The 115,343-nt window shown below is 37.7% G+C and carries 116 protein-coding genes and 1 pseudogene (1 of these 117 running past the window's edge); 114 read left to right on the forward strand and 3 right to left on the reverse strand.

The features are described from left to right. Window positions 1-21: 21 nt before the first annotated feature. Window positions 22-1,246, reverse strand: a pseudogene (locus P9E47_RS15915) (Rqc2 family fibronectin-binding protein); the annotation flags it as partial. Between the two features lie 88 nt (window positions 1,247-1,334). Between P9E47_RS15915 and P9E47_RS15920 the strand changes: the two are divergent. Together P9E47_RS15920 and P9E47_RS15925 are read left to right on the forward strand one after the other, a co-directional pair. Continuing rightward, window positions 1,335-1,763, forward strand: coding sequence for a response regulator transcription factor (locus P9E47_RS15920; protein WP_003332606.1), 429 nt, complete (start codon window positions 1,335-1,337; stop codon window positions 1,761-1,763). Between the two features lie 335 nt (window positions 1,764-2,098). Beyond that, window positions 2,099-2,506: a hypothetical protein gene (locus tag P9E47_RS15925; RefSeq protein WP_003332607.1), complete on the forward strand. Its 408-nt coding sequence runs from the start codon at window positions 2,099-2,101 to the stop codon at window positions 2,504-2,506. A gap of 187 nt (window positions 2,507-2,693) precedes the next feature. Here P9E47_RS15925 and P9E47_RS15930 read toward each other — a convergent pair whose 3' ends face one another. Further along, the gene (locus tag P9E47_RS15930) at window positions 2,694-4,406 is read right to left on the reverse strand and encodes an Rqc2 family fibronectin-binding protein (RefSeq protein WP_326164006.1); all 1,713 of its coding nucleotides are present in this window, start codon (window positions 4,404-4,406) and stop codon (window positions 2,694-2,696) included. Window positions 4,407-4,561: 155 nt separating this feature from the next. Here P9E47_RS15930 and P9E47_RS15935 point away from each other — a divergent pair, with 155 nt between their 5' ends. From P9E47_RS15935 to spoVM, 14 genes are all read left to right on the forward strand, one after another. Next, entirely contained in the window at window positions 4,562-5,443 is an 882-nt protein-coding gene (locus tag P9E47_RS15935) for a YicC/YloC family endoribonuclease (RefSeq protein ID WP_326164008.1), read from the forward strand. Between the two features lie 56 nt (window positions 5,444-5,499). Then, window positions 5,500-5,763, forward strand: a complete 264-nt coding sequence (gene remA, locus P9E47_RS15940) for an extracellular matrix/biofilm regulator RemA (protein ID WP_003332610.1) — start codon at window positions 5,500-5,502, stop codon at window positions 5,761-5,763. An 8-nt stretch (window positions 5,764-5,771) separates the two neighbouring features. Further along, window positions 5,772-6,386, forward strand: a complete 615-nt coding sequence (gmk, locus tag P9E47_RS15945) for a guanylate kinase (protein ID WP_003332612.1) — start codon at window positions 5,772-5,774, stop codon at window positions 6,384-6,386. Between the two features lie 4 nt (window positions 6,387-6,390). After that, on the forward strand, window positions 6,391-6,603 hold the full coding sequence (gene rpoZ, locus P9E47_RS15950; protein WP_003332613.1) for a DNA-directed RNA polymerase subunit omega: 213 nt from the start codon (window positions 6,391-6,393) through the stop codon (window positions 6,601-6,603). A gap of 38 nt (window positions 6,604-6,641) precedes the next feature. Beyond that, the gene (gene coaBC / locus P9E47_RS15955; protein ID WP_326164010.1) at window positions 6,642-7,835 is read left to right on the forward strand and encodes a bifunctional phosphopantothenoylcysteine decarboxylase/phosphopantothenate--cysteine ligase CoaBC; all 1,194 of its coding nucleotides are present in this window, start codon (window positions 6,642-6,644) and stop codon (window positions 7,833-7,835) included. Between the two features lie 12 nt (window positions 7,836-7,847). Further along, on the forward strand, window positions 7,848-10,223 hold the full coding sequence (gene priA / locus P9E47_RS15960; protein ID WP_326164011.1) for a primosomal protein N': 2,376 nt from the start codon (window positions 7,848-7,850) through the stop codon (window positions 10,221-10,223). Between the two features lie 58 nt (window positions 10,224-10,281). Continuing rightward, entirely contained in the window at window positions 10,282-11,232 is a 951-nt protein-coding gene (fmt, locus tag P9E47_RS15965; protein ID WP_003332616.1) for a methionyl-tRNA formyltransferase, read from the forward strand. Then, window positions 11,225-12,565, forward strand: coding sequence for a 16S rRNA (cytosine(967)-C(5))-methyltransferase RsmB (gene rsmB, locus P9E47_RS15970; RefSeq protein ID WP_003332617.1), 1,341 nt, complete (start codon window positions 11,225-11,227; stop codon window positions 12,563-12,565). The genes fmt and rsmB overlap by 8 nt, the downstream gene beginning before the upstream one ends. Before the next feature lie 6 nt (window positions 12,566-12,571). Continuing rightward, the gene (gene rlmN / locus P9E47_RS15975) at window positions 12,572-13,663 is read left to right on the forward strand and encodes a 23S rRNA (adenine(2503)-C(2))-methyltransferase RlmN (protein WP_003332618.1); all 1,092 of its coding nucleotides are present in this window, start codon (window positions 12,572-12,574) and stop codon (window positions 13,661-13,663) included. Window positions 13,664-13,667: 4 nt separating this feature from the next. Continuing rightward, window positions 13,668-14,426 (forward strand): Stp1/IreP family PP2C-type Ser/Thr phosphatase, encoded by a 759-nt coding sequence (locus tag P9E47_RS15980; RefSeq protein ID WP_326164012.1) that lies wholly within the window; start codon window positions 13,668-13,670, stop codon window positions 14,424-14,426. Between the two features lie 9 nt (window positions 14,427-14,435). Next, entirely contained in the window at window positions 14,436-16,367 is a 1,932-nt protein-coding gene (gene pknB / locus P9E47_RS15985; RefSeq protein WP_003332621.1) for a Stk1 family PASTA domain-containing Ser/Thr kinase, read from the forward strand. A 34-nt stretch (window positions 16,368-16,401) separates the two neighbouring features. After that, the gene (gene rsgA / locus P9E47_RS15990; RefSeq protein WP_003332622.1) at window positions 16,402-17,283 is read left to right on the forward strand and encodes a ribosome small subunit-dependent GTPase A; all 882 of its coding nucleotides are present in this window, start codon (window positions 16,402-16,404) and stop codon (window positions 17,281-17,283) included. Window positions 17,284-17,285: 2 nt separating this feature from the next. Further along, window positions 17,286-17,930 (forward strand): ribulose-phosphate 3-epimerase, encoded by a 645-nt coding sequence (rpe, locus tag P9E47_RS15995; RefSeq protein WP_003332623.1) that lies wholly within the window; start codon window positions 17,286-17,288, stop codon window positions 17,928-17,930. Window positions 17,931-18,132: 202 nt separating this feature from the next. Beyond that, window positions 18,133-18,213, forward strand: coding sequence for a stage V sporulation protein SpoVM (gene spoVM / locus P9E47_RS16000; RefSeq protein WP_003332624.1), 81 nt, complete (start codon window positions 18,133-18,135; stop codon window positions 18,211-18,213). Between the two features lie 70 nt (window positions 18,214-18,283). On the opposite strand, the gene rpmB is transcribed toward spoVM, so the two are convergent. Continuing rightward, the gene (gene rpmB, locus P9E47_RS16005; RefSeq protein ID WP_003332625.1) at window positions 18,284-18,469 is read right to left on the reverse strand and encodes a 50S ribosomal protein L28; all 186 of its coding nucleotides are present in this window, start codon (window positions 18,467-18,469) and stop codon (window positions 18,284-18,286) included. Between the two features lie 310 nt (window positions 18,470-18,779). Here rpmB and P9E47_RS16010 point away from each other — a divergent pair, with 310 nt between their 5' ends. The 98 genes from P9E47_RS16010 to P9E47_RS16495 all read left to right on the forward strand — a co-directional run. Beyond that, window positions 18,780-19,142 carry an Asp23/Gls24 family envelope stress response protein gene (locus P9E47_RS16010; RefSeq protein ID WP_003332626.1) on the forward strand — a complete coding sequence of 121 codons (363 nt, stop codon included), beginning with the start codon at window positions 18,780-18,782 and terminating at the stop codon, window positions 19,140-19,142. Between the two features lie 28 nt (window positions 19,143-19,170). Continuing rightward, entirely contained in the window at window positions 19,171-20,850 is a 1,680-nt protein-coding gene (locus tag P9E47_RS16015; protein ID WP_326164013.1) for a DAK2 domain-containing protein, read from the forward strand. Window positions 20,851-20,929: 79 nt separating this feature from the next. Further along, window positions 20,930-22,975, forward strand: a complete 2,046-nt coding sequence (recG, locus tag P9E47_RS16020; RefSeq protein WP_326164014.1) for an ATP-dependent DNA helicase RecG — start codon at window positions 20,930-20,932, stop codon at window positions 22,973-22,975. Window positions 22,976-23,057: 82 nt separating this feature from the next. Beyond that, window positions 23,058-23,645, forward strand: coding sequence for a transcription factor FapR (gene fapR / locus P9E47_RS16025; protein ID WP_003332629.1), 588 nt, complete (start codon window positions 23,058-23,060; stop codon window positions 23,643-23,645). Next, window positions 23,642-24,625 (forward strand): phosphate acyltransferase PlsX, encoded by a 984-nt coding sequence (gene plsX / locus P9E47_RS16030; RefSeq protein WP_003332630.1) that lies wholly within the window; start codon window positions 23,642-23,644, stop codon window positions 24,623-24,625. The genes fapR and plsX overlap by 4 nt, the downstream gene beginning before the upstream one ends. A gap of 13 nt (window positions 24,626-24,638) precedes the next feature. Continuing rightward, on the forward strand, window positions 24,639-25,583 hold the full coding sequence (gene fabD / locus P9E47_RS16035; protein WP_326164015.1) for an ACP S-malonyltransferase: 945 nt from the start codon (window positions 24,639-24,641) through the stop codon (window positions 25,581-25,583). Beyond that, window positions 25,583-26,323 (forward strand): 3-oxoacyl-[acyl-carrier-protein] reductase, encoded by a 741-nt coding sequence (fabG, locus tag P9E47_RS16040; protein WP_326164017.1) that lies wholly within the window; start codon window positions 25,583-25,585, stop codon window positions 26,321-26,323. Before fabD ends, fabG begins: the two co-directional genes overlap by 1 nt. 137 nt (window positions 26,324-26,460) lie before the next feature. Continuing rightward, window positions 26,461-26,697 carry an acyl carrier protein gene (gene acpP, locus P9E47_RS16045; RefSeq protein ID WP_003332633.1) on the forward strand — a complete coding sequence of 79 codons (237 nt, stop codon included), beginning with the start codon at window positions 26,461-26,463 and terminating at the stop codon, window positions 26,695-26,697. 189 nt (window positions 26,698-26,886) lie between these two features. Next, the gene (gene rnc, locus P9E47_RS16050; RefSeq protein ID WP_003332499.1) at window positions 26,887-27,630 is read left to right on the forward strand and encodes a ribonuclease III; all 744 of its coding nucleotides are present in this window, start codon (window positions 26,887-26,889) and stop codon (window positions 27,628-27,630) included. A gap of 166 nt (window positions 27,631-27,796) precedes the next feature. Then, complete coding sequence (gene smc / locus P9E47_RS16055) at window positions 27,797-31,354, forward strand: chromosome segregation protein SMC (RefSeq protein WP_326164018.1); 3,558 nt, start codon at window positions 27,797-27,799, stop codon at window positions 31,352-31,354. An 18-nt stretch (window positions 31,355-31,372) separates the two neighbouring features. After that, window positions 31,373-32,380 carry a signal recognition particle-docking protein FtsY gene (ftsY, locus tag P9E47_RS16060; RefSeq protein ID WP_326164020.1) on the forward strand — a complete coding sequence of 336 codons (1,008 nt, stop codon included), beginning with the start codon at window positions 31,373-31,375 and terminating at the stop codon, window positions 32,378-32,380. A gap of 83 nt (window positions 32,381-32,463) precedes the next feature. After that, a complete protein-coding gene (locus P9E47_RS16065; protein ID WP_326164021.1) occupies window positions 32,464-32,796 on the forward strand; it encodes a putative DNA-binding protein in 333 nt (110 codons plus the stop codon). A 12-nt stretch (window positions 32,797-32,808) separates the two neighbouring features. Beyond that, window positions 32,809-34,152 carry a signal recognition particle protein gene (ffh, locus tag P9E47_RS16070; protein WP_326164023.1) on the forward strand — a complete coding sequence of 448 codons (1,344 nt, stop codon included), beginning with the start codon at window positions 32,809-32,811 and terminating at the stop codon, window positions 34,150-34,152. A gap of 94 nt (window positions 34,153-34,246) precedes the next feature. Next, the gene (rpsP, locus tag P9E47_RS16075) at window positions 34,247-34,519 is read left to right on the forward strand and encodes a 30S ribosomal protein S16 (RefSeq protein WP_003332508.1); all 273 of its coding nucleotides are present in this window, start codon (window positions 34,247-34,249) and stop codon (window positions 34,517-34,519) included. Between the two features lie 14 nt (window positions 34,520-34,533). Beyond that, window positions 34,534-34,761, forward strand: a complete 228-nt coding sequence (locus tag P9E47_RS16080) for a KH domain-containing protein (RefSeq protein WP_003332510.1) — start codon at window positions 34,534-34,536, stop codon at window positions 34,759-34,761. 56 nt (window positions 34,762-34,817) lie between these two features. Continuing rightward, the gene (locus tag P9E47_RS16085; protein ID WP_003332512.1) at window positions 34,818-35,207 is read left to right on the forward strand and encodes a YlqD family protein; all 390 of its coding nucleotides are present in this window, start codon (window positions 34,818-34,820) and stop codon (window positions 35,205-35,207) included. 15 nt (window positions 35,208-35,222) lie between these two features. Further along, window positions 35,223-35,735 (forward strand): ribosome maturation factor RimM, encoded by a 513-nt coding sequence (gene rimM / locus P9E47_RS16090; protein WP_326164024.1) that lies wholly within the window; start codon window positions 35,223-35,225, stop codon window positions 35,733-35,735. Continuing rightward, a complete protein-coding gene (gene trmD, locus P9E47_RS16095) occupies window positions 35,736-36,464 on the forward strand; it encodes a tRNA (guanosine(37)-N1)-methyltransferase TrmD (protein ID WP_035193584.1) in 729 nt (242 codons plus the stop codon). It abuts the gene before it with no gap. Between the two features lie 138 nt (window positions 36,465-36,602). Further along, on the forward strand, window positions 36,603-36,947 hold the full coding sequence (gene rplS / locus P9E47_RS16100; RefSeq protein WP_003332515.1) for a 50S ribosomal protein L19: 345 nt from the start codon (window positions 36,603-36,605) through the stop codon (window positions 36,945-36,947). Window positions 36,948-37,043: 96 nt separating this feature from the next. Continuing rightward, complete coding sequence (gene lepB, locus P9E47_RS16105) at window positions 37,044-37,592, forward strand: signal peptidase I (protein ID WP_003332516.1); 549 nt, start codon at window positions 37,044-37,046, stop codon at window positions 37,590-37,592. 13 nt (window positions 37,593-37,605) lie between these two features. After that, on the forward strand, window positions 37,606-38,463 hold the full coding sequence (gene ylqF / locus P9E47_RS16110; protein WP_326164025.1) for a ribosome biogenesis GTPase YlqF: 858 nt from the start codon (window positions 37,606-37,608) through the stop codon (window positions 38,461-38,463). A 133-nt stretch (window positions 38,464-38,596) separates the two neighbouring features. After that, complete coding sequence (locus P9E47_RS16115) at window positions 38,597-39,373, forward strand: ribonuclease HII (protein ID WP_326164026.1); 777 nt, start codon at window positions 38,597-38,599, stop codon at window positions 39,371-39,373. Window positions 39,374-39,404: 31 nt separating this feature from the next. After that, on the forward strand, window positions 39,405-40,553 hold the full coding sequence (locus P9E47_RS16120) for a hypothetical protein (protein ID WP_326164027.1): 1,149 nt from the start codon (window positions 39,405-39,407) through the stop codon (window positions 40,551-40,553). Further along, on the forward strand, window positions 40,550-40,837 hold the full coding sequence (locus tag P9E47_RS16125) for an EscU/YscU/HrcU family type III secretion system export apparatus switch protein (RefSeq protein ID WP_326164028.1): 288 nt from the start codon (window positions 40,550-40,552) through the stop codon (window positions 40,835-40,837). The genes P9E47_RS16120 and P9E47_RS16125 overlap by 4 nt, the downstream gene beginning before the upstream one ends. A 188-nt stretch (window positions 40,838-41,025) precedes the next feature. Then, window positions 41,026-42,186, forward strand: a complete 1,161-nt coding sequence (sucC, locus tag P9E47_RS16130; RefSeq protein ID WP_003332522.1) for an ADP-forming succinate--CoA ligase subunit beta — start codon at window positions 41,026-41,028, stop codon at window positions 42,184-42,186. Window positions 42,187-42,217: 31 nt separating this feature from the next. Then, a complete protein-coding gene (sucD, locus tag P9E47_RS16135; protein ID WP_003332523.1) occupies window positions 42,218-43,120 on the forward strand; it encodes a succinate--CoA ligase subunit alpha in 903 nt (300 codons plus the stop codon). An 89-nt stretch (window positions 43,121-43,209) separates the two neighbouring features. After that, window positions 43,210-44,076 (forward strand): DNA-processing protein DprA, encoded by an 867-nt coding sequence (dprA, locus tag P9E47_RS16140; protein WP_003332524.1) that lies wholly within the window; start codon window positions 43,210-43,212, stop codon window positions 44,074-44,076. Between the two features lie 133 nt (window positions 44,077-44,209). Further along, the gene (gene topA, locus P9E47_RS16145) at window positions 44,210-46,291 is read left to right on the forward strand and encodes a type I DNA topoisomerase (protein WP_003332525.1); all 2,082 of its coding nucleotides are present in this window, start codon (window positions 44,210-44,212) and stop codon (window positions 46,289-46,291) included. 138 nt (window positions 46,292-46,429) lie between these two features. Beyond that, window positions 46,430-47,737 carry an FADH(2)-oxidizing methylenetetrahydrofolate--tRNA-(uracil(54)-C(5))-methyltransferase TrmFO gene (trmFO, locus tag P9E47_RS16150; RefSeq protein WP_326164030.1) on the forward strand — a complete coding sequence of 436 codons (1,308 nt, stop codon included), beginning with the start codon at window positions 46,430-46,432 and terminating at the stop codon, window positions 47,735-47,737. 208 nt (window positions 47,738-47,945) lie between these two features. Further along, window positions 47,946-48,491: an ATP-dependent protease subunit HslV gene (hslV, locus tag P9E47_RS16155; RefSeq protein ID WP_326164032.1), complete on the forward strand. Its 546-nt coding sequence runs from the start codon at window positions 47,946-47,948 to the stop codon at window positions 48,489-48,491. A 16-nt stretch (window positions 48,492-48,507) separates the two neighbouring features. After that, a complete protein-coding gene (gene hslU / locus P9E47_RS16160) occupies window positions 48,508-49,902 on the forward strand; it encodes an HslU--HslV peptidase ATPase subunit (protein WP_003332529.1) in 1,395 nt (464 codons plus the stop codon). Window positions 49,903-49,990: 88 nt separating this feature from the next. Then, complete coding sequence (gene codY, locus P9E47_RS16165; protein WP_003332530.1) at window positions 49,991-50,770, forward strand: GTP-sensing pleiotropic transcriptional regulator CodY; 780 nt, start codon at window positions 49,991-49,993, stop codon at window positions 50,768-50,770. A gap of 267 nt (window positions 50,771-51,037) precedes the next feature. Then, the gene (gene flgB, locus P9E47_RS16170; RefSeq protein WP_003332531.1) at window positions 51,038-51,421 is read left to right on the forward strand and encodes a flagellar basal body rod protein FlgB; all 384 of its coding nucleotides are present in this window, start codon (window positions 51,038-51,040) and stop codon (window positions 51,419-51,421) included. 2 nt (window positions 51,422-51,423) lie between these two features. Continuing rightward, window positions 51,424-51,876 carry a flagellar basal body rod protein FlgC gene (gene flgC / locus P9E47_RS16175; protein WP_003332532.1) on the forward strand — a complete coding sequence of 151 codons (453 nt, stop codon included), beginning with the start codon at window positions 51,424-51,426 and terminating at the stop codon, window positions 51,874-51,876. Window positions 51,877-51,895: 19 nt separating this feature from the next. Continuing rightward, the gene (fliE, locus tag P9E47_RS16180) at window positions 51,896-52,204 is read left to right on the forward strand and encodes a flagellar hook-basal body complex protein FliE (protein WP_326164033.1); all 309 of its coding nucleotides are present in this window, start codon (window positions 51,896-51,898) and stop codon (window positions 52,202-52,204) included. A 39-nt stretch (window positions 52,205-52,243) separates the two neighbouring features. Beyond that, window positions 52,244-53,821 carry a flagellar basal-body MS-ring/collar protein FliF gene (gene fliF / locus P9E47_RS16185; RefSeq protein ID WP_003332534.1) on the forward strand — a complete coding sequence of 526 codons (1,578 nt, stop codon included), beginning with the start codon at window positions 52,244-52,246 and terminating at the stop codon, window positions 53,819-53,821. An 11-nt stretch (window positions 53,822-53,832) separates the two neighbouring features. Then, window positions 53,833-54,846, forward strand: coding sequence for a flagellar motor switch protein FliG (gene fliG / locus P9E47_RS16190; protein WP_326164035.1), 1,014 nt, complete (start codon window positions 53,833-53,835; stop codon window positions 54,844-54,846). Next, window positions 54,839-55,657 (forward strand): flagellar assembly protein FliH, encoded by an 819-nt coding sequence (gene fliH / locus P9E47_RS16195; RefSeq protein WP_326164037.1) that lies wholly within the window; start codon window positions 54,839-54,841, stop codon window positions 55,655-55,657. The genes fliG and fliH overlap by 8 nt, the downstream gene beginning before the upstream one ends. Then, complete coding sequence (gene fliI, locus P9E47_RS16200) at window positions 55,644-56,954, forward strand: flagellar protein export ATPase FliI (RefSeq protein WP_003332537.1); 1,311 nt, start codon at window positions 55,644-55,646, stop codon at window positions 56,952-56,954. The genes fliH and fliI overlap by 14 nt, the downstream gene beginning before the upstream one ends. 24 nt (window positions 56,955-56,978) lie before the next feature. Further along, window positions 56,979-57,422 (forward strand): flagellar export protein FliJ, encoded by a 444-nt coding sequence (gene fliJ / locus P9E47_RS16205; RefSeq protein ID WP_003332539.1) that lies wholly within the window; start codon window positions 56,979-56,981, stop codon window positions 57,420-57,422. 8 nt (window positions 57,423-57,430) lie between these two features. Further along, entirely contained in the window at window positions 57,431-58,051 is a 621-nt protein-coding gene (locus tag P9E47_RS16210; protein ID WP_326164038.1) for a MotE family protein, read from the forward strand. Between the two features lie 47 nt (window positions 58,052-58,098). Next, window positions 58,099-59,457 carry a flagellar hook-length control protein FliK gene (locus P9E47_RS16215; RefSeq protein WP_326164039.1) on the forward strand — a complete coding sequence of 453 codons (1,359 nt, stop codon included), beginning with the start codon at window positions 58,099-58,101 and terminating at the stop codon, window positions 59,455-59,457. Window positions 59,458-59,475: 18 nt separating this feature from the next. After that, window positions 59,476-60,135 carry a flagellar hook assembly protein FlgD gene (flgD, locus tag P9E47_RS16220; RefSeq protein WP_326164040.1) on the forward strand — a complete coding sequence of 220 codons (660 nt, stop codon included), beginning with the start codon at window positions 59,476-59,478 and terminating at the stop codon, window positions 60,133-60,135. A gap of 15 nt (window positions 60,136-60,150) precedes the next feature. Next, window positions 60,151-60,531, forward strand: a complete 381-nt coding sequence (locus tag P9E47_RS16225; protein ID WP_003332543.1) for a TIGR02530 family flagellar biosynthesis protein — start codon at window positions 60,151-60,153, stop codon at window positions 60,529-60,531. Between the two features lie 91 nt (window positions 60,532-60,622). Continuing rightward, on the forward strand, window positions 60,623-61,585 hold the full coding sequence (locus P9E47_RS16230; RefSeq protein WP_326164041.1) for a flagellar hook-basal body complex protein: 963 nt from the start codon (window positions 60,623-60,625) through the stop codon (window positions 61,583-61,585). Between the two features lie 53 nt (window positions 61,586-61,638). Next, window positions 61,639-61,851 carry a flagellar FlbD family protein gene (locus P9E47_RS16235; protein WP_003332545.1) on the forward strand — a complete coding sequence of 71 codons (213 nt, stop codon included), beginning with the start codon at window positions 61,639-61,641 and terminating at the stop codon, window positions 61,849-61,851. Beyond that, window positions 61,851-62,279 (forward strand): flagellar basal body-associated protein FliL, encoded by a 429-nt coding sequence (gene fliL, locus P9E47_RS16240; RefSeq protein WP_003332546.1) that lies wholly within the window; start codon window positions 61,851-61,853, stop codon window positions 62,277-62,279. Before P9E47_RS16235 ends, fliL begins: the two co-directional genes overlap by 1 nt. 32 nt (window positions 62,280-62,311) lie before the next feature. Then, entirely contained in the window at window positions 62,312-63,310 is a 999-nt protein-coding gene (fliM, locus tag P9E47_RS16245) for a flagellar motor switch protein FliM (RefSeq protein WP_003332547.1), read from the forward strand. Beyond that, window positions 63,300-64,607 carry a flagellar motor switch phosphatase FliY gene (fliY, locus tag P9E47_RS16250; protein WP_003332549.1) on the forward strand — a complete coding sequence of 436 codons (1,308 nt, stop codon included), beginning with the start codon at window positions 63,300-63,302 and terminating at the stop codon, window positions 64,605-64,607. The genes fliM and fliY overlap by 11 nt, the downstream gene beginning before the upstream one ends. Window positions 64,608-64,636: 29 nt before the next feature. Next, the gene (locus P9E47_RS16255; protein WP_003332550.1) at window positions 64,637-64,999 is read left to right on the forward strand and encodes a response regulator; all 363 of its coding nucleotides are present in this window, start codon (window positions 64,637-64,639) and stop codon (window positions 64,997-64,999) included. A gap of 22 nt (window positions 65,000-65,021) precedes the next feature. After that, entirely contained in the window at window positions 65,022-65,678 is a 657-nt protein-coding gene (gene fliO, locus P9E47_RS16260; RefSeq protein WP_003332551.1) for a flagellar biosynthetic protein FliO, read from the forward strand. Beyond that, complete coding sequence (gene fliP, locus P9E47_RS16265) at window positions 65,675-66,355, forward strand: flagellar type III secretion system pore protein FliP (RefSeq protein ID WP_003332552.1); 681 nt, start codon at window positions 65,675-65,677, stop codon at window positions 66,353-66,355. The genes fliO and fliP overlap by 4 nt, the downstream gene beginning before the upstream one ends. 22 nt (window positions 66,356-66,377) lie before the next feature. Then, entirely contained in the window at window positions 66,378-66,647 is a 270-nt protein-coding gene (gene fliQ, locus P9E47_RS16270) for a flagellar biosynthesis protein FliQ (protein ID WP_035193628.1), read from the forward strand. Window positions 66,648-66,650: 3 nt separating this feature from the next. Continuing rightward, window positions 66,651-67,427: a flagellar biosynthetic protein FliR gene (fliR, locus tag P9E47_RS16275; RefSeq protein WP_326164042.1), complete on the forward strand. Its 777-nt coding sequence runs from the start codon at window positions 66,651-66,653 to the stop codon at window positions 67,425-67,427. A 1-nt stretch (window position 67,428) separates the two neighbouring features. Then, window positions 67,429-68,520: a flagellar biosynthesis protein FlhB gene (flhB, locus tag P9E47_RS16280; RefSeq protein WP_003332556.1), complete on the forward strand. Its 1,092-nt coding sequence runs from the start codon at window positions 67,429-67,431 to the stop codon at window positions 68,518-68,520. A gap of 34 nt (window positions 68,521-68,554) precedes the next feature. Then, the gene (gene flhA / locus P9E47_RS16285) at window positions 68,555-70,597 is read left to right on the forward strand and encodes a flagellar biosynthesis protein FlhA (protein ID WP_003332557.1); all 2,043 of its coding nucleotides are present in this window, start codon (window positions 68,555-68,557) and stop codon (window positions 70,595-70,597) included. Continuing rightward, the gene (flhF, locus tag P9E47_RS16290; protein ID WP_003332558.1) at window positions 70,594-71,757 is read left to right on the forward strand and encodes a flagellar biosynthesis protein FlhF; all 1,164 of its coding nucleotides are present in this window, start codon (window positions 70,594-70,596) and stop codon (window positions 71,755-71,757) included. The genes flhA and flhF overlap by 4 nt, the downstream gene beginning before the upstream one ends. After that, on the forward strand, window positions 71,741-72,604 hold the full coding sequence (locus P9E47_RS16295; RefSeq protein ID WP_003332559.1) for a MinD/ParA family protein: 864 nt from the start codon (window positions 71,741-71,743) through the stop codon (window positions 72,602-72,604). Before flhF ends, P9E47_RS16295 begins: the two co-directional genes overlap by 17 nt. A gap of 93 nt (window positions 72,605-72,697) precedes the next feature. Beyond that, window positions 72,698-73,735, forward strand: a complete 1,038-nt coding sequence (locus tag P9E47_RS16300; protein WP_051015820.1) for a protein-glutamate methylesterase/protein-glutamine glutaminase — start codon at window positions 72,698-72,700, stop codon at window positions 73,733-73,735. Window positions 73,736-73,751: 16 nt separating this feature from the next. Next, the gene (locus tag P9E47_RS16305; protein WP_003332561.1) at window positions 73,752-75,803 is read left to right on the forward strand and encodes a chemotaxis protein CheA; all 2,052 of its coding nucleotides are present in this window, start codon (window positions 73,752-73,754) and stop codon (window positions 75,801-75,803) included. Between the two features lie 39 nt (window positions 75,804-75,842). Further along, window positions 75,843-76,313 carry a chemotaxis protein CheW gene (locus P9E47_RS16310; RefSeq protein ID WP_003332562.1) on the forward strand — a complete coding sequence of 157 codons (471 nt, stop codon included), beginning with the start codon at window positions 75,843-75,845 and terminating at the stop codon, window positions 76,311-76,313. A gap of 4 nt (window positions 76,314-76,317) precedes the next feature. Continuing rightward, window positions 76,318-76,956, forward strand: a complete 639-nt coding sequence (locus P9E47_RS16315; RefSeq protein ID WP_003332564.1) for a chemotaxis protein CheC — start codon at window positions 76,318-76,320, stop codon at window positions 76,954-76,956. Further along, window positions 76,949-77,446 carry a chemotaxis protein CheD gene (locus tag P9E47_RS16320; protein ID WP_003332565.1) on the forward strand — a complete coding sequence of 166 codons (498 nt, stop codon included), beginning with the start codon at window positions 76,949-76,951 and terminating at the stop codon, window positions 77,444-77,446. Before P9E47_RS16315 ends, P9E47_RS16320 begins: the two co-directional genes overlap by 8 nt. A gap of 41 nt (window positions 77,447-77,487) precedes the next feature. Further along, on the forward strand, window positions 77,488-78,255 hold the full coding sequence (locus tag P9E47_RS16325) for a FliA/WhiG family RNA polymerase sigma factor (RefSeq protein ID WP_003332566.1): 768 nt from the start codon (window positions 77,488-77,490) through the stop codon (window positions 78,253-78,255). Between the two features lie 26 nt (window positions 78,256-78,281). Further along, window positions 78,282-78,593, forward strand: coding sequence for a hypothetical protein (locus P9E47_RS16330; RefSeq protein WP_003332567.1), 312 nt, complete (start codon window positions 78,282-78,284; stop codon window positions 78,591-78,593). A 73-nt stretch (window positions 78,594-78,666) separates the two neighbouring features. Then, complete coding sequence (locus tag P9E47_RS16335) at window positions 78,667-79,041, forward strand: DUF6115 domain-containing protein (RefSeq protein ID WP_326164043.1); 375 nt, start codon at window positions 78,667-78,669, stop codon at window positions 79,039-79,041. 152 nt (window positions 79,042-79,193) lie between these two features. Then, window positions 79,194-79,901, forward strand: a complete 708-nt coding sequence (rpsB, locus tag P9E47_RS16340) for a 30S ribosomal protein S2 (RefSeq protein ID WP_003332569.1) — start codon at window positions 79,194-79,196, stop codon at window positions 79,899-79,901. Between the two features lie 160 nt (window positions 79,902-80,061). Further along, window positions 80,062-80,946 carry a translation elongation factor Ts gene (tsf, locus tag P9E47_RS16345; RefSeq protein ID WP_003332570.1) on the forward strand — a complete coding sequence of 295 codons (885 nt, stop codon included), beginning with the start codon at window positions 80,062-80,064 and terminating at the stop codon, window positions 80,944-80,946. Window positions 80,947-81,025: 79 nt separating this feature from the next. Next, entirely contained in the window at window positions 81,026-81,748 is a 723-nt protein-coding gene (gene pyrH / locus P9E47_RS16350) for a UMP kinase (RefSeq protein WP_326164045.1), read from the forward strand. A gap of 3 nt (window positions 81,749-81,751) precedes the next feature. Beyond that, entirely contained in the window at window positions 81,752-82,309 is a 558-nt protein-coding gene (gene frr, locus P9E47_RS16355) for a ribosome recycling factor (protein WP_326164046.1), read from the forward strand. 106 nt (window positions 82,310-82,415) lie between these two features. Then, window positions 82,416-83,192, forward strand: a complete 777-nt coding sequence (locus tag P9E47_RS16360) for an isoprenyl transferase (protein ID WP_003332574.1) — start codon at window positions 82,416-82,418, stop codon at window positions 83,190-83,192. Between the two features lie 19 nt (window positions 83,193-83,211). Further along, on the forward strand, window positions 83,212-84,000 hold the full coding sequence (locus P9E47_RS16365) for a phosphatidate cytidylyltransferase (RefSeq protein WP_003332575.1): 789 nt from the start codon (window positions 83,212-83,214) through the stop codon (window positions 83,998-84,000). Window positions 84,001-84,013: 13 nt separating this feature from the next. Further along, window positions 84,014-85,159, forward strand: a complete 1,146-nt coding sequence (locus P9E47_RS16370; RefSeq protein WP_003332576.1) for a 1-deoxy-D-xylulose-5-phosphate reductoisomerase — start codon at window positions 84,014-84,016, stop codon at window positions 85,157-85,159. 33 nt (window positions 85,160-85,192) lie between these two features. Further along, window positions 85,193-86,443, forward strand: a complete 1,251-nt coding sequence (rseP, locus tag P9E47_RS16375; protein WP_003332577.1) for an RIP metalloprotease RseP — start codon at window positions 85,193-85,195, stop codon at window positions 86,441-86,443. A gap of 68 nt (window positions 86,444-86,511) precedes the next feature. Continuing rightward, window positions 86,512-88,218 carry a proline--tRNA ligase gene (locus P9E47_RS16380; RefSeq protein ID WP_326164047.1) on the forward strand — a complete coding sequence of 569 codons (1,707 nt, stop codon included), beginning with the start codon at window positions 86,512-86,514 and terminating at the stop codon, window positions 88,216-88,218. An 82-nt stretch (window positions 88,219-88,300) separates the two neighbouring features. Then, complete coding sequence (locus P9E47_RS16385; RefSeq protein ID WP_003332579.1) at window positions 88,301-92,602, forward strand: PolC-type DNA polymerase III; 4,302 nt, start codon at window positions 88,301-88,303, stop codon at window positions 92,600-92,602. A gap of 288 nt (window positions 92,603-92,890) precedes the next feature. Then, window positions 92,891-93,364: a ribosome maturation factor RimP gene (rimP, locus tag P9E47_RS16390; protein WP_003332580.1), complete on the forward strand. Its 474-nt coding sequence runs from the start codon at window positions 92,891-92,893 to the stop codon at window positions 93,362-93,364. Between the two features lie 28 nt (window positions 93,365-93,392). Further along, window positions 93,393-94,538, forward strand: a complete 1,146-nt coding sequence (nusA, locus tag P9E47_RS16395) for a transcription termination factor NusA (protein WP_003332581.1) — start codon at window positions 93,393-93,395, stop codon at window positions 94,536-94,538. A gap of 11 nt (window positions 94,539-94,549) precedes the next feature. After that, entirely contained in the window at window positions 94,550-94,819 is a 270-nt protein-coding gene (gene rnpM, locus P9E47_RS16400) for an RNase P modulator RnpM (protein WP_003332582.1), read from the forward strand. A 5-nt stretch (window positions 94,820-94,824) separates the two neighbouring features. Further along, on the forward strand, window positions 94,825-95,127 hold the full coding sequence (locus tag P9E47_RS16405) for a YlxQ family RNA-binding protein (RefSeq protein WP_003332583.1): 303 nt from the start codon (window positions 94,825-94,827) through the stop codon (window positions 95,125-95,127). Window positions 95,128-95,146: 19 nt separating this feature from the next. Next, window positions 95,147-97,360 (forward strand): translation initiation factor IF-2, encoded by a 2,214-nt coding sequence (infB, locus tag P9E47_RS16410; protein ID WP_003332585.1) that lies wholly within the window; start codon window positions 95,147-95,149, stop codon window positions 97,358-97,360. A gap of 75 nt (window positions 97,361-97,435) precedes the next feature. Continuing rightward, entirely contained in the window at window positions 97,436-97,786 is a 351-nt protein-coding gene (rbfA, locus tag P9E47_RS16415) for a 30S ribosome-binding factor RbfA (protein ID WP_003332586.1), read from the forward strand. Window positions 97,787-97,850: 64 nt separating this feature from the next. Further along, entirely contained in the window at window positions 97,851-98,756 is a 906-nt protein-coding gene (gene truB / locus P9E47_RS16420; protein ID WP_326164048.1) for a tRNA pseudouridine(55) synthase TruB, read from the forward strand. Window positions 98,757-98,767: 11 nt separating this feature from the next. Then, window positions 98,768-99,739 carry a bifunctional riboflavin kinase/FAD synthetase gene (ribF, locus tag P9E47_RS16425; protein ID WP_326164049.1) on the forward strand — a complete coding sequence of 324 codons (972 nt, stop codon included), beginning with the start codon at window positions 98,768-98,770 and terminating at the stop codon, window positions 99,737-99,739. 110 nt (window positions 99,740-99,849) lie between these two features. Next, window positions 99,850-100,119, forward strand: a complete 270-nt coding sequence (rpsO, locus tag P9E47_RS16430; protein ID WP_003332590.1) for a 30S ribosomal protein S15 — start codon at window positions 99,850-99,852, stop codon at window positions 100,117-100,119. 117 nt (window positions 100,120-100,236) lie between these two features. Further along, on the forward strand, window positions 100,237-102,354 hold the full coding sequence (gene pnp, locus P9E47_RS16435; protein WP_003332591.1) for a polyribonucleotide nucleotidyltransferase: 2,118 nt from the start codon (window positions 100,237-100,239) through the stop codon (window positions 102,352-102,354). A 170-nt stretch (window positions 102,355-102,524) separates the two neighbouring features. After that, window positions 102,525-103,490: a polysaccharide deacetylase family protein gene (locus P9E47_RS16440; protein ID WP_003332592.1), complete on the forward strand. Its 966-nt coding sequence runs from the start codon at window positions 102,525-102,527 to the stop codon at window positions 103,488-103,490. Between the two features lie 116 nt (window positions 103,491-103,606). After that, window positions 103,607-104,845 (forward strand): M16 family metallopeptidase, encoded by a 1,239-nt coding sequence (locus P9E47_RS16445; RefSeq protein WP_003332593.1) that lies wholly within the window; start codon window positions 103,607-103,609, stop codon window positions 104,843-104,845. Window positions 104,846-104,864: 19 nt separating this feature from the next. Then, window positions 104,865-105,107 carry a YlmC/YmxH family sporulation protein gene (locus tag P9E47_RS16450; protein WP_003332594.1) on the forward strand — a complete coding sequence of 81 codons (243 nt, stop codon included), beginning with the start codon at window positions 104,865-104,867 and terminating at the stop codon, window positions 105,105-105,107. A gap of 137 nt (window positions 105,108-105,244) precedes the next feature. Then, on the forward strand, window positions 105,245-106,144 hold the full coding sequence (dpaA, locus tag P9E47_RS16455) for a dipicolinic acid synthetase subunit A (RefSeq protein WP_003332595.1): 900 nt from the start codon (window positions 105,245-105,247) through the stop codon (window positions 106,142-106,144). Then, a complete protein-coding gene (gene dpaB / locus P9E47_RS16460; protein WP_326164051.1) occupies window positions 106,145-106,744 on the forward strand; it encodes a dipicolinate synthase subunit B in 600 nt (199 codons plus the stop codon). A 138-nt stretch (window positions 106,745-106,882) separates the two neighbouring features. Next, complete coding sequence (locus tag P9E47_RS16465; protein WP_326164053.1) at window positions 106,883-107,932, forward strand: aspartate-semialdehyde dehydrogenase; 1,050 nt, start codon at window positions 106,883-106,885, stop codon at window positions 107,930-107,932. A gap of 68 nt (window positions 107,933-108,000) precedes the next feature. Beyond that, window positions 108,001-109,203 (forward strand): aspartate kinase, encoded by a 1,203-nt coding sequence (gene dapG, locus P9E47_RS16470; RefSeq protein ID WP_326164055.1) that lies wholly within the window; start codon window positions 108,001-108,003, stop codon window positions 109,201-109,203. A gap of 89 nt (window positions 109,204-109,292) precedes the next feature. Next, window positions 109,293-110,162 (forward strand): 4-hydroxy-tetrahydrodipicolinate synthase, encoded by an 870-nt coding sequence (dapA, locus tag P9E47_RS16475; protein WP_326164057.1) that lies wholly within the window; start codon window positions 109,293-109,295, stop codon window positions 110,160-110,162. Between the two features lie 122 nt (window positions 110,163-110,284). Beyond that, window positions 110,285-111,952 (forward strand): ribonuclease J, encoded by a 1,668-nt coding sequence (locus P9E47_RS16480; RefSeq protein WP_003332600.1) that lies wholly within the window; start codon window positions 110,285-110,287, stop codon window positions 111,950-111,952. 132 nt (window positions 111,953-112,084) lie between these two features. After that, a complete protein-coding gene (locus tag P9E47_RS16485) occupies window positions 112,085-112,825 on the forward strand; it encodes a ClpP family protease (protein WP_035193799.1) in 741 nt (246 codons plus the stop codon). Further along, window positions 112,822-113,043, forward strand: coding sequence for a YlzJ-like family protein (locus tag P9E47_RS16490; protein WP_003332603.1), 222 nt, complete (start codon window positions 112,822-112,824; stop codon window positions 113,041-113,043). The genes P9E47_RS16485 and P9E47_RS16490 overlap by 4 nt, the downstream gene beginning before the upstream one ends. 101 nt (window positions 113,044-113,144) lie before the next feature. Then, window positions 113,145-115,343 carry the 5' portion of an FtsK/SpoIIIE family DNA translocase gene (locus tag P9E47_RS16495; RefSeq protein ID WP_326164059.1) on the forward strand. The gene runs 165 nt beyond the window's last position, so 2,199 of the gene's 2,364 nt are visible here — the first part of the coding sequence; its start codon is at window positions 113,145-113,147; the stop codon falls past the right edge of the window.

Below are 115,343 nucleotides of genomic sequence, written 5' to 3' on the forward strand. Positions count from 1 at the left end.
CTTTGGAAGGGTGGTTATGATTTATTTCTTCCTCAGCCTCAAAATCAATTCCTCATCCGGTGTCACATACAAGGTTGTCTGATTTTCATAAATGACAAAACCGGGCTTTGAGCCGTTTGGCTTTTTGACATGCCGTATTTTTGTGTAATCAACCGGAACAGAACTTGAATTTTTCGCTTTGCTGAAAAAAGCAGCGATGCTTGCTGCTTCCTGCAATGTTCGCTCGGATGGGTCTTCATTCCGAATAACCACATGTGACCCCGGAATATCTTTTGTTTGAAGCCAAATGTCATCTCTTCTCGCAAGCTTATTCGTTAAATATTCATTCTGCTTATTATTTTTACCGACGATGATTTCATCGCCATCAGAGGAGATATAGTAGTCCAATGTTGGTTTTTTGGCTTCCCCTTTTTGGCATTTTTCGAGCTTTTATATAGCCTTCTTCAGCCAGTTTCTCACGCATTTCTTCAATATCTTTAGGTGAAGCTGATTCAATTTGTTGTAGTAATGCTTCAAAGTTTTGTATTTCAATTTTAGTTAAGTTGATCTGCTCTTTGACAACGTCAACTGAATTTTTATTTCAAAAACAAGCTTTGTGCATTTTCAGATGGTGTCTTTAAGGGGTCAAGCTGAATTGTCACCGTTGCCCCATTTTCATCATAATAGTTTACGACTTCGATTTCTTTCATACTTTTTTGGCAGCATACATATTAGCAGTTAATAGCTCTCCATACAGCTGGTAGCGATCCGCTTTTTCGGCATCTGAAAGCGATTGTTCAAGCTTTTTAATTTTCTATTTGTTTTTATTTACTTCGTTTTTTATAAATCGATCAAGATTATTTGCTTGCTGCTTGACACGGTCACGCTCTGCTTATCCGAAATAATAGCGGTCTAGAAGTTTGTTCACTGTTTTAAAATACTTAGCTTCACCTTTTAAATGGGTGAGGTCACATATATAAAAGTATTCTTTATTTTCGGCATAAATCATCTGCGGGTGATGCTTTTATTTTTGATCGGGTCAATAATCGAAAAAAACGCTTGAGGAATCGTAGCACCACGGTTCACAAGCCCAGCTCGATTAATAACTTCATTTGAAAACAACGGAGAGATGCCGGACAGTGGTTCTACTAGTTGGTTCCCAATCTTCCTTCCCTTGATTAAAGCCTAATTTCTTTAATAATGTTTCCTCGGTAATTGTTAACAGATCCGCTTTGTTTTGCTCAGGTGGTGCTATATATTCATGTCCAGGTGGGTTTTGTCACAGCGACAACCCGAATGGAATTGATTTAACTAAACGAGTTATTGCAAAAGATGCGGAAGCGAATGTGTAAATCATGACAGGATTTGATATTGAGTCCCATTTCAATATTTTAATGGAGGCCGGCGCCAGTGGTTTTTTAAGTAAAACAGCAACAAAAGATCAATTGCTAACTACAATAAAATGTGCATTAAGAGATGAAGCGATTCTTCCAATGTCTTTTTTACGACAACTTCGCAGAGCTGAGACTAAAGTAGTAGTAAATGACGGGGATACAATATCTAGTATTTCTTTAAACGAAAAAGAGCAAGAAGTGTTATATGAAGCCGCACTCGGAAAATCAAACAAGGAAATCGCTCAGAAGCTATCAATGAGTCAGAGAATGGTGGGATATCATCTGACTAAAATATTTACACTTTTAAATGTCAACTCAAGAGGGGAGGCAGTTGCAAAGGCAAGAGAATTAAGATTGGTGCCAAGTGAAGTATTAACGATCAACGGTTAATTTCTTCTAGAGTAGAAGTAAAGGTATCTATTTTTGATGAGTTGATGATTGATTTAAGTAAAGTTTTTTCATTTGAATGATTATAATGTAAGATATAACTGCCTGTTCAACGGATTAATCCGTTATAACAGGCTTTTTTCTTTCTGAAATACACCGAAACAATGTAACGAAAAAGAATTGCGGAAACCCGAAAAACTTTCTCGTTGTTATTTTTATATCTATTTTTTAGGAGATATATTGCTGTTGGAAAGTACAAATGAAAATGACAGAATGTAATTGCTATGATAAAATAAACGAATAAAATAATAATAATAATAGCGAAAGGAGAGATTTTAATGGAAAAGCAAATACTAGAACTACTTCAGCAAATGGATAAAAAACTAACCGTTCAAGGTCAGACTTTAGAAAAACATACTCAAATATTAACGGAACATAGTCGGATTTTAGGAGAACATAGTCAAATATTAGGAGAGCATAGTCGAATATTAGGAGAACATGGTCAAATATTAGAAAAACATAGTCTGGTACTAGCCGATCATGGTCAAATATTGAATGCGTTAAGACATGGTCAAGAATCACTTAAGGCAGAGATAAGTGAATTAAGATTGCAAAATGCCAAAGAGTTTGGTGAGGTAAAAGAACAAATAAAGAATCTTGAAATCAGTAATGAACTTCTAAAGGAAGATACTTGGAATAATAAAAAAGATATTCGTAAAGTTCAAAAAACAATGGGGATGGTTTGAAAATACTAAACTATCGTAAGTGAATTTTTGATTAACATAGCCTCTTTTTCTGCAAAATAGTCAACAAGACAATAGAAGGACTCCACTCTACTAATCATCAAGATTATATTTCCTTAAAAAACAAATGATAACTAATTAGTTAAGAGCCTGTTGCAACGGATGAAAATGTAACAACAGGCTTCTTTATTTATTTCTTCCTCAACTTCAATATCAATTCCTCATCCGGTGTCACATACAGGGTTGTCTGATTTTCATAAATGACAAAACCGGGTTTAGAACCGTTTGGCTTTTTAACATGCCGTATTTTTGTGTAATCAACCGGAACTGAGCTTGAATTTTTTGCTTTGCTGAAAAAAGCAGCGATGCTTGCCGCTTCCTGCAATGTTTGTTCCGATGGGTCTTCATTCCGAATAACTACATGTGACCCAGGAATATCCTTCGTATGAAGCCAAATGTCATCTCTTCTGGCAAGCTTGTTCGTTAAATACTCATTTTGTTTATTATTTTTACCAACAATAATTTCATCACCGTCGGAGGAAGTATAGTAGTCTAATGTTGGCTTTTGGTTTTTAGACTTCGCCTTTTTAGCATTTTTACGTGCTTTTAGATAGCCTTCTTCAGCCAATTCCTCACGCATTTCTTCGATATCTTTAGGTGATGCGGATTCAATTTGTTGCAGTAACGCTTCAAAATATTCAATTTCAATGATAGTAAGGTTGATTTGCTCTTTAACAACGTCAACTGAATTTTTCAGCTTTTGGTATTTCAAAAACAAACTTTGGGCATTTTCTGATGGTGTCTTTAATGGGTCAAGCTGAATTGTCACTGTTGACCCATTTTCATCGTAATAGTTTACGACTTCAATTTCTTTCATGCCTTTTTTGGCTGCGTACATATTAGCAGTTAGCAATTCACCATAAAGCTGGTAGCGATCCGCTTTTTCGGCATCTGAAAGCGATTGTTCAAGCTTTTTAATTTTCTTTTTATTTTTATTTAATTCATTTTTTATAAATCGATCGAGATCATTTGCTTGCTGCTTGACGCGGTCACGTTCCGCTTTTCCGAAATAATAGCGATCAAGAAGCTCATTTACCGTTTCAAAATATTTAGCCTCACCTTTTAAGTGGGTTAGGTCGCAAATATAAAAATACTCTTTATTACCGGCATAAATCATTTGGGGCTGATAGCTTTTATTTTTGATTGGATCGATCATCGAAAAGAACGCTTGCGGAATCGTAGACCGATTCACAAGGCCTGCCCGCTGTATAACCTCATTTGCAAACAGGGGCGAGATACCAGATAGCTGTTCAACTAATTGGTTCCCAATCTTCCCTTGATTAAAATCCAGTTTTTTTAATAATGTTTCTTCATGAATTGTTAATGGATCTACTTTGTTTTGCTCAGGCGGCGCAATATATTCATGGCCAGGTAAAACCGTACGATGGCGATTTACAGCCGGGGAGACATGCTTAATGCTATCCATGATAATATTTTTTTCTTGGTCTACTAATAGAATATTGCTATGTCGTCCCATGACCTCGACAATCAAGATTTTGATTGATTCATCGCCAATTTCATTTTTTGTTCGTACATAAAATTTAATGATCCGTTCAAGACCATCTTGTTCTATTTTTTCAATAAAACTACCTTCTAAATGTTTGCGGAGCAGCATACAAAACATAGGTGGCTCTTTTGGGTTGTCATACGTTTCCTTCGTAATATGTAGTCTTGCATAGCTTGGATTGGCTGAAATGAGTAATTGTTGGTTTTTACCATTTGCTCGTATCGTAAAGATTAAATCATATTTATAGGGCTGATAAATTCTTGAGATACGCCCATGTTCGAGGGCGTCTTTTAATTCTTCGGTTATTGCCTTTGTTACAATGCCATCAAATGTCATTTGTTTCACCTCTTTAATGTACAAATAGTATAGCATGTTTTTTATTTATTTTTTACAAAGCTTCCTTTATAATTTAGTTTCGAACTAATTTTGATGATTATTTACTTGTTGTACCATCGTAATTTATATAGAATAAGATAGTGGATGTGATAAATATGATCGTCAGTATGACAGGATTCGGACGGAGCAAAAAAGAACTCGACAGTTTTAAGGTGATTGTTGAAATGAAGTCGGTCAATCACCGTTTTTGTGAAATTTCAGTGCGGATGCCAAGACAATTTTTATTATTTGAAGAAAAAATAAAAAAAACAGTCAACCAATACATACAAAGAGGCCGTGTCGATGTTTTCGTTACGGTTGAAGGTGAAGGATACATCAGCCGTTTCTTACAAGTCGATTGGGATTTAATTTCACAATATGAAAAAGCGTTTGTAAAAACTAAAGATATGTATAAGCTTGAAGGAGCATTATCGATAGATTCGCTTCTACACCTTCCAGAGGTTTTTACGATAAATGAAAATGAAGATGGCGTTGAAGAGTTGGAAGACGTTATATTGGAAGTTACAAAAGCGGCTGTAATTGAACTTCATAATATGAGAAAAATTGAAGGTATGGCATTAAAAAATGACATAGCAGAACGTCTATATATTATTAATGAAATTGTTCAAAATTTAAAACCGTATTCAGTCCAAGTTGTCGAAAAGTATAGAGAACGACTTGAAAAGAAAATGAAAGATTTTCTCGATGGTAAGTATGAGGCGGATGAGGGGCGAATCTTAACAGAAGTTGCCATCTTTGCTGATAAGGCCGATATTAACGAAGAACTTACTAGACTAGACAGTCATATCAGCCAATTTTTCAAGATCATCGATACTGAAGGCAGCGTTGGTAGAAAGCTTGATTTTCTTGTACAGGAAATGAATCGAGAAATGAATACGATTGGCTCAAAGGCAAACGATGTTGTAATCAGCCAAAAAGTAGTAGAAATGAAAAGTGAGCTCGAAAAAATAAAAGAACAAGTTCAAAATATTGAATAGATTATATTTTTTTGCTTGCTCGGTAAAAATAGTGTAACGTACAATGGGGGAACTTTATGAGTATCAAGCTAATAAATATAGGGTTTGGAAATATCGTCTCAGCCAATCGAATCATTTCTATTGTTAGTCCGGAATCAGCACCAATTAAACGAATTATTCAAGAAGCACGAGATAAAGGAATCTTAATTGATGCTACATACGGGAGACGTACAAGAGCCGTGATCATTACAGATAGTGATCATGTTATCCTTTCAGCGATACAGCCGGAAACGGTAGCACAACGCTTAAGCAATAAAGAAGACATAAGTGATGAAGGGTAGGATTTTAAATGATTGAAGAAAAAGGGATTTTATTCGTTCTTTCCGGACCTTCTGGTGTCGGAAAAGGAACTGTCCGTAAGGCATTATTTGAAAATAATATTAATCTTCAATATTCAATTTCTGCAACTACTCGCAATCCACGTTCCGGTGAAATAGATGGTGTTGATTATTTTTTCAAAAATAGAGAAGAATTTGAAATGATGATTAAAGAAAACAAATTGTTGGAATGGGCAGAGTTTGTTGGCAATTATTATGGAACACCAGTTGATTATGTGAAGGAAACAATTGATAGTGGAAGAGATGTTTTTTTAGAAATTGAAGTTCAAGGTGCGATGCAGGTGCGCAAGGCTTTTCCAGAAGCTGTGCTAATCTTTTTAATCCCGCCAAGCCTGGAAGAGTTGAAAAACCGAATTATCGGTCGGGGAACAGAGACAGAAGAGATTGTTAAAGGGCGCTTAGATACAGCAAAAGTGGAAATAGAAATGATGAGTGCTTATGACTATGTTGTCGTCAACGACCAAGTTGATAAAGCTTGTGAACGAATCGAAGCGATTGTTCAAGCTGAACATTATCGTCGTGATCGAGTAGAAATATCTTATAAAAAATTATTGGAGGTTGAATAAATCAATGTTATACCCATCAGTCGATGCATTAAAAAGAAATATCGATTCCAAATATACTTTAGTGGCGGTTGCTTCCAAGCGTGCACGTGAAATGCAGGAAAACAATGATTGCATGTTAAATAAAACAGTTGCTAAAAAGCCGGTCGGTAAAGCTCTTGAAGAAATAGCCCAAGGTTTATTGAACTTGCAGTATGATGATGACAAAGACAACCTATAATTGTAGGTTGTTATTTTTTTAACAAAGGGTGATCATTTATGAACGGGAAAAAGATATTATTATGTGTTTCTGGAGGAATCGCTGCTTATAAAGCTGCCGCTTTAACCAGTAAGTTAACCCAGGCTGGCGCTATCGTCAAAGTAATTATGACTGAATCCGCTACTAAATTTGTACAGCCCCTAACGTTTCAGGCGTTATCACGGAATGATGTTTTTTTTGACACGTTTGACGAGAAAGATTCCGGGAAAATTGCCCATATTGATCTAGCAGATTGGGCCGACATGGTGATCGTTGCACCAGCAACCGCCAATGTGATTGGAAAGCTGGCGAACGGAATTGCTGATGATATGGTTACAACGACATTACTTGCTACGACTGCACCGGTTTGGATTGCTCCTGCGATGAACGTACATATGTATGACCATCCAGCCGTAAAACAAAATATTAATAAGCTATATAGCTATGGCTATAAGTTCATCGAACCTACGGAGGGACAGTTAGCTTGCGGATATGTTGGCAAAGGCCGATTGGAGGAACCTGAAAGGATCGTTGATTTAGTAAACAACCACTTTAGTGAAAACTTTAGTAGTTTAAAAGGAAAGAAAATCCTTGTCACAGCAGGACCAACGAAAGAAGTTATTGACCCAGTTCGCTTTTTAACAAATCGTTCTTCTGGCAAAATGGGCTATTGCGTCGCTGAAGCCGCAAGTAGTTTTGGGGCAGATGTAACGTTAGTTTCAGGACCAACATCACTCACACCGCCGGCCCATGTGAATTTTGTACAAATTGAATCTGCGCAGGAAATGTATGAACAGGTTATGAACTATTATCAAGATACTGATATTGTCATTAAAGCAGCGGCTGTCGCTGATTATCGCCCAGCAACAAAGTATGAACAGAAGATGAAGAAAAAAGATGGCGATTTAATCATTCAATTAGAGCGGACGATTGACATATTGAAAACATTAGGTGAACGGAAGGAAAAGCAAATATTAGTAGGATTTGCGGCAGAAACGGAAAATGTACAGGCCTATGCAGAAAAGAAATTAAAATCAAAGAATCTTGATATGATTGTTGCTAATAACGTGACGCAAGAAGGAGCAGGCTTTGGTGTTGATACCAATATTCTAACCATTTATACGAAGCAAGGTGAAAAGCTTGAGCTCCCTTTACTTTCAAAACAAGAAGCCGCAAAGGAAATTTTAAAGAAAGCCGCAACATTTCTAAAATAAAGGAAGTTTATTATGAAAATCGCCAAGGTTATCGTTGATGTACCAGCTAACCAAACAGATCGATACTTTGATTATTTAGTACCTGAAGAATGGATGGAAGAAGACTTTCTACAGCCTGGTATGAGAGTCGTTGTTCCGTTCGGCCCGCGGAAAATTCAGGGATTTATCATGGGGATTTCCGAACATACAGATGTTAAGAAACTGAAATGTTTAGACTCTGTTCTTGATATCACACCTGTCTTAACGCCAGAATTATTGGAGTTAGGTATATGGCTGCGTGAAACAACATTATGCTTTTTAATAATAGCTTACCAGGCTATGCTTCCAGCTGCAATGAAGGTTAAGTATGAGAAAGAGTTCCACATCAGAAATAGTAAAGAAATCATTCTGTGGAAGGACATTGAAAACGATAAAAAACTCCTTCCGTCCATCCAAAAAGAAATAAAAAACGGGAATATCGAAGTGATATATCGTGTGAAAGACCGGGCAAAGAAAAAAAGAGTGAAAACAATACAACCTGCCATTTCAAAGGAAGAACTTATAGAGGTTTATAATTCATTAGCAACTACCGCTATAAAGCAAAAAGAGGTTATAAAGCACTTTATAGAACAGCCACAAAAGATAGAATTGCAAGTTCTCCTTGAGGATCTTAGTACTACGTCATCACCGATTACAACATTAGTTAAAAAGGGGATTTTACTTGAACACTATGATGAAGTTTATAGAGATCCGTACGAACATCGTTCCTTCAAAAGAACCGAGCCTTTACCGTTAACGGAGGAACAGCGCAATGCGATTACACCGATCTTAGACACTATTGAAAACAAGCAGCATGCTGTCTTTCTAATGTATGGGGTAACAGGGAGCGGGAAAACAGAGATCTACTTGCAAGCGATCGATAAAGTTTTAAAGCAAGGAAAAGAAGCGATTATGCTTGTACCGGAAATATCGTTAACACCAATGATGGTTGATAGATTTAAAGGTAGATTCGGTGATGAAGTGGCTGTCATGCATAGCGGTCTGTCTACCGGCGAAAAGTACGATGAGTGGAGAAAGGTTCAACGAAAAGAGGTGCGTGTTGTTGTTGGAGCACGTTCCGCTATTTTTGCGCCCTTCGAAAATCTTGGAATTATTATTATCGATGAGGAACATGAAACGAGTTACAAGCAGGAGGAGAATCCACGCTACCATGCGAGGGACGTGGCGATCAAACGAGGTGCAAATCATAATTGCCCGGTAATCCTAGGTAGTGCCACACCTTCCTTGGAATCCTTTGCCCGAGCACAGAAAAATGTGTACCAATTACTGACATTAAAAGGGCGGATTAATGCTCGTTCTTTGCCATCAGTTGAAATTGTTGATATGAGAGAGGAGCTTCGCCGTGGCAACCGTTCGATGTTTTCTGAAGTCTTATTAGAAAAAGTGAAGGATCGCCTCGAAAAAGGAGAACAATCTGTTTTATTTTTAAATCGAAGAGGTTTTTCAACGTTTGTTATGTGTCGCAATTGCGGTTATGTATTAAATTGCCCACATTGTGATATTTCCCTTACGTACCATAAACGAGACTATAAATTGAAATGTCACTATTGTTCCTATGAGGAAGCTCTCCCCTCTACATGTCCGGAATGTAATAGTGAACATATTCGGTTTTTTGGAACAGGAACGCAAAAGGTCGAGGAAGAATTGGCCAAAATTTTGCCCGAAGCAAGAGTCATTCGGATGGATGTTGATACGACAAGCAGAAAAGGGGCGCACGAAAAATTATTACATGCATTTGGACAAAAACAGGCCGACATTTTGCTTGGTACGCAAATGATTGCCAAAGGTCTGGATTTTCCGGATGTAACTTTTGTCGGGGTATTAACAGCTGACACAATGCTGCATATCCCAGATTTCCGCTCAAGTGAAAAAACGTTTCAATTGCTTACTCAGGTAAGCGGGCGCGCCGGTCGTCACCATTTACCCGGTGAGGTTGTCATTCAAACCTACAGTCCGGAGCATTTTAGTATCGAGCTAGCGGCGGTTCCTGATTATGAGACCTATTATTGTCGCGAGATGCTTTTGCGAAAGAATTTTCATTACCCACCATTTTACTATTTGGCGTTAATTACTATATCGCACCCGGAATTGCCCAAGGTAGTCGATATAACAGAGAAAATTTCAAAATTTATTAAGGCGAAGCTTTCAAATAAAGCGATTGTCCTTGGTCCGGTAGCGTCGCCAATACCAAGGATTAAGGATAGATATCGATATCAATGCATGATAAAATACAAAGATGAACCAAACCTTGGGAAAAGCTTGCAGACTCTTCTGCACCATTATCAGCAGGAAATGAGTCGAAGTGAATTACAAATATCAATCGATATGAATCCTTATATGATGATGTAATGTATGTCTGTATAATGTAAAGCTAATAATGTGGATAGTTAAGGAAAGGTGTAGATATATGACACGTGTAGTTTTTATGGGAACTCCAGATTTTTCAGTTCCAATATTAAGGCAAATTATTGAAGATGGCTATGAAGTGGTCGGGGTCGTAACGCAGCCGGATCGGCCCAAAGGGCGAAAGAAGGAAATTACGCCTCCCCCTGTAAAGGTTGAAGCTTTAAAGCATTCAATTCCTGTCATCCAACCGAACAAAATTCGTGATCCGGAGGAATTGAAAGAAGTTTTGGCTCTAAACCCTGATTTAGTAGTGACAGCAGCATTCGGACAGATCCTTCCAAAAGAGCTGTTAGATGCTCCAAAATTCGGCTGTATCAATGTCCATGCTTCTTTGCTTCCTGAATTAAGAGGTGGTGCTCCTATTCATTATGCCATCCTCCAAGGAAAAAAGAAAACAGGCATCACCATTATGTATATGGTGGAAAAACTGGATGCCGGTGATATTTTAACCCAAGTTGAGGTTGAGATTGGTGAACGGGATCATGTGGGCTCAATGCATGATAAACTTAGTGAAGTCGGTGCGAAACTCTTATCAGAAACGATACCGTTATTGTTAGACGGAAAATTAACTCCTATTAAACAGAATGATAATGAGGCGAGTTTTGCCGCGAACATTAAACGTGAACAAGAGAAAATTGATTGGAGCCGTACCGGGGAAGAAATATATAATCAAATTCGCGGCCTCCATCCTTGGCCTGTGGCATACACACATTTAAAAGGACAAGTCGTGAAAGTTTGGTGGGGGGAAAAAGTAGCTGGTACCTCCAAAAATCCAGGAGAAATTATCCGACTTGAGGAGGACGGGATCGTAGTTAGCACTGGAAATAACACAGCTATTAAAATTACTGAATTACAACCTTCCGGTAAAAAAAGAATGTCAGCCTTTGACTATTTAAGAGGCGCCGGTGAGACGATTTCAACAGGTGAGATATTAGGAGATTTAAATGAGTAATAATGTTCGAGAAGTGGCTTTAGATACATTACTTCATATTGAAAAAAACCAGGCCTATAGTAACTTATTATTAAATCAAATGATAAAAAAAGAAAAACTCAGTTCTAAGGATGTTGGACTTTTAACAGAGATCGTTTATGGTACGGTCCAAAGAAAATTAGCATTGGACTATTATTTGCAGCCTTTTTTGAAAAAACAAAAGAAACTAGAATTATGGGTTATGATTCTATTAAGATTATCCCTGTACCAAATGGTATACTTAGATCGAATTCCTGAGCGTGCTGTAATCCATGAAGCAGTTGAAATTGCGAAAAAGAGGGGACATCGTGGCATCTCGGGGATGGTAAATGGGGTGTTACGCTCTATCCAACGGGAAGGCTTGCCAGATTTTAACGTAATTAAAGACGATTTAGAACGATTGTCAATCGAGATGAGCCTTCCTTTATGGTTGTTGCAAAAATGGGCTGAGCAATATGGGCTCGACGTAACAAAGGAAATTTGTAAAAGTACATTAGAGCCCCCAATGGTAAGTGCGCGGGTTAATTGCAATAAGGCGGCTGTTCCTGAGGTCCTCTCTTTATTGGAAGAAGAAAATGTGGTAGCTGAAAAAGGAAATTTATCGATAGATGCAATTTTGATTTCAAATGGAAATCTTGCAACCACTAAGATGTTCCAAGAAGGTTATGTGACGATCCAGGATGAAAGTTCGATGCTCGTTGCGAGAGCCCTTGGACCCCAAAAAGGTGACAAGGTGTTGGACAGTTGTGCAGCGCCAGGCGGTAAGACAACTCATATTGCGGAATTACTTGGCAATGATGGAAAAGTAATATCTGTTGATTTACATCCCCATAAAGTAAAATTAATAGAGGAGCAAGTAAAGCGCCTAAAGCTTACAAATGTTGAAACATTAGTTAGCGATAGCCGCCATTTACAGGAACATTTTAACAGTGAAGAATTTGACCGCATTTTAGTTGATGCTCCTTGCTCGGGATTTGGAGTTATTCGGCGGAAGCCTGATATTAAATACAGTAAAAAACTTGACGATATAGGACAATTGGCAGCAATCCAGCTTAGTATTTTAAATAGTGTTGCACCATTATTAAAAAATGGTGGTACGCTTGTGTATAGCACATGCACAATTGATCAAGAGGAAAATGCAGCTGTTGCTGAAAGGTTTCTTGCAGAAAACAAGGAATTTATTGTTGACGAGACCCTAATTGATCGAATGCCGGAACAATTGAAACCATATGTTCAAAATGGACAAGTCCAAATTCTTCCCCATTATTTTGGAACAGACGGATTTTTTATTGCTAGTTTTAGGAAGCAGGTGTAAGCAACTATGGTAGAAAACACAACAAAAGAAAAAGATATAAGAGATAATGAGAAAAAGCCTTCAATTTATTCGTTGCAATTGAGTGAATTGGAAAGTTGGTTAAAGGAACAAGGGGAGCCTAAATTTAGAGCTGCTCAAATTTTTGATTGGCTATATCAGAAACGTGTCGGACATTTTGAGGAAATGACGAATTTAGCAAAAGGATTGCGCGAAAAGTTAGCGAATTATTTTACTATAACAACATTAAAAACACTTGTTCAACATACATCACAGGATGGCACTCTTAAGTTTTTATTCGAGCTACATGACGGCTATTCGATCGAAACAGTGTTAATGAGGCATGAATATGGAAATTCAGTATGTGTCACCACACAGGTAGGCTGTCGAATGGGCTGTACATTTTGTGCCTCCACATTAGGTGGATTAAAACGCGATCTTGAGCCTGGAGAAATAGTTGCACAAGTATTAAAGGTACAAAAGGCATTGGATGAAACTGATGAAAGAGTGAGCTCGATTGTTGTAATGGGAATTGGTGAACCCTTTGATAATTACAATTCACTCCTATCATTTTTAAGAATTGTCAATGATGATAAAGGGTTGAATATTGGTGCTCGTCATATTACTGTCTCAACAAGCGGGATAATCCCAAGAATATATGACTTTGCTGATGAAGGGTTGCAAATTAATTTTGCGATTTCGTTGCACGCCCCAAACACAGAGCTGCGCACCCGCTTAATGCCAGTCAATAAAGCCTATGATCTTCAGGACTTAATGAAGGCAGTGAAATATTATACAGAAAAAACTGGTCGACGTATCACCTTTGAATACGGCCTGTTTGGCGGTGTCAATGACCAGCAAGAACATGCCGAGGAATTAGCGCGGTTAATTAAAGGTCTGAAGTGTCATGTGAATTTAATACCTGTGAATTATGTACCCGAACGGGATTATGTCAGAACCCCTAGAAACCAAATCTTTGAATTTGAAAAAACATTAAAGAAAAATGGCATTAATGTTACGATTCGTAGGGAACAAGGACACGATATCGAAGCCGCTTGCGGTCAGTTGCGAGCGAAGGAGCGAAAAGAAGAGGCGAGGTGAAACTATGAAGTCAGTTTTTTTAACTGATAGGGGAAAGGTTCGGCAACACAATGAAGATAGCGGTGGTATATTCTTTCATGAAAACGGACTGGCTTTAGTTGTTGTTGCTGATGGTATGGGTGGACATCAAGCCGGAGATGTAGCAAGTCAGATGGCCATAACAGAGATTGAAAAACAATGGTTATTGCAACAGCCAGAGCAATTAACAACACCTGAAAAAGCTGAAGGTTGGTTAAAAGAAGCGGTAAGAAACGTAAATACATCAATCTATCAATATGCCAAGGAGAATGAAGATTGCCAAGGGATGGGGACGACAATCGTAGTTGTTGTCCTAAACCAGGAATTTATTACGGTTGGCAATATTGGCGATAGCCGTTGCTATATTTTAAACAATAATGGTTTCGCACAAATAACCGACGATCATTCATTAGTCTATGAATTGGTTCGAAGCGGTCAAATTTCCCCTGAGGACGCTGAACATCATCCGCGAAAAAACGTATTAATGCGGGCATTGGGAACAGAAGCTGCAGTCACGATGGATATTAAGTCATTGGAGTGGGAAGAAAATGATATCCTACTCCTTTGTTCAGATGGACTTACAAATAAAGTTTCTACCCACGATATTCATAATATTTTGGACGATGAAAGTGAATTAGAGGTCAAGGCTAGGCAGCTTATAAAAAAAGCAAATGAAGCAGGTGGAGATGATAATATTTCAGTTGCCATTGTTAAGCATGACTGGACGGAAAGTGGAAGTGAGTGATGAAATTTGATGATTGGTAGACGGTTAAGTGGTCGATACAAAATTTTGGAAATGATCGGCGGCGGAGGAATGGCTAACGTTTACCTTGCACATGATATTATATTGGACCGTCATGTTGCCGTTAAGGTTTTAAGACCGGAATTTTCAAATGATGATGAATTTATTAAACGTTTTCGTCGTGAAGCTCACTCCACAACGAGTCTAAATCACCCTAATATCGTGAGTATTTATGATGTCGGGGAAGAAAACGATATTTATTTTATTGTTATGGAGTATGTTGAAGGGAAAACATTAAAGCAATATATCCAACAAAATAAAGTGATTTTGATTGAAGAAGTAATTGATATTATGAAGCAACTTACATCTGCTATTGAGCATGCCCATCAAAATCAGATCGTTCATCGTGACATAAAGCCGCATAATATTTTAATTGACAACCTTGGACATGTAAAAGTCACTGATTTTGGGATTGCCATGGCATTAACTGCCACTTCAATTACACAAACAAATTCAGTCCTTGGTTCTGTACATTATCTGTCCCCGGAGCAGGCACGTGGTGGAATGGCAAATAAAAAGTCGGATATTTATTCGCTAGGTGTCGTCATGTTCGAACTTCTGACAGGGCGTCTTCCGTTTTCAGGAGAATCTGCAATTTCCATTGCTTTAAAGCATTTGCAAAGTGAAACACCTTCACCCAAAAGGTGGAACCCGGATATACCACAAAGTGTAGAAAATATTGTTTTAAAAGCAACCGTAAAAGACCCTTTTAGAAGATATGATAGTGTTTCAGAAATGAGAATGGATTTAGAAACGGCCTTAGACCCTAGTCGTATAAATGAGCCAAAGTTTATCATCCCAGAGGATGATGAGGCAACAAAGGCAATTCCGATTATAACAACAGAACATCAATTAAAGCCAACTCATGATACGATTGTGCACCCTATTAAAAAGGAAAATAAAAAACAATCAAAAAAGAGAATTAAAGCACTAATAATTGGTTTTTCATTACTGGCTATACTAGCGGTTGTGGCATTATTTATTATTCCGCCGTTACTTGAGCCAAAAGATGTTATTATTCCGGATGTTACCAATCACGCAATAGCGGAGGCTATCGATGAATTGCAGTCGGTAGGTTTAAAGGTTAAACCGGAGAAAATTGTTGATGATCAAGTTCCTGAAGGATTAGTTATAAAGACAAATCCACCGGTTAATTCTACTGTAAAGGAAGGTTTCGAGGTCACTGTTTATGAGAGTCTTGGTAAAGAAAAGATTAAATTTGAAAACTTTATCGGCTATCAGCTTGAAGATGCAAAACGTGAACTTGAGATTCATGGGATTGGTTCGGACCATATCCTGCCCAATTATGTAGATAGTGAAGAACCGGAGAATGAAATAGTAGGGCAGCTTCAGCCTAAACCTGATGAACCCATAAACCCTGATGAAATGAAAGGGATGTGGGTAATTTTTCAAGTAAGTAAGGGGCCGCAATTGAAAATGCCGAATATGCTGGGGTGGAGCGAAGAGAAAGTAAGTAAATTTGTACAAGAAAATTATTTATCGTTGGATACGAGTGAACAAAAGTATTCCAATGAGGTTGATAGTGGCCTTGTAATTTCTCAGGAACCAAAAAAAGGGACAACGATTAGAAAAGGGACTATGGTTAAAGTAGTATTGTCAAAGGGTCCAGAGCCCAAAGTCTATGAGTTTACAAAGATAATTCCATTTTATAGCGACGATGAATTAATAGAGGAAATCGTAGAAGTCTACATAGACGATATGGAACACGAAATGATGGGAAAACCTGATGTGATTAAAATCAAAGAGACAACGGAAATTCCGATAAAATTGGTCATTCCTTATAACGGGAAAGCGTCATATAAAATATTGGTTAATGGAAATTTACTAGACAGTGGTGAAATTAGTTATGATTCTGTTCCTTAATCGTAAGAAATAAATTTTAATTTTGGAGGTACACATGGCAGAGGGAAAAATAATTAAAGCACTAAGTGGATTCTATTATGTCATCCATGATGAAGGTATTACTCAATGTCGCGGAAGGGGCGTCTTTAGAAAGAATGGAATTACGCCGCTTGTTGGTGATTACGTTGTGTTTGAAGCTGAAAATGAAAATGAAGGCTATATCATGGACATTAAGGAAAGAAAAAACGAACTTGTTCGGCCGCCTATTTCAAACGTCGACCAAGCTATTCTTGTGTTTTCGGCTGTTGAACCGAATTTTAGCCCAGTTCTTCTTGATCGTTTTTTAGTGCTAATAGAATCAAATCATATTACCCCTGTTATTTGTATTACTAAGATGGATTTATTAGATAATGAAAGCTTGGAAAAGATCAATCAGTATGTAAGTGACTATAAACAAATTGGGTATGATGTTATCTTCACCTCATCAAAGACAATGGATGGGATCGAGAAATTGCGCCCTTATTTAAGGGATCGAATATCTGTATTTGCCGGGCAATCCGGTGTTGGTAAATCTTCATTATTAAATGCATTATTACCTGAATTGTCATTAAAGACAAATGAAATATCCAACCATTTGGGACGTGGAAAACATACAACAAGACATGTTGAATTAATCCAATTTGAAGGTGGGCTGGTGGCTGATACCCCTGGGTTTAGTTCGTTGGATTTTATTGACATAGAAGCCGATGAACTAGCTCATTGTTTCCCGGAAATGAGAGAAAGATCCCATGATTGTAAGTTTAGAGGGTGCTTACATTTATCAGAGCCAAAATGTGCTATTAAAGCAGGAGTCGAGCAGAATGAAATTCCACCCTACCGCTATCAGCATTATGTAGAGTTTATAGATGAAATTAAAGAAAGAAAGCCGAGGTATTAAAAATGATAAAAATCGCACCATCAATTTTATCAGCAGACTTTGCTAAGTTGGGAGAGGAAATTAAAGATGTTGAGAATGGGGGAGCAGACTATATCCATGTCGATGTAATGGATGGGCATTTTGTTCCAAACATAACAATAGGGCCACTCATTGTCAATGCGATAAGACCAACAACGAAACTGCCTCTTGATGTTCATTTAATGATCGAAAACCCGGATTTATATATTCCGGAGTTTGCGAAAGCCGGGGCAGATATAATAACTGTTCATGTCGAAGCGTGCAAACATTTGCATAGAACACTACATTTAATTAAGGATAATGGTGTAAAAGCGGGGGTTGTCCTTAATCCGGCCACACCCGTTAATATGATTGAACATATCCTTGATGACATTGATATGGTCTTGTTTATGACGGTCAACCCGGGGTTTGGCGGTCAAAAATTTATTCATTCAGTTTTACCAAAAATAAAAACTGTAGCGGACATGATTCATGAACGTGGGTTGGACATTGAGATCGAAGTTGATGGCGGTGTTAATTCTGAAACTGCGAAACTTTGTATAGAAGCAGGTGCAAATGTTCTTGTTGCAGGTTCAGCTGTATTCAATAAGGAAGATCGCAAAAAAGCAATCGAAGCCATTCGTGGCTAGGAAGCAGGAGGACATCTCTCTCGCTTCCTTTTTTAATTTCCTTAGTTCTCAAGCCAACTGCTTAAGCATATGATAAGGAATAAGTAAGTGGCTATTATATATAAATCTTTAGGTACATTTTTACTTCCTATGAATATATTGAAAACGAGATTGAAGTGGCAATGAAATATGGAAAAGGTAAATCGCTTTGAGGAGGGAAATTATGAAATTCTATACGATTAAATTACCTAGATTTTTGGGTGGATTCGTAAGAGCGATAATTGGGGCATTTAAAAAAGATTAAAAAAGCACCTCATACAAGGTGCTTTTTCTTTTTGACCTCAAGTTCCAGCACTTGATCAAGGTGTTGGAGCTTAAACACGTTCTACTTTGCCTGATTTAAGAGCACGAGCAGACACCCATACACGTTGTGGTTTGCCATCAACTAAAATGCGTACTTTTTGTAAGTTCGCACCAAATGTACGTTTATTAGCGTTCATCGCATGTGAACGGTGGTTACCTGAACGAGTTTTTCTTCCAGTAATTGCACATTGTTTCATTTAAATTCCCTCCTCTAGCTACAAAAAAAATACATTTTCAGTTAGAAACACTTAATTACTTTATCACAAACAAATGGATAAAGCAATAATGGATTGAAATAAGGTTCAAGAAAATTTACTTGACAGTCTTCGTAATGATTTGGTGACACTTTTAATATAAGTTAAATTATAGTAAAATGGCGTTAAAGCCTCCGGCGAGTCTTGCGATTTTCAGAGGTAGTTTTTCGAGCATGCCAGCTCGAAAATATCCGCTGGGCGCAAATACGCCAAGGCGCATTTGATTAGGTTGATTAAAAGGGGGATTATTATTATGTCCATTGAAATGAAAACTGATTATGGTCAAATTGAAATATCCAATGAGGTTATCGCAACAATTGCTGGAGGCGCAGCAGTAGATTGCTATGGAATTGTAGGAATGGCTTCTAAAAACCAATTAAAAGATGGAATTTCCGAAATTCTACGGAAAGAAAATTTTAAAAAGGGAATCCAGGTTCGCCATGAAAATGATGAAATTCATATAGATATGTTCATTATTGTCAGCTATGGAACAAAAATCTCAGAGGTAGCGCACAATGTGCAAACAAAAGTAAGATACACGCTTAACCAGACATTAGGCCTAGCTGTGGATTCAATCAATATATTTGTTCAAGGTGTAAGGGTAACGAATCCATAGCAGATAGGATGGTAAGGGAGGAAATTTAGTGACGATGCAACAATTAGACGGAATAAAGTTTGCCGGGATGGTGCTTGCAGGTGCCAATAATTTATCAAAAAATGCGAAAATGGTTGATGCATTAAACGTGTTCCCTGTACCGGATGGTGACACAGGTACAAATATGAATTTATCAATCACCTCCGGAGCAAATGAAGTAAAACAGCAAACGATGAACCATGTTGGAAGAGTAGCATCAGCTTTTTCAAAGGGCTTATTAATGGGTGCACGCGGAAATTCAGGTGTTATTTTATCACAATTATTCCGTGGATTTGCGAAGTCTATTGAAACGAAGGAAACGATAAATAGCTTTGAATTTGCTGCTGCATTTGAGGCAGGAGTACTGACAGCCTATAAGGCAGTTATGAAGCCTGTTGAAGGTACGATCTTGACAGTGGCAAAGGATGCAAGTAAAAAGGCAATACAAGTTGCAAAAAAGAATAATGATATCGTTCAAGTAATGGAAGAGGTATTAAAGGAAGCAAAGGCCTCTTTAGATCGCACCCCTGACTTGCTCCCTGTATTAAAGGAAGTGGGGGTAGTTGATAGTGGTGGTCAAGGTCTTGTTACCATTTATGAAGGCTTTTTAGCGGTGTTAAAGGGGGAGGAACTACCTGAGGTTTCGGAAGCGCAGCCTTCAATGACAGAGCTTGTAAATGCCGAGCATCATAAATCTGTACAAAGTCATCTGCTTACAGAGGATATTGAATTTGGTTATTGTACCGAGTTTATGGTCAAGTTTGAAGAAGATAAATTAAAGAATAATCCATTTTCAGAGGATGATTTTCGTCAAACCTTGAGCCATTATGGTGACTCATTACTTGTTGTATCCGATGAAGAAATAGTAAAAGTACATATTCATGCTGAGCATCCCGGAAACGTATTGAATTACGCCCAAAACTTTGGGGGTCTGATTAAAATTAAGATTGAAAATATGAGGGAACAGCATTCATCAATCTTGGAGGCTGATCAACATGTGACAACCTCTGAAAATAAAGCCCCACAGAAAAAGAGCGAATATGGGATTGTTGCCGTTGCAATGGGGCGCGGTATTGCTGAATTATTAAAAAGCTTAGGGGCCCAAGCCGTCATTGAAGGCGGACAAACGATGAACCCAAGTACAGAGGATATTGTCCAAGCCATTAATAATGTTCATGCTGAAAAGGTTATTGTTTTGCCAAATAATAAGAATATTATTATGGCCGCCACACAAGCTGCAACTGTCGTCAACCAAGAGGTTATTGTTATTCCTTCTAAAACAGTACCTCAGGGTATGACTTCACTTCTTGCATTTAATCCAGCAGTTACGGCTTCTGAAAATGAAAAAGCAATGACAAATGCCCTTGATAAAGTAAAAACCGGGCAAATAACCTATGCTGTCAGAGATACGGTCATCGATGGTTTAGAAATCAAAAAAGATCATTTCATGGGAATTTTGGATGGGAAGATTGTAGTAACTGATCAAGATAAAAATAAGGCTGCCATCGCTTTACTGGAAAACATGATCTCAGAAGACGATGAAATTATTACGATTCTTCAAGGTGAAGATGCTAATGACAGCGATCTTTCAGAGCTTGATCAATTTCTTGAAGAAAACTTTCCTGATATAGAAGTTGAAACGCATAATGGGGAACAGCCTTTATACCCATTCATCTTTGCTGTTGAATAATTTTAATTAATATAACAAGGCTCGTTCGATCCGTAAAAGAATGAGCCTTTTTACTGTAAAATAAAGGGAGCAGTAGCAAGTGAATATTTTAAGTAAGGGAATCATTGAGATCAAGGGAATCGGCGAGGAAACAGCTCTTTCATTAAATGAGTTGGGGATCTACACTATTGTTCAGCTTTTGGAATACTTTCCTTATAGATATGAAGATTACCGAATTCGCAATTTAGGTGATATCAAACATGATGAGAGAATAACAGTAGAAGGGAAGGTTCATAGCGAGCCTTCTTTGACGTTTTATGGACGAAAAAAATCCCGTCTCTTAATTAGAGTTTTTGTTAATCAATTATTAATTTCAGTCGTCTTTTTTAATCAGCCCTATCTGAAAAAACAAATTACAATTGGCGATACAGTAACAATAACGGGAAAATGGGACCAACATCGACAAACGATTACGGGCAATGTTTTGAAAAAAGGCTCAGTTATAAGAAAACAACAATTTGAACCAGTGTACTCTGTTAGAGGCAAAATCACCGTAAAAGGGATGCAGCGTCTACTATCACTTGGTTTACATCAATATGGAGAATATATTGATGATCCGCTGCCTTCATCCATTTTAAAAAGATATAAACTACTTTCTAAAAAAGAAGCAATCTTTCAAATCCACTGTCCTACCAGCCCCGAGCATTTAAAACAAGCAAGAAGAAGGCTAGTGTATGAAGAGTTTTTGCTTTTTCAATTAAAAATGCAGGCATTACGAAAATTTGAAAGAGAACAAAGTGGTGGTGTTGCACATGAATTTTCAATAGGAACAGTGAACCAATTTATAAACTCTTTGCCGTTTCCATTAACCAATGCCCAAAAAAGAGTAGTTGATGAGATTCTTAATGATCTGTCCTCCCCATATCGGATGAATCGGTTATTGCAGGGGGATGTCGGTTCTGGAAAAACAGTAGTTGCTGCCATTGCTTTATATGCGTCAAAATGTGCAGGATTCCAAGGGGCCTTAATGGTACCAACAGAAATACTGGCCGAGCAGCATGCTGCCTCACTTTCTTCGATTTTAGAGCCGCAGAAAATAAAAACTGCTCTTTTAACAAGTTCTGTAAAAGGAAAAAAGAGACAGGGAATTTTGGAACAATTAAAGAACGGTCAAATTGATATCTTGATTGGTACACATGCCTTAATTCAAGATGAAGTTAATTTTAATAAATTAGGACTAGTCATTACTGATGAACAGCATCGCTTCGGTGTTGAGCAAAGGCGTATTTTACGAGAAAAAGGCGAAAGCCCTGATGTCTTATTTATGACGGCAACTCCCATTCCACGGACGTTGGCCATTACTGTTTTTGGGGATATGGATGTTTCGGTTATTGATGAAATGCCTGCAGGACGTAAACAAATAGAAACCTATTGGGTCAAGGATAAAATGCTTGACCGCGTTTTAAAATTTGTATCTAAAGAAATCGCAAAAGGTCGACAGGCTTATGTGATTTGTCCCTTAATTGAAGAATCAGAAAAACTGGACGTCCAGAATGCGATAGATGTCCATAGTATGCTTAATCAATATTTTCCGAAGGAGATTAAGGTTGGTCTAATGCATGGTAGACTTCATGCTACAGAAAAAGAGGATGTTATGAAGAAATTTAGCAATAATGAATATCAAATACTCGTCTCAACGACCGTAGTAGAAGTTGGTGTAAATGTTCCAAACGCAACGGTTATGGTCATTTACGATGCAGAAAGATTTGGATTATCACAGCTTCATCAATTACGCGGGCGTGTAGGACGGGGCAGCGACCAATCGTATTGTATATTAATTGCTGATCCGAAATCGGATGTCGGTAAAGAGCGCATGACGATCATGACGGAAACAAATGATGGGTTCAAGCTCTCGCAAAAAGACTTGGAACTCCGGGGACCAGGAGACTTCTTCGGAAAAAAACAAAGTGGTTTGCCACAATTCAAGGTTGCGGATATGGTCCATGATTTTAAAGTATTAGAAGTTGCGAGAAATGATGCAGCTAAACTTATTTCATCAACTGCCTTTTGGAAAAGTGATGATTTTCGTATGTTGCTCTCTTTTTTAGAAGGAACTGGTATTCTTAATGGCGAAAAACTAGATTAGAAGGAAATTAAAACTTGCAAGCGTGGCTGGAAATCCCTATACTACTATTAGTACCTAGTCTTAGTATCGGAAGGTGAAATCAGTGCGACTATCTAAAAAAGAGCGGCAGCAATTATTAAAATCCACAATAGATCAAACGCCATTTATCACTGATGATGAGCTTTCAAAAAAATTCAATGTCAGCATTCAGACGATTCGCTTAGATCGGCTTGAATTATCGATTCCAGAACTTCGCGAAAGAATTAAAGATGTAGCAAAGAGTAAGCTGGATGAGGAAGTAAAGTCGTTGCAAATTGAAGAAATTATCGGTGAAATTGTTGATTTAGAGATGGATAACAGTGCAATTTCCATTTTCGATGTAAAAAGTGAACACGTTTTTACAAAGAAGCGAATTGCGCGAGGACACCATCTTTTTGCGCAAGCTAACTCATTAGCAGTTGCATTAATCGACGATGAATTGGCATTAACGGCTAAAGCAAATGTGAAATTTACCCGTCAAGTTAAGGAGAATGAACGGGTAATTGCCAAGGCTAAAGTTATTTCCAATGATGAAGAAAGACATAGAACGATAGTTTTAGTACAATGCTACGTTGGACAAGAGCTTGCTTTCATAGGTGAATTTGAAATGTATCGTACGAATAAAATTAATAAAGGCAGGTCCAATGAATGAGAATAGCCATTGATGCGATGGGCGGGGATCACGCCCCAGAACAAATCATTAAAGGTGTAAATGAAGCAGTAACAGCATTTCCTTTTCTTGAGTTTACTTTAGTCGGAAATGAAGAGAAAATTAAAAAGTATTTAGTAAGTTCTGAGAAAGTATCGATTATACATACTGATGAAGTAATTGAAGCAACAGATGAACCTGTGCGTGCCGTTCGTCGAAAAAAAACAGCTTCAATGGTTTTAATGGCAAATGAAGTCAAAGAGGGGCGTGCTGATGCCTGTATATCGGCAGGGAATACAGGTGCGTTAATGGCCGCAGGCTTATTCGTTGTCGGCAGGATTGAAGGAATTGACCGTCCGGCGCTATCCCCGACCTTACCAACGATTGATGGTCAAGGTTTTGTATTTTTGGATGTTGGCGCGAATGCTGATGCCAGACCGGAACATTTGCTTCAGTTTGCTATTATGGGTTCTGTCTATGCTGAAAAGGTTCGGAAAATCAATAATCCAAGAGTGGGACTTCTCAATGTAGGGACAGAGGAGAAAAAAGGGAATGACTTAACCAAACATGCCTTTCCTCTATTACAGGATGCTCCAATCAATTTTGTAGGTAATGTTGAAGCCAGAGATTTACTCGAAGGCGTTGCCGATGTTGTTGTGACTGACGGCTTTTCCGGTAACATTGCTTTAAAATCAATTGAAGGGACCGCCCTGGCGATATTTTCGATGCTAAAAACAGAACTAACAAGCAGTTTAAAAACAAAGCTTGCCACGGGCGTCATTAAGCCTCAGCTCCGTAATTTAAAAAATAAACTGGACTACTCGGAGTACGGTGGAGCAGGTTTGTTCGGCTTAAAGGCACCAGTTATTAAAGCACATGGATCGTCTGATCAAACAGCGATTTTAAATGCGATTAGACAAGCAAAAGATATGGTGGAAAAACAAGTCATCCAAACGATTGAAACAACAATACAGTCAAAATAAAGGAGGAGAAAAAGTGGGTAAAATCGCTTTTATTTTTCCAGGTCAAGGTTCACAAACAGTAGGAATGGGGCAATCATTAGCTAATGAATCAGAAAAATCAGCTAAAGTGTTTCAAAAAGCCGATGAAAGACTTGGATTTTCATTATCTGATATTATTTTTAATGGTCCGAGCGAGACGCTGACCTTAACTGAAAATGCACAACCAGCTTTACTAACGACGAGCATCGCTGTTTTAGAATTATTGAAAGAGCATGGCATTAAAGCGGATTTTACGGCAGGACACAGTTTAGGTGAATATACCGCCTTAGTTGCTGCTGGAGCGATTAGCTTTGAAGATGCAGTATATGCTGTAAGAAAACGCGGTGAATATATGGAAGAGGCTGTTCCGGCAGGTGTAGGAACAATGGCTGCTATTTTAGGCATGGATGAAGGTGAGCTGCAGGCTGTTACAGAGGAAGTAACAGCGGGAGGCGACACCGTCCAATTAGCTAATCTAAATTGCCCAGGCCAAATTGTTATATCAGGTACCAAAAAAGGTGTCGAGGACGCGTCACAGTTAGCAAAAGAGCGTGGAGCCAAAAAAGTCATTCCATTAGTTGTAAGTGGTCCTTTTCATTCTATCTTAATGAAGCCTGCTGCCGAGAAGTTTGGAGCTGTTCTAAATGAAATTGAAATTCGTAATGCAGAAATTCCGGTGATTGCGAATGTAACAGCTCAAGCTATGACGGAAAGTGAAGATATTAAGGAGAAATTGATCCAACAGCTATATTCACCAGTTCGTTGGGAAAAGTCAGTAGAAACGATGCTTGATTTAGGTGTGGATACATTTATTGAAATTGGACCAGGTAAAGTATTGTCAGGATTGGTTAAAAAAGTAAACCGCAGAGTAAATGCATATGCGATTTCAGACCAAGAAACATTACTTGATGTGGTAAATAAACTTAAGGGGGACGCATAATGTTAACGGGAAAGGTTGCACTTGTTACAGGCGCTTCACGAGGAATTGGAAGAGAAATTGCAATTGAATTGGCAGAAGCTGGAGCAAAGGTTGCGGTTAACTATTCAGGCAGTGAAGCTAAAGCGAATGAAGTTGTAGATCAAATAAAAGCTGCTGGTGGAGAAGCTTTTGCCATTCAAGCTAATGTATCAAATACTGAATCTGTTGAGGCAATGGTTAAAGAAGTAATATCACAATTTGGTGCATTAGACATCCTTGTCAACAATGCAGGAATTACAAGAGATAATTTATTAATGAGAATGAAGGAAGAAGAATGGGATGCTGTCATTAATACAAATCTAAAAGGTGTATTTATTTGTACTAAGGCTGTAACACGCCAAATGATGAAGCAAAGAAAAGGACGTATTATTAATATTGCTTCCATCGTCGGTGTTTGTGGTAACCCAGGGCAGGCGAACTATGTTGCTGCTAAGGCCGGTGTCATCGGTTTAACGAAGACAACAGCGAAGGAGCTGGCAAGCCGCCACATTACAGTTAATGCGATTGCACCTGGCTTCATTACGACGGATATGACAGATGAACTTCCTGAAGATATTAAAAATGAAATGTTAAAGCAAATCCCGCTAGCCAAGTTTGGTAGCCCATCTGATATTGCCAATGTAGTACGTTTCTTAGCAGCTGATGAGAGCAGCTACATTACAGGGCAAACAATCCACGTTGATGGTGGCATGGTGATGTAAATACAAAAGCGGAAGTCCATTAGTCGCTGGGCGCTGTAGCTGGACGGATATTCTCATGAAATTTTAAATAAGTGTTCAGAGCTCTAGTTTTTTTGGTCATAATTTAATATAATACCTTGAGGGGAGGTGAACGAACAATGGCAGATGTTTTAGAGCGTGTAACAAAAATTATCGTAGATCGTTTAGGTGTTGAGGAAGCAGATGTTAAATTAGAAGCTTCTTTTAAAGAAGATCTAGGAGCAGATTCCCTTGATGTAGTTGAATTAGTTATGGAATTAGAAGATGAATTCGATATGGAAATCTCTGATGAGGATGCAGAGAAAATTTCTACTGTTGGAGATGCTGTTAACTACATAAACGCATTAGCAAAATAATAAGAGTCCCGTGGATATCACGGGGCTTTCTCCAACTTTTTAACTTTATTCTGCAGAATAAAGTTAAAGCCTCCGGCGGATGCCTCAGATTTTCAGAGGTAGTTTTTCGAGCAAGCTCGAAAAAATCTGGGCGCAAATACGCCAAGGCGCATTTGATATATATATTGCAGTTTGTTTCTGGAGGTTTTTATGACAAAGCCAATAAAAAAAAGAGAGAAGAAAATAGGGATTAAGCAAAAACTAAAGTTTCAAGAGCTGCAGGATTTGCTCAACATCCAATTTGAGAATGAGCATCTATTAGTTCAAGCTTTTACACATTCCTCTTATGTTAATGAACACCGTATTAAATCATCAGAAGATAATGAAAGATTGGAGTTTCTTGGAGATGCCGTTTTGGAACTAACAGTGTCCCATTATTTATTTAATAACTATCCCTCAATGAGTGAAGGGGATTTAACTAAACTGAGAGCCGCAATCGTTTGTGAACCATCTTTAGTGAATTTTGCTCATCAACTTTCCTTCGGAGAGTATGTGTTATTAGGAAAAGGGGAAGAACTGACAGGCGGAAGGGCAAGACCAGCGTTACTCGCTGATGTGTTTGAATCATTTATCGGAGCGCTGTATCTTGACCAAGGGTTAGATAAAGTGATTGAGTTCCTTCAAAAAGTCATTTATCCGAAAATTTCGGAAGGTGTTTTTTCCCACGTGATGGATTATAAAAGCCAACTTCAAGAAATCGTTCAAAGAAACGGACAAGGTTCCCTTGAATATTTAATCATCCAAGAAAAAGGTCCTGCACACAATCGTGAGTTTGTTTCGCGTGTAGCCTTAAATGGTGAAATTCTTGGTACTGGAGTAGGTAAATCGAAAAAAGAAGCAGAGCAAAAAGCTGCAAAAGAAGCGCTTGATGAATTAAAAAAAGAAAGAAACTAAAATAAACTCAAACGTACTGTTACTTAGTTTTTTATCCGTTTGGTGAAAGACTTGGAACCAGTATGCTTGAGTTTAACTTTGTTCAGTAGAGGTCACCCACTTCCATAAGTGGTGGATTAATTGATCTTTACTAGTGCGCCTTTTCTTTTATAGGGAGGAACAATACATGCATTTAAAGCGTTTAGAAATAGTTGGTTTCAAAGCATTTGCTGATCGAACTTCAGTTGATTTTGTTCCAGGTGTAACAGCTGTCGTAGGACCGAATGGCAGTGGAAAAAGCAACATAACTGATGCTATCCGTTGGGTTTTAGGGGAACAATCTGTTAAGTCATTAAGAGGTTCAAAAATGGAGGATATCATTTTTGCGGGCAGTGATACAAGAAAGCCTCTTAATGTTGCCGAGGTGACCTTAACCCTTGAAAATGATGATCAATTTTTACCAATTGATTACCATGAAGTGAGTGTAACAAGACGGGTATACCGCTCCGGTGAGAGTGAATTTTATATAAATAAACAATCATGCCGCCTAAAGGATATTGTTGATTTATTTATGGATTCTGGGTTAGGCCGTGAAGCTTTTTCAATCATCAGCCAAGGAAAGGTTGAGGAAATCCTCAGCAGCAAATCAGAAGATAGGCGTACCATTTTTGAGGAGGCTGCTGGGGTCTTAAAATACAAAACGAGAAAGAAAAAAGCCGAGATTAAATTATTTGAAACACAGGATAATTTAAACAGGGTTGACGATATTCTCCATGAAATAGAGGGCCAGGTAGAACCGTTAAAGGTACAATCCTCGATTGCCAAGGATTACTTGGATAAGAAAGAGGAGCTTGAAAAAACGGAAGTCGCATTGACCGTTTATGAAATAGAAGAATTACACGGAAAATGGGAGTTTCTATCAAAGCAATTTGAGGAGCATAAGGATGTTGAAATCGAGCTTTTAGCGAAGGTGCAAAAACAAGAGGCCGACATGGAAGCCCTTCGTGAAAACATTCTAGTGCTCGATGATTCGATCACCGAGCTTCAAGAAGTATTGCTTTTATCCAGTAATGAATTAGAAAAACTGGAGGGGCAAAGGGAGGTTCTAAAAGAGCGGAAAAAAAATGCCACTCAAAATCGTTCCCAACTTGAACAATCAATCGAAGATTTAAAGATGAAAACAGCAGACTATGAATCACAAATATCTATTCAAACGATAGTCTTAGCTCAATATCAATCTGAACTTCAAATTCTAAAAAAAGACTTAGAGAGCTGTGAGGAACAGCTTTTGGCAGTAAGCCATGATATTGAAGGCGAGCTTGAAAATTTAAAAAGCGATTACATCGATTTATTAAACAACCAAGCTTCCTTAAAAAATGAAAAAAGTCACTTGGATGACCAGCTAAAGCAATTGGATGGCAAGAAAGGGAGACTCGACCAGGATAACGAGAAATACTTGCTACTAAGAAAAAAATTAGAAGATAAAAAATCGGATTTACGTGCCAATGCTAAGCGAAAACAAGAGGAACTTCAAGCTCAAGTTTTAAAATATAAACAGTTGGAGCTTCAATTAGAAAAACAGCGGGATGAATACCACAAAAAAGAAACGCAGCTTTACCAAGCCTATCAATATTTACAAAAATTTAGATCAAGAAAAGAAATGCTTGAGGAGATGCAGGAAGACTATTCAGGTTTTTTTCAAGGTGTTAAAGAAGTGTTAAAAGCCAAACTGCCTGGTATCCTCGGGGCTGTTGCTGAATTAATTCATGTTGAAAAGCAATATGAAACAGCAATCGAAATAGCACTTGGCAGCGCCATGCAGCATGTGGTTGTTGATCATGAAAATCATGCCCGGGAAGCAATAGCTTTTCTAAAGAAACATCATCATGGCCGGGCTACATTTTTACCATTAAGTGTTATAAAGGGGAAAACTCTGCCCTTTACTCAAACATCGATGCTTGAACAACATCCGGCATTTATTGGTATAGCCTCTTCTTTGGTTACCTATGATAGCAAATATAATAATGTTATTGAGAACTTATTAGGAACCGTTATGATTACTGTTGACTTAAAAGGTGCCAATGATCTGGCGCGATTAATAAATCATCGCTATCGCATTGTAACTCTTGAGGGTGATGTAGTAAATCCCGGTGGCTCAATGACAGGTGGGTCGATTAAACAAAAAACAACTTCATTATTTACCCGTCAAAGAGAGTTGGAAGATTTAGTTAGCAAATTACCTGATATGGAACGGAAAACAGAAATCCTAGAACAACAGGTAAAAGTATTAAAAGAAGAAATTCATGAAAATGAAAATCAGCTGGCACACTTAAAAGAAATTGGTGAAACTTTTCGTATTGAAGAACATCAAATTAAGGGCGATATAAGAGAGTTAGAAATAGAAGAGAAAAATATCAATGAACGCCTCAAGCTTTATGACCTTGAAATAGAAGGATTTAATAAAGAAAAGGAAAGTGCCAATAAAAAACTGGATGAAGTAATCGAAAACCTTGCTAGATTAGAGGATAAAATTACATCCATTGATGAACAAATGACGATCCTTGCCAGTCAAAAGAAAAATCAACAAACATCTAAAGAAGCATTACAGCAAAAAGTAACGGAATTAAAAGTGTTAGCCGCTGAAAAAGGACAATTAGTTAAAAACCAGCAAGAGCAAGTAAATCGACTTCATGACGAAAAAACAATAACGATGAATCAATTAAAACTCGTGACATCGGACTTGGAGTTTTTAAATGATAAAATGAGTACCAATGTTTCAGGCGAAGGAAAGCTTGATGAACTAATTATTCAAAAAGCAAAGGAAAAAGACAGAACACTTACACTTATTACGAGCCGTAGGGAAGAAAGACTTGAGCAGCAATTGAAACTGGAGGATTTATCCCGGGAAAATAAAGAATTAAGACGGCAACATAGGCAAATGGTTGATGCGACAAAGGAAGAAGAAGTCAAAATAAATAGGCTTGACGTGGAGTTAGAAAATCGTTTAACTCATTTGCGTGAGGAGTATATGCTTTCCTTTGATGCTGCCAAGGAAAAGTATCCACTAACATTGGATATTGACGAGGCTAAACGAAAAGTAAAATTAATTAAAATGGAAATAGAAGAATTAGGGACCGTTAATCTTGGTGCAATCGAAGAATATGAACGAGTATCAGAACGTTATCAATTCTTAACTGAGCAGAAAAATGATTTAATGGAAGCGAAAAATACGCTGCATCAAATCATCGATGAAATGGATGAGGAAATGAGGAAACGTTTTGAACACTCCTTCTTTAGTATAAAAGCAGAATTTGAGCAAGTGTTTAAAGAGCTTTTTGGTGGTGGGCGAGCTGATCTCGTGCTTACTGCTCCGGAAGACTTACTTAACACAGGCGTCGATATCGTTGCCCAGCCACCTGGTAAAAAGCTTCAAAATTTGGGACTATTATCTGGTGGGGAACGTGCGTTAACAGCGATCGCCCTATTATTTGCCATCCTAAGGGTACGGCCGGTTCCGTTTTGTGTTTTGGATGAGGTTGAAGCAGCCCTTGATGATGCCAACGTTTCCCGTTTTGCTGCTTATTTAAAGCAGTTCAGCAAGGAAACTCAATTTATCGTCATTACCCATAGAAAAGGTACAATGGAGGAAGCAGATGTGCTTTACGGAGTTACCATGCAGGAATCCGGCATATCCAAGCTCGTATCCGTACGTCTTGAAGAATCAAAGCAGTTAATAGAAGGTTAACAAAAAGGAGGCTACATTTTGAGCTTTTTTAAAAAATTAAAAGAAAAGATTTCTCAAAAAACAGATGTAGTAACAGAAAAATTTAGGGATGGTTTGTCAAAAACAAGAAATTCTTTTTCCGAAAAAGTGAATGACCTCGTTTCACGCTATCGCAAAGTAGATGAGGAGTTCTTCGAGGAACTAGAAGAAATTTTAATCAGCGCTGATGTCGGCGTTACAACAGTAATGGATTTAATAGACGTTCTCAAAACCGAAGTTAAAAAACGAAATATCCAAGATCCGAAGGACGTTCAGGCTGTCATTTCCGAAAAACTGGTTGAATTATTCACTGATGATAATGATGAAAAGGTGGAAGGTTTAAATATCCAGCCAGATGGGTTAACAGTGATCCTATTTGTTGGAGTAAACGGTGTCGGTAAAACAACGACGATTGGAAAATTAGCTCATAAACTTAAAAACGAAGGCAAATCTGTACTACTAGCAGCAGGTGATACATTCCGTGCCGGAGCTATAGAACAATTAGAGGTATGGGGAGAGCGTGTCGGTGTTGAGATCATTAAACAATCGGAAGGCTCTGATCCAGCCGCTGTTATGTTTGATGCGTTGCAGGCTGCGAAATCAAGGAAAGTTGATATCTTAATTTGTGATACAGCAGGACGCTTACAAAATAAAGTGAATTTGATGAAGGAGCTAGAAAAAGTTAAACGTGTGATTGAACGTGAGGTTCCTGGTGCTCCTCACGAAGTTTTACTTGTTCTAGATGCAACAACGGGACAAAATGCAATGAGTCAGGCAAAGCAATTTAGCGAAGCAACGAATGTAACCGGAATTGTACTGACAAAACTCGATGGAACCGCAAAAGGTGGTATTGTTCTTGCGATTCGTCACGAATTGAAAACTCCTGTTAAATTTGTGGGACTTGGCGAAAAAATGGAAGACCTGCAAGAATTCGATCCAGAGCAGTTTGTATACGGGTTGTTTGCTGAAATGGTGGAAGGCTCTGAAACTGAAGATAAAGAAGTATAAAGTGTTTTTACTTGACATTACAGGTGGGGCAGTGTATATTTAAACCCGTAAAGGGAATTCACTTAACAAGGAGGGCACGGAGCATGCTCGAAAAGACAACGAGGGTAAATTATCTTTTTGACTTTTATCAATCCTTGTTAACAAAGAAGCAACGGAATTATATGTCATTGTATTACCTTGATGATTTTTCCCTTGGAGAAATCGCTGAGGAATATGATGTCTCAAGACAAGCTGTTTATGACAATATTAAGCGTACAGAGACGATGCTTGAAGATTATGAAAGTAAGCTACATCTTTTTGAGAAGTTTCAAGAAAGGCAAGAAATCATCCAAAAGCTAAAGCTTTGTTACAATGATCAACAATTAGATAGGGAAGCTATTAATGAATTGATGGATGCCCTTGAGAAATTAGATTAGGAGGCGGCCGCTATGGCGTTTGAAGGATTAGCCGACCGACTGCAAAATACGATCCAGCGAATTCGTGGCAAAGGGAAAGTAACTGAAGACGATGTTAATGAAATGATGCGCGAAGTGCGTTTAGCACTGTTAGAAGCAGACGTTAATTTCAAAGTCGTCAAAGACTTTGTCAAGCGAGTGAAAGAACGGGCTGTAGGTCAGGAAGTAATGAAAAGCTTAACACCTGGCCAGCAAGTCATCAAAGTTGTTCAAGAAGAACTAACCGAACTTATGGGAGGTTCCCAAAGTAAAATCGCGGTCAGCAACCGTCCGCCAACCGTCGTCATGATGGTAGGTTTACAGGGTGCTGGTAAAACAACGACGACTGGAAAACTTTCAAATCTTTTAAGAAAAAAATATAATCGAAAACCTTTACTTGTAGCTGCTGATATTTACCGGCCTGCTGCTATTAAACAGCTTGAAACACTTGGAAAGCAGTTAAACATTCCTGTTTTCTCGTTAGGGGATCAGGTTAGCCCGGTTGAAATTGCAAAGCAGGCAATCGAAAAAGCAAAAGAAGATCATCACGACTATGTATTAATTGATACAGCTGGTCGTCTTCATATCGATGAAACCTTAATGGATGAGTTAAAGCAAATTAAGGAACTTGCGAAGCCAGACGAAATCTTTCTTGTAGTTGATGCAATGACAGGACAGGATGCTGTTAATGTAGCTGAAAGTTTTAATGAACAGCTTGGTTTAACGGGCACGATCTTGACAAAACTAGATGGTGATACTCGCGGTGGTGCTGCCTTATCCATTAAAGCAGTAACCAATATTCCAATTAAGTTTGTTGGTATGGGTGAAAAGCTAGACCAATTGGAGGATTTTCATCCAGAACGGATGGCTTCGAGAATACTTGGCATGGGTGATGTGCTCACCTTAATAGAAAAAGCACAAGCTAATGTTGACCAAGAAAAAGCAAAAGAATTAGAAGAAAAAATGAGAACAATGAGCTTTACGTTTGATGACTTCTTAGAACAGTTGGCTCAAGTTCGCAAAATGGGTCCTTTAGATGATTTGATCGGCATGTTGCCGGGTGCTAATAAAATCAAAGGCTTAAAAGATTTGAAGGTAGACGAAAAGCAAATTAAGCATGTTGAAGCGATCATTCAATCGATGACAAAGAAAGAAAAAGTAAATCCAGAGATCATTAATGCCAGCCGGAAGAAACGAATTGCCAAAGGCTCCGGCAGAACCGTTCAAGAAGTCAATCGCTTGCTTAAGCAATTTGAAGATATGAAAAAAATGTTTAAGCAAATGAGCAACATGAACGTTAAAGGCAAGAAAAAAGGATTTAAATTTCCGTTTATGTAATTTCTAATAGGTGTCAATAAATTTTACTTTACAAATGAATCAAAACTTGATAGTATTTAAAAATGTGTAAAACATAATGGAGGTAGATTTAATTATGGCAGTAAAAATTCGTTTAAAACGTATGGGTCAAAAAAAGGCTCCTTTTTATCGTGTAGTAGTAGCTGATTCTCGTTCACCACGTGATGGACGTTTCATTGAAGAAATTGGAGTATACAATCCGGTTGCTAACCCAGCTGAAGTAAAAATCAATGAAGAAGCAGCACTAAAATGGTTACAAAATGGTGCAAAACCATCTGATACAGTACGTAACCTATTCTCTACTCAAGGCATCATGGAAAAATTCCACAACTTAAAGCAATCTAAGTAAGTTGTGTGATAACTATGATCGATTTAATTGAAACGATAGTTAAGTCACTTGTCGATTACCCTGATGATGTTGTTGTAAAAGAACAGGCAGACGAGCGAAAAGTCACATACAGCTTAACAGTTCATAAAGACGACGTAGGAAAAGTAATTGGTAAACATGGGCGTATAGCCAAAGCGATTCGGACAGTAGTTTATGCTGCTGCAACGAATGAAAGTAAAAGAATACACCTAGAAATTATGTAAGGGCGAGGATCAACCTCTCCCTTTTTTCATACCTTAAATCGTCTAGGAGAAAAGATATGAAAATTATTAGAAATATTGTTGTAAAGCAAATTTTGACTGAGAAAAGCAAACAAGAATTATTCATTCGATTTGAACAGCAAATTGAACAACTGAATAAGGAAATTGGGCAGCTTCGGTTTGAAAAGAAAAAGTATGAGAAAACTAAAAAAGCGCAGGCATCCCCGCTGGATGCGTCCCGATTTGATAAAGAAATCTCCAGTAGAATCGAAAAGTGCAAGTTATTACAATTTCAACTGGAACAATTAGAAATTCTGCCCGTTGGCACAGAGCTAAAAGAATCAGAAGTTCAAGGAATAGTGGAAATTAATGAAGGGGACAATTGGGGAGAACTTACAAAGGAACGAACGATTGTAATAAAGGATGGAATAATAGAAGAGATTAGATAGACGGGAGGTCTTTCGGTGGCAAAATATTTTAATGTCGGCAAAATTGTAAATACTCAAGGGATTAAAGGAGAAATTCGAGTAATTTCTTCAACTGATTTTCCTGAAGAACGCTTTCGAAAAGGGAACATTCTATATATAGAAGTTGCGCCGAATGATTTGATCGAAGTAAAAGTATCCTCACATCGGCTGCATAAAAATTTTCATCTGCTGACATTTGCAGGGTTCAATAACATCAATGACGTTGAAAAGTATAAAGGGAAAATGCTAAAAATCAGCGAAGATCAGCTTAATGATTTAGATGAAGGTGAATTTTATTACCATGAAATCATCGACTGTGAAGTATTTACAGTCGATGGTGAAAAGCTTGGAACAATTAAAGAAATACTTTCACCAGGTGCGAACGATGTCTGGGTTGTAAAAAGGCCTGGGGACAAGGATTTGCTTTTACCATATATTGAAGATGTCGTTAAGGAAGTTGACGTGGAAAATAAAAAAGTAATAGTTCATTTAATGGAAGGATTACTGTAAATGAAAATCGATGTTTTAACTTTGTTTCCGGAAATGTTTCATGGTGTATTTGGTCATTCGATTTTGAAAAAAGCTGAAGAGCGTAATTTTGCAACATACCATGTACATAATTTTCGTGAGTTTTCTAAGAATAAGCATCAAAAGGTAGATGATTATCCATATGGTGGCGGAGCAGGGATGGTTTTGACACCGCAACCTATCTTTGATGCCGTTCATCACTTAACAAAAGATATGGAAAAACGTCCTAGAATTATTCTCATGTGTCCACAAGGAGAAAAGTATACTCAAAAGAAAGCGGAAGAATTAGCCGGGGAGGAGCATCTTATCTTTATTTGCGGGCATTATGAAGGCTATGATGAGCGGATTCGTGAATTTCTAGTGACGGATGAGCTATCCATTGGTGATTATGTATTAACAGGTGGCGAATTAGCCAGTATGGTCATTATCGACAGTGTTGTTCGCCTTCTTCCTGGGGTTTTAGGGAATGAAGAATCAGCTCCATGTGATTCTTATAGCAGCGGGCTATTAGAACATCCCCATTACACGAGACCGGCCGACTTTAACGGTATGAAGGTTCCTGATACATTATTATCTGGGGATCATAAAAAGATCGAAGAGTGGAGACGTAAGGAATCAGTTAGAAGAACATTTCTAAGAAGACCGGATTTGTTAGAAAATCGAGAGTTAACGGAAGAAGAAAAAAAGTGGTTGAAAGAGTTTAAGAATTGATAATAGCTATTGAAACAAGCGGTTGTTTATGATATATTAATCCTTGTGCTTGAACTTGTGTTCAAGTTTTGAAAACGATGTTCCGCTGTAATATCAGATATTTTTTACATGAGCATCTGTGTGGAAGGAGTGAAAACGATGCAACAATTAATTCATGACATCACTAAAGAACAATTAAGAGCAGACATTCCTGCGTTCCGTCCTGGAGATACATTACGTGTACACGTAAGTATTGTCGAGGGTACTCGCGAACGTATCCAGGTGTTTGAAGGTGTTGTTATTAAGCGTCGTGGTGGTGGAATCAGCGAAACATTTACAGTACGTAAGATCTCTTACGGTGTAGGTGTTGAACGTACATTCCCATTGCATACACCGAAAATTGCGAAGATCGAAGTTATGCGTCGCGGTAAAGTACGCCGTGCTAAACTTTATTACTTACGTAGTCTTCGTGGTAAAGCAGCTCGTATTAAAGAAATTCGATAATTTGATGAAGAAGGAGCTTGGTATTCAAGCTCCTTTTTTCCAACTTACTTTAGCTTTATTGATTTCATATTTTTATGTATTTTGGAGGAACGGTATATGTCCCAAAGCAAGAACGAGGTATGGGAATGGATTAAAGCACTAATCATTGCAGTACTGTTAGCGGGTGGAATTCGGTTTTTCCTATTTGCTCCTATCGTTGTTGATGGTGAGTCCATGATGCCGACATTACATGATCATTATCGGATGATTGTAAATAAAATCGGCTACAAAATTGGAAAGCCTGAAAGATTTGATATTGTTGTATTCCACGCTACCGAGGAAAGAGATTATATTAAACGTGTCATTGGTTTACCTGGTGATCATGTTGAATACAAGGATGACGTTTTATATATTAATGGAGAGCCGATTGAGGAGCCTTATTTGGACCAATATAAACAGGATGTAAATGGGCCTCTTACTAATGATTTTACACTTGAAGAGGTTACAGGCTTGGATAAGGTACCGGAAGGTCACATATTTGTTCTTGGTGATAACCGCCGTTTTAGTAAAGACAGTCGAATAATTGGCACTGTGGAAATGGAAAAGGTATTAGGGAAGACAAATATTGTATACTGGCCACCAAGTGATTTTCAAATCATCAAGTAGTAGGTGAATAAGAATGACAATTCAGTGGTTTCCTGGCCATATGGCAAAAGCGAAACGACAAGTAATTGAAAAATTAAAATTAATTGATGTTGTAATAGAATTAGTTGATGCCCGGATTCCTTATTCATCGAGAAATCCAATGATAGATGAAATTATTTCAGGAAAGCCAAGATTAGTTTTATTAAACAAAGCCGATCTGGCTGATCCTAAAAAAACGGATGAATGGATTATATATTTCGAAAATAAAGGATATAAATGTTTAGCCATTAATGCACAGACAAAAAATGATATGAAAAATATCATCTCCGAATGTAAAGCCTTAACTCAAGAGAAATTTGATAAAATGAGGGCTAAAGGTATAAAGAATACAAGGGCGATACGAGCTTTAATCGTTGGTATTCCAAATGTCGGCAAATCTACATTAATCAACCGACTAGCTAATAAGCTGATTGCCAAAACTGGAGATCGACCGGGTGTTACAACAGGTCAGCAATGGATTAAGGTCGGTAAAGAGTTTGAACTGCTGGATACTCCCGGTATTTTATGGCCTAAGTTTGAGGACCAGGAAGTAGGATATCGTCTGGCCGTAACGGGTGCGATTAAAGAAAATCTCCTCGACTTTCAAGATGTTGTCGTTTATGCATTGAAATTTTTAACAAAGTATTATCCTGATAATCTAAAGGAACGTTATCAATTAAATGAAATTTCAACAGAAATGGTAGAGTTGTTTGATCAAATAGGTAAATTTAGGGGTTGTTTGATGGGCGGAGGACTGATTGATTATGATAAAACCGCAGAGGTTGTCATAAGGGATCTACGCTCTGGAAAACTCGGCCGTTTAACCTTTGATCATCCATCCGATATAGAATGATAAGGTGTCAGTCACTTCCTGAACGTTAATTAGTCCGGGAAGAGAGCTCGACACCTTCTTTATTTTTTTCAAGGAATGCCGATATAAGTTATATCTTTACTCAGTAAAAAAGAAAGTGAGTTTGAGTTTTACTATGACTAAAACAATCAAGGAAATCGAAGAAATATTTAGGAGCAGTGAAGATTTTTTCAATGAAGCATTTTTAGCGGAAGTAAAAAGTGATAAGCGAAAGGGCGTCCAGCTTTTATATAGCAAGTGGTTAAAGAACAAGGCAGAGGAAAAAAAGTTAAAGGACAAATTTGAGCAAATGTCCATTTATGAAAACGAATTACGGCATCAACGTATACATAGGATTGCCGGTGTTGATGAGGTGGGAAGAGGTCCCCTTGCAGGTCCTGTTGTATGTGCAGCTGTGATTTTGGGAGAGAAATTTTTCCTGCCGGGTATAAATGATTCAAAAGCTATATCAGAAAAAAAACGGGAACTATTTTATGAATATATTATAGAGAATGCTATGAGTGTTGGCATCGGTAGTGCATCGGCAATTGAAATAGATGAATTAAATATTTATCAGGCTACAAAACTGGCAATGACCCGTGCTATTAAGAAATTGGAAATTTCACCTGAGTATTTACTAATCGATGCAATGGAGCTCCCGCTTTCGATTCCGCAAAAATCAATCATTAAGGGTGACGCAAAAAGTATATCAATCGCGGCTAGTTCAGTTGTTGCCAAAGTAACTAGAGACCGTTATATGAAAGAGCTGGGTAAGAAATATCCGCAATATGGATTTGAAAGTCATATGGGTTACGGCACAAGTCAACATTTACAAGCGATCGAAAAATATGGAGTCATAGAGGAACATCGGCGTTCATTTGCCCCGGTTAAAGATTTATTTCAATTAGTATAATGATCAATATTTAGCGAAGGAGAGGGTAGCATTGATTCAATTTAATAATCTGCAATCATTTTTCCAAAACGAAAAACTGCCTACAGGGCAAATGGTTCCTTCAAAAGTGGGGAATAATAGTATAGATGACCTTACGTTATCGAAAACGGAAAGTGCAGATATAGAAGAGCAGCTTATTACCCTTCTGAAAAAAGTAGGAATCGCTGATACGAAAGCGAATCAACAATTGCTGCGGTTATTTCTAAATGAACAGTTACCAATCTCAAAGGAGTCGCTAAAAGCTGCATCGGAGTGGTTAAAAGAAATGGCCAAAGGCGATATGCCCAAAGCGCTCGAAGCAATAAAAATGACAGTTCAGAAAGAACTGCCATTAACCGGGCCCATTCTTAATAGTATGTTGGCACTACAGACAGAAGAAACGATAACGACTAATCTAGCTAAAGTCTTTGAAGCACTTATATCAATCAACCCAAAAACAAATACACACCAACAGTTAGAAGCATTGTTAAGACAGCTTACGGAACCAAGTCTACATTTAGAAAATGAAAAAGACATAACTCAATTGTTCAAACGAACGGTGGAAGCTATAGGATTACAATATGAGCACGATATTAGTATTTTGGAAAAAGAACAAACGGCTGAAAATAAATTACTTGCATTGAAGCCTTTATTAATGAAAGCACTAGAGGAAACATCTAACCCTCATGCTAGAGATAAAATGGATCAGTTATTAACGAGAATTACCGGACTCCAACTCATTAATAGCGGACAGGAAGGACAATTTCAGCAATTGTTAATACATCTTCCAATATTGCTTGGAAATCATTCAACAGATGTCAGATTTAAGTGGATCGGGAAAAAACAACAGAATGGTCAGATTGATCCGGACTATTGCCGCGTATTATTTTATTTAGAATTGGAGCATTTACAAGAGATGCTAGTAGATGTTCATGTCCAAAATAGAATTGTAAATATCCGAATATACAATGATAATCCGAAGCTAAATCCGGTTATTAAAAGTGTTCAGCAGCTATTAAAAGATAAACTTGAAAATCTTCAGTATCATTTGTCCAGCATAATTGTTTCAACGAAAGAAAATGAAAATAATAAAAAACCAAAAACAACTGAAAAACTATCCACATTTTCACCATCAATGAATGGAGTGGATATTAAAATATGAAACAGGATCTCAGGATGAAAAGAAAAGAAGCAGTAGCACTTTCCTATGATATTTCCAAAAATTTAGCTCCAAAGGTTATTGCAAAAGGGAAGGGTGAAGTAGCGGATAATATATTGGAAAAGGCAAAGGAATTTAATATTCCTATCCAAGGGGACCCGACGTTAGTTGAACTCCTTGGTCAACTTGAAATTAATGAAACGATACCAGAAGAATTGTATCAAGCGATTGCAGAGATCTTCGCTTTTATCTACAGAATTGACAAATCGATGAAAGATGTCGAATAATAAAATGGATATTAATATTATATTGTCAAAATTTATCCCCAGCTGACTTTTTTTGTAAACAAAAAAATTTTAAAAGGAGTTTATAAAATTATGTAGAAATATAGACACTGGGGATAAAACTACTATACAATAAGACAGGTAGTCCAAATTTGTCTAAATTGTATACATAAGAGATTGGAGGATGGAGAATGAATATCCACGAGTATCAAGGCAAAGAAATCCTCAGACAATACGGGGTGGCAGTTCCAAATGGGAAAGTTGCTTTCACTGTTGAGGAAGCTGTAGAAGCAGCACAGGCATTAGATAGTAATGTATGGGTTGTAAAAGCCCAAATCCATGCAGGCGGTAGGGGTAAAGCCGGTGGGGTTAAAGTTGCAAAAAGTTTAGATGAGGTTAAACAGTATGCTAGCGAAATTTTAGGCAAAACGCTTGTGACTCATCAAACTGGCCCTGAAGGAAAAGAAGTGAAACGCTTATTAATTGAAGAGGGCTGCGACATTAAGAAAGAATATTATGTCGGCCTAGTCTTAGACCGAGCAACTTCTCGCGTTGTCCTAATGGCATCTGAAGAAGGTGGAACAGAAATCGAAGAAGTAGCAGCAGCTACTCCTGAAAAGATTTTCAAAGAGGAGATTGACCCAGCTATTGGCTTACAAGCGTTCCAAGCGCGTCGTCTAGCATACCAAATCAACATTCCAAATGAATTGGTTAATAAAGCTGTAGCGTTTATGATGGGCTTATATAATGCATATATCGATAAAGATTGTTCAATTGCTGAAATTAATCCGCTAGTTGTTACTGGAGACGGACAAGTTATGGCTCTTGATGCTAAGTTAAATTTTGACTCAAATGCACTTTACCGTCAAAAAGATGTACTTGCATACCGTGACTTAGAAGAAGAAGATCCAAAAGAAATTGAAGCATCTAAATACGATTTAAGCTATATTTCATTAGATGGAAATATCGGTTGTATGGTTAATGGTGCAGGTCTTGCAATGTCTACAATGGATATTATCAAGCATTATGGCGGTGATCCGGCTAACTTCTTGGATGTTGGTGGCGGCGCAACTGCCGAAAAGGTTACAGAAGCATTTAAAATCATCCTTTCTGATCCAAACGTTAAAGGTATTTTCGTTAATATCTTTGGTGGAATCATGAAGTGTGACGTTATTGCAGAAGGCGTAGTAGAAGCAGCGAAACAAGTAGGTTTATCGGTTCCTTTAGTTGTACGGTTAGAAGGAACAAATGTTGACTTAGGTAAGAAAATTCTTGCTGAGTCGGATATTGATATTGTTCCTGCAGAGTCTATGGCTGACGGCGCACAAAAAATCGTATCATTAGTAGGTTAATGAAAGCTGGATTAAGAAAGGAGAAAATGACGTGGGTGTATTTGTAAATAAAGATACAAAAGTTATTGTTCAGGGGATTACTGGTAAAACAGCCCGTTTCCATACACAACAAATGTTAGAATACGGAACAAAAATCGTAGGAGGAACATCTCCAGGTAAAGGTGGTACAGAGGTTGAAGGTGTACCTGTATTTAATACTGTTCAAGAAGCAGTAGAAGCCACAGGTGCTAATGCTTCCGTAATTTACGTTGCAGCACCATTTGCAGCAGATGCAATCATGGAAGCAGTGGATGCAGAACTTGATCTTGCCATCTGTATTACAGAGCATATCCCAGTATTAGATATGGTGAAGGTTAAGCGTTATATGGAAGGAAAGAAAACACGCTTAGTAGGTCCTAACTGTCCGGGCGTTATTACAGCAGACGAGTGTAAAATTGGTATTATGCCTGGCTACATTCATAAAAAGGGCCATGTAGGTGTTGTTTCACGTTCTGGAACATTAACTTATGAGGCTGTACATCAGTTAACTCAAGCTGGTGTTGGTCAAACTTCAGCAGTTGGTATTGGTGGAGACCCAGTAAACGGCACAAACTTTATTGATGTTTTAAAGGCATTTAATGAAGATGAAGAAACATTAGCAGTTATCATGATTGGTGAAATCGGTGGAACAGCTGAAGAAGAAGCTGCAGAATGGGTTAAAGCTAACATGACAAAACCTGTTGTAGGCTTTATCGGTGGTCGTACAGCTCCTCCTGGAAAGCGTATGGGACATGCTGGTGCGATTATTTCTGGCGGTAAAGGTACTGCTGATGAAAAGATCAGAGTTATGAATGAATGCGGCATTAAAGTAGCTGAAACTCCATCTGTTATGGGTGAAACTTTAATCTCAGTATTAAAAGAAAAAGGTTTATACGAAAAGTGTAAAAATCTATAGGAGCTAGACATTAGCGCGCAAAACTTATTACTAACTAGGGGCTGACACAACTTTTGTGACAGTCCCTTTTTAATTAGAGGGAGGACGTAATGGAAGAAATGAAAAAGCGGTTAGTCCATATACACAGCGCTAGAGGTATTGGATGGAAATCAATCTACAGATTTATTCATTTTGATTCTACACTTCAATTGATCTTCACTTTAAAAGAACATCAATTCCCTGCACTTTTTCAAATGACTGCAAAAAATGCAAAGTTATTTTATGCAGATTTACATTCCACATCTACCGACGCACTATTGGATCAGTTTCATAAAGAACAAGTGCACCTCTTAACTATTTTCGATAACGAATATCCTGCCTGTTTAAGCAAGATTTATGATCCCCCTTGGGTTTTATATTTAAAAGGTAAGAAATCACTACTAAAGAGCAATTGTATTAGCGTAGTAGGTACTAGAAATCCTTCGCCGTATGGAATCGACGTAATTAAGACGATTATCCCTCCGCTCATCAAAAATAATTGGACAATTGTTAGCGGACTTGCGCTCGGGATCGATGCTGAAGCACATAAAATTTCCATAAAGGAGAAAGGTAATACAATAGCCGTTCTCGGTTCTGGAGTTCATCAAATTTATCCCACAAGCAATCAAAGCCTAGCCTCTGAAATGGCAATCTCCCAGTTATTATTATCCGAATTTCCTCCATATCGGAAAGCTGAAAAATGGCATTTCCCATTAAGAAATCGAATTATCAGCGGTATATCAAAAGGAACGGTGATCATTGAAGCCAAAGAACGAAGCGGATCGTTAATAACAGCTGAACAAGCCCTAGAGCAAGGAAGAGACGTATTTGCAGTACCAGGTTCCATATTTGAACCTAGGAGCCATGGGACAAACCGCCTTATTCAACAAGGTGCTAAATTAGTCTTAACTGCAGAGGATATAATAGAAGAAATCTAAAAAATAATTATTAAAAAATAACGAAAATATACATTAAAATGTATAAATTGAGAAATCATGTTTGACAAAAGTATATAAAGTATTTAATAATAATGAAGATTTTATTATTACCTCGTTAGGGAGGGATAGGTATATGTCGGATTATTTAGTAATCGTAGAATCGCCGGCAAAGGCGAAGACAATTGAACGTTATCTTGGACGGAAATACAAAGTTAAAGCTTCCATGGGCCATGTTCGTGACTTGCCCAAAAGTCAAACTGGCGTTGACATAGAAAATCAATATGAACCGAAGTATATTACTATTCGTGGTAAAGGACCTGTATTAAAAGAATTAAAAACAGCAGCTAAAAAAGCGAAGAAAATCTACCTAGCAGCCGACCCTGACCGCGAAGGGGAAGCCATTGCATGGCACTTAGCCCATACACTTAATATTGATGAAAACTCTGACTGTCGTGTTGTCTTTAATGAAATTACCAAGGATGCAATTAAAGAAGCGTTCAAACATCCAAGAGCCATTAATAAGGATTTAGTGAATTCCCAACAGGCGAGAAGAATATTAGACCGCCTAGTCGGCTATAACATTAGTCCAATTTTATGGAAAAAAGTAAAAAAAGGACTAAGCGCTGGCCGTGTACAATCTGTAGCTGTGCGTTTAATCATAGACCGTGAAAAGGAAATACAAGAATTCGTTCCTGAAGAATATTGGTCGATCACGGGTCTATTTGAAGTAAATAATGAAACTTTCGAGGCCGGCTTTTATGGGGCGGATGGAAAAAAACTTGACTTAAGCAATGAAGATGAAGTGAAAAATGTTATAAATCGAATCAAGGGTAAAGATTATATTGTGCAATCCGTTAAGAAGAGAGAAAGAAAAAGGAATCCAGCAGCCCCTTTTACGACATCTTCCTTGCAACAAGAAGCTGCACGGAAATTAAATTTTAGAGCCAAAAAGACAATGATGATTGCTCAACAGCTTTATGAAGGGATTGACTTAGGCGGAGCGGAAGGAACAGTCGGTCTCATAACCTATATGAGAACGGACTCGACGAGAATATCCGAAACAGCCCAAACGGAAGCCAATCAATATATAGAATCCGAATTTGGAAAGGATTATACTGCGCAGAACGAAAAAAAGACTGAAAAAAAATCAGCCAATGCTCAAGATGCCCATGAGGCTGTGCGTCCTACCTCAATATTAAGGACGCCAAACAGCCTTAAAACGGTGCTCGGTAGAGATCAGCTAAGGTTATACCGCCTTATTTGGGAGCGCTTCGTTGCGAGTCAAATGGCTCCAGCAGTTATGGATACAATGACTGTTGACCTTGTAAATGAAGGCGTGATTTTCCGAGCTAATGGTTCTAAAGTAAAATTCCCTGGGTTCATGAAAGTTTATATTGAAGGTAATGATGATAATACCAAAGATGAGGATAAACTGCTCCCGGATATTGAGGAAGGGATGACTGTTTCCTCAAAAGAAATAGATCCAAAACAACATTTTACACAGCCTCCTCCAAGGTATACGGAGGCAAGGCTTGTAAAGACGCTAGAGGAGCTTGGAATTGGTAGACCATCTACCTTCGCCCCAACATTGGATACGATTCAAAAGCGGGGTTATGTTGCCTTAGATAATAAACGATTTATTCCAACCGAGTTGGGGACCATCGTTCATGAATTAATAATAGAATTTTTTCCGGAAATCTTGGACCTTGAATTTACGGCCAAAATGGAAACAAGTCTTGACCTTATCGAGGAAGGGCAGACAAATTGGGTTGAGATCATCGACGAATTTTACCAAGGCTTTGAAAAACGTTTAAGAGTTGCGGAAAAGGAAATGCAAGAAGTAGAAATAAAGGATGAACCTGCTGGAGAAGACTGCGAACAATGTGGTAGCCCGATGGTTTATAAAATGGGGCGCTTTGGAAAATTTATGGCTTGTTCAAATTTTCCGGACTGCCGCAATACAAAAGCGATTGTTAAAGAAATTGGCGTGAAATGCCCTACTTGTAAGGAAGGCAATATTATAGAAAGAAAAAGCAAGAAGAAACGGATTTTTTATGGCTGTGACACATATCCAAACTGTGAATTTTTATCATGGGATAAACCAATTGCACGGGCCTGTCCAAAATGCAGTGGCTTGTTAGTAGAAAAGAAATCAAAACAAGGAATGCAGGTTCAATGTACAAATTGCGATTATAAAGAAGAACCACAACAATAGTAGCTTTATTCAGTCTACTGAATAAAGCTGCTGCCTCCGGCGGATGCCTCAGATTTTCAGTGGTAGTTTTTCGAGCGAGCTCGAAAAAATCTGGGCACAAATACGCCAAGGCGCATTTGATTATAGGAGGGTTTGACATTGAGTCAGGATTTAATAACGATAGTTGGGGCGGGTCTTGCTGGCAGTGAAGCCGCGTGGCAAGCGGCTAACCGTGGCGTTAAAGTTCATCTTTATGAGATGCGTCCGGTAAAGCAAACACCTGCCCACCATACAGATAAATTTGCTGAATTAGTCTGCAGTAATTCATTAAGGGCCAATACATTAACCAACGCAGTAGGCGTCTTAAAAGAAGAAATGCGCCATTTGAATTCAATCATTATTGGTTCGGCGGATGAATGTGCTGTTCCTGCCGGTGGCGCATTAGCTGTAGATCGCCACGAATTTTCTGCTAAAGTTACGGAGAAAATAAAAAAACATCCGAATATTACTGTCATAAACGAAGAGGTTCAAAGGATTCCGGAAGGTATTGCGATCATTGCTTCCGGACCTTTAACTTCAGAAGCAATGTCTAATGAAATTAAGCAGTTAACCGGGGAAGAGTATTTTTATTTTTACGATGCCGCTGCACCGATCATTGAAAAAGAAAGCATTAATATGGAAAAAGCATATTTAAAGTCAAGATATGATAAAGGTGAAGCAGCTTATATTAACTGTCCGATGACGGAAGAAGAATTTAATACCTTTTATAATGCCCTTATTCATGCGGAGACAGTTCCTTTAAAAGAATTCGAAAAAGAAATTTTCTTTGAAGGCTGCATGCCGATTGAGGTTATGGCCAACCGTGGAATAAAAACTATGCTTTTTGGACCGTTAAAGCCGGTTGGCTTAGAGGACCCAAGAACAGGAAAGAGACCGTATGCAGTTGTTCAGCTAAGGCAGGACGATGCCGCCGGAACATTATATAATATCGTTGGCTTTCAAACGCATTTAAAATGGGGGGCGCAAAAGGAAGTCATTCAGCTAATACCGGGTTTGGAGAATGCTGAAATTATTCGTTACGGCGTCATGCATAGGAATACGTTTATTAACTCACCAAACTTGCTAAAATCGACTTATCAGTTGAAAAAAGATGATAAGATATTTTTTGCTGGTCAAATGACCGGAGTCGAAGGCTATGTAGAATCGGCAGCTTCGGGGCTTGTCGCTGGCGTAAATGCCGCGAAACTTATTAAAGGCCAAACTCCTGTAAGTTTTCCGGAAGAGACCGCTATCGGAAGTATGGCTCATTACATAACGGCCACGAATGCAAAAAGCTTTCAGCCGATGAATGCTAACTTTGGCATATTTCCACCGCTTCCCCAAAAAATAAAAAACAAGCAAGAAAGATATGAAAAGCATGCAGACCGAGCATTGGGGTCTATTCAGAATTTTGTGAATTATTTATGAAAAGTTTGCAATTTACTATAGTAGTATGGTAAGATTTATGGGACTTAACCTTTAAACAGCAAAAGGACTTTTTTAGCAGCAAGGAATTGAAAAATTTGCTGCTGTTTCTTATGTTTGTTTCTAATAATAAATTCTTAATACATAAGAACCATTAGCTGATACATAGATTTAAGAAGAAGGAATTCCACTTATTCTTAGGGGGTCTTTTATGAGTTCATCATTTCATGCAACAACCATTTTTGCAATTCATCATAACGGGAAATGTGCAATGGCCGGCGACGGTCAAGTTACATTTGGAAATGCTGTTATTATGAAACATTCTGCACGAAAGGTCCGTAGATTATATAACGGGAAAGTCGTTGCCGGATTCGCCGGCTCTGTTGCAGATGCTTTCACATTGTTTGAAAAGTTCGAAGGACGATTGGAAGAATACAATGGTAATCTGCAACGCGCGGCAGTTGAACTTGCAAAGGAATGGCGCAGCGACAAGGTTTTAAGACAATTAGAGGCAATGCTCATCGTTATGAATGAAGATTCTTTATTGCTCATTTCTGGAACGGGTGAAGTGATTGAGCCAGATGATGGCATACTTGCCATTGGTTCGGGGGGGAACTATGCATTATCAGCCGGTCGGGCATTAAAGCGATACGCTGGTGATCATTTAACTGCTAAGGAGATTGCAAAATCCGCTTTAGAAATAGCCGGTGAAATTTGTGTTTACACCAATAATAATATTATTGTGGAAGAACTTTGAGTTGGAGGGATCAAGGATGAAAAAGGATTTAACTCCGCGTCAAATTGTTGAACGCCTTGACCAATTTATCGTTGGGCAAGACAAAGCAAAACGTGCAGTTGCTGTTGCTCTTCGGAATCGATATCGTAGAACTCTACTTGATGATAGACTTCGGGATGAAATAACCCCCAAAAATATACTAATGATCGGACCGACCGGAGTAGGAAAGACGGAAATTGCAAGAAGACTAGCGAAGCTAGTTGGAGCTCCATTTATAAAGGTTGAAGCTACAAAGTTTACTGAAGTAGGCTATGTTGGCAGAGATGTTGAATCTATGGTAAGAGATCTAGTTGAAACATCGATTCGTCTTGTGAAAGAAGAAAAAATGCAAAGTGTCCGTGCGAAGGCAGAGGAAAATGCCAATAAACGAATTGTTGAATTGCTAGTGCCGACAAAACAAAAGCAAACACAATATCGAAATCCATTGGAAATGTTATTTGGTGGGCAAAATCAAACACAAGATTATGATCAACAGCCATCAGAGGACCAGAACATTTCACAACGAAGAAAGCAAATGGCTCATCAACTTGCTCTTGGTGAATTAGAGGATCATATCATCACTGTTGAGGTTGAAGAGCAACAAGCTTCGATGTTTGATCTACTCCAAGGTTCAGGTATGGAACAGATGGGCATGAATATGCAGGACGCGCTCGGCTCTTTAATGCCTAAGAAGAAAAAAAAGCGCAAGCTTACTGTAAAAGAAGCACGAAAAGTTTTGACACAAGATGAAGCTAATAAGTTAATTGATATGGATGAGGTAACAGGGGAGGCCGTTTCAAAAGCCGAACAAATGGGGCTCATTTTTATCGATGAGATTGATAAGATTGCCGGTAAAAATCAAAATTCCGCAGATGTATCTAGAGAAGGAGTTCAACGTGACATTCTACCGATTGTTGAAGGATCTACGGTTGTGACTAAATATGGCCCTGTGAAAACAGATCATATTTTGTTCGTGGCTGCGGGTGCTTTTCATATGGCGAAGCCTTCTGATTTAATACCTGAATTACAAGGTCGGTTTCCAATCCGTGTTGAGTTAACTAGTCTCTCTGTTGATGACTTTGTTCGAATTTTAACAGAGCCAAGCAATGCTTTATTAAAACAATATGAAGCATTATTGCAAACGGAAGGTATCAAACTTGAATTTTCTGACGATGCTATTCGTAAGATAGCAACAATTGCCTATGAAGTGAATCAGGAGACTGATAATATTGGTGCAAGAAGACTTCATACAATTCTTGAACGATTGCTTGAAGATCTATCATTCGAGGCTTCGGATATCAATCTGGAAAAGGTCATGATCACGCCGGAATATGTAGATGAAAAATTAAGTACAATTGCTAGAAATAAGGATTTAAGTCAATATATATTATAACTTTATTCATACTGAATAAAGTTAAAGCCTCTGGGCGCAAATACGCCAAGGCGCATTTGATTATTTTTCCAATATTAGGAGGATTAAGATGAAGTTACTTGATAAAACTAGACAAATTAACGCAATGCTGCAAAAAGTTGGCGGAAAACCAGTTAACTTTAAAGAAATGGCTGAAACTTTACGTGATGTGATTGAGTCGAATGTTTATGTCGTAAGTAGAAGAGGGAAATTGTTAGGATTTGCAATAAAGCAACAAATTGAAAATGATCGTATGAAATTGATGTTGGAAGAAAGACAGTTTCCTACTGACTACACAAATAATTTATTTAATGTAACAGAAACATCAGCAAATCTGGATATTGATAGTGAATATACAGCTTTTCCGGTAGAAAATAGAGATATTTTTCAAGCGGGCTTAACGACTATCGTTCCAATTAATGGTGGAGGAGAACGTCTAGGTACATTAATTCTTGCAAGAATTCAGGAAAATTTTTCAGATGATGATTTAATTCTTGCAGAGTATGGTGCAACAGTAGTAGGCATGGAAATTCTTCGTGAAAAATCAGAAGAAATTGAAGAAGAGGCAAGAAGTAAAGCCGTTGTTCAAATGGCAATCAGCTCATTATCATATAGTGAGTTGGAAGCAATTGAGCATATCTTTGATGAACTGGAAGGTAATGAAGGATTGCTAGTTGCCAGTAAAATTGCCGACCGTGTAGGAATTACACGTTCAGTTATTGTTAACGCACTAAGAAAATTAGAAAGTGCGGGTGTAATCGAATCACGTTCTCTTGGTATGAAAGGGACATATATCAAGGTATTAAATGACAAATTCCTTATTGAACTTTCAAAATTAAAAACCAATTAATAATAAAAGCTGTCCAATTTGGGTTGTTTCTACTAAATTTGGGCAGCTTTTTTTTATGTGGTTTTTGTAGGATAAATGGGACTTTTTTTCTAATTTTATAGACATTTGCCGACAATTTGTTTTTTTTGTTATCATTTGTATAGAAATGATTTATAATAATGTGTAAATTGTAATATGATATTCTATAGTGTATTTTATCTTGGGAATAATTACCTAATTCCTGTGGTTTAGTTACATAGTAAAATGAATGTAGTGAGGAGATATACTATGAAACTATTTTCAGATTCTATTCAGTCATTAGAAAATGCTTTGGCATACTCATCGCTTAAACAAAAGACGATCTCAAATAATATTGCCAATGTAGATACGCCTAACTATAAAGCTCAGGAAGTAAGCTTTAAATCTGAATTTGATCGTGCTACATTACAAGCACGTCGTTCCGATGCTCGGCATTTTGAGTTTAAGCGTGGAAGTTCCAATATTGAAGTAAATACTAGAGCCACAACGTCCTATAACCATAATGGAAACAATGTCGATATTGATAAAGAGATGGCAGAAATGGCTCAAAACCAAATTTACTATAATGTCCTTGTTGATAGGATGAATAGTAAGTTTAATTCTTTAAAAGAGGCTTTAAAGGGAGGTAACTAATCTTGCGTGTTTTTAATGGAATGAATATATCTGCCTCTGCTTTAACGGCTCAGCGCTTTCGTATGGATGTCATTTCATCGAATATGGCCAATGCGGAATCAACAAGAGCTAATTTTGTAAACGGTGAGTGGCAGCCCTATCGCAGAAAAATGGTCGAATTTGAACCTGTTAAAGGTTCATTCAATACTTATTTAAATAAGGCAATGAAGGAGTCGCAAAATCCGGGACAAGGTGTTCGAGTTAGAGCCGTTGTGGAGGACGAGACGCCATTTACGTATGTATATAATCCTGAACATCCAGATGCGAATGCAGATGGATATGTTGCTATGCCTAATGTCGATCCTCTTAAGGAAATGATAGATTTAATGAGTGCAACTAGATCATATGAAGCGAATATCACTGCTTTTAATGCGACGAAAAGCATGTTGATGAAAGCACTTGAAATTGGGAAGTAGTGAGGAGGTAAAGCATTAGATGGAACGAATTTCGCCCTTTAAATTAAATCAGCCAACAAATTTACGTAATGATTCTATTTCTCAAAGAGTCACTCCCTCTGAAGCACACCAGAAATTTTCAAGTGCTTTAAAGAGTGCAATCAATGAACTTAATCAGTCACAAATACAATCTGATATTGCTACGAATAAATTTATAAAAGGTGAAATAACGGATATTCATGATGTAATGATTGCAGCACAGAAGGCAAGTGTAACAAGACAAGCAGCGATTGAAGTACGTAACAAAGTAATCGATGCCTATAAAGAAATTATGAGAATGCAAATCTAAAAAAAGAATAAAACATAGAGGAATATGCTGGGGGCCATCATGAACGAGAAGCTAGTAAACTTGAAAAATAAAATTATGGATTTTTGGAATGCTAGGACGAAAACCCAAAAAACCATTATTGCCAGTTCAGTAGGCGCATTCATCGTCATTTTGATTCTCGTTTCAATTTTTGCATCAAAACCTAATCTTGTCCCTCTTTATAGTAATTTATCTCCCCAGGAAACCGGGCAAATAAAAGCTACATTGGATTCAAAAGGGATAAAATCTGAAATAACAAACGATGGTACTACTATTAAAGTGCCATCCGAATTAGTAGATACATTAACAGTGGAATTGGCGGCTGAAGGTATACCTGACAGCGGTGAAATATATTTTTCATCATTTGGTGAGGGTGGATTTGGTACGACCCAAGAAGAGTTTGAGATGAGAAAAAATGCAGCTGTTCAAAGTGAGCTTAAAAGACTGATCAAAAGATTTGAAGGTGTGCAGGATGCGGAAGTAATGATTTCACTGCCACAGCAAAGTGTTTTTATCGGTGAAGAGCAAGGAACTGCTTCTGCGTCAATCGTCATCCACCAAAAACCAGGCTATAAATTTAAGGATGAACAAATTGAGGGACTATACCATCTTGTTTCTAAAAGTGTGTCAAACCTGCCTATAGAAAATATCGTCATCACAAACCAGTATTTTGAGCATCTAGATCAAAAAAAATTATTTGCCGGAAATAATGGAAATGCAGGTGTTAACTTTACAGAACAATATGAAATCCAAAAGCAGGTTGAAAGGGATATCCAACGCCAAGTTCAGCAAATGCTTGGACTCATGATGGGTAGAGATAAGGTTATTGTTACAGTAACAGCAGATATTGATACATCTAAGGTCAATACAACAAGTAATATTGTAAAGCCAATAGATGAAGAGAATATGAAGGGAATTGCCATCAGTGCAGAAAAAATCTCTGAATCCTTTGTTGGTGATGGAGCTGCAGGTGGACAAGTTGGAGCTGGACAAAATGATGTCCCAAATTATCCAGCCCAAAACGGTAATAATAATGGCGAATATGAAAATATTGAAGAAAGAATAAATTATGATGTAACAAGAATTATGGAAACTGTCGAAGGATCGCCCTATAAAGTGAAGGATCTTGGGATTCAAGTGGCTATTGACAGCACGGATTTAGATGATCAAACGAAGCAAACACTTGGTGCGGAAATCCAAAATATGCTCAATGGCATCATTAAAACGACAATCGACAATAAGGAAGCCGATCTAAATGGAAAAGTAAATGTGACCTGGCAAGCCTTTAATGGCATCGAACCAATGCCTGTACCGACATTTATGGATACGGTTCAAAGTAATTTAGCGATGATTATTGGCGGTGTTTTACTATTGTTAGCCGTTGTTATTGGTTTATTTATGTTCCTTCGCAGAAATAAGAAAAAAGAGGCTATCGAAGATTTGGCTCCAATTACGGAAGGGCCAATTATCGATATTCCAGATGTGAATGAGGAACAGCAAACGGAAGCAAGCGCAAGAAGAAAACAGCTTGAAAAATTGGCAAAAGAAAAGCCAGATGAATTTGCGAAATTATTGCGCTCTTGGTTGGCTGAAGATTAGGGGGGGCTTTTATGTCTAAAAACTCGGAAGAACTTACAGGAAAGCAAAAAGCTGCCATACTCCTTATTTCTCTTGGGCCAGAAGTCTCTGCACAAGTATATAAGCACTTATCAGAGGAAGAAATTGAGAAGCTTACATTAGAGATTTCAAGTGTAAAGAAAGTTGAAACAAAACAAAAAGAGGATATTCTTGATCAATTTCATCAAATCGCCCTTGCTCAAGAGTATATTTCACAGGGTGGTATTGGCTATGCGAAGACAGTTTTGGAAAAAGCGTTAGGACCAGAACAAGCGGCATCGATTATTAACCGTTTGACTTCCTCCTTGCAAGTTAAACCATTTGATTTTGCAAGGAAGGCCGATCCTTCCCAAATATTAAACTTTATCCAAAACGAGCATCCACAAACAATTGCGTTAATACTTTCGTATCTTGACCCGGAAAAAGCCGGTCAAATTCTGTCTGCACTCCCACAGGAAATGCAGGCAGATATTGCAAAACGTATTGCTTTAATGGATAGTACGTCACCGGAAATTATTAATGAGGTTGAACAAATTTTAGAACGAAAGCTATCTACTACGGTAACTCAAGACTATACTCAAACTGGCGGTATTGAGGCTGTTGTTGAAGTGCTAAATGGTGTAGACAGAAGTACGGAGCGGACTATATTAGATGCACTAGAAATTCAAGACCCTGAGCTTGCTGAAGAGATTAAAAAGAGAATGTTTGTCTTCGAGGATATTGTTACACTTGATAATCGTGCGATTCAACGTGTTATTCGTGATTGTGAAAATGGAGATTTAATGCTTGCACTTAAAGTAGCAAGTGAGGAAGTTAGAGAGATTGTCTTTAAAAACATGTCAAAACGGATGGCAGAAACATTCATCGAAGAAATGGAATTTATGGGACCTGTACGTCTTCGCGATGTTGAAGAAGCACAGACAAGGATTGTTGCTACGATCAGACGTCTAGAAGAAGCTGGTGAAATCGTGATTGCCCGTGGAGGAGGAGACGATATCATTGTCTAGAGTTATCAAATCTCCTTTCACACAAACTGAAGAAGGTAAAAAAAGGGTCATCCAATTAAAACCGTTAAGCGGAGAACGGCAGTATTTCGAAGATAGTTACAACCAAAGCGAAGAAGCGGAGGAGAAGACTGTTGATTTAAGGGAAATTGAAGCAAAGGCCGACGAAATTATTCGCAATGCCGAGAAAGAGGCCATTTCAATTTTAAGAGATGCCGAAAATAAATTACAAGAAATCATGCATCAAATAGAAGTAGAAAAACAGAATTGGGATATCGAAAAAGAGCATTGGATTGAAACAGCCAAACAAGATGGGTATGCAGAAGGCTTTGAGGTAGGTAGACAGGAAGGAGTTCACGAATTTAAAACTCTGATCAACACTGCCAAAGAGACTGTAATCCTAAGTAAACAAGATTATCTAAAAAATGTGGAACAATCGGAAACAACCGTTCTTCATCTAGGATTAAAAGCGGCAGAAAAAATTATCGGTTTTACTTTGGAATTAAACGAGGATATTTTTCTGAATTTGGTTAAGCAGGTTGTTAAAGAAGTAAAGGACCATCAGGATGTACAAATCCATGTTCATCCTAAATATTATAGTCTTTTAATATCGCAAAAAGAGGAAATTAAAGCTTATTTCAATAACCCAACAACGCAAATTTATATTTTTCCTGATGATGAACTAAAAGAAACGGATTGTATCATCGAATCGTCATTTGGAAGAATCGACGCAAGTATAGATAGTCAGCTAAATGAACTAAAGCTTAAGCTACTCCAAATTTTGGAGGGAGAGATGGAAGATGAAAACTGCTAATCTCATCTCTATGATCGATTCAATTGATACTTTTAAACGCTATGGCCGTGTAACAAGAGTCATCGGTTTAATGATAGAATCGCGCGGACCGGAAAGCTCTATTGGGGACTTATGCTATATCCACGTAGGTTTGAAGCGAAAGCGGATTATTCCTGCTGAAGTGGTAGGATTTCGTGATTCATTTGTTTTGCTTATGCCTTATACCGATATACAGGATATTTCTCCGGGCTGCCTCGTTGAGGCTACAGGTGAATCATTACAAATTAAAGTTGGATCTGCCCTGATCGGAAAAGTTCTAGATCCGCTTGGTTTACCGATGGACGAAAGTCCGCTTCCGAAGGGATTAACACCAGCTCCAACAGACCAGTCACCTCCTAATCCGATGAAAAGGCCCCCGATCGAAGAAGAGATCGAGGTAGGAATTCGAGTAATCGATAGCACCTTAACAGTCGGTAAAGGACAGAGGATTGGTATCTTTGCCGGTAGTGGTGTGGGAAAAAGTACGTTGATGGGAATGATCGCTCGCAATTCTGAAGCCGATATTAATGTAATTGGTTTAATAGGTGAGCGTGGTCGTGAAGTAAGGGAGTTCATTGAACGAGATTTAGGGGAAGAGGGCTTGAAAAAATCGGTTGTTGTCTGCGCAACCTCTGATCAACCGGCACTAATGAGGTTAAAGGGTGCGTATACAGCTACTGCAGTCGCAGAATATTATCGTGATCAGGGCTATAATGTCATGATGATGATGGATTCGGTAACACGTGTTGCAATGGCACAGCGAGAGATTGGACTTGCTATTGGTGAACCACCGACGACAAAAGGGTATACACCCTCTGTATTCGCTATATTGCCAAAGCTCTTGGAACGAACCGGTATGAATGATAAAGGCTCCATTACGGCATTTTATACAGTATTAGTTGATGGCGACGATATGAATGAGCCCATCGCAGACGCCGTACGCGGGATTTTAGATGGTCACCTTGTTTTGGACCGGGCCTTAGCGAATAAAGGCCATTATCCGGCTATTAATGTATTAAAAAGTGTCAGCCGTGTTATGAATAACATCGTTTCAAAAGAGCACCGAAAAGCGGCTGAAAGATTAAGAGACTTGCTGTCAACTTATATAAACTCAGAAGATTTAATTAATATCGGTGCTTATAAACGCGGATCCTCTAAGGAAATTGATGAAGCTATTCGCTTTTATCCAAGGATTATCTCTTTTCTAAAACAAGAGACAGATGAAAACATCCGAAAATCAGATTCCATATCCACTCTCATTCAGTTATTCGAAAATTAAATCATGTTTTTGGGGGTAGTCGATATGGCATTTAAATATAAATTCGAAAAATTATTATCAATCAAAGAAAACGAAAAAGATGTCGTTATCGGTGAATACAACGATGCTGTCCAAAAATTTGAGAAAGCGGCGACTAAACTATATCAATTGCTTAAGCAAAAGGAAGATTTAATAGATCAACAAGGGAAACAATTAACATCGGGCTTAAATATTAGACAAATTCAGGATTTACAACGATTTTTGCCATTCCTTGATAAATCAATTGCGGAGTGGCAAGTTCAAGTCGCAAAAGCTCGTAAATTTATGGAATTAAAACAACAGCTTTTACTTGAAAAAAACATTGAGGTAAAAAAATATGAAATAATGAAAGAAAAATCCTTGGCTGCCTATAGTCAATTGGAGAAAGCAGAGGAAAATAAATTAATGGATGAGATCTCGATCCAACAATATATGAATCGAGGAAATTAGGTGTTTATATGAGCAATAAAGCTGAAGAACTAAGCCTAAATGAGGAGAAAAAAAGTAGCAAAATTCAGTGGTTTTTGTTTGTGATCGTGATTCCGCTCTTTTTTGCCATAGCTATAGCCTTAGTTGTGATGACAATGTCCGGTATTAATGTATTTGACTTAGCTAAAAAGTATAGCGGTGATATACCGATTATTTCATCAATCGTTTCTAATGATGAAGATAAGGAAGAAGTTAGTGATAGTGTTTTTTCTTTAAAAGCTACAATTGAAGATCAAAAAGCGGAAATTGCAAATTTGCAGGCTGAAATTGAAAGCAAGCAAAAAGATCTCAAGGCTTCGCAAGAAGAAATTGATAAATTAGTGAATGAAATCAAAGCTTTGGAAGAGAAAGAAAAAGAGGCAACAATCAAGCTGGAAGAGCTTGCGAAGGTTTACGAAACGATGTCGGCGAAAAAATCAGCTGCCATTCTATCCGTTATGGCAAATAAAGATTCGATTGAAATATTAGTCAAATTGAATAATGAAACAAGAGCCGCTGTTTTGGAAAAAATGGAACCTAAAAAAGCAGCAGAATTAACCGTTTTATTAAAAGCTGAAGAGAACAAAGCCGAAATTAATAACGAAGGGTAAGAAAATAGTATTTATTCTGCTTTTTTCCTTGAAAGGAGGTGAGAAAAATGAATGCCGCAGCCGTATTTGTTAATCCTAAAGCAACACAAAAGCTAGATTTTACCAAGAAATCGATGGATAGAGTGAAAAATGACGGTAATGAGACAAACCCATTTGCAAAAATATTGAATGGGGAAGTAAATAAAAACGAAAACGTAAAAGTAAAAGTTCCTAAAGAAAAAGAGGATCCCCAACCTTCTATAGTAAAAGCCGAGGTTGTAGCTGATAATTCGGTGGATTCCGGAGAACTACTTCAAGCAATGGAACAATTGCAGGAGTTAATTCCAATAGATCAGGGTTTTATTGATCCTAAATTGATGGAAGATCCGGATGTGTTAGCTTTGTTGAATCAAATGCCTCCGCAAATTCAGCAATTACTGAAGGATTTTATTCAATCAGGTCAATCATTTGAATATTTAGTAGCTCAAACAGAGACAGGCAGTCAAGAACAAATAGGTCTATTACTACTTTCTCTGTATCAGCTTGAGAAAAAAGGGCAATTACCAGATGATCTGAAACAATCTGAATTTTTGAAGCTATTACAACGTCAAATGAATGAAGTGTTCAATGTTCAGATTGCTGATAAAGAAGTTCAAAGCGCAAGCATGCTTTTAAGTAAACTCAATGAACTGCTTGATAAAAAGAATACGACAAATCCGGTTGATACTGTCATGCAAAATAAATTTGAGCTAAGACAAACGATTCAAAAGGTACTTTATAGTACGTCAGCTAGTGAGAATTCTGGTCATCAAGATACTGCTAAAAAAGATTTAAATGGGCTAACAAACAATGCTACTGATACTAAACTGACACAAGCTGTAGTGCACGAAGATGTATTTGACCAGCTTGTTGCTAGTTCTATCAAGGATGGGGGATCGGTAAATCGAATCCAACAATATGCTTTAAATGTAGGACAAGCTTCCGGCTCGCCGTTGCCTGAGGACCAAATTTTGGAACAACTCCAAACTATCATGAAGCAAAGTAAATTTAGCACGTCACCGAATGGGACTAATCAATTGATGCTTAAGCTAAATCCTGCGCATTTAGGAACACTTACGATCAAGCTAATTGAATCAAATGGTGAAATGATCGCTCGCATTATTGCATCATCGAAAACGGCCAAGGAAGTCATCGAAACAAACTTGAATTCACTAAGGCATGTTTTTACAACACAAAATATAACGGTTGAAAAGTTGGATATCCAGTATCAGGGTGACAGCCAGTTTGATGAAAGCAATAAAGGAAACCGTCAGCAAGAGGACCAATCGAAACGAAACGAGCAGGAACCAGCGAATCAAAGGAACAAAGATGAAGATTCAATAGATTCAAATTCATTTAAGGATGAACTATTAAACATTATGGTATAGGAATGAGGTTATCATAAAATGACAAATACAATTGATCCAAGCCTATATCTAGAGAATTACAGACAGGCACAACGAAAAGCACCATCTAACAATTTAGGGAAAGACGAGTTTTTAAAAATATTAATGGTGCAATTACAAAATCAGGATCCGCTAAATCCGATGGAAGATAAAGAGTTTATTGCCCAAATGGCTCAGTTCACATCATTAGAACAAATGACAAAAATGGCCTCTTCTTTCGAAAAATTTATCGAATTTCAAAAAAGCAACACACTTAGCTCTTATGTTGGTTGGATAGGGAAAAAAGTTGATTGGGAAATTATCATAAAGAATGTTGATGAGGACGGCAATGAACTTGAACCTACTATTGAAACAGGTTCAGGCACAATTGAATCAATTGTCAATAAAGGTGATATTGTCGAGCTTCACTTAGATGATGGTAAGGTAATATACCAAGATGAGATCAAAAAAGTGCAAAATCAATATGAATCATCTTATGAAAACCAATTAACAACGGCCAGCAAAATGATTGGCAAACTTGTTTCATGGATCAATGAAGATGATGAACCGATTGATTCAATCGTTAGATCTGTCCAAATGAAAGATGGTAAAGTTCAGTATGAATTAGAGGACGGAACTTTAATTAGCGGCAATCAAATAACAAAGGTGACTAAACAATAATTAGGTGGTGGAAACATGGATCATCGAATACAGCAATTAAACTACCATCCACTCTCCCATATTAAGCAGCAAAGTAAAAAAACGGTCGACCACACTGGCCCTTCGTTTAAAGAACTGCTTGGCAATACGATCAAAGAAGATACTACCTTAAAAATTAGTAAACATGCAGAAAAACGTTTAACTGAAAGAAATATAAAAATAGACCAAGAGCTTTGGAATAAAATTGAGCAAAAGGTTCATGAAGCAAAAGGTAAAGGTGTCAGCGATTCATTAGTTGTTACGGATCAAGCGGCGTTAATTGTCAGTGCTAAAAACAATACAGTCATTACCGCAATGGATCGAATTGAAGCAAGTTCACAAATTTTCACCAATATTAATGGAACGATATTAATTTAACGCAAGTATAGAGCTGGACCGTATGGGGGCTCTAAAACACTGCTGACCGATAGATGCAGTGAACAATAAACAATGAAGGAGCGCATATTTTATGTTACGTTCAATGTATTCAGGGATTTCAGGAATGAAAAACTTCCAAACAAAACTAGATGTAATTGGTAATAATATTGCCAATGTTAATACGTATGGGTTTAAGAAGGGAAGAGTTGTGTTTAAGGATTTAATAAGCCAGCAGATTGCTGGGGCAAGTGGTCCTAGTCCTACAAAGGGTGGTGTGAACCCTAAACAAGTTGGATTGGGATCACAATTAGCAACTATCGACACAATAGATACTCCTGGAAGTACACAAACAACGGGAAGAACATTAGACTTAGCTTTAGCTGGCGATGGTTATTTTATGGTTGGTAGCGGTACGCTAGCAACTGGTTATCCATATGTAGTAACTACTCCTGATATTAGCTACACGAGAGCAGGTAATTTTTACTTTGATAAAGATGGTTTTATCGTGAATTCAGATGGGTTGTATGTGCTTGGAATTACTGCAAATGCAGCTAACACTCCTGCAGAGGGTACAGGTGCAGCAAAAGTTAATTTTGACTCTAATGGCAATATCAGTGGTGCAGATGGCTTAGCAACTAGTGGTTTGGGTGCTCTTAAGGTACCGACTGATGCAAAATCCTTCAGTATCGGTGCGGATGGAAAGGTAACTTTCATTGATAAAGATGATAAGTTAGTTGTTGCGGGTTTTATTGGTCTTGGAAAATTCCCGAACAATGGTGGTTTGGAAAAAGTAGGTCAAAATCTATATAAACCTACTACTAACTCAGGTACGTTAGATGCAGATGGAGATGGAGTAGATGTGCTAGGGGAATTATATCTTCCTGGAATGAAAGGTGCTGCAGAAATTGTCCCAGGCGCACTTGAAATGTCCAACGTCGACCTATCTGAAGAATTCACAGAAATGATCGTTGCCCAAAGGGGATTCCAAGCGAACACTAAAATTATTACAACATCTGACGAGATCCTGCAAGAATTAGTTAATTTGAAACGATAAACGATAATGTAAGGAGGTAGGGAGTTAAGCCAACCGCTTGACTCCCATCTATTTTGATTAAACTTACACGATTAAATGGACAAACCTTTTATCTAAATGCAGTTTATATAGAGCAAATCCAATCGTTTCCTGATACAACAATTACCTTAACGAATGGCAAAAAAATTGTCGTGCGGGAAGTAGAGGAAGATGTTATTCTTTTAGTTAGGGAATTCTATCGTGATATTAATATATTAGGACTTTCTGAACAAAGGGAGGAGGAATAATGGCTAAAAATAAAATGATTAATATAATGATTATCATTTTAGTAGTGATTGCTTTATCGGGTGTAGTGGCTTATTTTGTCATTACAAATATAAATAAAGTTGATAGTCCAAAAGAACCGACGATTGATGAAATATTAGAACAATCGATTGATACCGAAGAAATAACAACAAACTTAAATGATGGCCATTATTTAGTTATTCAGTTGAAAATACAAACAGACAATAAAAAGACAAAAGAAGAGTTGGAAAAACGAACTTTCCAAATCAAAAATATACTTATCCAAGAGCTTTCTTCGATGAAGTCAGAGCAATTTACGTCGAAGGAAGGATTAATTGAAGTAGAAGAACTATTAAAAATGAGGCTGAATGAAATCGTGCAAAAAGGTACTGTAGAAAAAGTCTACATTACAAATCGATTAGTTCAGTAGTATGTAGAGGTTTTTTTCGGAGGTGAGGGTAATTGGCAGAAGAGGTTTTATCCCAAAGTGAAATAGATGCACTACTATCAGCACTTTCAGCAGGGGAAATGAACGCAGAGCAATTAAAAAAAGAAGAAAAAGAAAAGAAGGTCAAGGTTTATGACTTCAAACGTGCATTGCGTTTCTCGAAAGACCAAATTCGCAGTCTTACAAGAATGCACGAGAACTTTGCAAGACTCTTAACGACCCATTTCTCTGCACAACTTAGAACATATGTGCAAATCTCTGTCGCATCTGTTGACCAAATTCCTTATGAAGAATTTATACGCTCCATCCCGAAAATGACAATTTTGAATGTTTTTGAGGTGCCGCCACTAGAGGGAAGGCTTTTGATAGAAGTAAATCCAAATATTGCTTACGCAATGATGGACCGTGTCCTTGGTGGGAAAGGAAACAGTATAAATAAAGTTGAAAATTTAACTGAAATTGAAACAAAAGTGATGTCCAATTTATTTGAACGTGCTTGTGAAAATCTTCAAGAGGCCTGGGCTTCTGTTGCCGAAATTGATCCAATGTTAACGGACTTTGAGGTCAATCCACAATTTTTGCAAATGGTATCCCCAAACGAAACTGTTGTAGTCATTTCATTGAATACGACAGTTGGCGAAACAAGTGGAATGATTAATATTTGCCTGCCACATGTATTATTGGAACCGATTATTCCAAAGTTATCTGTTCATTATTGGATGCAAACCAATAATAAAGAACGGATGCCTGAAGAGATTTCGTTACTCGAAAAACGAATTAAAAAAGCAGAACTCCCTATACAGGCTATTCTCGGAGAGTCAACGATTAGTGTGCAGGAATTTTTAAACCTAAATGTTGGCGATGTTATTCAACTTGATCAACTTGTTGATAGCCCATTACAAATAAAAATTGCCGACCATCCAAAATTCATCGGGCAGCCAGGTAAAATGAGACATAATATAGCAATTCAAATATTAGACAAAATAAAGGCGGGTGAAGACAATGGTCAGTGATGGCATGCTGTCACAAGATGAAATTGATGCCCTACTCAGAGGGGGTGGGGATGATATCAGTTTTGATGAACCAACGAATTCAGATGATCAAACTACTAATATTGATGACTATTTGTCCCCTCTTGAACAAGATGCATTAGGTGAAATAGGGAATATTTCCTTCGGCAGCTCTGCGACTGCACTGTCGACTTTACTTAACCAAAAAGTTGATATAACGACTCCAAAGGTTTTTATCGTTAGGAAAAGTCAATTGGCAGAAGCATTTCCACAGCCCTATGTAGCAGTTCAAGTTCAATATACGGCAGGGTTTAAAGGAGTCAATTTGCTCGTTATTAAAAAAAGCGATGCCGCGATTATTGCTGATTTGATGTTGGGTGGGGATGGTAAAAATCCATCAGAAGATTTAGGGGAAATTCAATTGAGTGCTGTTCAAGAAGCAATGAACCAAATGATGGGTTCAGCAGCAACCTCAATGTCAACAATTTTTAGTAAAAAAGTTGATATTTCTCCACCAAGTATTGATTTTCTAGATTTTATGAAGGGATCAGGTACTGACAGAGTTCCTGACGAGGAAGTACTCGTTCAAATTTCATTTAATTTAAAAATTGGTGATTTAATAGATTCAAATATTATGCAACTTTTACAGATAGATTTTGCAAAGGACATGGTAGAAGGATTATTAAATCCACAGCCCAATAATGAACCTGATTTAGTAAATTCAAATCCGGCTAGTGTTATGAGTGCAGCACCAATGGAGCAGCCCGTTACTTCCGTCGAGCAAGAGAGCAATGCGCCGATTTTTAGTGCGCCAATGGAAGAGCCGACTATGAATATGAATTATTATCAGGATCCTAGACAACAACAAATGCCGATGGGGAATTTTGGACAGCCGATGATGCCGTCATTTAATGGAGCAATGCCTAGTAATCCGATTCAAAGTGGTCCACAGCATATTGGTAGTGGTCCGGTAAATCCAACTAATGTTCAACCTGTTGTGTTTTCATCATTTGAGCAACCGACATTGCAGCGACAGGAGTCTAGTAACCTTAGCATGCTTTTAGATATACCACTTCAAGTAACAGTTGAACTTGGAAGAACTAAACGGTCAGTTAAAGAAATATTAGATTTATCAGCCGGTTCCATTATTGAACTAGATAAATTGGCAGGGGAACCTGTTGATATATTAATAAATAATAAATTGGTGGCTAAAGGGGAAGTAGTTGTCATTGAAGAGAATTTTGGTGTAAGGGTCACTGATATCATTAGTCAATCAGACCGCATCAAAAATTTACAATAAATTATATAGAACCGATGGAGGTATGTATTGTGGCAAATAGAATTTTGATTGTAGATGATGCAGCTTTTATGAGAATGATGATTAAAGATATCCTAACTAAAAATGGATTTGAAGTAGTTGGAGAAGCTGCTGATGGATTGCAAGCAGTTGAAAAATACAAAGAGGTTAATCCGGATTTAGTGACAATGGATATTACGATGCCTGAAATGGATGGCATTACATCATTAAAAGAAATCAAAAAAATCGATCCAGGTGCAAAAATTATCATGTGTTCTGCAATGGGACAACAAGCAATGGTAATTGATGCTATCCAGGCTGGTGCAAAGGATTTTATTGTAAAGCCATTCCAAGCAGACCGCGTTTTAGAAGCAATCAAGAAAACACTTGGATAGTAAAAGAGGGGGCAGCATATGCTTGCGTAAATTACTATTAATACTAATACTTTTGGTTTATGCTCCGTTTGGGCTAAATGTCCAAGCGGAGACAGATACAGGAAACGAAACCGTTGATCAGATGTTACAGGAAAGTCAAAACACCGATGCAACTTCTAAAACGACGAAACAAACAGATCAAGAATTAGTTCAAACTGAACCACCTGCAATTGAAAATCAATTTGGATGGCTTGATTTTGTAAAGATGTTTTTTGCATTAGCTGTTGTTATTGCACTTATATACATTATTCTACGATTTATTAATAAGAGGAATCGTCTGTTTGGCCAAATGAAGGCAATGGAAAATTTAGGCGGCATTTCTGTAGGCCCAAATCGTTCAATTCAATTAATTAGAATTGGCGAAACAGTTTTAGTTGTTGGAGTTGGGGAGACGATTCAATTGTTAAAAGAAATAACTTCCCAAGATGAAATAGAGAAGCTTATAAGTCAAAATGAAATCCAGCCGATTCAAGTTGGACAAACTATACTAAATAAGATTATCTCTAAAAACGATGATAAAACTAGTATGAAAAGTAGTTCTGCAAATAGCTTTAGTCACATGCTTAAGGGGCAATTAGAGGATCTAGCTGAAGGGAGAAAAAAGCTTTATGACAAAATTAAGAGGGATCAGGACGAATGACTGAGTTTCTTCCGGGTATTGATCCAAGCTTTTTTAATAGTACAGATCCAGCTAACGTGTCCACAACTGTTCGGTTAATTCTTCTCTTAACAGTTCTTTCAATCGCTCCTAGTATATTAATTTTAATGACTAGCTTTACAAGAATCATTATCGTCCTTTCTTTTGTAAGGACGTCACTGGCAACACAACAAATGCCGCCAACACAGGTGTTAATTAGTTTAGCCCTTTTTATGACATTTTTTATTATGGCACCAACGTTTTCGGAAATTAATGACCAAGCGGTTTCTCCTTTTTTGGATGGTCAAATTACGGAACAGCAGGCGTTTGATCGTGCATCTGTACCAATTAAGGAGTTTATGAGTAAACATACAAGGCAAAAGGATTTAATGCTGTTTCTAAACTATGCAGATATGGAAAAACCAAAAACGATTGAGGATATCCCATTAACAGCGCTTGTGCCTGCTTTTGCGATAAGTGAAATTAAAACCGCATTTCAAATTGGTTTTATGATCTTTGTCCCGTTTTTAGTAATCGATATGATCGTAGCCAGCATTTTGATGTCGATGGGGATGATGATGCTCCCACCTGTTATGATATCATTGCCATTTAAAATATTATTATTTGTTATGGTCGATGGCTGGTATCTAGTTGTAAAGTCATTGCTTTTAAGCTTTTAACTTCATTATATAGGGTGATTACATGAACTCTCATTTTGTGATCGGTGTCGCTGAACAAGGGATTATGACGGTGTTAGCAGTGTCTTTACCATTGTTATTATTAGCACTAGGGGTTGGACTTATTGTCAGTATTTTCCAAGCGACAACGCAAATTCAGGAACAGACACTAGCCTTTATTCCGAAAATCATTGCGGTTTTGGCTGGTCTTGTCTTTTTCGGACCTTGGATGCTTTCAAGAATTGTAGACTATTCGTTTCAAATATTTAATAATCTTTATAAGTTTGTAGGGTAAGAAATGATAGATTTAATAAATGCTTTTCCGGTATTTTTATTAGTATTTATTCGGGTTACATCCTTTTTTGTAACGGTTCCTCTCTTTTCTTATCGGAACATACCACCAACTTATAAAGTAGGTTTAGGATTTTTTTTATCCTATATCATGTTTTTATCGATGGAACATCCAAGTTTAGCTATTGATGAAGCGTACTTTATGCTCGTCCTAAAAGAGATGCTAGTAGGTTTATTTATAGGACTAATCGCTTTTATGGTTTTGTCAGCCATCCAAATTGCCGGTGGATTTATAGATTATCAGATGGGATTCGCCATCGCTAATGTTATTGACCCGCAAACTGGAGCGCAAAGCCCGATCTTAGGTCAATATTTATATACATTTGCACTTTTACTATTGTTAATAGTGGATGGTCATCATTTAATCCTTGATGGTATTTATTACAGCTATAAAATAGTCCCGCTAGAGCAGGTATGGCTTCCGCTTGGCAGCGAAAGGCTCGTGGAATTTATCGCAACTACATTTAATTCGATGTTTATCATTGCCTTTCAAATGGCGATCCCGCTTGTTGGCTGTTTGTTCTTAGTAGATATAGCGTTAGGGATCACGGCGCGAACAGTTCCACAACTGAATATTTTTGTAGTAGGTTTACCATTGAAAATATTAGTTGGTTTTATTTTACTCGTAGTTGTGATGCCGGTCTTCTTAATTCTCTTTCAAAAATTATTTGAGTCCATGCTGTTCACGATGCGGGGATTGATGCAAATCTTTGGGGGCGTATGAAATGCCGATTCATGGTTATGTTCAACTGGACCTACAGTTTTTTGCGGGTGAAAAAACAGAAAAAGCAACACCGAAAAAACGCCAAGATGCTAGGAAGAAAGGCCAAGTAGCGAAAAGTCAGGATGTCAGCGCAGCGCTAATGCTATTTTTTGTCTTTCTTTTGTTCTTATTTTTTGGCGGTTCTTTAAAAGAGCAAATGTTAACATTGGTCACGGTGTCTTTAAATGAGTATATGCTTTGGGACATTACAGAAGCGAATATTCATAAATTGTTCATTGATTTTACGCTTCGGGCTTTATATTTTGTAGCCCCGATTATGCTAACGGTGGCGATTATCGCTGTTGCTTCTAATTTCATGCAATTTGGCTTTTTATTTTCAACAGAAGCGATTCAGTTTAAATTGGAAAAAATAAACCCGATAACTGGGGCAAAGCGAATATTTTCAATTCGCGCGATCGTTGAACTATTTAAATCGATTCTCAAAATTTCAATCGTTGGAACAGGAGCTTTTACTGTTCTTTGGTTGAATTTTGATGATGTATTGATTCTATCGCAAAAAAGTGTAGGTGCATCCTTAGCGTTTATCGGTAAGGTTACGACACAAATGGGCTTAGTTGTATCCATTTTATTAATTGTTTTATCAGTATTTGATTATGCTTATCAAAAATTTGAACATGAAAAAAACCTTCGCATGTCAAAACAGGATATTAAAGATGAATACAAGAACATGGAAGGGGACCCGAAGATTAAATCGAAAATTAAAGAAAAACAAAGGCAAATGGCGATGCAGCGCATGATGCAGGAGATTCCAAATGCAGACGTTGTAATCACAAATCCTACCCATTATGCTGTTGTTTTAAAATATGATGAAAGTAAAGCAGACGCCCCGATTGTGGTCGCAAAAGGGGTTGATTATATCGCCTTAAAAATTAAACAGATTGCCAAAAATCATGATGTTGTTACAATTGAAAACCGGCCATTAGCTAGGGCGTTGTATGCGCAAGCTGAAATCGGAGACGCGATACCTGAACAGTTTTTTAAAGCGGTAGCCGAAATACTGGCTTATGTATACAGACTGAAAAGAAAAGTTTGACTTTATATGACTTTTCTAGATCGGAGAGAATTATATGTCAGCAAGAGATCTTCCCGTTCTTTTGGGAGTAATTTTAATCATTGCAATGCTTATCATCCCATTGCCTGGGTGGTTATTAAGCATACTCATCATCATGAATATAACGCTTGCTTTGATTGTAATCCTAGTATCGATGAACATGAGGGAAGCTCTCCAATTTTCGATCTTTCCTTCATTACTATTATTATTAACTTTGTTTCGATTGGGGTTGAACGTTTCCACTACTAGATCCATCTTAAGTAAGGGTGAAGCCGGAGGAGTAGTTGAAACGTTTGGTCATTTCGTTATCGGTGGAAATGCGCTTGTCGGTTTTGTTGTCTTTTTAATCTTAATTATTATTCAATTCATCGTTATTACAAAAGGTGCAGAACGTGTTTCCGAGGTAGCAGCACGTTTTACGTTAGATGCGATGCCAGGGAAGCAAATGAGTATTGATGCTGATTTAAATGCCGGCATGATTTCTGAATTGGAAGCCCGTGAACGACGTGAAAAAATTCAACGGGAAGCAGATTTTTACGGGGCGATGGATGGTGCCAGTAAATTTGTTAAAGGTGATGCGATCGCCGGGATTATTATTACGATTATCAATATTATCTTTGGAATTATTATCGGTATGGTGCAAATGGACCTTGCCTTTGGTGAAGCAACCCATAGATTTACACTATTAACAGTTGGTGACGGACTTGTCAGCCAGATACCGGCGCTTATCATTTCAACTGCAACCGGTATTGTTGTAACAAGGGCCGCTTCAGATGGGAACCTTGGCTCAGATGTTGTCGGTCAGTTATTCTTTACCTTTCCGAAACTTTTATATATTGCAGGGGGAACAATTGCCGGACTAGGTCTTTTTACCCCGATAAATGATATACTTACATTACCGATTGCCGGACTTCTTTGCGCAGGCGCTTATTTCTTATCGAAAAATAGCCAGCCTATACATGAATTAGAAACTGCAACTGGTGAAGAGGAAATGGAAGCAGAGGATCTGAAAAGTCCAGAAAGTGTTGTTAGTTTACTTAATGTCGACCCGATTGAGTTCGAATTTGGCTACGGATTAATCCCGCTTGCCGATACGAATCAAGGTGGAGACCTCTTAGACCGAATTGTTATGATTAGACGTCAGTTGGCGATTGAGTTGGGTGTTATTGTCCCTGTTGTTCGGATTCGTGACAATATCCAACTGCAGCCAAATGAATATCGAGTTAAAATTAAAGGGAATGAGTTGGCACGAGGGGAGTTATTACTTGACCATTATATGGCGATGAGCCCTGGAATTGATGATGAAAGTATTGAAGGCATTGATACGGTGGAACCTGCCTTTGGCATGCCTGCTAAATGGATTGCTGAGGATATGAAGGAAACAGCTGAGTTATCAGGGTATACTGTCGTTGATCCGCCATCAGTTGTCTCCACCCATCTTACTGAGATCATCAAAAATAATGCAAATGTTCTCCTAGGAAGACAAGAAACGAAACAATTGATTGATCATTTGAAGGAGTCCTACCCGATCCTAGTGGATGAAGTAACTCCTGATCCGTTATCAATCGGAGATGTTCAACGAGTGTTAGCTAAGCTCCTAAAAGAGCGTGTATCAATTCGAAATCTTCCAGTTATTTTCGAGGCATTAGCTGATTATGGCAGACTGACAAGCGATTCTGATTTATTGGCAGAATATGTTAGACAAGCTTTATCACGCCAAATTACTCGACAATATTTGGTTGATGGTGAGTCTCTTAAAGTCGTAACTTTATCTGGTAAAGTCGAGAAAACTATTGCAGAAGGAATTCAACAGACGGAACATGGTAATTATTTGTCATTGGATCCTAATGTTACACAAGCGATTATTGAAAATATTGCGTCCGAAATGGAGCGAGTATCCATGTTTGAACAATCATCCGTTATATTATGCTCACCTGCCGTAAGGATGTATGTTAAACAATTAATTGAACCATATTTTCCGGTTATACCTGTTTTATCATATAACGAGTTAGAATCTACTGTAGAAGTTCAAAGTATAGGGGTGGTGAATATTGAATGAAGGTAAAAAAGTTTATTGCACCTAATATGCCGGAAGCGATGAAAATGATTCGTAATGAATTAGGAAAAGATGCGGTCATTTTAAATTCTAAGGTTGTGCAAAAGGGTGGGATTTTCGGTTTTTTTACTAAAAAAAATATTGAGGTGATCGCCGCTGTAGATCCTCAGCCAATACCGAAAAAGCAACCAATGCAAAAAGAAAAAATAGAACCTAAGATAGAGTTTCAACCGGCTCCGATCATTAAATCAGTTGAAGTTCCAAAAACGGATGCTGAATTGTTAAAAGAAATTAAAGATTTAAAAGAAATGCTGAAAGGATTATCGGTGCATAATGGTCGGGATAGCTTTGAGCACTATCCCGGTCCATTAAAGGATATGAATCAGTTTTTAAGCAACCAGGAAGTTGACCTGCAGCTGCGAAAAGAAATCATGGGCTTTTTGCTTGAAAAATGGTATGTGAATAAAGGTGAAGCAAATTTCGAACAAATTACCACTTGGGGTAAAGAGTATCTTGTAAACAGCATGTCACCTTTATCATTTGGAGCCATTAATTTCTCAAAGAAATATATTAACGTTGTTGGTCCAACCGGGGTAGGGAAAACGACAACTTTAGCTAAGATTGCTGCTCAGGCTGTGCTGAAATATGGAAAGAAGGTTGCTTTCATAACAACTGATACGTACCGAATTGCAGCGATCGACCAGCTTAAAACATATGCAAAAATATTAAATGTTCCATTAGAGGTTACATATACAATTGATGATTTTGTAAAAGCAAAAGAAAGATTCTCCCACTTTGATCTCATTTTAATTGATACTGCTGGAAGAAACTTTAGAAATAAACAATATGTCGAAGATTTGAAATCTGTAATTAGCTTTGATGAAAACCTTGAGACCATTCTAGTACTTGCTTTAACATCTAAATATTCAGATATGCTGGATATCTTTGAACAATTCTCATCCATTAAAATTGATAAGCTGATTTTTACCAAGGTTGATGAGACATCTAAATATGGGACAATATTAAACCTTATTTTTAAATACAAAATAGGGGTTGCTTACTTAACTAATGGACAAAATGTTCCCGATGATATTTTTGAAGCATCACCAGAATCAATAGCAAATACTGTTTTTGGGGTAAATAGACATGAAAGATCAAGCTGAAAAATTAAGAGCGAAAATTGAACTTTTGCAAAATAAGGCAAAGACAAAAACCATTGCTGTCGTTAGCGGTAAAGGTGGGGTAGGAAAATCAAACTTTTCGTTAAATTTTGCTCTAGGTTTGTCGAGTGCCGGGTCTTCAGTGTTATTATTTGATATGGATATAGGTATGGGAAATATCGATATTCTAATGGGCGTCACTCCAAATTATACGATTGTTGATATGTTTGAAAGTGATTTAAAGCTAACGGATATTATTGAAAAAGGCACTAATAATCTTTCCTATATTGCTGCCGGTACAGGTCTTTCGAAGATTTTTAAGCTTGACAACAATAAGTTTGAATTATTTATTACTCAATTAGAGGAGATTATCGAGGATTTTGAATATATCATTTTTGACATGGGTGCCGGCATTACTGAGGAAAGCATGCAGTTTATTTTATCCGTAAATGAGCTTTTTGTTATTGCAACTCCAGAACCTACTTCAATTACAGATGCGTATGCAGTCATGAAGTATATTCATTTAAAAGAATTAGATATGCCCTTTTATTTAATCGTTAACAGGACTTATTCCGAAAAACAGGCATTATCGACATCAAATCGTCTGAGTAATGCAGTGAAGCAGTTTTTAAACAAGGATGTTGTAACGTTAGGAGATTTGCCTGATGATCGGGTTGTTTTGAAGGCTGTGAGCCACCAAATGCCATTTTTACTATATGCCCCCAATTCAGATGTGAGTCGTTCGATGTTAAAGATTGTGGAGCGGTATACGAATCAAAATTTTGATCAAATGAAGTCAACATCCTCCTATAGTTTTATTTCTAAACTACGACGATACTTTATTAAATAAAAATCAAATGAGCGTGTTGAATTTGATTTCTAAAGGGAGGGTAGGTTTGTGACAAATCAAGTGAAGGTTTTAGTTGTTGATGATTCTGCATTTATGAGAAAGCTAATTACAGACTTTTTAAATGAGGATCCCCGTTTTAATGTTGTTGGAACAGCTAGAAATGGAAAAGATGCCATCCAAAAGGTTAAGGAATGGCAGCCTGATGTTGTCACACTTGATGTTGAGATGCCGGAAATGAATGGTCTAGATGCACTGCAAGCAATTATGAGTGAAAATCCTACAAGAGTTGTTATGCTCTCAACTACGACAAAAGAAGGCGCAGAAAACACATTGCTAGCCATGTTATACGGAGCTATCGATTTTATCGCAAAGCCTTCAGGAGCGATTTCACTTGATTTGGACAAGGTAAAAGAAGAAATTATTATGAAGGTTTTAATGGCCTCCAAAGTCAATGTTCAAGGGTTTTCAATGAAAAAGAATAAAGTTACCCCTCTTTTTGAAGATGTCCAGCCGCGGCAGACGAGGACAGTTGAAAAAACGCAAAAAAATACCGTTAAAAAACTTGTTTGTATAGGCACCTCCACTGGCGGCCCTAGGGCTCTTCAACAAGTATTGACGAAGCTGCCGAAAACAATAGATGCACCAATCCTTGTAGTTCAGCATATGCCAGCCGGCTTTACTAAATCTTTAGCGGCACGGCTTAATTCTATAAGTGCAATTAATGTAAAAGAAGCTGAAGACGGTGACATCTTAGAAAATGGAACAGCCTACATCGCACCTGGAGGTTATCACCTAAAATTAAAAAATAGTGGAGGAAATAATATTACTATTTATTTAGATCAGACGGTCCCCATTAATGGTCATCGTCCCTCAGTTGATGTTATGTACGAGTCGGTGAGTGAAATTAAAAATTATAGTAAAATTGCAGTGATTATGACTGGAATGGGGGCGGATGGGGCAAACGGCTTAAAAACACTGAAATCCTCCGGTAACACAATAGCAATTGCGGAATCTGAGGAAACGTCTGTTGTTTTTGGAATGCCAAAATCGGCAATTGCAACTAATTTGGTCGATGAAGTTGTCAACTTAGATAAAATCGCTTCAACTATAATGAAATATATTGAAAGTTGATATGGGGGTGTTCAATATGGATACAAATCAATATTTAGAGATGTTTATCGATGAGAGCAAGGAACATTTGCAAGCTATCAATGAGAATTTATTAGCTTTGGAAAATGACCCGAATGATATGAATATTGTTAATGAAGTATTTAGGTCTGCCCATACTTTAAAAGGTATGTCAGCAACAATGGGTTATGAAGATTTAGCCAATTTAACACATAAAATGGAAAATGTGTTGGACGGCATAAGGAACCATAAAATATCCGTTAATTCGGATATATTAGATGTTGTCTTTTCTTCTGTTGATGATCTTGAGGCAATGGTCAATGACATTGCTAGCGGTGGAGACGGAAAAAGAGATGTTTCCGAGGTTGTTCAAAAGCTGTTATTAATTGAAAAAGGTGAAGACCCTAAGAGTGGAACTGTAAAAATAGCTACGGAAGCAAAAAAAGAAGTGGGAAATACCGGAAATGACCGAATGGGTATCCTCGATGAATTCGAAATCACTGTGTTAGAACAATCAAAAGAGCAGGGATTTGACAGTTATCATATAACCGTAAAGCTAAGAGATGATTGTTTATTGCGTGGTGCTCGCGTTTTTATGGTGTTTGAGATTTTAGAACAAATCGGAGAAGTAATTAAAGCAAATCCTTCTGTTGAAGATCTTGAAGAAGAGCGCTTTGATTATGAATTTTCAGTAGTGCTCGTAACTAAAGAAAATGCTGAAGATATTGAAAAGCGGATCATGAAAGTTTCCGAGATTGAGAATGTAATAGTGAATGTATTTTCAATCGAGGAGTATAAACAGGACCAAAATAGCAAGAATGAAAATAATTTAATTGTTGAAGAAAATGCTTCTTCTTCTGCTACCCAGGAAACTAACTCCAAAGGGGAAAGTGGAAAAGAGAAAATAAAAGGACAAAATGTCTCTAATAAGACGATCCGTGTTAATATTGAACGTTTAGACATTTTAATGAATCTATTTGAGGAGCTTGTCATAGATCGGGGCCGTCTTGAACAAATCTCCAATGACTTAAATAACGCTGAACTTCACGAAACTGTGGAGAGAATGTCACGAATTTCAGGAGACCTTCAAAATATTATTTTGAACATGCGGATGGTTCCTGTTGAACAAGTATTTAATCGTTTCCCAAGAATGGTAAGACAATTAGCACGCGACCTAAACAAAAAAATCAATTTGGAAATTATCGGTGCAGAAACAGAATTGGATCGGACTGTAATTGATGAGATTGGTGACCCACTTGTCCATTTAATTAGAAATGCACTTGACCATGGAATTGAGACGCCTGAAGAACGAATTGCAAAAGGCAAACCTGAAGAAGGTACAGTAGTTCTTAAAGCGTATCACAGTGGAAATCATGTCTTCATTGAAATTGAGGATGATGGCGCAGGTATTAATCGTGATAAGGTGTTAAAGAAAGCAATTGAACGTGGGGTTGTAACTGCAGAAGCAGGAGCAAATATGACCGATAAGCAGGTTTATGAGCTTATTTTGGCATCCGGTTTTTCAACAGCAGATAAGATTTCTGATGTTTCGGGACGTGGTGTTGGACTGGATGTTGTTAAGAGCACGATTGAATCATTAAGTGGTTCCGTTTCGATCGAGTCCAGATTCGGTCATGGATCGATCTTCTCGATTCAATTACCATTAACATTATCCATTATCTCTGTCATGCTTATTGAAATTCAAGAGGAAAAATATGCAATTCCTTTATCCTCTATTATCGAAACGGCTATTATTAAAAAACAAGATATTTTAAATGCGCATAACCAAAAGGTGATCGATTTCAGAGGCAAGGTAGTGCCATTAGTATTTCTAAAGGAGATTTTCGAGGTACCAGTTGTAAACGAAGAAGATGGTCTTTATTCCGTAGTCATTGTTCGAAAAGGGGAAAAAATGGCCGGTCTTGTTGTAGATTCATTCATAGGTCAACAAGAAATCGTCTTAAAGTCATTAGGTAATTATTTAAATTCAGCGTTCGCTATTTCAGGTGCTACGATCCTTGGGAATGGACAAGTTGCCTTAATTATTGATTGCAATGCTTTGATTAAATAACAAAAGATGAAGGCACTTGATGATAAGGAGGAATAAATAATGTCCACGGAAGCTTTAACTGACATAAAAGTAATCGTTTTTCAGCTAAAAGACGAAGAATATGGTATTCCAGTTCAACAGGTCCAATCAATTGAGCGAATGATGCATATTACACGTGTGCCCAAAGTGGCTAAATTTGTTAAAGGGGTTATGAACCTGCGAGGGGTTGTGACTCCAATTATCGATTTGCGTAAAAGATTTGGAATTGAAGAGGTCGCATACACAGAAAGTACACGAATCATCATTGTTGGGGTGGCTGACATGGAGGTTGGCCTAATCGTCGATGCAGCAAACGATGTTATTGATATTCCTGAAGGAGCAATTGAACCGCCGCCGGAAGTAGTCGGTACTGTTGAAGTAGAATACTTAAATGGTGTTGCTAAACTTGATAAACGGCTTTTAATATTACTAAATCTTGAAAAAGTTTTAATTTCTGATGGAATTAAAGAATTAAAGTTAGTAGAGGGCTAAAACTATGTCTTTTATTGAACAAATTAAAGGTCACCATTTAGATATTCTAAGAGAGGTCGGAAATATCGGTGCCGGCAATGCCGCCACCGCGCTCTCAAAAATATTAGGGAAACGGGTTGATATGACCGTTCCTAATGTAAGAATTGTATCTTTTGATGAAATGATGGATATGGTTGGCGGAGCGGAAAATGTTATTGCGTCGATATTCCTTAGAATTGAGGGTGACGCACCAGGGAGCATATACTTTATGCTTCCATTAGAGCAGGCAGAAAAATATATAGAATTAATGACAGGAGAAGAAAATTTCTCGTTTGATAATCCACCTTATCCTGAGTTATCCGTTTCTGCTCTGCAAGAACTTGGAAACATCCTTTCCGGCTCTTATTTATCTGCATTGTCAGACTTTACAAAACTAAACCTATACCCAACAGTGCCAGCATTAGGAATTGATATGGTAGGTGCGGTTCTTAGTTATGGATTAATGGAAGTTTCTCAAGTTAGTGATTATGTGATCGTCATTGATACAGCTGTTAGTGAACAAGAAGAAATTAAAGATAGTGTTAAGGGGCATTTTTTCCTTTTGTTAGATCCTGAATCATTTGAGAAAATATTCAGTGCGTTGGGAGTACCACTTGATGAATGACACAGTAAACATTATTAAGGTCGGGATCGCTGATATGAATGTAGTCCAATCGCCAAGTCTTATTCGCACATCAGGATTAGGGTCTTGCGTTGGAGTAGTTATTTATGATACCCAAAAAGAGATTGCTGGTCTTGTACATGTTATGCTTCCTGATTCATCTTTAGCTAAAGCAGATTCTATAAATATTGCAAAGTATGCAGATACTGGTATAGAGGAATTAATAAACAGATTAACTAAAATAGGTGCGAGAGTTACTAATTTAAAGGCGAAAATAGCGGGTGGGGCGCAGATGTTTCAATTCTCTACTCAAAATGAGATGATGAGAATAGGACCTCGTAACGTAGAAGCGGTAAAAAAAGAACTGCAACGCTTTCGTATCCCGATTATAGCTGAAGATGTTGGGGGAAGTAGTGGGCGAACAATTGAGTTTAACCCAAGTACAAGAAAGCTAAATATTAGAACGGTGAATCAAGGGGTTAAAGATATTTAATACTATCAGAATTGTTGAAACGTCTTTGAAGGAGGATGACCATGACGAGAATACCTTCCAATGAGGATCAGATATGGCAGAAGTGGATCAATAATAAGGATCCTCAAGCTGGTGATTCATTAATACGTCTATATATGCCTCTTGTTAGTTATCATGTACAAAGGATTTCTGTAGGATTACCTAAGAATGTAAATAGAGAAGATGTAAAAAGCTATGGTCTAATGGGATTATATGATGCTCTTGAAAAATTTGATCTTTCTAGAGATTTGAAATTTGATACTTATGCATCCTTTCGAATTAGAGGTGCCATTTTGGATGGTCTTCGTAAGGAGGATTGGCTTCCTCGAAGTTTGCGGGAGAAAAATAAAAAAATTGAAGCCACCATCGAACGATTAGAACAAAGATTTATGCGAAATGTTACAGTTGAAGAAATAGCAGCGGAAGTTGAAATGACTGAAGATGAAGTAAATAATGTGATTACAGAAGGTTTTTTCGCTAATATTTTATCCATTGATGAAAGCAATAAAGACTCTGATGAGAAAGAGGGATTAAGCTTTTCCATTCGTGATAAAAACAGTTTAACCCCTGAGGAGCATACGATAAAAGAGGAACTATACAATGAACTTGCCGATGCGATTGTCGAACTAAATGACAAAGAGCAACTTGTTGTAAGTTTATTTTATCACGAAGAATTGACACTTACTGAAATTGGACAGGTCTTAGGTCTATCCACTTCAAGAATTTCGCAAATCCATTCTAAGGCTCTTTTTAAACTTCGCTCCTCATTAGGAAAAATCATGTCCATGTAATTATCCTTTACGAAGGAAGTGAGAAGATGAGTTTAAAGCTTGTAGAGTTACAGGTTGCGCTTCCAAGAACACAGGATTTAGGGAAAATACAAGAACAATTACAGCAAAAAGGTCAACTTGTGCAAGATCAGTTAGCTTCAGCACAACAAAAGGAAGATCTTGAAAAGCAAAAACAAGTAAACAAATATGATGAAACTACAAAAAATAAACTTCAAAAAGATGGTCAAAATTCTAATGGTGCTTACGTCACAAATAAAAGAAAAAAGCAAAACAAACAAATGCATCCTGCTGAAGCACATCACCCCTATAAAGGAAATCTAATAGATATAGAGGGATAAAATGTATCCATATATGCTTACAATCAGTTTTATCTTACATGTTTTCGCATTCTTTTGGATATTCTTATTATCGATGCGTTTAAAACGTACAAATGAAATAGAAAAAAGGCAAGCGGAAATACAAAAAGAAATAGAAGATTTGTTTCAGTCGTACCTGCTGGAGATGAAAGAAGAAAATGAAAAGTTGTTGAATTTGATTGATAAATCAAAACCACCTATAAATAAACGTGAAAAAGTGACTCAACAACCTTATCAAACTCAGGAAAAACCGAAGCTAAAAGAATATACACCACCAATGCCTTCTGCTCAAGATCGTTTTGAGCAATCATTAAATTCCAAAGTGGTTTTACTTCATGAGCAGGGTTTTAAAGCAGAGGAAATTGCCCAAAAATTAAATAAAGGAAAAACTGAAATAGAGTTAATTCTTAAATTTAATGGGTCAAAATGATAAAAGACTTGATTTAGAGATGTGCAGTATGGTATAGTAACTTTCGGTGTTAAATACACACGTCCGTTGATTAAAATATAGGTGCTGCAAATGCAGTCATATTTTAAAATGATGCGAACGGAGGAAATAAAACCATTTAGGAGGAAAAAAGAATGTCAGTAATTTCAATGAAGCAATTATTAGAAGCTGGTGTACATTTTGGACACCAAACACGCAGATGGAATCCTAAGATGAAGCGTTACATCTTCACAGAGCGTAACGGCATCTACATCATCGACTTGCAAAAAACAGTTAAAAAAGTTGAAGAAGCTTTCAACTTCATGAAAGAAGTAGCTGCAAATGGTGGAACAATTCTTTTTGTAGGTACTAAAAAGCAAGCTCAAGATTCTGTTAAGGAAGAAGCAGAACGCAGTGGACAATACTTCGTTAACCAACGCTGGTTAGGTGGTACTTTAACAAACTTTGAAACAATCCAAAAGCGTATTGCACGCCTTAAAGAAATTGAAACAATGCGTGAAGATGGAACATTTGATGTATTGCCAAAGAAAGAAGTAGTTAACCTAAATAAAGAATTAGAGCGTCTTGAGAAGTTCTTAGGCGGAATTAAGGAAATGAAACAGATCCCTGATTGCTTATTCATTATCGACCCTCGTAAAGAGCGTATCGCAGTTGCTGAAGCTCACAAATTAAACATTCCAATTGTGGCAATTGTTGATACAAACTGTGATCCAGATGAAATCGATTATGTAATTCCTGGTAACGATGATGCAATTCGCGCTGTTAAGCTTTTAACTGCAAAAATGGCTGATGCTATTATCGAAGCTAAACAAGGTGAAGAAGTAGCAACTCCTGCTGAATAATAAGAAAAGCGGAAGTGCCCGTTTTTGGAGTCGCTGGGTGCTGGAACTGGACATAGAAGTAATTATAAAGGTGATAAGAGGGACATGCCTTTTATCACCTTTTTAAAAACATTCACAAAATAAAATGGGTATACATAACTAATCTTAAGGAGGATTCAACATGGCAGTTACTGCACAAATGGTAAAAGAGCTACGTGAAAAAACAGGTGCTGGAATGCTTGATTGTAAAAAAGCACTTACAGAAACGAATGGTGATATGGATAAAGCAATTGACTTTCTTCGTGAGAAAGGGATCGCTAAAGCTGCAAATAAAGCAGACCGTATTGCTGCTGAAGGTACAACTTCAGTATTAACTAATGGTAATAAAGCAGTTATTTTAGAAGTAAACGCTGAAACAGATTTCGTTGCTAAAAATGATGCTTTCAAACAATTAGTGTCAGAGCTTGGTGAACATTTATTATCCGAGCAACCAGCTACACTTGAAGAAGCATTAACTCAAAGCTTAAATGGAAATGGTCCCGCTCTAGAGGAACATATTAATGCTGCAATTGCAAAAATCGGTGAGAAGATCTCATTACGCCGCTTCCAATTGGTTGACAAAGAAGATAGCGATGTTTTCGGTGTTTACCTACATATGGGAGGACGTATTGGTGTGTTATCAGTGCTAGCTGGTACTAATGATGCAGATGTAGCAAAAGATGTATCAATGCATATTGCTGCTGTAAACCCACGTTATATTACACGTGATGAAGTTCCTGCAGAAGTATCAAACCATGAGCGTGAAGTTTTAACACAGCAAGCCCTTAACGAAGGCAAACCTGCAAACATCGTTGAGAAAATGGTTGAAGGCCGTCTAGGTAAATTCTTCGAAGAAATTTGCTTACTAGATCAAGCTTTCGTTAAAGACCCAGATCAAAAAGTTGGCAAATATGTTCAATCTAAAGGTGCTTCTGTAAAATCATTCATTCGCTATGAAGTAGGAGAAGGAATGGAAAAACGTCAAGAAAACTTTGCAGAAGAAGTAATGAACCAAATCAAAAAATAATGGCAATTATGTAGGGAACACATCGTGTTCCCTATTTTTAGAAAGACGGAAGAAACGATTTTTCAACTTGGAGGTAGTCATGACTAATCCGAAGTATAGACGTGTTGTATTAAAATTAAGTGGTGAAGCCCTTGCAGGTGAAAAAGGGTTTGGGATTGACCCAGCTGTCATCAATAGCGTTGCTAAGCAAGTCAAGGAAATAGCTGAGATGGATGTTGAAGTAGCGGTTGTTGTTGGCGGCGGGAATATTTGGCGTGGTAAAATAGGCAGTGAAATGGGAATGGATCGCGCAACGGCTGATTACATGGGCATGCTTGCAACTTGTATGAATTCTTTAGCACTTCAAGATAGTTTAGAGAGCATGGGAATTCAAACTCGTGTCCAAACATCTATAGAAATGCGTCAAGTTGCAGAGCCGTACATTAGAAGAAAAGCGATCCGGCATTTAGAAAAGAAACGTGTTGTTATTTTTGCTGCTGGTACGGGAAATCCTTATTTTTCAACGGATACGACTGCAGCACTACGAGCTGCCGAAATAGAGGCAGATGTGATCTTAATGGCTAAGAATAATGTTGATGGTGTCTATAGTGCAGACCCTACTATTGATAAAAATGCAGTTAAATATGAGACTCTCTCTTATTTGGATGTAATTAAAGAAGGATTAGCCGTTATGGATTCTACTGCATCATCGTTATGTATGGATAATAATATTCCATTAATCGTATTCTCAATCATGGAAGAAGGAAATATTAAACGTGCAGTTTACGGCGAAAATATAGGAACGATTGTAAAGGGGAAATAAGTAATGGGACAAACAGTTATTAAAAACACTAAAGAAAAAATGAATAAAGCCATTCAAGCATTCAAACGTGAATTAGCTACTGTTCGTGCAGGAAGAGCAAACCCATCGCTACTAGACAGAGTATCAGTAAATTATTATGGTGCACCAACACCACTAAATCAATTATCTTCTATTACTGTTCCAGAGGCACGCCTTTTAGTAATCCAACCATACGATAAATCAGTTTTAAATGATATCGAAAAGGCAATTTTAAAGGCTGATCTAGGACTTAACCCTTCAAATGACGGAACCATTATTCGAATTGCAATTCCAGCGTTAACAGAGGAGCGTCGCAAGTCATTAGCTAAAGATATTAAGGCAATGGCAGAGGATGCAAAAATTGCTATTAGAAATGTTCGTCGTGATGCCAATGATGACTTGAAGAAGTTAGAAAAAGATGGACAGATTACCGAAGATGAACTTCGTAGTTTTTCTGACGATGTTCAAAAAGAAACTGATAACCATGTAAAAGAAATTGATAATATTACAAAAGAAAAAGAAAAAGAAATAATGGAAGTTTAGACCAATTCACGATACAATATTATTTACAAAGAAACCCTCTTATCATTCAATCAGGGGGTTTTTTTACTATGACGTAATTCAAAAAAAGTTTAGGTGGAGGATCCGAATGCTCGATAAGTTCTCATTAAAAAAGAAAAAAAAAGAAGCCAGCGCTTCAAATTATTCCAAAGAACATATTGATCTTTCTTCCGTACCTAGTCACATTGCTATCATTATGGATGGAAATGGCCGTTGGGCAAAAAAAAGAGGTCTCCCTCGTATAGCCGGTCACCATGAAGGAATGAAAGTAGTTCGGAAAATAGTTAAAGCTTCTAATGAAATTGGAGTTAAAGCATTAACTCTTTACGCGTTTTCGACAGAAAATTGGAAAAGGCCGAAATCGGAAGTTGAATATTTAATGAGACTGCCTGAAGAATTTTTAGGATCATTCTTACCTGAATTGGTTGCAGAAAATGTCCAAGTGCGTGTTATGGGAAATAAAGAACAATTACCAGCCCATACATTACGGGCCATCAATAAAGCTATGAATGATACAAAAGAAAACGATGGGTTAATTTTAAATTTTGCATTAAATTATGGAAGCCGCTTTGAAATAATTGAAGGTATTAAGCAAATCATAAAAGATACGAATAATGGTAAACTAAGCGTCGATGATATTAATGAAGAGCTATTTTCGGAGTATTTAATGAGCTCTGACTTAGCTGAACCGGATTTATTAATTCGGACTAGTGGAGAGGTACGTCTAAGTAATTTTATGCTGTGGCAGTTAGCATATGCCGAATTTTGGTTTACCGAAGTATTATGGCCCGATTTTGAGGAAAAAAATTTTTATCAAGCGATCGTAGAATATCAACGTCGTGGCCGGAGGTTTGGTGGCGTCTAAATAAAAGTGAGGAACTAAAATGAAAACTAGAATACTGACAGCAATTATTGCAGCAGCCATTTTTTTACCGCTGGTTATTATTGGGGAAACCCCATTTGTTATTTTAGTGTACCTTTTAGGTACAATTGCCTTGAAGGAATTATTAAGGATGAAAAAAATTCGGGTGTTATCATTACCTGGTTTAATCGGATTTATATTTCTATGGGTATTGTTAATTCCCCATTCATTTTTAATCGAAAGCGTGGGTGCCAACTTTTCCAAAATTGAAGCGGCTCTTATTGTTGTAATGCTACTGTTGATCTACACCGTCATTTCGAAAAATGAGTTTACATTTGATGATGCTGGATTCATCATTTTATCGACTGTATACGTTGGCGTTGGATTTTATTATTTAATCGAAACAAGAATGGCTGGGTTATCCTACGTCTTTTTTGCATTATTTGTCATTTGGGCAACGGACTCTGGCGCATACTTTATTGGGAGAGCATTTGGGAAAAGAAAGCTTTGGCCTGAAATTAGTCCGAATAAGACGGTAGCAGGCTTTGTTGGCGGAGTTTTGTCTGCACTATTGGTAGGGTTAATTTTTCAAATCGTAAGTCCGTTGCATCCTTCTTTACTTTTTGTATTGGTCGTAACGGTTGTTACCTCCCTCTTTGGTCAGATGGGTGACCTGGTTGAATCTGCTTTAAAAAGACATTTTACAGTAAAGGATTCAGGTCATATCCTTCCTGGTCATGGCGGAATTTTGGACAGGTTTGATAGTCTTCTTTTTGTTTTACCGATACTTCATTTTTTACAGTTCATTTAGGATGGGAGCAACTATGAAAAAAATAAGTTTACTCGGTGCAACTGGATCCATTGGAACGCAAACATTAGATGTGATCAAGCTGCATCCAGATCAATTTACATTAGAAGCAATTTCAATTGGGAAAAATTTAACATTGGGTTTGGATATCATTCATACATATATACCAAAGGTTGTTTCAGTTATCGATAAAGAAAGCTATGAATATTTACAGTCAAGGGTTCCCGATAATGTGAAAGTTGTTTATGGTGATGAGGGATTAATTGAAGTTGCAGCGAATGTCGAATCACAGGTTGTTGTAAATGCTGTTATGGGAAGCGTGGGCTTAAAGCCTACATTAAAGGCGATTGAAGCAGGAAAAACGATGGCCATTGCCAATAAAGAAACTTTAGTCACAGCTGGTCACCTTGTAATGGGGGCAGCTAAAACTCATAATGTTCACATATTGCCTGTGGACAGTGAACATTCTGCTATTTTTCAATGCTTGAATGGTGAAGATAAAAAAGCTTTGGAACGAATCATATTAACAGCTTCTGGCGGAAGTTTCCGTGATCGAACCCGGTCAGAACTGAAGGATGTGACAGTAGAATCTGCTCTTAACCATCCAAATTGGTCGATGGGAGCTAAGATTACCATTGATTCTGCAACTATGATGAATAAGGGCTTGGAGGTAATTGAGGCACACTGGTTATTTGACATGCCTTATGAACAAATTGATGTAGTTCTACATAGGGAAAGTATTATTCATTCATTGGTAGAATTCCAAGATACTAGTATGATTGCACAAATTGGTTCTCCCGATATGAGAGTACCTATCCAATATGCCTTAACATATCCCGTAAGACTTGCACTACCTCTTTCCAAAAGGTTAAACTTAATTGAGGTAGGAAAACTTCATTTTGAAGAAGCCAACCTAGAAAGATTCCGCTGTTTACAATTTGCCTATGATGCTGGAAAAGTTGGCGGAACAATGACAACTGTACTTAATGCAGCAAATGAAGAAGCTGTACAGCTTTTTCTAAATAGACAAATCAGTTTCTTGGATATCGAGGCGTACATTGAAAAGGCTCTTGAACAACATATTCCTATTAAGAACCCTGATTTAGATACAATCGTAGCGGTTGATCAGGAAACAAGAAAATTTGTAAATACATTAATCTGAAGTAGGACACTAAAAAAAAAGGTGGTTTTTCATTTGAACACGGTAATTGCATTCATCATTATTTTTGGAGCGCTAGTTTTTTTTCATGAACTTGGGCATTTAGTATTTGCAAAACGCGCTGGAATGCTTTGTCGTGAATTTGCAATCGGCTTTGGACCAAAGGTATTTTCATTCCGCTCTAATGAAACACTTTATACAATCCGATTATTACCACTAGGGGGATTTGTCAGGGTAGCTGGGGAAGATCCAGAATTAGTAGAAATAAAACCAGGCTATAATATCGGTTTAGTCTTCGGGCATAATGATAAAGTTACGAAAATAATTGTAAACAATAAAACAAAATATCCGAATGCAAAAGTAATAGAAGTTGAACAAATTGATCTTGTACATAAATTGTCCATTTCTGGTTTTGAACAAGATGATGACGGGTTGCAAACATTCCAAATTGACGAAAGAGCTATGCTTGTTGTTGATGATCAAGAAACGCAGATTGCTCCATATAATAGGCAATTTGCGTCAAAAACAGTTCCGCAAAGGGCAATGCAAATTTTTGCAGGACCGATGATGAACTTCATTTTAGCATTAGTCTTATTTGTCATTTTAGGTACGCTAGTTGGAACACCGGTGAAAGAACCAATTTTAGGTGAGTTAACGAGCGATGGCTCTGCGATTGAGTCTGGTTTAAAACAAGGGGACAGAGTGCTATCCATTGATAACCAAGAAATCGTAAATTGGGAGGAAATGGTTAAAATTATCCAACAAAATGGCGATCAGGAACTGCTGTTTTCAATCGAACGCGGTGGTCAACAATTGGAAATTCCCGTTACTCCAAAGGTTAGAGATGGTGAAAAAATTGGATTTATTGGCGTCTACCCATCTGTTGAAAAGTCAGTTTTAGGTTCCGTTACTTACGGTTTTGAACAAACCTACTTTTGGACAAAACAAATACTCGTTGGCTTAAGTCAGCTTATTGTCGGCCAATTTTCAATTGACGATTTATCTGGCCCTGTTGGTATATACAGTCTCACAGATGAAGTAGCCCAAACAGGAATTTACAACTTAATGCGATGGGCATCTATCTTGAGCATTAACCTCGGAATCGTAAATTTATTGCCTCTTCCAGCACTTGATGGAGGTCGGCTTATCTTTATAGGCATTGAGGCTGTGCGCGGAAAACCAGTCGATCCGCAAAAGGAAGGGATTGTCCATTTTATCGGCTTTGCCCTACTAATGCTGTTAATGTTGGTAGTTACTTGGAATGATATTCAAAGGTATTTTCTATAATTGAATTTCCTATAATTTGCTCGTTCTATAATTTTAATAATTGCTGTTATAATGAAGAGGTGCTGAAAATGAAACAAAGTAAAATGCTTATTCCTACTTTACGAGATGTACCAGCTGACGCGGATATAAAAAGCCATCAATTATTATTAAGAGCTGGATTTATGCGTCAAACTGCTTCTGGTGTGTATAGTTACCTGCCTTTAGCAAAGAAAGTACTACAAAAGGTTGAACAAATTGTTCGGGAAGAAATGGATGCAATCAATGGCTCAGAATTGTTAATGCCAACGTTGCAGCCTGCTGAACTATGGCAAGAAACAGGACGCTGGTATAATTATGGTGCTGAATTAATGAGAATAAAAGATCGCCATGCCCGTGATTTTGCCCTTGGTCCTACACATGAAGAGGTCATCACTTCATTAGTTCGTGACGAAATCAGTTCATATAAAAAGCTTCCGCTTGTCTTATATCAGATACAAACAAAATTCCGTGACGAGGCACGGCCTCGGTTTGGACTTTTAAGAGGCCGGGAATTTATTATGAAGGATGCTTATTCATTCCACTCTTCGAAAGAAAGTTTGGACGAGGCTTATAATGACATGGTAAAAGCCTACTCTAATATTTTCAGAAGATGTGGTTTGAACTTTAGAGCAGTAATCGCTGACTCTGGAGCGATAGGCGGAAAAAATTCACAAGAGTTTATGGTGCTTACAGATGTTGGGGAGGATACGATTGCCTTTTCTAATGAATCTGATTTTGCAGCTAATGTCGAAATGGCACCTGTTCACGTTCAATATGAAAAATCTAATGAAGAATTAGCAACTTTAGAAAAAATAGAAACGAAAAATCAAAAAACAATTGAGGAAATTTCACGATTTTTAAATGTCGCTAAAGAAAAATGTTTAAAATCATTGCTCTTTAAAGTAGATGAAAAATATGTGTTAGTCGTGGTTCGTGGTGACCATGAAGTAAATGACATAAAGGTTAAAAATTTATTGGATGCAAAATCGGTGGAACTTGCTTCATCTGAAGAAACATTAAATATTTTAAAAGCAGAAGTTGGTTCAGTGGGGCCAATCGGGTTAACGGAAGAAGTTGATATTATTGCAGACTATGCTGTTCAATCTGTTGTTAACGGTGTCTGTGGTGCAAATGAAACGGATTACCATTATACCGGTGTAAATATTGGCCGCGATTTTCAGCCAAGTCAGATTGCTGATTTACGCTTTATTCAAGAAGGTGACCCTTCACCTGATGGAAAGGGAACGATTCAGTTTGCGGAAGGCATTGAAGTTGGACATGTCTTTAAATTGGGTACGGTTTACAGTGAGTCAATGAAAGCGACTTATCTTGATGAAAATGGAAAGTCACAGCCAATGATTATGGGCTGCTATGGCATCGGCGTTTCAAGAACAGTAGCAGCCATCGTTGAACAGCATCATGATGAAAATGGCATCATTTGGCCTGTTTCTGTAACACCATTTGAAGTTCATCTTATTCCAATTAATATGAAGACAGAAGCTCAAAAAGAACTGGCCGACCAAATCTATAATAAGCTTAACAGAGAATCGGTTTCTGTATTATATGATGATCGTAATGAGCGCCCAGGTGTTAAATTTGCAGACTCTGATCTATTTGGTTTCCCAATTCGGATTACGGTTGGTAAGAAAGCGGAAGAGGGCATCGTAGAATTAAAACTTCGTAAGTCTGGGGAAACAATAGAAGTAGCCATAGACAATATCGTAGACGTAATTAAAAAGCAATTGAACTCTTATTAGTAGAATGGTAATAAAAAAATATAAGGTACCTCTTCTTCACTGGTGGGGTACCTTCCTTTTGTTTCATAGGGGGAGATAAAAAGTGTCTCAAGAATTACAGGTTAGAAAAGAACGTTTTCAGTTATTATTAGAGCAAATATCCTTGCCAACCATATTAATAGATTCATATTTTCAAGATGCCTGGATTGAAAAAGTAACGATTGAACGCAGCAAAAAATCATGGCATTTCGAATTTGGATTACAAACACATATACCTCTTGAAGCGTTCTTACTATTCAAATCTCATTTAATCAATACTTTTAAACAAATCGCTAATGTGACATTTTCACTAACCTATTCGGTACAGGCCAATTTTGGAAATGTCGTTTTGGAATATTGGCCATATATTATTGAGCAGCTCGAAGGTATTTCACCAGCAGTTTTATCATTGTTTAGGGAACACGTGCCAAAACAGCTTGGAAATAAGCTTATTCTAAACGTACGAAATGAACCTGAAGCCATGGCTATTAAAAAGAAATATGCTTCTAATTTCGATACTATTTTTCAAACACTAGGTTTTCCTTCTTTTACGATTGAAACTGAAGTGATTCATTTAGAGGAAGAGTATGCAAAATTTAAAGATCAGACAGAACAAGAAGATCGTTCAAAAATGTTAGAGGCCTTAGTATCATCAGAACAAACTAAAAAACAATCACAGGAGGTTCAAGAGGAACCAACAGGACCTGTAACGATTGGCTATATGATTAAAGATGAACCTGTTCCTATTAAGGAAATCCAGGATGAGGAACGGCGGATCACAATTCAAGGGTATGTATTTTTTAGTGAATTGAAGGAACTGCGAAGTGGTCGCTCTTTGTTAACCTTTAAAATTACGGATTATACTGATTCCCTAATGATTAAAATCTTTTCTCGCGATAAAGATGATGTGTCGCTTCTACAAGCGATCAAAAAGGGAATGTGGGTTAAAGTGCGTGGTGGCATCCAAATGGACACATTTGTCCGTGACCTTGTCATGATGGCTCAAGATGTCAATGAAATCAAACCTGATGAGCGAGAGGATACTGCAGAGGAAAAAAGGGTGGAACTTCATCTCCATACCCCGATGAGTCAAATGGATGCTATGACCCCCATTTCAGATTTAGTTAAACAAGCAAAAAAGTGGGGCCATGAGGCGATTGCCGTAACCGACCATGCTGTTGCTCAATCCTTTCCTGAAGCTTATTCGGCAGGTAAAAAAAATGGCATCAAAATATTATATGGCTTGGAGGCTAACCTTGTTAATGATGGGGTGCCGATTGCTTATAATCCAAGTCACCGCCTGCTGAATGAAGAGACCTACATTGTTTTTGACGTTGAAACAACTGGTCTTTCTGCGGTGTATGACACGATCATCGAGTTGGCTGCTGTTAAAGTAAAAAACGGTGAAATTATTGACCGTTTTGAAGCCTTTGCCAATCCACATCATCCTCTATCAGCGACAACGATTGAACTGACAGGGATTACGGATGATATGGTGAAGGATGCACCTGATATTGAAGTTGTTATAAAGCAATTTAAGGATTGGGTAGGCAATGATATTTTAGTTGCTCATAACGCCAGCTTTGATATGGGTTTTTATAACATGGGACTGCAAAAAATCGGTCTTGAAAAATCAACCAACCCAGTTATTGATACACTCGAATTAGGACGATACTTATATCCTGAATTAAAGAATCATCGTCTTAACACATTATGTAAAAAATTTGATATTGAATTAACACAACATCACCGTGCCATTTATGATGCAGAAGCAACAGGTCATTTATTACTAAAAATGCTCAAGGATTGTGATGAAAAGGAAATTCGTTATCATGATGAATTAAATAACAATATGGGGCAATCGGGTGCTTATAAACGGTCAAGACCATCCCATTGTATCATTTTTGCTCAAAACGATATTGGCTTAAAAAACCTATTTAAATTAATTTCTTTTTCCCATGTTGATTATTTTTACAGGGTTCCAAGAATACCAAGGTCATTACTGACAAAATATCGTGAGGGATTGATTATTGGTTCAGGCTGCGATCAAGGCGAAGTTTTTGAAGCAATGATGCAAAAATCACCGGAAGAAGCTGAGCAAATTGCCGAGTTTTATGACTATCTCGAAATTCAGCCGCCTTCCAATTATTATCATCTGATAGAAAAAGAGCTTGTTCGGAATGAACAGGCACTACAAAGTATTTTGAAAAATATAGTAAAACTTGGAGAAAAGATGGGGAAACCCGTCGTTGCAACCGGCAACGTCCATTATCTAAATAAAGAAGATTATATTTACCGGAAAATCCTGATTGCTTCTCAAAATGCAAACCCGCTAAATAGACAGACACAGCCGCTCGTTCATTTTAGAACAACGAATGAAATGCTCGAATGTATGGCCTTTTTAGGGGAAGAAAAAGCAAAGGAAGTCGTCGTTACAAATACTAAAAAAATTGCTGATTCGATTGAGGAAATTAAGCCGATTAAAGACGAGCTTTATACCCCTAAAATCGAAGGAGCAGATGAGGAAATTCGGGAAATGAGTTACAATCGGGCCCGTTTAATTTATGGAGAAAACCTACCTGAAATTATCGAGGCCAGACTTGAAAAAGAATTAAAGAGTATCATCGGGCACGGTTTTGCCGTTATTTATTTGATTTCCCATAAGCTTGTAAAAAAATCACTTAATGACGGGTATCTTGTGGGGTCACGGGGATCGGTGGGATCTTCCTTTGTTGCGACAATGACTGAAATTACTGAGGTTAATCCATTACCTCCGCATTACGTATGTCCAAATTGCAAGCATTCGGAGTTTTTTAATGATGGTTCAGTTGGTTCCGGTTTTGACTTGCCTGATAAAAATTGTCCGGAATGTGGTACAGAATATAAAAAAGATGGACATGATATTCCGTTTGAAACGTTCTTAGGCTTTAAAGGTGATAAAGTACCAGATATCGATTTGAATTTCTCAGGTGATTATCAGCCGCGGGCTCATAACTACACAAAGGTATTATTCGGTGAGGAGTATGTCTATCGTGCCGGTACAATTGGTACAGTTGCCGATAAAACGGCTTTTGGCTATGTGAAAGGCTATGCTTCTGACCATAATCTAACATTTAGAAACGCCGAGGTAGAACGTCTTGCCACCGGTTGTACGGGAGTAAAAAGGACAACAGGGCAGCACCCGGGTGGAATTATCGTTATTCCAGATTATATGGATGTCTACGATTTTACACCAATTCAATATCCGGCTGATGATGTTGATGCAGATTGGAAAACAACCCATTTTGATTTCCACTCGATCCATGATAATGTATTGAAGCTGGATATACTCGGCCACGACGATCCGACGGTCATTCGGATGCTCCAGGATTTAAGCGGGATTGACCCGAAAACAATTCCAACCGATGATCCAGAAGTAATGAAAATTTTCTCCGGACCGGAATCCATCGGGGTTACTGAGGAACAAATTATGTGTAAAACTGGTACATTAGGGATACCGGAATTTGGTACAAAGTTTGTTAGACAGATGCTTGAAGATACAAAACCAAGTACCTTCTCAGAGCTTGTACAGATTTCCGGTTTATCCCATGGAACCGATGTGTGGCTGAACAACGCGAATGAATTGATTCAAAACGGGACATGTACATTAAGCGAAGTAATCGGGTGCCGGGATGATATCATGGTTTATTTAATTTACAAGGGGCTTGATCCATCGTTGGCCTTTAAAATTATGGAGTCCGTTCGTAAGGGAAAAGGCTTAACAGACGAATTTATCGAAGAAATGAGGAATAATAACGTCCCTCTTTGGTACATTGAATCATGTAAAAAAATTAAATATATGTTCCCGAAGGCCCATGCGGCTGCCTATGTTCTTATGGCTGTACGGATAGCCTACTTTAAAGTTCATTTTCCGATTCTTTTTTATGCGGCCTATTTTACGGTTCGCGCTGATGACTTTGATGTTGAAGCGATGGTGAAGGGAAGCAATGCGATTCGCAGTAAAATTGAAGAAATCAATGCAAAAGGACTTGAGGCATCTACAAAGGAGAAAAACCTACAAACTGTTTTAGAGTTGGCTTTGGAAATGTGTGAGCGCGGGTTCTCCTTCCAAAAAATCGATTTATATCGATCAAGTGCAGCGGAGTTTATTGTTGAGGGCAATACTTTAATACCACCATTCAACTCCATTCCTGGCTTAGGCACAAATGCGGCTATTAACATTGTAAAAGCACGGGAAGATGGTGAGTTTCTATCTAAAGAAGATTTGCAGCAGCGAAGTAAAATATCAAAAACGGTTCTGGAATATCTAGAAAACCAAGGTTGTCTACAAGGATTACCTGACCAAAACCAGTTGTCGCTATTCTAGATGTCTAGTTCCAGCGCCCAGCGACTAGTGGACTTCGCTGAACGGGTGCTTTCGCTTTTCGCTTGTTGCATAAAATTCGGTAATATGGTATATTTTTATCGATGATACGAAAAATATTGGTAAATGTTAAAGAGTGGGCTAAAACCCACTCTTTCGTTTTCAACTTACTTCTTTAGCATTGATTGCATAAATTTTTCTATTTATCCCTGCTTTAAAAAAGCAGGGAATTTTATATCAATTAGTTAGACATCTCTCATTCGCAAGTTTCTTTTGATAAGGAGGTTTAATATGAGTAAAAAAGTAACAGAAGTAACGGAAGAACTTGTTCTCCCAATACTTTCTGAGATGAATTTAGAACTGGTTGATATTGAGTTTGTGAAGGAAGGAAAGAACTGGTACTTACGCGTTTTCATTGATTCAGAAAAAGGAATTGATATAGAGGACTGTGGTAAGGTAAGTGAAAAATTAAGTGAACAGCTGGATGAAAAAGACCCTATTACATATCCTTATTTTTTGGAAGTGTCTTCGCCTGGAGCTGAACGGCCGCTAAAAAAATCTGATGATATTAAGAAAGCGATAGGCAAACAAGTTCATATTAAAACATATGAGCCAATAGAATCAGAAAAGGCCTTCGAAGGGAAGTTAATCGACTTTGATGGGGAAACCTTAAAAGTAGAAGTTTTAATTAAAACAAGAAAAAAACAATTCGATATTCCTTACAATAAAGTTGCTAGCGCACGGCTGGCTGTTACCTTCCATTAAGGTTGACTATTTTAAAGGGGAGAAAACAATGAGTAGTGAATTATTAGATGCTTTAACCTTGCTCGAAAAGGAAAAAGGCATCAGTAAAAATATTCTTTTAGAGGCGATTGAAGCGGCCTTAATTTCTGCTTACAAACGAAATTTTAATTCAGCACAAAATGTTCGAGTTGATGTAAACCCTGAAACAGGAACAATGCGTGTCTTTGCCAGAAAAGAAGTTGTTGAAGAAGTGTTTGACCCGAGATTAGAAATCTCACATGAAGAAGCTAAAAAGCTTAATCCTAATTATGAAATTGAAGATGTTGTGGAAATTGAAGTTACACCTAAAGATTTTGGCCGGATTGCAGCACAAACAGCGAAACAGGTTGTTACGCAGCGTGTCCGCGAGGCTGAAAGAGGTGTCATCTATTCTGAGTATATTGACAGGGAAGAAGACATTATGACTGGAATCGTTCAAAGACAAGACTCCAGATTTATATACGTAAACCTAGGAAAAATTGAAGCTCTTCTGCCAGTAAGCGAACAAATGCCAAATGAAACGTACAAACCACATGACCGAATTAAGGTCTTTATTACAAAGGTTGAAAAAACAACAAAAGGACCACAAATTTTCGTATCAAGAACACATCCTGGACTTTTAAAACGTTTGTTTGAAATTGAAGTTCCAGAAATTTATGATGGTACAGTTGAAATAAAATCAGTTTCGCGGGAAGCAGGGGACCGCTCCAAGATTGCTGTTCACTCTGATAATCCCGAGGTTGATCCTGTAGGTTCATGTGTTGGACAAAAAGGGCAGCGGGTCCAAGCCATTGTTAACGAATTGAAAGGTGAAAAAATTGATATTGTACGCTGGTCAAAGGATCCAGTAGAATATGTAGCCAATGCTTTAAGCCCTTCCCAGGTAGTAAAAGTAATCGTGGATGAAGAGGAAAAGGCAACAACGGTTATTGTTCCTGATTTCCAGTTATCGCTAGCTATTGGAAAAAGAGGACAAAATGCAAGGCTGGCTGCAAAATTAACGGGTTGGAAGATCGATATTAAAAGTCTCTCAGAAGCAAAGGAAGAGAACGTACTAGATGAGGAATCAACCGACTTTGAAGAACCGCTTTTTTCTGTACAAGATGATTACTTAACAGATAATCAAGATGATGTAGAGGATAAAGAAATAGAGTAGGGGTGGGCCGGATGAAGAATCGAAAAGTACCATTGCGCAAGTGTATTGCTAGTCAAGAAATGAAGCCAAAACGTGAACTCATTCGAATAGTCCGTTCAAAAGAAGGTGAACTCTCTATCGATCCAACAGGAAAGCAATCAGGTAGAGGTGCTTATCTATCGAAAGATAAGGAATGCATACTACTAGCAAAAAAGAAAAATATTCTTGAAAATCATTTAGACGTAAAAGTACCGGAATCATTCTATGACGAAATACTCGTTTTTCTTGAAAAGGAGCAGTAAAAAGGTTGAATCAAGAACGTTGGATGTCTTTATTAGGCCTTATCAATCGAGCAGGTCAGCTAATATCAGGGGAAGAATTAGTATTAAAGGAAATTCGAAAAGGCAAAGCGAAATTAGTCATTTTGTCATCGGACGCCTCTCATAATACTTCGAAAAAAATTACAGATAAATGTCTATTTTATAAGATCCCTATGAAAAGTGTTACCGACCGGTATATGTTAGGTCAGGCCATTGGAAAAGACGCTCGTGTAGTAGTAGCGGTTTTAGATAATGGATTTGCAAAGAAATTAGTGGAGTTGCTCGATTAATTTTCTTGGGGGTGAACGTATGAGTAAAATGCGTGTTTACGAATATGCGAAAAAACTTAATAAATCAAGTAAAGAAATTATTACTAAATTAACAGAAAACAATATCGAGGTAGCAAACCATATGTCAATGATTGATGAAAATGCAATAAAGATATTAGATACGGCTTATACCACTAATAATGAAAAGACTCAGGCTAAGAAGAGTGAAAGTAATAAACAGAAGCCTGAGCAAAAGAAAACTAAAAAAGAACCAATTTTACCAAGTACAGATCAAAGTGATTCGGATAATAGCGATGATGATAAGTACAATTACGACAATAAAAAAGCTAAAGGTCCTAAAAAGGTAAAAGCGAAGCAAGACAAAGAAAAGGATAAAACAGCTGATAATAAAATAACAAAACAAAATCCAAAGAACAAAAGGCAGCATCCTAATCACCAGCATCAACAAAATCAACAACAAGCACCTAAAAATGAAGAAAGTGCGAAAGTGGTTAAATACGAGGGATCACTAACAGTTGGTGAGCTTGCCAAAAAACTCAGCAAAGAGCCGTCTGAAATCATTAAAAAGTTAATGATGCTTGGGGTTATGGCAACTATTAATCAAGATTTAGATGACGATACAATTGAATTAATTGCATCGGAATTCGGAGTTGAGGTTCAAAAAGAAGTTGTCCTTGATATGACGGATCTTGACAGTTATATTGTTGAAGATAAGCCTGAAGAGTTAGTGGAAAGACCACCGGTAGTTACAATCATGGGTCACGTTGACCACGGTAAAACAACATTATTGGATTCTATTCGTCATGCGAAAGTTGCGGCAGGAGAAGCTGGTGGAATTACACAGCATATTGGAGCCTACCAAGTAGAGGTTAACGATAAAAAGATCACATTCCTTGATACTCCTGGACACGAAGCCTTTACAACAATGCGTGCTCGTGGTGCAAGTGTAACAGATATTACAATTCTAGTTGTTGCTGCTGACGACGGTGTAATGCCACAAACAAAAGAGGCGATCAACCATGCCAAAGCAGCAGGTGTTCCAATTATTGTTGCTGTTAATAAAATCGATAAAGAGAGTGCAAATCCTGACCGAGTTATGCAGGAATTAACTGAGTTTAATCTAATTCCTGAAAGCTGGGGCGGCGATACCATTTTTGTTATGCTATCTGCCCTTAAAGGTACAGGAATTGATGAGCTTTTAGAAATGATTTTATTAGTAAGTGAAGTTGAGGAATATAAGGCTAATCGTGAAAGACTAGCCGTTGGTACTGTAATTGAAGCTAATCTTGATAAAGGTCGTGGACCGGTTGCTACACTTCTTGTTCAAAATGGCACATTAAAGGTAGGAGACCCGATTGTTGTCGGCAGTACGTATGGCCGTGTCCGTGCCATGGTGAACGATCTTGGCCGTCGCGTTAAGGTAGCACCACCTTCAACACCTGTTGAAATTACTGGCTTGCATGAAGTTCCAAGTGCTGGAGACCGTTTTATCGTATTTGAGGATGAGAAAAAAGCTCGTCAAGTCGGTGAAGCCCGTGCTCAAAAGCATATTGAAGAACAACGCACGGAGCGAAACAAGGTAAGTCTAGAAGATTTATTTGAGCAAATCAAGCAAGGTGAAATGAAAGAAATTAATCTTATTGTCAAAGCCGATGTTCATGGTTCTGCTGAAGCAATGTCATCATCATTACAAAAGATTGATGTTGAAGGCGTTAAGGTTAAAATCATCCATACTGGTGTAGGTGCGATTACGGAGTCAGACGTTATACTAGCATCTGCTTCTAATGCGATTATCATTGGATTTAATGTTCGTCCTGATGTCAACGCTAAGAAGACTGCTGAAGTAGAAAACGTTGATATTCGTTTACACCGCATTATCTATAAAGCGATCGAAGAGATTGAAGCAGCTATGAAAGGTATGCTTGATCCTGAATTTGAAGAAAAAGTAATCGGTCAAGTAGAGGTTCGTAATACTTTTAAAGTGTCTAAAGTAGGAACTATTGCCGGATGTTATGTTACAGACGGAAAAGTTACCCGTGATTCAGGAATTCGTCTTGTTCGCGATGGTGTCGTTATTTTCGAAGGTGAAGTTGACACATTAAAACGCTTTAAAGACGATGCGAAGGAAGTAAGTCAAGGGTATGAGTGTGGTATGACGATCAAAAACTTTAATGATATTAAAGAAGGCGACATCATTGAAGCTTATGTGATGGAGGAAATCGAACGTAAATGATAGGTAGTGCATACTGTGAATGCATTATTTACGATGCGAATTCTATAGTCGTTTTTTAAAGTCGAGGTGATCTACATGACTAATATTCGTTCAACCAGAGTCGGAGAACAAATGAAAAAAGAATTAAGTGATATCATTGGCCGTAAAATCAAAGATCCTCGTATTGGTTTTGTCACTGTGACAGACGTTCAGGTAACAGGTGACTTGCAACAGGCTAAAGTTTTCATCACTGTCCTTGGTAATGAAGAGCAAAAACAAAATACATTAACAGCTCTAGCAAAGGCGAATGGTTTTATCCGTTCTGAAATAGGAAAAAGAATTCGTCTACGAAAAACACCTGAGATTTTCTTTGAGTTTGATGAATCGATTGAATACGGTAATCGAATCGAAACATTACTTGAACAATTACACAAGGAAAAAGAGTAAAAGTAACATTAATTCCAAGGATAGACTTTTGATAGTCTATCCTTTTCTGATAGGGGGGTAAAGATTGGAAGGAATTTTGCCGCTTTGGAAACCAAGAGGTATGACATCACATGATTGTGTTTTTAAAATAAGAAAATTGTTAAAGACAAAAAAGGTAGGGCACACAGGGACATTGGATCCAGATGTTGATGGAGTATTGCCAATTTGTGTGGGCCGTGCCACAAAAGTAGCTGAATATTTAACAGAATCGCAGAAAGCATATGAAGGTGAAGTGACCATTGGCACAGCTACTACAACCGAGGACGCATCAGGCGAGGTCGTTGAGAAAAAACCAATTATTGGACAAATAACAATAGAAGAACTTAAAGAAGTTTTACATGGGTTTCACGGTGAAATAACTCAAGTGCCGCCGATGTTTTCAGCCGTAAAAGTAAATGGAAAACGATTATATGAGTTTGCTCGTCAAGGAATCGAAGTGGAGCGCCCCGAGCGCACGATTACTATTTATGAATTCAAATTATTGGACTCCTTTGATTTTTTAGATCATAACAATAATAGTTTCCGCTTTTTCGTAAAAGCCAGCAAAGGAACTTACGTACGGACCTTAGCAGTGGATATAGGGAAGGCGCTTGGATACCCAGCTCATATGTCCAATTTAACAAGAGTTGCTTCGGGAAGCTTTACGTCAGAAGATTGCTTGACCTTTGAAGAAATTCAGGAAAGGTTGGAAAAAGGAGAATTAGAATTATTTCCATTAGAGAGAGCTATTTCCCATTTGACTAAATTAAAAATTAATGAAAAACTAGAGATGCAAGTGAAAAATGGACAAGTACTTTCGATTCCTGAAGGTTACGAAAATGAAAAAAGGTTTGTTCTATTAAATAATAATAACGATTGTGTTGCCATTTATATTCCACACCCAACTAAACAAGGGCTTATGAAACCAGAAAAGGTGATTAGAAATACATAGCAGGTGAAGGTATGAAAATTATAGAACTAAAACATCCGCATTCAATCAATCAACAAGATTTACCACCCATCGTTTTAGCATTAGGCTATTTTGATGGGGTGCATCTTGGGCATCAAAAGGTGATAAAAACCGCTAAAGCTAAGGCGGAAGAATTGGGGATTAACAGTGCAGTTATGACATTTTATCCCCATCCATCTGTAGTTCTGCGTAAATCAAATGCACATGCGGCATGCATTACATCGATCAAAGATAAGGCTGAAGAAATTGAAAAGATTGGAATTGATTATTTATTTATTGTCGACTTTACACCTTCTTTTGCAGAACTCCTACCGCAGCAATTTGTAGATCAATATATTATCGGATTACATGGTAAACATGTAGTAGCCGGCTTTGATTATACATATGGAAGGCTTGGGAAGGGAACAATGGAAACTTTACCTTTTCATTCAAGGGAAATGTTTACCCAAACCGTAGTGGAAAAAGTGGTGGAGAATAACGAGAAAATAAGTTCAACTTTAATTCGGAAGCTTATTCTTAATGGTGATATTGACACGCTTCCAACCTATCTTGGCCGATTTTATAAAACAAAAGGGATTGTTGTCCATGGAGAAAAACGGGGAAGAACGATCGGGTTTCCAACTGCTAATATCGAGCATATTGATGAGTATATTTTACCGAATACTGGTGTATATGCTGTTTATATTAGAGTATCTGGCAGTTGGTATAAGGGTGTCTTAAATATCGGCTACAAGCCAACCTTTCATGATCCTTCCACTGTTAAACTATCAGTTGAAGTTCATATTATTGATTTTAGCGACTCGATCTATGATCAAGAAGTTCAAGTAATGTGGATCAAACGAATTAGGTCTGAACAGAAATTTAATTCAATAGACGAATTAATGGCACAAATACAAAGGGATAAAGAAGCGGCGATCCGCCATTTAGAGACAATAAAAAGAGATAAAAACTTGCATTTTGTCTAAAACAATAGTATTCTATATATGCTAAAGAATATATATGAACCATTGCTTGGCAACGCGATTCACCAACGCTTGCTCGGTAATTGGGGATTAATGATGAGGAGGTGAATAGGATGGCTATCACACAAGAGCGTAAGCAAGAGCTTATCAATGAGTATAAAACTCATGAAAACGATACTGGTTCTCCAGAGGTTCAAATTGCTGTCCTAACTGAAGAGATTAACAATTTGAATGGTCATTTACGTGTCCACAAGAAAGATCATCATTCACGTCGTGGTCTTTTAAAGATGGTTGGTAAACGTCGTAACTTACTAACTTATCTTCGTAACAAAGACGTTACACGTTATCGTGAATTGATTCAAAGACTTGGATTACGTCGATAAGTATTTGCAAAAAGCGGGATTATTCCCGCTTTTTTGTTACATAAATTAATCATAACATTTTAGGTTATAAATAATATTATACAATTTTATTTACATAAGAGAGGGGTACTCGGATACATGGAACATGAAAAACAAATCTTCTCCATGGATTGGGCAGGCCGAAAGCTGACGGTAGAAATCGGTCAACTTGCAAAGCAAGCAAACGGTGCTTGTTTAATTCGATATGGAGAAACAGCTGTTTTGTCAACGGCTACAGCATCTAAAGAACCAAAAAGTTTAAGTTTCTTTCCTCTAACAGTCAATTATGAAGAACGTTTATATGCTGTTGGGAAAATTCCTGGAGGCTTTATTAAAAGGGAAGGTCGACCTAGTGAGAAAGCAATCTTGGCAAGCCGCTTAATTGACCGCCCGATTCGACCATTATTTGCTGATGGTTTTAGAAATGAAGTTCAGGTCATTAGCATCGTAATGAGTGTGGATCAAAACTGTTCGTCAGAAATGGCGGCAATGTTTGGTTCTTCATTGGCACTTTCTGTTTCTAATATTCCATTTGAAGGTCCGATCGCCGGTGTCACGGTGGGCCGAGTTGATAATGAATTTATTATTAATCCTACGGTTGAACAACAGGAAAAAAGTGATATTCACTTAGTTGTAGCAGGAACAAAGGATGCCATTAATATGGTTGAAGCAGGTGCTAAAGAAGTGCCTGAAGAAACAATGCTTGAAGCGATCATGTTCGGTCATGAAGAAATCAAAAGACTTATTGCCTTCCAAGAGGAAATAGTAAGTCAAGTTGGAAAAGAAAAAATGGAAGTCGAGCTTTATGAGGTAGATGCTGAGCTTGAAGCAGAAGTTCGTACGTTAGCTGAAGAAGATATTAAAAAAGCTGTTCAAGTTGCTGAAAAGCATGCCCGCGAAGATGCTATCAACGAAGTAAAAGCAAGTGTAAAAGCGAAGTTTGAAGAGCGAGAAGAGCTTCCAGAAGGAACGCTTGGGCAAGTGGACGAAATCATGTACAAGCTTGTTAAAGAAGAGGTTCGTCGCCTCATTACAAAAGAAAAAATTCGTCCTGACGGTCGTAAGATTGATGAAATTCGACCATTGTCATCAGAAGTTGGATTACTTCCAAGAACACATGGTTCAGGCCTTTTCACGCGTGGACAAACCCAGGCATTAAGTATTTGTACGCTTGGAGCTTTAGGTGATGTTCAAATTCTAGATGGATTAGGAATTGAAGAATCAAAACGATTTATGCATCACTATAACTTCCCGCAATTTAGCGTTGGGGAAACAGGACCAATTAGAGGACCAGGCCGTCGTGAAATTGGTCATGGAGCATTAGGAGAACGTGCATTAGAGCCGGTTATTCCATCTGAAAAAGATTTTCCTTATACAATCCGTCTAGTATCAGAAGTGCTTGAATCAAACGGATCGACATCACAGGCAAGCATTTGTGGCAGTACGCTTGCGATGATGGATGCCGGTGTGCCAATAAAAGCACCAGTTGCCGGTATTGCAATGGGACTTGTTAAATCAGGTGATGATTATACTGTTTTAACTGATATTCAAGGTATGGAAGACCATCTAGGTGATATGGACTTTAAAGTGGCCGGAACAACTAAAGGGGTTACAGCTTTACAAATGGATATTAAGATTGAGGGGTTATCACGAGAAATTCTAGAAGAAGCCCTCACTCAAGCCCAAAAAGGCCGTATGCAAATTTTAGAACATATGATGCAAACTATTTCTGAACCAAGAACTGCATTATCTCAATATGCTCCTAAGATTTTAACAATGAAGATTAATCCTGATAAAATCCGTGATGTCATTGGACCAAGTGGAAAGCAAATTAATAAAATCATTGAAGAAACTGGCGTAAAAATCGATATCGAACAAGATGGTACTGTCTTTATCGCTTCACCAGACATGGAAATGAATCAAAAAGCGAAGAAAATTATTGAGGATATTGTTCGTGAGGTTGAAGTAGGCCAAATGTATCTTGGAAAAGTAAAACGAATTGAAAAGTTCGGTGCTTTTGTTGAAATTTTCCAAGGTAAAGATGGACTTGTTCATATTTCTGAATTAGCTGAAGAGCGCGTAGGCAAGGTTGAAGATGTAGTATCTATCGGTGATGAGTTATTAGTAAAAGTAACGGAAATTGATAAGCAAGGAAGAATCAATCTTTCAAGAAAAGCGGTTCTTAAAGAGCAAAAGGAAAAACAGGAACAATCATAATGAGGAAGAAGCTGAAACTACAGCTTCTTTTTTTTATTGGAACAGGTTACTCGTTGTCCAGCTCCAGGGCCAAGTGACTCATAAACTTCGCTAATTGGGCTCTTCCGCTTTTCGCAGTTCTAAGTCCTTGTTTTCATTCATAGTTTTTTATGAAGGAGGACGAGAACAAAATGAATAAATCGGCTTTGCAATTCGTAGGGTTTGCCTTTATTCTCTTAATAACCTTTGGAGCTATGCAGAACCCTTATACGTCTGATTATGTTGGAGCATTAAAAAAGATAGCAGTTACAGTTACAAAACAAAAAGATCCTCTTTTTGCAGAAATTGAACAAAAAAAGAATGAGTATGAAATTGCCCCGGAGGATGCCCGTATTGATAGAGTGTGGAAAGCAATGCCGGGATTAAATGGCCTAAAAGTTAACGTAGCAGAATCGTATAAAAGAATGAAAAAAGAAGGGGAATTTAATCCTGAAAAGTTAGTTTTTGATGAAGTACCACCGAAGGTAACTTTAAATGATCTACCACCATCACCCATATATCGGGGACATCCTGAAAAAACGATGGTTACTTTTTTAATTAATGTTGCGTGGGGAAATGAGTATATCCCCTCCATGTTAAAAACATTGGAAAAGCATCATGTAACAGCAACCTTTTTCTTAGATGGAAGCTGGGTTAAAAGGCACCCTGAATTTGCAAAAATGATTGTTGATGCTGGTCATGAAATAGGTAACCATGCCTACTCACACCCGAATATGAAAAATTTAACTCCAGATCAAATAAAGGAGGAAATTATTAAAACGAATGAAGTAATCAAAGCCACAACAGGTATTACGCCCAAATGGTTTGCTCCACCTAGCGGGAGCTACAAAGATGAAGTTGTAAAAATTGCTGCGGAAGAAAATATGAAGCTCATTATGTGGACTGTTGATACAGTGGATTGGAGGAAGCCGGATCCGGTGGAAATGGTAAACAGAGTGGCTAATAAAGTATCACCTGGTGCAATGATTCTCATGCATCCAACATCTTCAACAGCCGCTGGTTTAGAAAATCTTATTATTAGAATGAAGGAAAAAGAATACCAAATTGGAAATGTGTCAACATTATTAAGTGAAGAACGAGTAAAAAGCAAGAAGTAAAGGGAAAATATGAAATAGGTGACATACCTTGGTAATATTGATATGATGCAATAAGAAATATTGAAATATTAAACTTAATTCAGCTATTTTATTCAGCTATTATAGGAGGATTTCGCTTGATTAAAAAGTATACTTGCCAAAATGGTGTTAGAGTTGTACTCGAAAATATCCCCACTGTCCGCTCAGTAGCCATTGGTGTATGGATTGGAACAGGTTCACGTAATGAAACAAAAGAAAATAATGGGATTTCTCATTTTTTGGAGCATATGATTTTTAAAGGTACAAAAACAAGAACTGCTAAAGATATTGCCGAAAGCTTTGATAGTATTGGCGGTCAGGTAAATGCATTTACGTCTAAAGAATACACATGCTATTACGCAAAAGTATTAGATGAACATTCAGATTTTGCCTTAGAAGTTTTAGCGGATATGTTCTTTAATTCAACTTTTGATGAAGAGGAATTAAAAAAGGAGAAGAATGTTGTCCTTGAAGAAATAAAGATGTACGAAGATACACCGGATGATATCGTTCACGATATTTTAAGCAAAGCAACATTCGGGAACCATCCACTTGCCTATCCAATTTTGGGTACTGAGGAAACTTTGGCAACCTTTACCGGTGATTCTTTAAGAAATTATGTTAATCATTATTATACCCCTGATAATGTTGTAATCTCGATTGCAGGAAATATTAATGAAGCATTTATTAAAGAAGTTGAAAACTATTTTGGTCATTATGAATCGAAATACACAAGACCAGAATATAGTGCTCCTTCCATTATTGATGAAAAAATTGCCAGGAAAAAGGATACGGAACAAGCCCATTTATGTATCGGGTTTAATGGTTTACAGGTTGGCCATGAAGATATTTATTCCCTGATTGTGTTAAACAATGTACTTGGGGGAAGCATGTCAAGTCGGCTATTCCAAGATGTACGTGAGGCTAGGGGGCTCGCTTATTCTATTTTTAGCTACCATTCTGCGTTTTTAGATAATGGTTTATTAGCCATATATGGTGGGACAGCAAGCAACCAATTAGATATTTTATTTGAAACCATCCAAGATACATTAACAACCTTAAAACGAACTGGGTTAACTGAAAAAGAATTAACGAATAGCAAGGAACAGCTTAAAGGCAGCTTAATGCTAAGCCTTGAAAGCACAAATAGCCGAATGAGCCGTAATGGGAAAAATGAATTATTACTAAAGCGTCATCGCTCATTAAATGAAGTTTTAGAACAGATCTCAGCAGTTACTTTAGATTCCGTTAACCATTTTGCGGACACGATCTTTACCGATCAATATTCTGTAGCTTTAATTAGTCCGGAAGGAAAATTGCCAACTAATATTCAATAGATATTGAGGAGGCGTCAAGATGAGACTAAGTGAAATGAATGGAAAAGAAATTATTGATCTAAAAAAAGGAGAACGGATGGGTGTTCTTGGTCAGGCTGATTTAGAAATCGATGAGAATACTGGGCATATAAAGGCCTTTCTCATCCCGACGATGAAATGGTTTGGGTTCAAGAAAAACGGTACAGAAGTTCGAATTCCATGGAGAAATATTAAGAAAATTGGCAGTGATATGATCATTATCGATTTTAATGATGAGTTTTAAAAGGTTGGTCCCTATGGGATCAGCCTTTTTTTATTCACCTTCCTTTCATGCCATTCATATGATGTGGAAGAACAAAACTTAGGCTATTCCGACATCTTTACATGATTATTTTACCCATTAAAGAAGGTGAAAATGAAATGTTAACAGATTTGCATATTGCTGTTATTGGTGGTGATGCCCGTCAATTAGAGGTAATCCGTAAATTAACAGAATTAGATGCAAAGTTATCTTTAGTTGGATTTAATCAACTAGATCACGTTTTTTCCGGGTCCTCCAAAAAAGAAATTGACGAGCTGGACTTTACCGAAATTGATGCCATCATTTTGCCTGTTAAAGGTACAAATATGACAGGAGAGGTGGAGACCATTTTTTCGAACGAAAAGATAGTCTTACAACAAGAAATGCTTAAAAAGACCCCTGAACACTGCATTGTATTTTCGGGTATTAGCAATCAATATTTAGACGGGATTTGTACTGATTCAGGACGGAAGCTAATCAAACTTTTTGAACGAAACGATGTTGCCATTTACAACTCGATCCCAACGGTAGAGGGAACGATTATGATGGCGATTCAACATACGGATATTACAATACATGGCTCCAATGTTGTTGTTATTGGTTTAGGTAGAGTAGGAATGTCGGTTGCAAGAACCTTTGCCTGTCTAGGGGCAAAAGTGAAGGTCGGTGCCCGAAAATTAGAGGATATTGCAAGAATTACGGAAATGGGATTAAAGCCGTTTTTTACATCGAATTTAATTGATGAGGTTGAACAGGCCGATATTGTTATTAATACAGTACCTTATCTAGTTGTAACAGCGAAGGTCATTTCAAAAATGCCGCTGCATACGGTCATTATCGATTTAGCCTCAAAACCGGGAGGTACAGACTTTAGATATGCAGAGAAAAGGGGCATAAAAGCATTGTTGGCACCAAGTTTACCCGGCATAGTAGCCCCGAAAACTGCCGGTAAAATCGTGGCTAATGTTATTTCTCAAATACTCAACGAAGAGCTGCAACTAGGAAAGGAGAAATCATAAATGACTCTTAAAGGTAAGCGAATTGGATTTGGATTAACAGGCTCCCATTGTACGTATGATGCTGTTATGCCGCAAATTGAAAAACTCATTCAAGCAGGTGCAGATGTTAGACCTGTCGCTACCCATACAGTGAAAAGCACGACAACAAGATTTGGAAAAGGGGAAGAATGGTTAGTAAAACTTGAGGAAATGACAGGTAATCAGGTCATTACTACCATCGTTGAAGCTGAACCATTAGGACCTAAAATGCCTTTAGATTGTATGGTAATCGCACCTTTAACAGGTAATTCAATGAGCAAATTAGCCAATGCTTTGACCGATTCACCGGTATTAATGGCAGCTAAGGCTACATTAAGAAATCTAAATCCAGTTGTTTTAGGTATTTCGACAAATGATGCCTTAGGTTTAAACGGAATGAATTTAATGAAATTAATGGCGACTAAAAATATATATTTTATTCCTTTTGGGCAGGATGACCCGATCAAAAAGCCCAATTCAATTGTTGCCAGAATGGATGCACTAGTTGATACTGTAGAGGCGGCCATTTTAGGACGGCAATTTCAACCCATATTAATAGAAAGATATCGTGATGGTGAATAATCCGATTTTCTGTTAATATTAAAGTTGGTCATAAAAGTTCTTTCCTTCATGACGGAATATGATAAAATAAACTTTATAATTTTAAAATTTCAAAAAATGGTTCTATTCAATAATGGTAATAGAGGGAAGGGGAAAAGTATGGAAAATGTAAAAGGATACCATGTAGCAGTAGTTGGAGCAACAGGAGCAGTAGGGGAGAAAATGTTATCTACACTAGAGAAAAGAAACTTCCCAATTTCAAAACTAACATTACTATCTTCAGAACGTTCAGCAGGCAAAAAGCTTTTATTCAAAGGTGAAGAGCATGTTGTTCAGGTGGCTAAGCCTGAAAGCTTTGAAGGTGTTGACATTGCATTATTTAGTGCCGGTGGATCAGTTTCAAAACAATTAGCACCGGAAGCAGCAAAAAGAGGAGCAATTTGTGTAGATAACACAAGTGCATTTCGGATGGACCCAGAGGTTCCATTAGTAGTACCAGAAGTGAATGAGGCTGATATTCATCAGCATAAAGGAATTATTGCTAATCCAAACTGCTCAACTATTCAAATGGTTGTAGCATTAGAACCAATTAGAAAAGCATTGGGCTTGAATAAGGTTATTGTTTCCACGTACCAAGCAGTATCAGGTGCAGGTGCAATGGCAATTAAAGAAATGAAAGAGCAATCCCAAGCGATATTAAATGGGGAAGCATTTACACCAGAAATTTTACCATGTGGTGCAGATAAAAAGCATTACCAAATTGCCTTCAATGCCATTCCACAAATCGATAAGTTTACAGAAAATGGCTTCACGTTTGAAGAAATGAAAATGATTAATGAAACTAAGAAAATTATGCACATCCCTGAATTATCTGTAGCGGCAACATGTGTGAGAATCCCTGTGGAATATGGACATTCTGAGTCAGTTTATATTGAAGTGGAGAAAGAAGGCGTTACTGTCCAAGAGTTGAAGGACCTTTTAGCTTCTGCTGAAGGAATTATTTTAGAAGATCAGCCTGAGGAGCAAGTATACCCAATGGCATCTACTGCTGCTGGTAAATTTGAAACATTTGTTGGCCGTATTCGCAAAGATTTGGATAATGACAAAGGATTCCATATGTGGATCGTATCTGATAATTTATTAAAAGGTGCTGCATGGAATTCAGTTCAAATTGCTGAGCGCTTGATTTCATTAGGGATTGTTAAATAAATCTAAATGATATATTCAACTTGGCACTAGAATAAAAATTATAACTACAACTTAGAAGAGGTGTCTCGATGAAAATCATCGTCCAAAAGTTTGGCGGAACATCAGTTAAGGACGAAGATAGCAGGGTTCGTGCTAAATCACATATTGAAAAAGCTTTGAGTAATGGTTATAAGGTCGTTGTAGTTGTATCGGCAATGGGGAGAAAAGGTGATCCCTATGCGACTGATACACTACAAAGCCTTGTAAACGTCTCAAAGATCAGTAATCGTGAGCACGATTTATTACTTTCCTGTGGCGAAACGATATCTGCCATTGTTTTTTCGAATATGCTAAATACAAACGGAATACCTGCAATAGCCTTGACAGGCGCACAGGCAGGTTTTCATACAAATGATGAGCATTCAAACGCAAAAATAATAGAAATGAAATGTGACCGTGTGCTAGAGGAACTTGAAACTCATGATGTTGTCGTAGTTGCAGGATTTCAAGGGTCTTCCAAAGCTGGTGAAGTAACCACTCTTGGTAGAGGCGGCAGCGACACATCGGCAGCGGCATTGGGTGTAGCCCTAAACGCAGAATTTATTGATATTTTCACAGATGTGGAAGGTGTAATGACCGCTGATCCTCGAATTGTGGAGGGGGCACGTCCTTTAACAGTTATGACCTACAATGAGATCTGTAATCTAGCGCATCAAGGTGCAAAGGTCATTCACCCCCGTGCAGTTGAAATAGCAATGCAGGCAAAGGTTCCACTTAGAGTACGTTCAACATATTCAAATGGACCAGGAACACTGGTTACTTCGGCTGTTGTGAATACAAAAGGCAGTGACATTCACGATCGGGTTGTTACTGGTATTGCGCACGTTCCCAATGTTACACAAATAACAGTAACACCGATTGAAGGGCATTATAATATTCAATCTGAAGTTTTCAAAGCAATGGCCCAAGAAGGAATTAGTGTAGATTTTATTAATATTTCACCAAATGCAATCATATATACAGTAATGGACAAAATGACAGACCGTGCAATTGCCGTATTAAAGGAATTAGGCTATGAGCCAAAGGTAATTCGAAGCTGTGCTAAAGTTTCAGCGGTTGGTGCAGGCATGACAGGAGTTCCTGGAGTTACGGCTAGAATTGTAAGTGCCCTTTCTAAGGAAGGGATTCAAATTCTTCAGTCAGCTGATAGTCATACAACCATTTGGGTTCTCGTTCATGAGGAAGACATGGTTCGGGCTGTAAATTCATTGCATGACGAATTTTGTCAATAGAAAGCGAAGCGACCGTCAAGCGAAGTCTACTAGTCGCTGGGAGCTGTAGCTGGACTGTGAAATATGAATTTTGTAAGGGGTTGAACAAAATGGTTTTTGGTCGCGTCGGTACAGCCATGGTAACACCATTTGATGTAAATGGTAATATTGACTTTGATAGGGCTACGGATTTAGTGAACTATTTGTTGGATAATGGAACGGATTCGCTGATTGTGGCTGGAACGACAGGAGAATCTCCTACTCTAACAACAGAAGAAAAAGTCGCTTTATATCGCCACGTCGTGGAGGTGGTAAATGGAAGAGTTCCAGTAGTTGCGGGGACTGGTAGCAATAATACTCGCGCCTCAATTGAACTGACGAAAAAAGCAGAAAAGGCTGGAGCAACTGCCGTCATGCTTGTTGCCCCTTACTACAACAAACCTGACCAAGATGGGTTATATGAGCATTTTAAGGCAATAGCAACTGAAACGAATCTGCCGGTTATGATCTACAATATTCCGGGGCGTTGCAGTATTAATATATCTGTAGATACAATTATTAAATTATCGAAAGTTAAAAATATCGTTGCTGTGAAGGAAGCAAGCGGAGACTTAAATGCAATGGCGGAAATTATTTCACTGACGGATGACGATTTTTATTTATACACCGGTGATGATAGCAACACATTGCCAGTGTTATCAATCGGCGGTAGAGGTGTTATTTCTGTCGCATCCCACATTATTGGAAATGAAATGCAAGAAATGATTTCACTATTCGAAAACGGAGATGTAAAAAAAGCAGCCCAATTACACCGGCGCTTATTGCCAATCATGAAAGGGCTGTTTATCGGACCTAATCCGGTGCCGCTTAAGTATGCATTACAGGCAAAAGGGATTGACACTGGTTCCGTAAGGTTACCGTTAGTCCCATTGCAAAAGGAAAAGCAATTAATAATTGATGATTTATTAAAAAAATACTAAATGATTGAAATTCTAAACGAGCCTATATTTAGGCTCGTTTTTACTTGTACTAAAATTCTTCCATACGGTATAATAAATGCAAGTGACTTAGAGCGGTTCAAAACTGAATAGGAGGATAAGAATTGGTAAAGAAAGAAAACAATCCAGTTAGAATATTTGCTCTTGGGGGCCTAGGGGAAATCGGTAAAAATATGTATGTCGTTGAGGTAGGTCCTGAAATCTTTGTCATCGATGCTGGATTAAAATTACCGGAAGATGAATTGCTTGGAATCGATGCTGTAATCCCAGATATTACATATCTACAAGAAAATGTTTCTCGAATTAAAGGGATCTTTCTTACCCATGGGCATGAGGACCATATTGGGTCGTTAGCTTATGTCTTAAGACGTATCCGGGTTCCAATATATGGAACAAAGTTGACGATTGGGTTAGTTGCCAATTTATTAGAGGAATCTGGACTGAAATATGGTAATTTGTTAAAGGAAATTCATGCGGATACGGTTTTGGAATTTGAATATGCTAGTGTATCTTTTTTTAGGACAACTCATAGTATTCCGGATTCGGTGGGGATTGTAGTACATACTTCACATGGAGCGGTCGTTCATACGGGGGACTTTAAATTAGATCAAACACCAGCAGACGGTGTTCGCTTTGACTTCTTTAAAATGTCTAGGCTCGGAAAAGAAGGTGTTCTTTGTCTATTATCTGATAGCACGAATGCTGAAATTCCTGGCACGACAGGATCTGAAAGCTCAGTAGGTGAAGAACTATGTGATTGTATACGAACTGCTGAAGGTCGTGTTATTGTTGCAACTTTCGCATCCAATATTCATCGTATACAACAAGTATTTGATGCAGCTGTGCTGACGGATAGAAAGGTTGCTATTATTGGCAATAGTATGAAACGGGTTATCGAAATATCGATGGAGCTTGGATATATCGACATTCCAGAAAAATTAATGATACCGATTTCAGAAATTGAAAAGTGGAATGATCAACGTGTTCTTATCTTGACTACTGGTGTTCAAGGAGAACCTTTAGAGGCCTTGGCAAGAATGGCAGGTAAATCACATAAGCAAACCTCTATTAAACCAGATGATACTGTCATTATTGCAGCTTCAACCATACCAGGTCATGAAAAGCTTGTTTCAACTACGATAGATTTACTTTTCAGGACAGGAGCTAATGTTATTTACGGGCAAAGAAAAATAAATGTCTCCGGTCACGCCAGTCAAGAAGAGTTAAAAATGATGATCAGTGTCATGAACCCTATGTTTTTTATCCCGATCCAAGGGGAATATAAAATGCAGCGGGCCCATGCTAAGATTGCTGAATCTACAGGGATGGATTCAGACCAAATCTTTTTAATGGAAAATGGAGATGTATTTGAGTTTAAAAATGATCAAGCACGAATAGCGGGGAAAATTCCAGCTGGCAATGTGTTAATAGATGGCCTAGGGATTGGTGATGTCGGTAATATTGTTTTAAGAGATCGACGACTATTATCTCAAGATGGCATATTAATCGTCGTAGTTACTCTATCAAAAGAAAAGAATCAAATTATTTCTGGACCTGAAATCATTTCAAGAGGATTTGTATATGTTAGAGAATCCGAAGAATTATTTGATAAATCAAACGAAATCGTGCAGCAGATTATTATGAAGTGCATGAAAGATCGTACAATCGATTGGTCTACATTAAAAACAAGTATACGAGAATCGCTTAGTCACTTTTTATTCGAAAAAACAAAAAGAAGACCAATGATTTTGCCGATCATAATGGAAATTTAAAAAGCGGAACTGACCACATTTGGTCAGTTCTTTTCTTTTATAGAATTAAATGCTCTGTTGGGATTCATACTATAGATACTTTGATTTAATGAAAGGAGTTCCATTATGGCAAATTTCGAAAACAAACCGTCTATGGAGCAAAGCGATTCCGATCAGGAACAAAAAGATGTTAAAGATTCTTTAGTAGATAAAATTCAACAATTAGGGCAAACAAATGTACCGCAAATGGGACAGGAATCAAATATACATTGCTTAACAATCATTGGACAAATTGAAGGTCATATGCAATTACCACCGCAAAATAAAACGACAAAGTATGAACATTTAATTCCACAAATTGTAGCGATTGAGCAAAATCCGAAAATTGAAGGGTTATTACTAATTTTGAATACGGTCGGTGGTGATGTTGAGGCCGGTCTTGCTATTTCTGAAATGATTGCATCATTATCGAAGCCGACTGTGTCGATTGTACTCGGTGGTGGTCATTCGATCGGAGTTCCGATTGCGGTAAGTGCTGATTATTCGTTTATTGCTGAAACAGCAACGATGACCATCCACCCTGTTCGTCTAACAGGTCTTGTCATTGGGGTCCCACAAACGTTTGAATACTTAGATAAGATGCAAGATAGAGTTGTCTCATTTGTTACATCGCATTCTAACATAACAGAAGATCGTTTTAAGGAACTAATGCTTTCAAAAGGGAATCTAACCCGTGATATTGGTACAAATGTTGTTGGAAAGGATGCAGTAAAATACGGTCTTATTAATGAGGTTGGAGGGGTAGGTAAAGCAATTGCAAAATTAAACCAATTAATTGAGGAAAAACGGATGACTACCTCAACCTCAACTAATGAAAGTGAGATTCTGCAATGATCATGTATACGACAATGCCGCATGAATTAATTTTTCAAGAAAACCTTGATTCCTACTCAAAACAGTCCATTATAAATGTCAATGGCTTATCATTAGTAGTGGAGCCACTTTCTAATGAAGAGTGCCGAGTTGTCCAAGTTTTAAGTACAAATCCATACGATTTTTTAAATAATGCTTACTCACCGGGATCAATTATCATGTTGAAACCACAATTTTAAGTCGATTTTATTAACATTATGGTATAATAAATAAAAACGAACGAAGCAGCCTTTTACTCGGCTGCTTTCCTTTTTTATACTTTTAGATCAAGGTGATTGATATGGCAAAATCTAAGAAAAAAAGATCCGAAAAAAGAGCATTAGACTGGAAGAGGACGCTGACATATGAACTTGGAGGACTCGTGCTTCTGGCAATATCAATTATCGCTCTTGCCAATATTGGCGGTTTTATCGGTCGGGCATTAATCGAGTTATCCCGTTTCTTTTTTGGGGAATGGTACAGCCTATTATTAGGAGGACTCTTACTCCTGTCGCTATATTTTATTATTAAACGAAAATGGCCTCGTTTCGCTACAAGGAGATTGGCTGGGGCTTATGTTATAATTGCGGCTCTTTTGCTATATTCGCATGTAGAAACTTTTGCGGAAATTAATAATCAAGCCCCATTAGGGAATCCCTCCATTCTGAAAAATACCTGGAGTCAATTTTGGGGTGAGGTTAAAGGAGGGGCCTCGCTCGTCCTAGGAGGAGGAATGATCGGAGCGATTCTTTTTGCAATATCCTATTTCCTTTTTGGTGCGATGGGAACTAAGATTATTTTTTTATTCCTTATGATGATTGGGCTTATTCTTTTAACGGGAATTTCAATCCATGATATTTTAACAACGGCCGGCCAAAGGATATTTCAATTTATTAAAAACCAGTTTATTGGTTTTGTCGCTGATGTAAAAGGTAAACTTTCAAGCAGAAGAAAAAAACAGAAGAATAAGGAAAGCCGAAAAAATAAAGCAAAGACTGTAGCAGAAGAGATTGAAATTGAAGAGGGAAAAAACGAAACGATTATTTTAGATCATGGCTACCATGAAGAGGTAGCACCGATCATTTCTGATTTTAATGAAGTAGCTAGTAATGATACTTCTGCTAGTCTTCATAGGGAAGAGATCGATCACCAGCAAACAAACACTAAAAAAGAGGCGGACGAGCACGAAGAAAGAGCGGATGCGACAGTATCAATGACCTTTACGGAAGTCGCCAATGAAGCTTATCAATTGCCGACAAATGAGCTATTAAAAAAGCCAATACATAATAGTCAAAACCAAGAGAAAAAATTAATTTCAATCAATGCCCAGAAATTGGAAAAAACCTTTGAGAGTTTTGGTGTTAAAGCAAGGGTGAGAAAGGTTCATTTAGGACCTGCGGTTACAAAGTATGAAGTTCATCCTGATGTTGGTGTAAAAGTTAGCAAGATCGTAAGTTTAAGTGATGATTTAGCATTGGCCTTGGCCGCTAAAGATATCCGGATTGAGGCCCCAATTCCCGGTAAATCTGCGATAGGAATTGAAGTTCCTAACCAGGAAATTGCGATGGTTTCGTTACGGGAAGTTTTAGAATCAAAAAATAATAATCCAAATGCTAAGTTAATGGTTGGACTTGGACGTGATATATCAGGTGAAGCAATTTTAACCGAACTAAATAAAATGCCGCATCTTCTTGTTGCGGGTGCAACCGGAAGCGGGAAAAGTGTGTGTGTTAACGGAATTATTATAAGTATTCTCATGAGGGCCAAGCCACATGAAGTAAAACTAATGATGATTGACCCAAAAATGGTTGAACTGAATATGTATAACGGAATACCACATTTATTAACACCGGTTGTCACAGATCCTAAGAAAGCATCACAAGCCTTAAAAAAGGTTGTTTCGGAAATGGAACGACGCTACGAATTATTTTCACACACTGGTACACGAAATATTGAAGGGTATAATGATCATATTAGAATCCACAATCAGGAGACAGGCGAAAAGCAACTTGAATTACCATTTATTGTCGTGATTGTTGACGAGCTTGCTGATTTAATGATGGTCGCTTCAAATGATGTTGAGGATGCGATTACAAGGCTTGCCCAAATGGCACGAGCGGCCGGCATTCATTTAATTATTGCAACACAGCGCCCATCAGTTGATGTTATCACTGGGGTTATTAAAGCGAATATTCCATCAAGAATCGCGTTTAGTGTGTCCTCATCCGTTGATTCAAGAACGATCATCGATATGGGCGGTGCCGAGAAACTTTTAGGTCGAGGCGATATGTTATTTTTACCTGTGGGTGCTTCAAAGCCTGTTCGAGTCCAAGGTGCTTTTGTTTCCGACTCAGAAGTGGAGGAAGTTGTTGATTATGTTATTTCTCAACAAAAGGCACAGTATCATGAAGAAATGATGCCTACTGAGGAAACGGAAGTAACGATAGAGGTTGATGATGATTTATTTGATGATGCAGTAGAATTAATAACAGAAATGCAA

It is taken from the genome of Schinkia azotoformans, from assembly GCF_035811335.1.
GTDB classification, from domain to species: domain Bacteria; phylum Bacillota; class Bacilli; order Bacillales; family Bacillaceae_J; genus Schinkia; species Schinkia azotoformans.

Bases quoted from the DNA above. Each gene is read 5' to 3' on its own strand.
- P9E47_RS15920 (WP_003332606.1), top strand. From the start codon at position 1,335: ATGACAGGATTTGATATTGAGTCCCATTTCAATATTTTAATGGAGGCC.
- P9E47_RS15925 (WP_003332607.1), top strand. From the start codon at position 2,099: ATGGAAAAGCAAATACTAGAACTACTTCAGCAAATGGATAAAAAACTA.
- P9E47_RS15930 (WP_326164006.1), bottom strand. From the start codon at position 4,406: ATGACATTTGATGGCATTGTAACAAAGGCAATAACCGAAGAATTAAAA.
- P9E47_RS15935 (WP_326164008.1), top strand. From the start codon at position 4,562: ATGATCGTCAGTATGACAGGATTCGGACGGAGCAAAAAAGAACTCGAC.
- remA (WP_003332610.1), top strand. From the start codon at position 5,500: ATGAGTATCAAGCTAATAAATATAGGGTTTGGAAATATCGTCTCAGCC.
- gmk (WP_003332612.1), top strand. From the start codon at position 5,772: ATGATTGAAGAAAAAGGGATTTTATTCGTTCTTTCCGGACCTTCTGGT.
- rpoZ (WP_003332613.1), top strand. From the start codon at position 6,391: ATGTTATACCCATCAGTCGATGCATTAAAAAGAAATATCGATTCCAAA.
- coaBC (WP_326164010.1), top strand. From the start codon at position 6,642: ATGAACGGGAAAAAGATATTATTATGTGTTTCTGGAGGAATCGCTGCT.
- priA (WP_326164011.1), top strand. From the start codon at position 7,848: ATGAAAATCGCCAAGGTTATCGTTGATGTACCAGCTAACCAAACAGAT.
- fmt (WP_003332616.1), top strand. From the start codon at position 10,282: ATGACACGTGTAGTTTTTATGGGAACTCCAGATTTTTCAGTTCCAATA.
- rsmB (WP_003332617.1), top strand. From the start codon at position 11,225: ATGAGTAATAATGTTCGAGAAGTGGCTTTAGATACATTACTTCATATT.
- rlmN (WP_003332618.1), top strand. From the start codon at position 12,572: ATGGTAGAAAACACAACAAAAGAAAAAGATATAAGAGATAATGAGAAA.
- P9E47_RS15980 (WP_326164012.1), top strand. From the start codon at position 13,668: ATGAAGTCAGTTTTTTTAACTGATAGGGGAAAGGTTCGGCAACACAAT.
- pknB (WP_003332621.1), top strand. From the start codon at position 14,436: ATGATTGGTAGACGGTTAAGTGGTCGATACAAAATTTTGGAAATGATC.
- rsgA (WP_003332622.1), top strand. From the start codon at position 16,402: ATGGCAGAGGGAAAAATAATTAAAGCACTAAGTGGATTCTATTATGTC.
- rpe (WP_003332623.1), top strand. From the start codon at position 17,286: ATGATAAAAATCGCACCATCAATTTTATCAGCAGACTTTGCTAAGTTG.
- spoVM (WP_003332624.1), top strand. From the start codon at position 18,133: ATGAAATTCTATACGATTAAATTACCTAGATTTTTGGGTGGATTCGTA.
- rpmB (WP_003332625.1), bottom strand. From the start codon at position 18,469: ATGAAACAATGTGCAATTACTGGAAGAAAAACTCGTTCAGGTAACCAC.
- P9E47_RS16010 (WP_003332626.1), top strand. From the start codon at position 18,780: ATGTCCATTGAAATGAAAACTGATTATGGTCAAATTGAAATATCCAAT.
- plsX (WP_003332630.1), top strand. From the start codon at position 23,642: ATGAGAATAGCCATTGATGCGATGGGCGGGGATCACGCCCCAGAACAA.
- fabG (WP_326164017.1), top strand. From the start codon at position 25,583: ATGTTAACGGGAAAGGTTGCACTTGTTACAGGCGCTTCACGAGGAATT.
- acpP (WP_003332633.1), top strand. From the start codon at position 26,461: ATGGCAGATGTTTTAGAGCGTGTAACAAAAATTATCGTAGATCGTTTA.
- rnc (WP_003332499.1), top strand. From the start codon at position 26,887: ATGACAAAGCCAATAAAAAAAAGAGAGAAGAAAATAGGGATTAAGCAA.
- smc (WP_326164018.1), top strand. From the start codon at position 27,797: ATGCATTTAAAGCGTTTAGAAATAGTTGGTTTCAAAGCATTTGCTGAT.
- P9E47_RS16065 (WP_326164021.1), top strand. From the start codon at position 32,464: ATGCTCGAAAAGACAACGAGGGTAAATTATCTTTTTGACTTTTATCAA.
- ffh (WP_326164023.1), top strand. From the start codon at position 32,809: ATGGCGTTTGAAGGATTAGCCGACCGACTGCAAAATACGATCCAGCGA.
- rpsP (WP_003332508.1), top strand. From the start codon at position 34,247: ATGGCAGTAAAAATTCGTTTAAAACGTATGGGTCAAAAAAAGGCTCCT.
- P9E47_RS16080 (WP_003332510.1), top strand. From the start codon at position 34,534: ATGATCGATTTAATTGAAACGATAGTTAAGTCACTTGTCGATTACCCT.
- P9E47_RS16085 (WP_003332512.1), top strand. From the start codon at position 34,818: ATGAAAATTATTAGAAATATTGTTGTAAAGCAAATTTTGACTGAGAAA.
- trmD (WP_035193584.1), top strand. From the start codon at position 35,736: ATGAAAATCGATGTTTTAACTTTGTTTCCGGAAATGTTTCATGGTGTA.
- rplS (WP_003332515.1), top strand. From the start codon at position 36,603: ATGCAACAATTAATTCATGACATCACTAAAGAACAATTAAGAGCAGAC.
- lepB (WP_003332516.1), top strand. From the start codon at position 37,044: ATGTCCCAAAGCAAGAACGAGGTATGGGAATGGATTAAAGCACTAATC.
- ylqF (WP_326164025.1), top strand. From the start codon at position 37,606: ATGACAATTCAGTGGTTTCCTGGCCATATGGCAAAAGCGAAACGACAA.
- P9E47_RS16115 (WP_326164026.1), top strand. From the start codon at position 38,597: ATGACTAAAACAATCAAGGAAATCGAAGAAATATTTAGGAGCAGTGAA.
- P9E47_RS16125 (WP_326164028.1), top strand. From the start codon at position 40,550: ATGAAACAGGATCTCAGGATGAAAAGAAAAGAAGCAGTAGCACTTTCC.
- sucC (WP_003332522.1), top strand. From the start codon at position 41,026: ATGAATATCCACGAGTATCAAGGCAAAGAAATCCTCAGACAATACGGG.
- dprA (WP_003332524.1), top strand. From the start codon at position 43,210: ATGGAAGAAATGAAAAAGCGGTTAGTCCATATACACAGCGCTAGAGGT.
- topA (WP_003332525.1), top strand. From the start codon at position 44,210: ATGTCGGATTATTTAGTAATCGTAGAATCGCCGGCAAAGGCGAAGACA.
- hslV (WP_326164032.1), top strand. From the start codon at position 47,946: ATGAGTTCATCATTTCATGCAACAACCATTTTTGCAATTCATCATAAC.
- hslU (WP_003332529.1), top strand. From the start codon at position 48,508: ATGAAAAAGGATTTAACTCCGCGTCAAATTGTTGAACGCCTTGACCAA.
- codY (WP_003332530.1), top strand. From the start codon at position 49,991: ATGAAGTTACTTGATAAAACTAGACAAATTAACGCAATGCTGCAAAAA.
- flgB (WP_003332531.1), top strand. From the start codon at position 51,038: ATGAAACTATTTTCAGATTCTATTCAGTCATTAGAAAATGCTTTGGCA.
- fliE (WP_326164033.1), top strand. From the start codon at position 51,896: ATGGAACGAATTTCGCCCTTTAAATTAAATCAGCCAACAAATTTACGT.
- fliF (WP_003332534.1), top strand. From the start codon at position 52,244: ATGAACGAGAAGCTAGTAAACTTGAAAAATAAAATTATGGATTTTTGG.
- fliG (WP_326164035.1), top strand. From the start codon at position 53,833: ATGTCTAAAAACTCGGAAGAACTTACAGGAAAGCAAAAAGCTGCCATA.
- fliI (WP_003332537.1), top strand. From the start codon at position 55,644: ATGAAAACTGCTAATCTCATCTCTATGATCGATTCAATTGATACTTTT.
- fliJ (WP_003332539.1), top strand. From the start codon at position 56,979: ATGGCATTTAAATATAAATTCGAAAAATTATTATCAATCAAAGAAAAC.
- P9E47_RS16210 (WP_326164038.1), top strand. From the start codon at position 57,431: ATGAGCAATAAAGCTGAAGAACTAAGCCTAAATGAGGAGAAAAAAAGT.
- P9E47_RS16215 (WP_326164039.1), top strand. From the start codon at position 58,099: ATGAATGCCGCAGCCGTATTTGTTAATCCTAAAGCAACACAAAAGCTA.
- flgD (WP_326164040.1), top strand. From the start codon at position 59,476: ATGACAAATACAATTGATCCAAGCCTATATCTAGAGAATTACAGACAG.
- P9E47_RS16225 (WP_003332543.1), top strand. From the start codon at position 60,151: ATGGATCATCGAATACAGCAATTAAACTACCATCCACTCTCCCATATT.
- P9E47_RS16230 (WP_326164041.1), top strand. From the start codon at position 60,623: ATGTTACGTTCAATGTATTCAGGGATTTCAGGAATGAAAAACTTCCAA.
- fliL (WP_003332546.1), top strand. From the start codon at position 61,851: ATGGCTAAAAATAAAATGATTAATATAATGATTATCATTTTAGTAGTG.
- fliY (WP_003332549.1), top strand. From the start codon at position 63,300: ATGGTCAGTGATGGCATGCTGTCACAAGATGAAATTGATGCCCTACTC.
- fliP (WP_003332552.1), top strand. From the start codon at position 65,675: ATGACTGAGTTTCTTCCGGGTATTGATCCAAGCTTTTTTAATAGTACA.
- fliQ (WP_035193628.1), top strand. From the start codon at position 66,378: ATGAACTCTCATTTTGTGATCGGTGTCGCTGAACAAGGGATTATGACG.
- fliR (WP_326164042.1), top strand. From the start codon at position 66,651: ATGATAGATTTAATAAATGCTTTTCCGGTATTTTTATTAGTATTTATT.
- flhB (WP_003332556.1), top strand. From the start codon at position 67,429: ATGCCGATTCATGGTTATGTTCAACTGGACCTACAGTTTTTTGCGGGT.
- flhA (WP_003332557.1), top strand. From the start codon at position 68,555: ATGTCAGCAAGAGATCTTCCCGTTCTTTTGGGAGTAATTTTAATCATT.
- flhF (WP_003332558.1), top strand. From the start codon at position 70,594: ATGAAGGTAAAAAAGTTTATTGCACCTAATATGCCGGAAGCGATGAAA.
- P9E47_RS16295 (WP_003332559.1), top strand. From the start codon at position 71,741: ATGAAAGATCAAGCTGAAAAATTAAGAGCGAAAATTGAACTTTTGCAA.
- P9E47_RS16300 (WP_051015820.1), top strand. From the start codon at position 72,698: ATGAGAAAGCTAATTACAGACTTTTTAAATGAGGATCCCCGTTTTAAT.
- P9E47_RS16305 (WP_003332561.1), top strand. From the start codon at position 73,752: ATGGATACAAATCAATATTTAGAGATGTTTATCGATGAGAGCAAGGAA.
- P9E47_RS16310 (WP_003332562.1), top strand. From the start codon at position 75,843: ATGTCCACGGAAGCTTTAACTGACATAAAAGTAATCGTTTTTCAGCTA.
- P9E47_RS16315 (WP_003332564.1), top strand. From the start codon at position 76,318: ATGTCTTTTATTGAACAAATTAAAGGTCACCATTTAGATATTCTAAGA.
- P9E47_RS16320 (WP_003332565.1), top strand. From the start codon at position 76,949: ATGAATGACACAGTAAACATTATTAAGGTCGGGATCGCTGATATGAAT.
- P9E47_RS16325 (WP_003332566.1), top strand. From the start codon at position 77,488: ATGACGAGAATACCTTCCAATGAGGATCAGATATGGCAGAAGTGGATC.
- P9E47_RS16330 (WP_003332567.1), top strand. From the start codon at position 78,282: ATGAGTTTAAAGCTTGTAGAGTTACAGGTTGCGCTTCCAAGAACACAG.
- P9E47_RS16335 (WP_326164043.1), top strand. From the start codon at position 78,667: ATGCGTTTAAAACGTACAAATGAAATAGAAAAAAGGCAAGCGGAAATA.
- rpsB (WP_003332569.1), top strand. From the start codon at position 79,194: ATGTCAGTAATTTCAATGAAGCAATTATTAGAAGCTGGTGTACATTTT.
- tsf (WP_003332570.1), top strand. From the start codon at position 80,062: ATGGCAGTTACTGCACAAATGGTAAAAGAGCTACGTGAAAAAACAGGT.
- pyrH (WP_326164045.1), top strand. From the start codon at position 81,026: ATGACTAATCCGAAGTATAGACGTGTTGTATTAAAATTAAGTGGTGAA.
- frr (WP_326164046.1), top strand. From the start codon at position 81,752: ATGGGACAAACAGTTATTAAAAACACTAAAGAAAAAATGAATAAAGCC.
- P9E47_RS16360 (WP_003332574.1), top strand. From the start codon at position 82,416: ATGCTCGATAAGTTCTCATTAAAAAAGAAAAAAAAAGAAGCCAGCGCT.
- P9E47_RS16365 (WP_003332575.1), top strand. From the start codon at position 83,212: ATGAAAACTAGAATACTGACAGCAATTATTGCAGCAGCCATTTTTTTA.
- P9E47_RS16370 (WP_003332576.1), top strand. From the start codon at position 84,014: ATGAAAAAAATAAGTTTACTCGGTGCAACTGGATCCATTGGAACGCAA.
- P9E47_RS16380 (WP_326164047.1), top strand. From the start codon at position 86,512: ATGAAACAAAGTAAAATGCTTATTCCTACTTTACGAGATGTACCAGCT.
- rimP (WP_003332580.1), top strand. From the start codon at position 92,891: ATGAGTAAAAAAGTAACAGAAGTAACGGAAGAACTTGTTCTCCCAATA.
- nusA (WP_003332581.1), top strand. From the start codon at position 93,393: ATGAGTAGTGAATTATTAGATGCTTTAACCTTGCTCGAAAAGGAAAAA.
- rnpM (WP_003332582.1), top strand. From the start codon at position 94,550: ATGAAGAATCGAAAAGTACCATTGCGCAAGTGTATTGCTAGTCAAGAA.
- infB (WP_003332585.1), top strand. From the start codon at position 95,147: ATGAGTAAAATGCGTGTTTACGAATATGCGAAAAAACTTAATAAATCA.
- rbfA (WP_003332586.1), top strand. From the start codon at position 97,436: ATGACTAATATTCGTTCAACCAGAGTCGGAGAACAAATGAAAAAAGAA.
- ribF (WP_326164049.1), top strand. From the start codon at position 98,768: ATGAAAATTATAGAACTAAAACATCCGCATTCAATCAATCAACAAGAT.
- rpsO (WP_003332590.1), top strand. From the start codon at position 99,850: ATGGCTATCACACAAGAGCGTAAGCAAGAGCTTATCAATGAGTATAAA.
- pnp (WP_003332591.1), top strand. From the start codon at position 100,237: ATGGAACATGAAAAACAAATCTTCTCCATGGATTGGGCAGGCCGAAAG.
- P9E47_RS16440 (WP_003332592.1), top strand. From the start codon at position 102,525: ATGAATAAATCGGCTTTGCAATTCGTAGGGTTTGCCTTTATTCTCTTA.
- P9E47_RS16450 (WP_003332594.1), top strand. From the start codon at position 104,865: ATGAGACTAAGTGAAATGAATGGAAAAGAAATTATTGATCTAAAAAAA.
- dpaA (WP_003332595.1), top strand. From the start codon at position 105,245: ATGTTAACAGATTTGCATATTGCTGTTATTGGTGGTGATGCCCGTCAA.
- dpaB (WP_326164051.1), top strand. From the start codon at position 106,145: ATGACTCTTAAAGGTAAGCGAATTGGATTTGGATTAACAGGCTCCCAT.
- P9E47_RS16465 (WP_326164053.1), top strand. From the start codon at position 106,883: ATGGAAAATGTAAAAGGATACCATGTAGCAGTAGTTGGAGCAACAGGA.
- dapG (WP_326164055.1), top strand. From the start codon at position 108,001: ATGAAAATCATCGTCCAAAAGTTTGGCGGAACATCAGTTAAGGACGAA.
- dapA (WP_326164057.1), top strand. From the start codon at position 109,293: ATGGTTTTTGGTCGCGTCGGTACAGCCATGGTAACACCATTTGATGTA.
- P9E47_RS16485 (WP_035193799.1), top strand. From the start codon at position 112,085: ATGGAGCAAAGCGATTCCGATCAGGAACAAAAAGATGTTAAAGATTCT.
- P9E47_RS16490 (WP_003332603.1), top strand. From the start codon at position 112,822: ATGATCATGTATACGACAATGCCGCATGAATTAATTTTTCAAGAAAAC.